Source organism: Nocardia sp. NPDC006630 (assembly GCF_040611495.1).
Lineage (GTDB): Bacteria > Actinomycetota > Actinomycetes > Mycobacteriales > Mycobacteriaceae > Nocardia.
In genome coordinates this window covers 1-113,365 of record NZ_JBEXOK010000005.1, presented here as the reverse complement: position 1 = coordinate 113,365, position 113,365 = coordinate 1, and the positions used below count along the sequence as shown (strand labels likewise).

The following is a 113,365-nucleotide window of genomic DNA, read 5'->3' as shown; positions in this document are numbered from 1 at the left end:
CCCGATTTAACCGACAATTCGCCCTAATCGGACGTGATCAGTCGCAACTGCGCGTCAGTCCGGCCGTGGATGACAATGTGCTGCTCGCCGCGGGCGCCAATGCCAACCGGAATCTCTATGTGCCGTCGAGTTTCTTCGTGAACGGTCCGGCGAACCGGGAACGGCTCGATCGCTACCGGCGACTGCACGGTGAGTTCGCACCCGCCCTCACCAACTTCAGCAATACCGAATACGAGGCGCTGCACGCGCTCGGGGCCATGGCGCACGCGGCGGGCACCCTGGATGTCCGGCGCCTGCACAATGCGGTCGCGAACGGGCCCGTGCTCGAAACACCTTCGGGCAGGCTCGGTTTCGACGGCAGTCAACTGCTCTTCCCGAGCTACATTGCCCGCGCCGACGGCATCCGGTTCGACGTCCTCGACCGCATCTGCGCGTGAAAACGAAGAGCCCGCAACACCACTGGTGTTGCGGGCTCTCGTGAGTATCGGACTAGGCCGAGACGAGGGCGTCCAGGACCGAGAAGAACATGCCGAGACCGTCATCGCTCGGACCGGTCAGCGCCTCGGTGGCGTGCTCCGGGTGCGGCATGAGGCCCACGATGCGGCCGTCGGCCGAGGTGATGCCCGCAATACCGCGCTGCGAACCGTTCGGATTGTCGCCCGAGTAGCGGAACACCACGCGGCCTTCGCCTTCGAGCTCGTCGAGCGTGGCCTGGGACGCCTGGTAGCGGCCCTCACCGGACTTGAGCGGGACCAGGATCTGGGCGCCGGGCTCGTACCGCGAGGTCCATGCGGTGTCCGCATTGTCCACGGTCAGCCACTGGTCGCGGCAGATGAAGTGCAGGCCCTCGTTGCGGGTCAGCACGCCGGGCAGCAGACCGGCCTCGCACAGGATCTGGAAGCCGTTGCAGATGCCCAGCACCGGCAGGCCCTGGCCCGCGGCCTCGATGACCTTCTCCATGACCGGCGCGAACCGGGCGATGGCGCCGGTGCGCAGGTAGTCCCCGTAGGAGAAGCCGCCGGGCACGATGACCGCGTCGACACCCTTCAGATCGGCGTCACCGTGCCAGAGGCTGACCGCCTCGGCGCCGGCGAGCTTCACCGCGCGGGCGGCGTCGACATCGTCCAGGGTGCCCGGGAAGGTGATGACTCCGATGCGCGCAGTCACAGCCGCACCACTTTCCAGTCCTCGATGACGGTATTGGCGAGCAGCGATTCGGCGATCTGCTCGAGCTCGGCGTCGCTCACATCCTCGGCCACATCCAGCTCGAAGCGCTTGCCCTGCCGCACCTCCGAGATGCCGGGGTGACCCAGGCGCCCCAGCGCACCGACAATGGCCTGACCCTGCGGATCCAGGATTTCGGCCTTCGGCATCACCTCGACCACGACACGTGCCACGCGTTGCTCCTCAGCTGGTGGGGCGGGCCCGGGCGCAGTGCTCTTCAACAGTGCGGCCGAGCGGGGGTTTCGCAGATCAGCGTAGTTGGCGCGACCCGGATGCCCTCCGCCGGGTCGAGGACTACCGTTTCCCTCATGCGGATAGCCCATTTCGGACACTCATGCATTCTGGTGGAGCTGAACGGCGCGAAGATCCTGTTCGATCCCGGTAATTTCTCGCACGGGTTCGAGGGCATCACCGGACTCGACGCCATTGCCGTCACGCATCAGCATCCCGATCACATCTGCCCCAATCGCATCGAGGCGCTCATCGACGCCAACCCGCAGGCCCGGCTGCTGTCGGACCCGCAGACCGCCCAGCAGCGCGGGGAGCCGTGGGAGGCCGTGCAGGCGGGCAATGTGCTGAAGGTCAAGGATGTGCAGATCACCGGCGGCGGTGGACGGCACGCGGTCATCCACCCGGAGATCCCGGTCATCGACAACACGGTCTTCCAGCTCGGCACCCCGGACGATCCGGCCCAGCTGGTGCACCCCGGCGACTCGCTGTGGGTGCCGCCGGTTCCGGTGGGCGTCCTCGCGCTGCCCGCGGTCGCGCCGTGGATGCGGATCAGCGAGGCGGTCGATTACCTGCGCGCGGTGAATCCGCGCACCGCCTTCCCCATCCACTTCGGCATCATCGAACCGGCCGCACAGGGCATCTACTTCGGCCGCCTCAATGAAATGGCGCCCTCCAACACCGAATTCCAGGTCATCCAGGCCGAGGACCACACCGAGTTCTGAGCCGCGGACCTCTCGTCGGCCCCCTCGTCAGACCTCTCGTCATCCCGGCATGCTTTTGGCCGGGATCCACACAGGCTGCGCTCCAGCCGGTTTCAGTGGATCCCGGCCAAAAGCGCGCCGGGATGACGGGCGCGGGCTACCCGGTGTAGGAGGCGAGGAACAGCGCCTCCGCCAAGGCCATGTGCTCGATTTCGGTCGGATCGACGCTTTCGTTCGGTGCGTGGATCAGGCATTTGGGCTCTTCGACGCCCATCAGCATGATCTCGGCCTCGGGGTAGGTGTCGGCGAAGACATTGCAGAGCGGGATGGAGCCGCCCTGGCCCGAGGTGGTGGAGGGGCGGCCGTAGGCGGCGGCGAAGGCGGCCTCCATGGCGGTGCGGGCGGGCCCGTGCGTGCTGCCGACGAACGGGGAGCCGGTGGCCTCGGTCTCGATGGTCACCTCGGCATGCCAGGGCGTATTCGATTGCAGGTGCGCGGTAAGGGCTTTCAGCGCCTGCTGCGGATCGGTACCGGGCGGGATGCGCAGATTCAGGCGGGCCCGGGCCTTGGGCTGGATGGCGGCGGCGGAACCCACCACCGGCGGCACGTCCATACCGAGCACGGTGAGTGCCGGTCGCGCCCACAGCATATCGGAGACGGTGCCGCTGCCGAGCAGGTCGACGCCCTCGAGAACACCTGCGTCGGAACGGAATTGGTCTTCGGGGTACTGTGCGCCGTCCCATTTCTGGTCACTGGTGAGACCCTCGACCGTGGTATTGCCGTCGGCATCGCGCAGGGTGGACAGCAGCTGGATCAGCGCCGCCAGCGCATCCGGGGCGGGACCGCCGAACATGCCGGAATGCATGGAGCCGGAGAGGGTTTCGACGGTCACCACCACATTCACATTGCCGCGCAGGGTCTGCGTGAAGGTCGGCACGCCGACCGCGAAATTGCCGCAGTCGCAGATCAGCAGGGTGTCCGCGCGCAGCAACTCCACATTCTTCGGCACGAAGGCTTCCAGCCCGCCCGTGCCCTGCTCCTCGGAACCCTCTGCCACCAGCGTCAATCCGACGGGAAACCTATCGCCGGACACCTTCCGCAGTGCGCGCAGGGCGGTGAGGTGCGTGACGATATTGCCCTTGCAGTCCGCGCTGCCACGGCCGTACCAGCGGCCGTCCTTCTCGGTGAGCTCCCAGACCGGAGTCTGCCATTCGGCGTCACCCAGCGGCGGCTGCACGTCGTAGTGGCAGTAGAGCATGATCGTCGGCGCACCGGGCGGGGCCGGATAGCGCGCGACCACCGCATTGCTGCCGTCCGGCGTCTCGTGCAGCCCCACATCCGTGAGCCCTTCGGCGGCAAAGGCATCGGCCACCCACTGCGCCGTCTTCAGGCACTCCTCCACCGGGAACTGCCGGGCGTCGTACACGGACCTGTACGAAACAAGTTCGGTGAGATCGCTTTTCGCCCGCGGCATGAGTTCCCGCACCGCGGACCGCAGCGCTTCGGTATCGGTCATTTCGTCTCCTCCATCAGTGCTCCGTATCCGATGTCACTGTGCCTTCTTCAGGTTGCCAGTCTCCTCCAGATACGCGGCAAGCTTGTCCGGGCAATAGGTTTCGATGGCGATCGAGGTCGCGGTGAAGACATCGCGATCGGCGATGACCGGACGCGTACCGGGACCGCCGGCGCCATTGGTGATCGCCGACTGATACTGCGCCTTGATGAGCGGCGAGTGCGGATCCTGGCACAGCAGTCCGCCGTCCTCACCGAGTGAATCGGCGATGACCTTCGGCTCCGGCGAGGTGAAACCCGCTGCGATCAACCGCGATTGCAGTACCTGCGCCCGGCGCAATGCGATATCACTGTCCCGATCGCGGTGGAAGGCGATCGCGCCCGCAATGGCGATGACCACCAGCACCACCGCCACCGACAGGTACACCAGGCGTCGTGTCGCATCGGGCGCCCCCGGATGCACGGTCGTCATGCGATGGCCTCCTCGGGTGCGTCGATCTTCCAGCCGGGTTTGCGGAAGCGCATGAACAGGTAGGGAATCAGCAGCCCGACAATGCCCATGCCCAGCCCGATGAGCACCACATAGCTCAGGCCGTTGCCGCTGCCGTACTGCGAGGGCGGCACGAAGCCGATGAGGAAGGCCGCCACCGACGAGGTCGCGCCCAGCCCGCACAGTGCGGCCAGCGCCGGCGCCCGATAGCCGCGCGGATGGTCGGGTTGGTTGCGGCGCAGGCGAATCGCAGCGGCGAACATGAGCACGTACATGATCAGATACACCTGGGTGGTGATCACCGAGAGGATCCAGTAGGCACTCGAGACGTCGGGGATGAAGGCGTACAGCAGCGCCAGCAGTGTGGTCACCACGCCCTGTGCGACGAGCATGTTCTGTTGCACGCCATGCTTGTTCAGGCGTGTCAGGATCGGCGGCAGATAGCCCTCCTGGCGGCCGATGAGCAGCAGCCCCTTGGAGGGCCCGGCCAGCCAGGTGAGCATGCCGCCCAGCGCCGCCGCCACCAGCATCACGCCCAATATCGGTGTCAGGAAACCGATGTCGAAGTGGTTGAAGAAGCCGTCGAAGGCCTGCATGACGCCGGCGGTGAGGCTCAGATTCTTGGACGGCACCACCCAGCTGATCACCACGGCGGGCACGATGAAGATCAGCAGCACCAGGGCGACGGCCAGGGCCATGGCCTTCGGATATTCCTTGCCCGGATTCTTCAGCGAGGACACGTGCACCGCGTTCATCTCCATGCCCGCGTAGGACAGGAAGTTGTTCACGATGAGCACCAGGCTGGCCACACCGGTCCAGGCGGGCAGCAGATGACCGCCGTCCATCGGCGCGGCCGACGGATTGCCCTGTGCCAGGAAGACCAGACCCAGCACCACCAGCAGCGCGCCCGGAATCAGCGTGCCGATGATGAGCCCCATACTCGACAGCCCCGCAACGGTTTTGGTGCCCTGCGAGGAGACGAAGACCGCCACCCAGTAGATGGTGATGATGACTATGGCCACATAGGTGCCATTGGCCGCCAGCGACGGATCGATGATGTACGCGAAAGTGCTTGCCACATAGGCCAGCAGGCTCGGGTAATAGAAAATGGTCATGGCGAACTGGCACCACACCGCGAGAAATCCCATCGGCTGCGAGAGCCCCTCGCCCACCCATTTGTAGACCCCGCCGGCCCAGCCCGAGGCCAGCTCCGCCGCCACGAAGGCGGTCGGGAGCAGGAACAGCAGTGCCGGAATCAGGTAGAGAAATACGCATGCCAGGCCGTACACCGCCATGGTCGGCGAGGACCGCAGGCTGGCCACCGAACTGGTGGTCATCAGGGCCAGCGTCACCCAGGACATGTACTTGGTCGTGGTGGCCTTCGCCGCGGTCACCGTTGCCATGTCCACCCCCCGCGTGGCACCGTGGCGGACATCACTTGCCCTATGACATGCTGATAGTCCATAGCGCTGAATAGTAACCGTCCAGCAACTATCAATTGATTACGAAACGGTCTACGCATCAACCATTTTCACTGATCAACGAGCGTTCGGAATGCATTCAGCAAATAGATAGCTAGTACCGACGCTGGAGGTTGGATGACGGGCAATCCGCACACCGACGACGACGTATTCTCCCTGCCCGGCCTCAGCCGCGGCGCACCCAAGGCCGGCTTCCCCGCGGTGGAAATGCCGCCCGACGCGGCCTATGAGATCGTGCACGGCGAATTGCTGCTGGACGGCGTCTCCCGGATGAACCTGGCCACCTTCTGCACCACCTGGGTCGATGATCAGGCCCGGCGGCTCATGGACGAGGCCATCGGCAAGAACATCGTCGACAAGGACGAGTACCCGCAGACCGCCGAACTCGAGCGGCGCTGCGTCCGCATGATCGCCGACCTGTGGCACGCGCCCGATCCGGAGACCACGCTCGGCACCTCCACCACCGGATCCAGCGAGGCCGCCATGCTGGGCGGGCTGGCCGCGAAATTCCGCTGGCGCAAGCGCGGCGGCACCGGCACCCCCAATTTCGTCTGCGGACCGGTGCAGGTGTGCTGGGAGAAATTCGCCCGCTACTTCGATGTGGAGATCCGCCAGATCCCCTTGCGCGGCAACCGGCTCACCATGCACCCGGACGATGTGGCCGCCTACTGCGATGCGAACACCATCATGGTGGTGCCCACCTTCGGGCAGACCTTCACCGGACTGTTCGAGGATGTCGCCGGCATCAGCAAGGCCCTCGACGATCTACAGCAGAAGACCGGACTCGACATTCCCATGCACGTGGACGCGGCCAGCGGCGGCTTCCTCGCCCCGTTCTGCGCACCCGATCTGGTGTGGGACTTCCGGCTGCCGCGCGTGAAATCGATCAATGCCTCCGGGCACAAGACCGGCCTGGCGCCGCTGGGCGCCGGCTGGGCCATGTGGCGCAGCGCCGCCGATCTGCCCAAGGAACTCATCTTCGATGTAGATTACCTCGGCGGCAGCATGGCCACCTTCAATCTCAATTTCTCCCGGCCCGGCGGGCAGGTCATCACCCAGTACTACGACTTCATTCGCCTGGGCCGCACCGGCTATCGCAAGGTGCAGACGGCGATCTACCTGGCCGCCCAGCATCTGGCGGCGGGGCTGGTCGAACTGGGCATGTTCGAGATGATCCACGACGGCCATCCGGAGCGCGGCATCACCGCCGTCTCGTGGCGGCTGACCGGGGACCGCAATTTCAATCTCTACGACCTGTCCGACCGGCTGCGCACCCGCGGCTGGCTGATCGCGGCGTATCCGCTGCCCGCCGACCGCGGCGACGAGACCATCATGCGTGCGGTGCTGCGGCACGGCTTCACCCGCGATATGGCCGATCTGCTGCTCACCGATGTGGTGCGCAGTCTGCAGCAGCTCAACGCACACCCGCTCAGCACCTCGCTCACCCGCAAGGAAGCGGGCGGGTTCACCCACAGTGCCACTGCGGCAGTGCCTTCCACGGAACTCCCGAAATAGCAGCGGGGTCCGGGGCACTCCCCCGAACCCCGCCCCGGATCAGTTCGCCGGCTCGGCCTCGGCCAGGCCGACGGTGCCGAGCAGCCAGGAGTACTCGAAGGCGATTTCCTTCCACCGCTCGTACCGGCCGCTGGGGCCGCCGTGCCCGGAGGTCATATCGGTCTTGAGGATGAGCTGGGAATTGCCGGTCTTGGTGGCGCGCAGCTTCGCGACCCACTTGGCCGGTTCCACGTAGTACACCCGGGTGTCATTGAGACCGGTCATGGCCAGGATCGCCGGATAGTCCTTGGCCTCGACGTTCTCGTACGGCGAGTAGGACTTCATGTAGTCGTAGACGTCCTTGTCGTCCAACGGATTTCCCCACTCCTCCCATTCGGAGGTGGTGAGCGGCAGCTCCGGAAGCAGCATGGAGGTCAGCGGGTCCACGAACGGCACATTGGTGAGAATGCCCGCGAAGAGTTCGGGCGCGAGATTGGCGACCGCACCCACGAGCAACCCGCCCGCGCTACCGCCGTCGGCGACCATCCGATCCGGGGTGGTGACGCCGGTATCGACGAGATGCCGTGCGCAGGAGAGGAAATCGGTGAAGGTGTTCTTCTTGGTGAGCATCTTGCCCTGGTCGTACCAGAACCGGCCCATCTCGCCGCCGCCGCGCACATGCGCGACCACGAACACCATGCCGCGATCGAGCACCGACAGTCGGGCGATCGAGAAGCCCGGATCGATACTGGCCTCGTAGGAGCCGTATCCGTAGAGCAGCAACGGTTTCGGACCCGCCGGGGCATCCTTGCGCTGCACGATGGAGATCGGAATCCGGGTGCCGTCCGCGGCCACCGCCCAATCCCGGCGCTGCTCGTAATCGTCCGCGTTGTACTCGCCGAGCACCACCTGCTCCTTGCGCAGCAGCAGCTCTCCGGTCTCGGGCACGTAGTCGAAGATCTGCATCGGCGTGACGAAGGAGGTGAGTCCCATGCGCAGCGTCGGTGTCTCCCACTCCGGATTGCCGCCGAGTCCGGCGGAGAACAGGGTGAGCCCGAAATCGACTTCTTTGAGCTCGCCGTAGCCGTCGGAGGTCAAGGGCCACACCGCAACTCGCGGCAGCGCCTCGCGGCGGTAGCTGAGCACCAGCTTGTCGGAGAAGACGTCGACATCCTCGAGCCGCACATCCGCGCGATGCGGGATCAGAATCGTCTGATCCGCCGGATCGGAGAGCGGCGCCTCCGACAGCAGGAAGTTCTCCGACTTCACCCCGTCCACGACATCGTTGTGCAGGATGAGCAGCTTGTCCTCGCCGCCGATCACCGCGTGATCGGCCGAGTACGACACGCCCTCGCGGCGCGGCAGCAGGACCCGGAACTCGCCCTCCGGATTATCGGACTCCAGGAACCAGACCTCACTGGTGAGCTTCGAATCGGCCCCGATCACCAGGAACTTCTCCGAGCGGGTGGTGCCCACCCCGACCCCGAAGCGCTCATCGGCCTCGTGGAAGACCCGGACATCGGCGCTCGGCTCGGTGCCCAGCCGGTGCCGCCAGATGCTGTCGGGCCGCCAGGACTCGTCGACGGTCACATAGAAGACGTGCGTGCCGTCCAGCGACCAGGTCGCGCCGCCGCCGGTCCCAGGGATCTCGTCGGGCAGCAGTTCGCCGGTCTCCACATTCTTGACGCGCAGGGTGTAGCGCTCGTCGCCGACCGTATCGACCGAATAGGCCAGCAGATCGCCCGCCTGGCTCAGCGAGGAGGCGCCGAGTGAGAAGAATTCGTGGCCCTCGGCCAATTCGTTCGAATCCAGCAGCACCTGCTCGCCCGGGATATCGACACCGACCTCCAGCAGCGGCGGCGTCCAGTCGTCCGCATCGGCGATCGGGCAGCGGCAGAACACGCCGTACTGCTTGCCTTCGAAACTGCGCGAGTAGTACCAGTACTTGCCCATCCGGGTGGGCAGCGACAGATCGGTCTCCCGGGTGCGCCCCTTGATCTCCTCGTAGATCTTCTCGCGCAGCGGGGCCAGCGCCTCCGTCTGCGCATCCGTAAAGGCGTTCTCCTCCTCCAAATAGGAGATGACCTCGGGATTCTTCTTCTCCCGCAACCATTCGTAGTCGTCTACGAAGACATCGCCGTGGTGCACGCGCTCGGTCGGCACCCGCTTGGCGATCGGCGCCGAAATAACCGCGCCGGAATTGGAGGTCGCGCTACCACTGCTGTCCAGAGCCATGGCGACCAGGTTAGTGGTGTGAACCCCCGCCACGCCGCAGACCCTGCCACCTCATCGCGACAACCGGCGGTCAGGCGCGACGGCGCCGGGCCGGGGCCACGTGCTGGCAGTGCTCGTACAGGTAGAAGACCGCTGCTTTGCGCCGGGCGCACTGATCGGTGGGACAGCTGCGGTGGATCTGCAGAATGCTGTCCGCCAGTTCCACATTGAAGCGTTCCGGGACGGCATCGCAGCTGTCGGAGATGGGGGCAGCTCGCTGCTGGGACCATGGCGTGCGCACCACATACCTCCTTCCGCTGACACAGAATGGAATATCCGATCCGGAGGTCGCGCAAACACTGGCATTATGAGTGCGATCCACATCACCGTCCAGTACTCGCCGCTCATCGCACAGGGAGTCCGGAGTTGGAAACAGCGAAGAATCGCGAGATCGAGGCCGACGCCGTCTGGCGGCGTGGCGACGACAATGCGGAGGGCGTCGAAATCGCCTTCCTGTCCAGCGGAAATATCGGCCTGCGGGATTCCCGCAACCCGGACGGGCCGGTGCTGGTGTTCACCCCCGGGGAGTGGCGGGCGTTCGTGGCAGGCGCCAAGGACGGCGAATTCAACCGTCCCGGAGCCTGATCCGCGCCGGGGAGCGGATCGGCGCTAGGCGCCGATCGCCCCGGCGATGGTCGGCCAGGAATCGTGCAGTCCGTCCTGCCAGTACGACCAGGAGTGCGTGCCCACCGGGCTGTAGTCCACGCGCGCAGGGATATTCAGATCCCGCAGCCGCTGCGCGAAGGTGTCGACGCAGGCGTTCACACCGAATTCGATGGGACCGCCGAAGAAGATGTTCTCCGGCAGCTGCGGTTTGATCTCCAGCTCGTGCGGGCCGGGCAGACCGGTACCGGTGGACAGGTAGATGGTCTTACCGCGCAACCGATCGGCCATCAGCGCCGGATTGTGCTCGGCCCAGGCCGGACTGGTGGGGCCGCCCCACATATTGAACGGATTGCCGCCGCGATTGGCGATGGAGAACATGGTCGCGCCCTGCGCGATGGTGGTGTCCGGGCAGGCGCTGTACCCGGCGACCGCGCGATACAGGTCCGGGTGCCGCACCGTGAGGGTGAAGGCCGCATTGCCACCCATGGACAAACCACCGATGGCGTTCACCCCGTTACCGGAGAAATAATCGTCGATGAGCGGCGGAAGCTCTTCTGTCAGAAAGGTTTCCCACTTGTACCGGCCGAAGCGCGGATCATCGGAGATCCAGTCGGTGTAGTAGCTGGCCTGCCCGCCCATGGGCAGCACCACATTCACGTTCTTGTCCCGGAAGAAGGGCTCGGCATCGGTGGCATTGGTCCAGGTGCTCTGGGTGGCGCCCGGATCGAGACCGTCGAGCAGATAGAAGCTGGGGCGGGAGCCGCCGCCGGCCGGATGCAGGACCTGCACCTGAATGGTCCGGCCCATCGCGGGCGAATCGACGAACATGGCGGAGCGGTTGGCATTCAGGTCGTCGACCCGGATGACGCTGGCCGCGTGGCCCGTGGCCGGTGGCGCTAACGCCGGACTGAGCAATCCTGCGGCTACTGCTAAAACCGCTGCGGAAACAACTCTTCTACGCATGCCCCACCTCCATCAGCCCACCACGATCGCGTTCCAACGTAACTCGAGTCGCGTGGGGTGCGAGGACTATTCGGTCGATGGCGTGTCCCTGGCAAACCAATTGGTTCGCATATGTTAATGCAAATTAGCTATGAATTGCCAGCGGCGCGCTCCAATACCCCGCGAATAGATCCGGCCAGGTAATCCAGGTCCGCACGGGCCGGAGAAGTGGGCCGCGCCCGCAGCCCGAACCCATCCCCCGGAGTGCGTGGGATCACATGCAGGTGCACATGGAACACCTCCTGCCCCGCTGTGACACCGTCGGCGAGGAAGAAATTCACCCCGTCGCACTGCACCTCGGAGGCCCGCAGCGCGGCCGCCAACTGCTGCCCGACCCGAAAGAGCTTGCCGCCCATGGCCGGATCCAGCTCGGCCAGACTCCGCGCCGGAACCTTCGGAATCACCAGCAGATGCCCCGGCGTCACCGGGCGGATATCAAGGAACGCCAGCACGTCGTCGTCCTCGTACACCTTGCTGGCCGGCGCCTGCCCGGCAACGATTTCCGAGAAGATCGTGTACGGATTCATACCCGCAGCCTGCCAGAAACACCTCGACCCCGGACCGATGGGCCGGGGTCGAGAGTCGAAAGTTCGCCGCTGCCTACAGAATCGGGGCCGGGGTGTAGCGCGCGGCCTCCGGATCGGCGTCGACCAGCTTCTGCACCTGCGCGATCACGGCGGCCGTCTGCGCCTCGGCGGCGCCGATGAACGCGGAGCGATCGGCCAGCGCCGCGTCCAGGGCGGCACGGTCCAGCGGCATGCGATCGTCGGCGGCCAGGCGATCCAGCAGATCCGGCTCCCGGCCCTGCTCGCGCATGTCCAGGGCCACGGCCACGGCGTGCTCCTTGATGACCTCGTGCGCGGTCTCCCGGCCCACACCGGCCCGGACCGCCGCCATCAGCAGGCGGGTGGTGGCCAGGAACGGCAGGTACCGATCCAGCTCACGGCCGATGACGGCCGGGTAGGCGCCGAATTCGGCCAGGATGGTCAGGAAGGTCTCCATCATGCCGTCGACGGCGAAGAAGGCGTCCGGCAGCGCGACCCGGCGCACCACCGAGCAGAACACATCGCCCTCGTTCCACTGGGCGCCCGCCAGCTCGGCGCCCATCGAGGCGTAACCGCGCAGAATGACCTGCAGCCCGTTGACCCGCTCGGCGGAACGGGAGTTCATCTTGTGCGGCATGGCCGAGGAACCGACCTGCCCCTTCTGGAAGCCCTCGGTGACCAGCTCGTTGCCGGCCATCAGGCGAATGGTGTGCGCGAAAGACGAAGGGCCCGCACCGATCTGGACCAGCGCGGAGAGCACATCGTGATCCAGCGAGCGCGGATACACCTGGCCAACACTGGTGAAGACATTCTTGAAACCGAGGTGGTGCGCCACCTTCTGCTCCAGCTGCGCCAGCTTGGCCGCATCGCCGTCCAGCAGATCGAGCATGTCCTGCGCGGTGCCCATCGGGCCCTTGATACCGCGCAGCGGATAGCGGTCGATCAGCTCCTGCACGCGGGTGAGCGCGATGAGCAGCTCATCGGCCGCGGAGGCGAAACGCTTACCGAGGGTGGTGGCCTGCGCCGCCACATTGTGCGAGCGGCCGGCCATCACCAGCGACTGGTATTCGGCGGCCCGCTCGGCCAGCCGGGCGGCGATCGCCACGCCGTGCGCGTACACATGCTCCAGCGAGAGCCGGATCTGCAACTGCTCGACATTCTCGGTGAGGTCGCGCGAGGTCATGCCCTTGTGCACATGCTCATGCCCGGCAAGGGCATTGAACTCCTCGATGCGCGCCTTCACATCGTGCCGGGTCACGCGCTCCCGCTCGGCGATCGACTTCAGATCGACCTGATCGACCACCCGCTCGTAATCCTCGACCACCCCGGCCGGTACCTCGATACCCAGCTCGGACTGAGCGCGCAGCACTTCCAGCCACAGCCGCCGCTCGAGAACGATCTTGTTCTCGGGCGACCACAACTGAACCAGCGCGGGGCTGGCATAACGGGTGGCAAGGACGTTCGGCACAGAGGTCACGTTGTGCCAGTTTACCGGCCGGGTGCAGCACGATTTGCCGCAGCTTCACCCGAGGCCGGGCGCCTCGCCGAGGTATCCCGGCTTCGTCGGTGAGACAGGAGTTTTCGTCAATCCGGGCAGTTAAGCGGGCGGGGCGACTACGTCGATCACTTCCAGCAGTGCGCCCCGGGCCATGCGCCGGGGCTGGGGATCGGGTTCGCCGAGGGCAGTCACCACCGCGCCGTCGACCACGGCCACGAGCCGGCGGGTCTGTTCCGGGCGTACTACGCGGTCGGAGCGGCGCAGCACGTCGGCGAGCAGCTCGTCGAGCTGGGCGCGTAGTCGGAACTGCACCTCGCGTAGTTCCGGATGGCGGGCGGAGGCCACCGAACGCTCGTAGCGGGCGATGAGCTGGCCGCGGGCGTCCTCGTCGGCCATATCCGGGCCGACGAGCAGATCCAGCACCAGATCCACGGTCGCCTCGGCGCCGCGCCGGCGGTGGGTCACCTCGCCGACCCGGCGGCGCATGGCATCGAGTTCGGCATTGCCGGAGAATTCGACCGCACGCGCGATCAAATCCTCCAGCGATTCGAAGTAGTAGGTGGTGGACGCCAGCGGCAGATCCGCGCGCGTCGCCACCGAGCGGTGTCGTACGGCCTCGAAGCCGCCCTCGAGGAGCAGCTCGGCGGCGGCACATACGAGCGCTTGGCGACGCTTCTCGCCTTTCGGAGTCGTCGCAGTGGTCACGGATGCAATCGTGCCAGTCATCATCGGTTCATCTGACCCAAATCTGTGCGATCTGTGGTGATTCCGGTTCGAACGGCGTTCCGGCGACGAATTCAGGCCAGATAGCGTTCCAACCGGTCCAGTGCTTCTTCGATATCGGCGCTCGCTCCGGCGAACGAGAAGCGCACCGTATGGGTGCCGCTGACCGTGTCGAAGTCGATGCCCGGGGCAAGCGCCACCCCCGTGTGGTCGAGCACCTCGGTACACCATCGCATCGAATCATCGGTCAGGTGAGCAATATCCGCGTATGCGTAGAAGGCGCCGTCCGCCGGAGCCAGATCGGTAATGCCCAATTTCGGCAGACCGGTCAGCAGCAACTGCCGATTGGCGGCATAGCGGGCCACATGCCCGTCGAGTTCGGCCTTGGCCTCCGCACCGAAGGCGTGCACGGCCGCGTACTGCGAAATAGCCGGCGGGCAGACGGTCATATTCGAGGCGAGCCGCTGCAGCGCCGGGCGCATGGTCTCCGGCACCAGCATCCAGCCGAGCCGCCAGCCCGTCATGGAGAAGTATTTGGACACCGATCCGATAACCACCGATTCCCGGGAGGTCTCCCAGGCGGAGGAGGTCGGCTCGGTGCTTGTGGACAGCGCCGTGTCGTAGACGATGCCGTGGTAGATCTCGTCCGAGATGAGCAGTGTCCCGTGCTCATCGCACCAGCGGGCCAGGGCCGCCAGCTCCGCGGGCGCGATCATGGTCCCGGTCGGATTGGCCGGACTCGCCACGATCAGGCCCGCGGGCGGCTCCGGCAGCGCCTCGAGCATGGCAACGGTGGGCTGAAAACGCGTCTCCGGGCCGCAATCAAGCTCGACCACCCGGCAACCCAGCGCGGTGAGCGTATTGCGGTAGGCGGGATACCCCGGCCGCGCCACCACCACGGTGTCCCCGAGATCGAAAGCGGCCAGGAACAGCAGCGTGAACGCGCCGGACGATCCGGTCGTCACCACCACGTCATCAGCGCTCACCCGGACCCCGTAGGTGCTCCGATGATGCTCGGCAATGGCCTCCCGCAGCGCCAGGATCCCGAAAGTCTCGGTGTACCCGAGCAATTCGGAATCCATGGCCGCCTTGGTGGCCCGCAATACCGCCTGCGGGGCCGGCGTGGACGGCTGCCCCGCGGCCAGCACAAGTACGTCACCATGGGAACGCGCCCGTTCAGCTGCTGCCTTCCAGACATCCATCACGTAAAAAGGTGGAATGGTCGACCGGCGAGATTCGATACGCACTCGACAGACGGTAGAGCACCCGCTCCCCCGGCTGTCCGCAGATGGCCGCCGGAATGCCTGAGGAGGCTCGCATGCAGGGGGGACCAGCGGCTACCGAGGAGGACTCGGCAGCACGACTATCGGCCGCCGCCACCACCGGGACCAGCGCGAACGGCGGCGCACCGGCGACTCACGCCGTGGCGGATTCGGAACGCGAGGAGTCGGCGGCCATCGCCTCGAGACCCGGGGACGATGACGGCGCCGCGAGTCTCCCGGAGCTCGAGTTCGCGGAATCGGAGATCGAGGGCGACTCCGAGCCGCACGCGCAGGGGTTCCGGGCAGGGGTCGACAGATATACCCCGGGGGTCAGAGCCCACCTGGCCGGGCCGGACGAGCCGCCGTCACGGCTGCGCGAATATGCGGCGCGGGCGGGGCACGCATCGATACGAGGCGCAGAACGGGCGCGGCGGCAGCTGCCGATAGTGCGCGCCCGGGGCGTCGAGATGTGGGCGCGGCGGCCACGGTCTCGGGCGGAGTTCGGGGCGCTGGTCGAGCAAACGAAGACCGAGGCGCGGCAGCAGTGGCCGGTGACTCGGGCATGGGCGATCAGACATCGTGTGCTGATCGGCGGGGTGGTGGCGGTGCTCGTGTTCGCGGGGGCGGACAGCGCACTGGGGGCCATTCCGATCGATGCGACCGTGGAACCCGGTATGGCACTGCGGGTTCCGGTGGCGAATCCACTGCAGATACATACCGTGCCCGCATCGACGAAGCGATATCTCGACGCCATCAGCAATGGTGAGCGCCTGCGGGAGTCCGCGGTGGTATCCGCCGCCGCGCGCGACACACTGGATCGGGCCAAGGCCGAAGCCGCCGCGGCGGTGTCCGGTCAGCCGCAACCGTGGATGGTCACGACACCCGCTCCCGACGCCACCCTGCCGCCCGGCTTCGCGATCCCCGGCATCGGCGGCTTCGCGCTCCCCGCCAAGGGCGCGTTCACCTCGGGATTCGGATCACGCTGGGGCACCTTCCACGCGGGCGTCGATATCGCCGCCCCGATCGGTTCGCCCATCTACGCGGTCGCGGCGGGCACGGTCATCGACGCGGGCCCGGCGCAGGGTTTCGGGCTGTGGGTGCGCATCCGGCACGATGACGGCACCATCTCCGTCTACGGCCACATGTACGACTTCTTCGTCTCGGTCGGCGAACGCGTCCCGGCCGGCATGCAGATCGCCCGTATCGGCAATCGCGGCGACTCCACCGGTCCGCATCTGCATTTCGAGATCATCATCAACGGCCAGCACGTGGACCCGCAGCCGTGGCTGGCCCAGCGCGGCATCCAGCTGACCCCCTGAGCCGAAATCTGTCATCCCGGCACGTTTTCGGCCGGGATCCACAGCGGACGATGGATCCCGGCCGAAAGCACGCCGGGATGACGGAGGTGTGTCAGACCGCCGGTGCGGGGATGGTGATCCGTCCCTCGGTGGCCGCGAGCGCGATATCGGTGCGGTAGTGGCCGCCGGGCAGTTTGATGCCCGCGATCCGGTCGTAGGCGTTCTTGCGAGCCTCGGCGAGGTCGGCGCCCTGCCCGACAATGGCCAGCACACGGCCGCCCGCGGAGACGATGGAACCGTCCGCGCGCTGGGCGGTACCGGCGTGCAGCACCTCGGATTCGGTTCCGGCGCCGGAGGATTCGGCCCCGGAGATGACATCGCCGCTGCGCGGCCGGCCCGGGTAGTTCTCGGCAGCCAGCACTACGGTGACGGCCGAGCCGTCCTTCCAGCGCGGCGCCGCGACCTGATCGAGGGTGCCGGTGGCGGTGGCGTGCAGCAGCTCGCCGATCGGGCTGTCCAGCATGGCCAGTACGGCCTGGGTCTCGGGATCGCCGAAGCGGCAGTTGAATTCGATGACGGCGGGCCCGGCCTGCCCGATGGCCAGCCCCGCGTACAGCAGGCCGCTGAACGGCACGCCGCGCCGGACCATTTCGGCCGCAACGGGTTTCACCACATCGTCGACAATGGCCCGCAGCGTTTCGTCGGTCAGCCACGGCAGCGGCGTGTACGCGCCCATGCCGCCGGTATTGGGCCCGGTATCGCCGTCGCCGACCCGCTTGTGATCCTGGGCGGGCAGCAGCGGCACCACATTCTCGCCGTCGACAAGACAGAACAGCGACACCTCGGGACCGTCGAGGAAGGACTCCAGCAGCACCGGATGCCCGTTCTCCAGCAGCTCCGCGCCGTGGTCACGCGCGATCCGGCGGTCGGCGGTCACCACCACGCCCTTGCCCGCGGCCAGCCCGTCGTCCTTCACGACCCAGGTGGGCCCGAAGCGATCGAGCGCGGCATCCAGCTCACCCGGATGATCGACGATCTCACTGTGCGCGGTGCGCACACCCGCCGCGTTCATGACGTCCTTGGCAAAAGCCTTGGACCCCTCGATGCGCGCGGCGGCCGCCGACGGCCCGAAGGCCGCGATGCCCGCGGCCCGCACCGCATCGGCCACACCGAGCACCAGCGGCACCTCGGGACCGATCACGACCAGGTCCGACTTCAACTCCCGGGCCAGCGCGACCACCTCGTCGCCCGAGCTCGGGTCGACCGCTCGCACGTCGACATGTTGAGCAATCCCCGCATTACCGGGCGCGACCGCCACCGCGGTCACCGCCGGGTCCCGGCGCAGAGCCAGGGCAAGGGCATGTTCACGGGCTCCGGAACCGATGACGAGTACGCGCACGGCAGACAGCTTAAAGCGTGCCCGGAGCTCACCACCGGGCGGTTCGCGCACGCCCGTCGTGGCCCGCCCCGTTCTGGACTGAGCGGAGCAATGCCGCGCAGCGGCGAGCGGAGGGAGGGAAGAACGGGGTAACAGGGCCACGACCCCGCCCGCAGCGAAGCGAAGGGCAGAATATCCAGCATGGCTTCTGTTTTCTCATTGATCATCGAAGGTCAGCTGCCCGGCCGGTTCGTCTGGGAGGACGATGAATTTGTCGCCTTTCTGACGATCGCCCCGGTGACGCAGGGGCACACCCTGGTCGTGCCGCGCAAGGAGATCGACCAGTGGCAGGACCTGGACCCCGAAACCTTCTCCCGGATGACCACGGTCGCCCAGCGCATCGGCAAGGCCGTCCGCGCGGCCTGGGACGCGCCACGCGCGGGTCTGCTCATCGCCGGTCTGGAGGTGCCGCATCTGCACCTGCACGTGTTCCCGGCCTTCGAACTCGGTGATTTCGATATCACCGGCGCCGATCCGGAGCCGAGCAAGGAATCCATGGACGAGGCGCAGGCCAAGATCAAGCAGGCGCTGCGCGATCTCGGCTACGGCGCCAACGTCCCCGACTGACCCGTCCGGGGCAGGCACACGCTGAAGGTGGTGCCCGCGCCCGGCGTACTGGCCACGGACACCGCGCCGTCGTGCGCGGTGACCAGGGCCTGCACGATCGAAAGTCCCAGTCCGGTACCGCCGCTCACGCGACTGCGGGAGCTGTCGGTGCGATAGAAGCGCTCGAAGACCCGCTCGGCCTGCTCCGGCTCCAGGCCGGGCCCGGTATCGCTGACCTCGATCAGCACCTCCTGCTCGGAGGGCGTTAGCCGCACCGCGACCGCCGCATCGGGCGGCGTGTGCACCAGGGCATTGCTCACCAGATTGCCGAGGATCTGCCGCAGTCGCGCCTCATCCCCCGCGATCTCCAGAGTGCCCGCGCCGGAACGGATCTCCAGATCGATCGGGCGCGGTTCCGCATCCGGATTCTGCACCGCCGCCTGTGCGCGGGCATTGTGCACCGCATCGCTGGCCAGCGCCAGCAGATCCACCGGCCGCCGCTCGACGGGCCGCTGCGCGTCCAGCCGGGCCAGCATGAGCAGATCCTCCACCAGCAGGCTCATCCGCTTGGATTCGCTCTCGATGCGATTCATGAGCATGCCGGGCTCGGTGATCGCGCCCTGCCGATACAGCTCCGAGAACCCCTTGATGGTGGTCAGCGGCGTGCGCAATTCGTGACTGGCATCGGCGATGAAGCGCCGCATCTTGGCCTCGGATCGGCGCGCGCCCTCCTCGGAGGCCTCGGTCGCCGCGAACGCCTGCTGAATCTGGGTCAGCATGGTGTTCAGCGACTGCGACAGATGATCCACCTCGGTGTCATTGCCGCGCACCGGAACTCGCTGATGCAGATCGCCGCCGGCAATGGCGGCCGCGGTTCTCTCGACTTCGCCCAGGGGTTTCAGACTGCGCCGGATGACCAGGCGCGCAACGACCGCCAGGGCCGCCAGCACCAGCGCCCCGATCACCGCCTGCAGCAGAATCAGCCGGTCCAGAATGCCTTTGGTCTCATCGAGCCGCAATCCGACTGTGCTGGTGCCGTATTGGTTGGTGGTGCGCATGATCCGCCACTGCTCACCGCCGTCACCGATGGAGCCGACCGTGATCGGGTGGTGGCCGAGATCGGCGGGTACATCGGGCTCGGTCGAACCCACGTCGAGGTGCAGCACCAGATTGCCGGACGAATCCACCACGCGCACATAGAGCAATTGCGCGGGCCGCTCCCGCTTGCCGGGCGGCGTGGGCAGCGGCTCCGGGCGCGTGAGCCCCGGCTGCGCCCAGCCGTGCGCGGCATCGTAGAGCGACTGATCGAGCCGCCCCAGCAGCACGTTGCGCATGAGTGAGGTCACGGCCAGGCCGGAGACCAGCAATCCGAGCCCGGCCAGCGAAACCAGCGCCAGCGCCAGCGTGGTTCGCAGCGGAACGGCCGCGAGCCGATCCGACAGCCGGGCGCGTGGGCTCACTTCGCAGCCGACCTGCGATGCGGCTCCCTCATGACGTAACCGACCCCGCGCAGAGTGTGGATGAGCCGATCCGGGCCGGTGTCCACCTTCTTCCGCAGGTAGGACACATAGGTCTCGACCACGCCGACCTCACCGCCGAAGTCGTAGCGCCACACGTGATCCAGAATGCGCGGCTTGCTCAGCACCGTGCCGGCATTCACCATGAAGTAGCGCAACAGCGTGAATTCGGTGGGCGACAACGGAATCGGCTCCCCCGCCTTCCAGACCTCGTGCGTATCGTCGTCGAGTTCGATATCGGCGAACCGCAGCCGCGACGACTTCTCCTCCGGCGCGGCACGTCCCGCCCGCCGCAGGATCACCCGCAGCCGGGCCACCACTTCCTCGAGGCTGAACGGCTTGGTCACGTAATCGTCGGCGCCGAGGGTCAATCCGGTGATCTTGTCCTCGACCTCGTCACGCGCGGTCAGGAACAGCACCGGGGCATCGATCCCGTCCGCCCGCAACCGCCGCAGCAGCCCGAAACCGTCCATCCCCGGCATCATCACATCCACGATGAGCGCATCCGGCCGGAACATCTTCGCCCGATCCAGCCCCTCGGTCCCACTACTGGCCGTAGCCACCTCGAACCCCTGATAACGCAAACTCACCGACAACAACTCGACGATCATCGGTTCGTCATCGACCACCAGCACTTTGGCTTCGGCCTCACGGGGCGCGGGCACACCTGTCATGACCTCATCCTGCTGCCTGGGGCGTCAAAGTTCCTGGACCTCCGCTGGGAGTTTCCTGGGAGGCGTGGACACGAACTGATCCAGCGATTAACGCGGACCCGGCGCAAAACGTAACCGCCTCCCCAGCGACCGTTAAAGTCCCGGGGAGGCGGCTCTGAGCCCCTTGTCAGGATTGAACTGACGACCTTTCGCTTACAAGGCGAGTGCTCTACCACTGAGCTAAAGAGGCGAAGGCGGTGTCGATCATAACCGGGTGGGTCGGCTGCGCGGAAAAGCCGACGTCCGGGCCGATCGATAGCCGTCAGGAGACGAGCCGAACTGCGTCAGGGGCGCCTGGGGCGCCACCTGCCGCGTTCGGAACCGTTCCTGCGCAGTATCGGGTCAACCGCCAATATCAGGACTGCGCCGCCTGACGTGCCGCGTCGTCGGCGGCCATGGCATCGCGAAGGCTCTTGGGACGCATATCCGTCCAATTCTTCTCGACGTACTCGACGCATGCGGCGCGCGAGTCCTCGCCGAACACGACCCGCCAACCCGCCGGAACCTCGGCGAAGGCCGGCCACAGGGAATGCTGTTCCTCGTCGTTGACCAGGACGAAGAACCGGCCGTCTTCGTCATCGAAAGGATTGGTGCTCATTTCACCTCACTGGATACTGGCGCTGTGTACAGGAACGCTGAAGGACCATCCGACCGCTGGGTTTGGGTACCGCAGCGTTAGGACGAACCCCCGACGTTGATTCGACCCTAGCAAGGCGGACGTTACGCCTGGGCGGTTACCTTCAGCCCGCGAAGAATTCCAGCAGGATCTTGTTCACGATCTCGGGTCGTTCCAGGTAGCCGTAGTGCCCGGCATCGGGGACCTCTTGGTAGCGCGCGCCCGGAATGGCGTCGGCGACCTCGCGTGACAGGTACGGCGGAATCATCCGGTCATCGGCGAATCCCATGGACAGGCAGGGCACCGTGATCTTGCGGTAGGCGGCCGTGCGGTCGAAGTCGTGATCCATCCGACGCTGGGCGCGCACACCGGGCGTCACCGGGCCACCGGTGAATTCGAACAGGTCCAGCCAGTCGCGGCCCGCGTGCGGGTCCGCCAGGGTCGCCGGAGACAGGTTCATGAGCGCGGTCATGGCGGCGTCGTACTTGGCGGGCAGCCGTACACCGGACACGTCCAGCTCGTGCTCGCCGAGCGAGAGCGTCTTCTGCAGCTGATCGAGCCGGGCGTGCCCGGCCATGAAAACGGCCTTGCGCACCAGATCCGGCCGGGCGAGCGCCAATTCCTGCGCCACCCGCGAGCCCATGGACTGCCCGACCACCAGGGCCGGTCCCTCGCCGAGGAATTCGATGAGCCCGGCCGTATCGCCCACCAGATCGTCGATGGTCATGCCCTGGGCGGCCTCGAAGGACGGTGCGATGCCGCGATTGTCGAAGGTGCACACCTTGTATCCGGCGGCCACCAGCGCGGGCACCTGGTGCAGTTCCCACACCCGTCCCGGGCTTCCCGTCCCCATGATCATGACGACCAGCGGACCGGACCCTTTGACCTGGTAGTTCAACGAGATTCCGTGCACCGTGGCCAACGGCATTGCTGCGACCCCTTCATCGATGTGGAGCTACTCCGATATCGCCCCACCGTATCGCCCCGCTCTCGGACGGGTCCGGACGCAGGGAAATCGTCCGCGGCCCGTATTGCGTTTCGAGCTCGCTGTCCACCGAGGGACCAGTTCCTGTGAGGCATCCAGATAGGATGGGTTCCTCGTAAGCTGAGCAGACATCCCCGAGAGGACATGATGATGGCCGCGAACAGCAGCGCCAAAGACATCGCGGACGACGATCTGGAACCACTCGCCGACGAAACCGCACGTCAGGCCCAGCGCGTAGTGGCCGCATACGCCACCGACGCAGACGAATGCCGCATGCTCCTTTCGATGCTCGGCATCGCTCCCGCCACGCGGGGCGAATGAGCCTGTGAACCCGGATAGCGCCGGTTCAGGTTTCGTCGTAGTCGCCAACCGGTTACCGGTCGACCTCGAGAAGCTGCCGGACGGCACCACACGCTGGAAACGCAGTCCCGGCGGCCTGGTGACCGCTCTGGAACCGGTGCTGCGCAACAACAAGGGCGCCTGGGTGGGCTGGGCGGGCGTCCCCGATGTCGAGATGGACCCGATCGTCGAAGACGGACTGGAACTGCATCCGGTACCGCTCTCGGCCGATGAGGTCGCCGACTACTACGAGGGTTTCTCCAACGGCACCCTGTGGCCGCTGTATCACGATGTGATCGTGCGCCCGGTCTACGACCGCAAGTGGTGGCAGGCCTACGTGCAGGTGAACCGCCGTTTCGCCGAGTACACCGCGAAGGTGGCCGCCGAGGGCGCCACCGTCTGGGTACAGGACTATCAGCTGCAGCTGGTCCCGAAGATGCTGCGCATGCTGCGCCCGGATCTGACCATCGGCTTCTTCCTGCACATTCCGTTCCCGCCGGTCGAGCTGTTCATGCAAATGCCTTGGCGCACAGAGATCGTCGAAGGTCTGCTGGGCGCCGACCTGATCGGGTTCCACCTGCCCGGGGGCGCGCAGAACTTCCTCTACCTGGCGAGAAGGCTTGCCGGGCAACCGACTTCACGTGGCAGCGTGGGTGTGCGCTCGAAACTCGGTGTGGTGCAGGTGGGTTTCCGCACCGTGCGGGTGGGCGCGTTCCCCATCTCCATCACCTCCACCGAGCTGGACGAGATGTCGCGCCGCCGCAGCGTGCGCGAGCGGGCCTCGAAAATCCGTGCGGAACTGGGCAATCCGAAGACCATCCTGCTCGGCGTCGACCGCCTGGACTACACCAAGGGCATCGATATCCGCCTGGCCGCGCTCGAGGAGCTGCTGCAAGAGGGCCGGATAGATCCCGCCGACACGGTGGTGGTGCAGCTGGCCACCCCGAGCCGCGAACGGGTGGAGTCCTACATCCAGATGCGCGGCGATATCGAACGCCAGGTCGGCCGCATCAACGGCGAATACGCCCGCGTCGGCTACCCGGTCGTGCACTACCTGCACCGCCCGATCCCCCGCGAGGAACTGCTGTCGTTCTTCGTGGCCGCCGACGTCATGCTGGTGACCCCGCTGCGCGACGGCATGAACCTGGTGGCCAAGGAGTACGTGGCCTGCCAGGGCGGCCTCAGCGGCGCCCTGGTGCTGAGCGAATTCACCGGCGCCGCAGCCGAATTGCGCCAGGCCTACCTGTGCAACCCGCACGACCTGGACAGCGTCAAGGACGCCATCGTCTCCGCCATCGAAGACGACCGCGACACCCGCCGCCGCCGCATGCGCTCCCTGCGCAGGCAGGTCCTCACCCACGACGTGGACCGCTGGGCCCGTGCCTTCCTCGACGCCCTGGCCCAGGATCGGGTAGCGGGCAGCGCCCTGCTGTCGGACGACGACGTGGACCCGGACATCAACCGCTGACACCCAGAACTGTGGCCCAGCCCTTCAGCGTGAAGGACTGGGCCACAGTCGTTTTCGGCGATACTTCAGCCGAATCGGATCAGATCGGTTTGATATCGGAGACGAGCCAGTGACCGTGCTCCTTGGTGAGCTCCACGTGCAAGCGGTCGCTCGAGATCGTGTCCTGGGGCGAATCGACGCTGGTGAACCGCTGATTGGCGATGACGAGAACCACGGCGTGATCGCGGGATGTCGAGATCACGCCGGTCGCCTGCACACTGGTCTGAACGTTGAGCTTCTTTTCCTTCGCCGTAGGAATAGCCTGCTCGCTGATCACCTTCATATAGGAATCCCGATAGCCGCTGGTCAGTTTTTCGGCGGCCTTCGGCAGATCCTTGTCGGCGGTGTCGTAATCGTAGGTGAACAACCCTTCGACCGTATCCCGTGCGACGGCCACCGAGGAGGTTCGGTTCTGCTCGGCCTGACGATCGGACCAGAATCGATATCCGGTCAGCGACGCCATGACCGCGGCCCCGACAAAAAGCACGGCTGCGCCGGCGACCAGTAGGTAACGCTTGTCGAATTTCACGGCACAAACTCCAGGGACGAAGCGGACAGGGTCTGGCCGTTCCGGGTTACGTGCACCCGAATTCGATAGTCCCGCTGCATCGGCCCGTTGGTGGCGACATTCGAGACTGTCTGCTGTGCCAGCAACAGCACGCTGGCCGAATCGGCGCTGTCATTCTCGATCGCGGCCGAGATGACGGCGCCCGTGGACTGCACCTTCAACTGTTCGAAGACCTTTTTGTACGCATCGCGATTCGTCGCGTACTCGTCCTTGAGGCTGCCACCGGCGACCGAGAGCAGCCGATCGATGTCCTGATCCGCCGTCGCGTCCTTGACGGTCGACATATCGAGGTACGCCTGCTTGGCGACCTGGATATATTCGGCCCGCCGTTGACTCAGGTTGTCCGCCCGGTGCTGGTGATAGAAGTACACGCCGGTCGAGCCGGCCAGTACCAGTGTCGATATCAGGGCAACCACCGCGGCGGCGACGCCCACCGTACCGAGCGAACCGGCAATCTTCCGAACCCTCGATGTCGCTTCGGAATTCGGCTCGGTGTCGCCCGCGGATTCGGGAGCGGCATCTTCCTCGGCTGCCGAGTTTGCCGATGCCACACCAGTACTGGCCGCCACAGCAGGCTCCGGATCACCGGCCGGGGCGGGCGTGGTGCCCGCCACCGAACTCGGCTCGGCCGCATCGACCGCGGCCGGTTCCGGGCTCACACTGCCGAGGGCCGATTCCTGCACCTCGATGCCCGCGGCATCGCCCTCGGCGGGCGGGCCCGCCTTCCGGACGACACGCCGCCGGGCGCGACCTCCGTTTGCTGGTGTTTCGCTCATCGCGGTGGCTCCTGAAGCAAGTCCTGCCAGCTCGACGGCACCCGACTGGTGCCATCCGCATTGACGCCACCCTGACGGTACACGCGCCCATCGGGTCCGACGAATGTGCCGCTGGTCGGATCCTCGTGCGCGATGAAGGGGGCCTGCTGGTTACCGAGCAGGTTACCGATCGGTTGCCCGTTATTGTCCACCGGATGCGGCATACCGGACGGCGGGTTATCGCCTTCGGGCACGTAACCCTCGGGGTCATGGCACAGCGCCGGGCTCGGCGCACGCTTGCCGGGCACATCCACACACGGAGTATTGCGGATACCGCGCACGGCCTCCTTGGCGTTCTGCGCCACCTTGCAATACATATTGTCCGGAGTATCAGCAGGGGTGAGATCGGCCGGTGACCGCCGCTGATCCGCCGGCAGGAAGCCGGTGGTGCACCCCGGCGGGTCATTGACCCCCAGCATGAAGTCGACCATCGCGCCGTACTCGGCAGGTCCGCGGATCGCTGTCAGCAGCCCGGCGAGCAATGGCGGATAAATAACGAGAATCTGTTCGAGCCCAGCGTGATACGTGACGCCGACCTGACCGACGCTGATCAGATTGGCGAGCATGATCGGCAGTGTCGGCTTCAGATCCTGGAAGGTCTGGTTCACCTTCTGGATCGCGTCCGGCCCGTGCTCCAGGAGCGATCGCAGCGCCGGATCATGCTGGCGCAGTTGGTCGGTGACCGTAGCGAGATCCTTGGTCCAGCCGCGCACATCGTCCGCGGACTGGTTCTGGGTATCGAGCAGCGGACCGATCTTGTCCAGCAGATCCTTCGTCGGCTCGGTGGTGTTCTTGGCCTCCTGCACCAGCAGGGAGGCCGAGTCGAGCAGGCGCTGCAAATCCGGTCCGGCGCCGTTGAAAGCGACGAACGCGGCGTTGATGACCTCGGCCAGCTTGGTGTTCGCGACGGTGGACAAGAGCCGGTCGGCCTGATCGAGCATGTCGCCGACGTCCTGCGGCAGCTTGGTGCGGTCTACCGGAATGACCGAACCATCGTGCAGATTCCCGCCTTTCGGCGCATCTGCCGGCACCAGGTCGACATACTGCTCACCGATCGCCGAGACGCTCCGCACGTACGCTTCGACATCGCTGGGGATCTTGTAGTCGCTGCCGATGGAAAGTTTGGCGTCGACTCCGGCGGAGGTGAGATTGACCGACTTCACCTTGCCGACATTGGTGCCCCGATACGCCACATTCGCGGACTCGTAAAGACCACCGGTCGCGGGCAATTGGACGGTCACGCCGTACTGCCCGATGCCGAACAGCATGGCGGGCAACTTCACATACTGCCCGCCGATGACGGACAGGCCGATCACGGTCAGCACCGTGAAGATGGCCAACTGGACCTTGACGAATTTCGAGAGTTTCATCGATCGCCACCTCCCTGCTGCACGTTGGGCACGGTGATTCCGGGAATCGCCGGCAGACCCGGAATCGGCGGTAGCCCAGGAACACTCGGCACCGGCTCCGACGTCGCAGGCGCGGGTGCGGGAGGCTTCAGCGGATCTGACAGTGGATCGCCCTTGCCCACAGCCGTCCGGGGTATCCCGTACCCGAGAGTGGCCTGAGCGCCGCCGAGACTACCGCCGAGCGGAGTACCGGTCAGCCAGTTCGAATCGAGCCTGGCGCCGGTGAGGTCCAGCGTCATCCACAGGTTCATGTAGTCGCCCTTGATGACATTGGCGATGCCCTTCACCGGGAACGGGAAAGTCAGCAGCCAATTCAGCGAATCCGCCAGATGCCCACCGGTGGCGGCCAGAGATTGCAGCGCAGGTTCGAGATTGGCCAGGTCCGCCTTCAGGTTGTCGCCGCCCTGATCAAGGATCTGCTGCACGACATTGCTCAAATCACCCAGGGAAGTAATGGCTTTGGTGATGTTCTCGCGGCGGTCGGCGAGCACGGTGAGCGCCGGATGGATGGTCGTGATGGCGGCGGTGACATCGTCCTTCTGCCGCGCCAGTACGCCGGCGAAGCGGTCGAGTCCACCCATGGCCGCGATGATGTCGCCGGTCTGCTGATCGAGCGTCGTGGTCAGGGTGTTCAACTGCGGCAACAGATCCCGAATCGAATCCGTGCGACCCTTGAACGTGGCGTCCAACTCCCGGGTGATGGTCTCCAACTGCGAGATACCGCCGCCGTTGAGCACCACCGACAATGAGGAGAGCGTCTGCTCGGTCGTCGGATAGGCACCCGCGTGCGCCAGCGGAATCAGATCCCCATCCTTCAGATTGCCCTGTGCCGGTTCAGCTGTCGGCGGGGCAAGTTCCAGATGATTACTGCCCAGCAGGCTCGTCTGCCCGATCCGCGCAATGGCGTTGGCGGGCAGCACGACTCCCTTGTTCAGGCCGACGGTGACCAGCGCATGCCAGTTCTCGACCTGGATACCGGTGACGGTACCAACGGTCACATCGTTCACCTGAACCGGCGAATTCCGGGTCAGCATCGTCACATTGGGCATTTCGATGCGGACCTTCCAGGACCCATCCCCCGTGCCGACCGAACCGGGGATCGAGACGGTGTTGAGTCCGTCCCATTCGCACCCGCTCGCACCGAGCAGGGCGACCAGGCCGACCGCCATGCCCGCGATGCGAATTCGTCTGCGGCTCATCATCGTCCACCTCCTGGGATGAACAGATCACTCAGCGATTTGGGACTGGGCGCGGACAGCGGCTGCCCCGGCGCCGGGACCTGGTTCGCCAGATCGGGCGGACTGTAGGTGAGCTGCTCCGGGAAAGCGTTCTGTGAGGTCACCGGATTCAACATGACCGCCGGGTAGTTGATCGCCAGCGAGTTGAGGACCGGCCCCAGATACTGCTTGCACAGCGCGGCGCTCTTATCGGCATCATTGGCCCCGACAGACTCGGCCGCACCGCACAGGAAGGCGATCGGGTTGGCGAGGTTCGGAGCGGCCAATGCTCCGGTCAGCGAGCCCTGGGCGGGCTTGTAGAGCTGATAGAAGTTCGCCAGCGCGGTCGGACTGGAGTGCATGATCTGCTCCAGCTCGGGCTTCTTGTCGGCGAGCACCTGGGTCGCGGCACCGAGTCGCTGCACGCTCTCGGTGAGGGCGCCACCTCGCTCGTCCAGGAACCGCTTCACATCCGTGACCGCGGAATCGAGATTGTCCAGCCCGCTGCCCAGATCGGTCGACACGTTCGCGAGCACGGACGACACCGACGCCAGCCGGCCGCCGAACTGGACGATCTGATCGTTGGACTTGGAGAGCACATCGACGAACTGCTGCAGGTTGCGAATGGTGCCGAAGAGATCGGTCCGGCCATCCGAGAGCGTATTCAGCGTGCTGGAGAGCTCTTTGAGGGTATCGCGGAAGGCCTGCGCATTACCGTCGCCGAGGTTGTTGGCGGCGGTATCGATGGCACGGCCGAACGAGCCCTGCTTGTCCTCACCGATCGGGCCGAGCGCCTTGGAAAGCTTCGTCAGCTCCGCCTTGATGTCATCCCACTCCACCGGAACCGCGGTGTGCTCCAACGGAATCGAGGCACCATCGCCCATCTTCGCCCCACCGGTATAGGCGGGTGCGAGCTGGATGAAGCGCGCCGAAACCAGCGAGGGAGAGATCAGCACCGCCTTGGCATCGGCCGGCAGATCGAGACCGCGCTGGAGGGTGAGCTTCACCTTCACCTGGCCCTGACCGGCCTCGATGGAGTCGATTGTGCCGACCTTCACGCCCAGCACCCGCACCTCGTCACCGGCGTACAGGCCGGTGGTCGAGGGGAAGTAGGCGGTGATGTGCTTCTTGCCGATATCAGCGACCATGCCGTAGACCAGCCACCCGGCGACTACAACCACAAGGGCAGCCGCGACCAGGCGCGCCCAGCGCGGCACTTTGCGTATTGCGTTCATCGCGGCGGCTCCTCGATCCCGGGCTTTACCGGCTGCAGCAGTGGAGTGATAAACGCTTTCAGCGAGTCGGGCAGATGCTGCGGCCAGACCATCGCATCGACGAGCGTCTGAATTCCGGTCGAGGTGCCGTTGGCCAGGTACGCCTGGAAGTACGGCCCACTGCCGACCTGCTCACCCAGCGCGGACTCGAACGGTCCCAGTTCCTGGATCGCCTTGCCCAGATTGTCCTGGTTCTTCTGAAGCAGAGCCAACACCGAATTCAGTTTGTCCAGCGTCGGTTTCAGCTGTGCCTCGTTGTCGTTGACGAACCCGGTGAGCTGTTGGGCCAGTCCGTTCACGTACACGATCAGCTGGCTCAGTGCGGCACGGCGGGCATCGAGCTCACCGAGCAGGCTATTGCCGTCGACGAGCAGCGAATTGATCTGCGTCGCACGATCACCCAGCACCTTGGTGACGTTCTGGGCGTGCGAGAGCAGTTCGGTGAGCGCCTTGTCCCGGGTGTTCAGGCTGCGCGAGAGGGCGGTAATGCCGTCCAGCGCCGACCGCAGCGGCACCGGCGTATCGGTGAACGCGTCCGACAGCGTATCGAGGGCCTTATTGACCTGGTCGGTGTCGAGGCCCTTGACCGTGGTGGCCAGATCACCGAGGGCATCGGTCAGCGAGTACGGCGAGGTCGTGCGATCCAGCGGGATCGTCTCGTCCCCGCGCATCGCCCCGTCCCCCGCCGGGGTCACCTCGAGGGACTTACGGCCCAGCATGGTGTTGGTCTTGATGGCCGCGGAAGTCTTGCCACCCAGCACGATCGACTCATCCAGCCGGAATCGCACCTTCACTTTGGCGCCATCGAGCTTCACGTCCTCGACCTGGCCGGAGCGGACGCCGGCCACCTGCACGGGATCACCGACCTGCAGTCCGCCCGCGTCGGCGAAGTAGGCGCTGCGCTCCTGACCGGACTGCACCAGCGGCAACCGGTCGAATTGGAGCGAAGCCAAGCAAATGGTCACTGCCAGAGTGATACCGACAATGCCGGCATTGATCAGCGGGGAGTTCTTTTCACTCATGGCGTGCACCGCCCTGTCTTCATCCCACCGGGCAATTCGAGGGTTTGCGTCTTACCGCCCGGTGCGTCGACGAGAAGGGTTGTACCGCAAACGAACATATTCAGGAACGAGCCGTAGGCCCCGATGCGGATCAGCTTCTTATAGGTATCGGGCAGCACGTTCATCAAGGACTGCAGATCGTCCTTCTTGTCGTCCAAGTTCGCCGACAAGGTACCGAGCTGTTCGATATTCGCCTTCAAATCCGGGCGCACCTGCTGCAGCAGCGACGTGAGATCGCCGGTGGCTCCAGCCAATCGGGGCAATGCGTCACCGATCGGATCCTTGTCCGCGGCCAGACCACTGACCAGGCGCTGCAATTCGGTCAGCGTGGTCGCGAAATCCTGGTCATGCTGATCGATGGTGCCCAGCACGGTCTTCAGATTCTCGATCACGCTGCCGATCAGGTCATCCCGATCCGCGAGGGTCTTGGCGAAGGAGCCGCCGCTGTTCAGCAGCGAAACCAGCGTTCCACCCTGGCCCTGGAACACCTGCAGCAGCGCACCCGTCAGATCGTTCACCTGCTCCGGGTTCAGTCCGCGCAGCAGGGGTTTGAATCCGCCCAGCAGCATGTCCAGATCGAGCGCGGGCTTGGTCTGTTCGACATGGATGGTCGCGCCGGTTTTCAGCGGCTGCGCGGTGCCCGGTCCGTCCAGCAACTCCAGATAGCGGTCACCGACGAGGTTTTCATAGCGAATGGCGGCCAGTGTGCTGGCGTAGATCCGGTACTCGTGGTCGATATCGAAGTCGACATGGGCGAGATGATCCTTGCCTACGGACACCCTCGATACCGATCCCACCGGCACTCCGGCAATGCGCACCTTGGATCCCGGCAGGATCCCGGACGAGCTGGTGAAGATCGCGTGGTACCCGGTCGAGCGAGCGAAGCGCATCTGGCTGAAGATCACTCCCAGCCCGGCGAGGATCAGCACCGTGACCAGCGTGAAGATCGCCAGTTTGACAGTGCTGCCGTGCAGTTTGATTTTCATGGGTTAGGTACCCCCGGCAGTCCGGCGTACAACATCTGGAACACCCTCGGGCCGTTGAGGTATGTCGTCGTCGGTGGCGTCCACACCTCGCCCTGCGAGGTATCGGTGACAACATAGTTGGCATGGCTGCCCGGCACGCGGTCGAGAATGCCCTCGCAGTGCGGGCCACCGGTGGCGTTCACCTTCGGCAGATCCTTCGGGTACTCGTACGGGGTGCCACCGCCCATAAAGCTGGCATTCAGGTTCACCCAGGGCGCGTCACCGCCGAAGATCTTATTACCGAGCGGCAGCGCGTCGGCTGCTCCGACGACGAGACAGTAGATCGCCGGGTTGTATTCGTTGAGCAGTTCAGCGGTGGGGCGCAACAGATCCAGTGCCGTGACCAAAGGCTGCGCATTGTCCTTCAGCACGCCGCCGGTGTCGTTGGCCAGCCCGATCAGGTTCAGCAGCAACCGATCGACGTTGGACTTGTCATCCACGATGGTGTTGCCGGTAACCGTCATATTCCCGGTGGTACGCAGCAGATCCGGCACGGTGTCGGCATACAGGTTCGTCACGCCGACCGAGGTCTGCAGATCCCGCTTCAGCGCGGGCAGGCTGGGGTTGATATCGGACAGGTACTGGTCGCTGTTGACCAGCAGCTGACCGATCTTGTCGCCGCGACCGTCCAGCGCCTGGCCGAGCGCGGTCAGTGTCGCGTTCAACTTCTCGGGCTGGATCTTGCCGAGCACATCGGTGAGATGTTCGAAAAGCGTATTGAATTCGACAGTCACCGCACCGGCCCGCACGACCGAACCCGCGCGCAGCGAATCGGCCGAGGGGGTCTGCGGCTCGATGAAGTTGATGTACTTCGCACCGAACACGGTCGTGGAGTTGATATCCACGGAGGCATTGGCCGGCACCATCTTCAATTTATCCGGGTCGATGGCCAATACGATGCGAGCGCCATCGGCGGTGTCGGTAATGGCTGAAACGCGGCCGATTTCAACGCCGCGAATCTTGACCTTGGCGTCCTTGTCCATCACCAGACCCGCACGCGGGGACGCGACGGTCACCTCGACGGTGTTGTCGAATCCGCCCGCGAAGCTCACCGCGCAGACGGCGACCACGGCGACGATGCTGAGCACCAGTCCCATGCCGGCCAGGCGGATGACCCAGCCTTGTTCGAGGTACCGCTTGGTCGTTGGTTTCTCGACGAACGGTGAGCCGATCGGACTCTCCGTTCCTCCATGTGGTTGCACGATGTCCCGCCCTACCCGGAGAGATGGAAATTGCCGGAGGTGCCGTAGATGGCCAGTGAGATCAGCAGCGTCACCATGACTACCGCGATCAGCGACGCCCGCACCGCATTACCTACCGCCACGCCCACGCCGACCGGTCCGCCTGCGGCGTGATAGCCGTAGTAGGTGTGAATCATCATGACCGCCAGGGCCATGAAGATCGCCTGTGCGAAGGACCAGAGTATGTCGCTGGGGATCAGGAATGTGTCGAAGTAGTGGTCGTACACACCGGCGGACTGTCCGAAGATCACCACGGTCGAAAACCGACTCGCGATGAACGAGGCGATAATCGCCAGCGAGTACAGCGGGATGATCGCGATGATGCCTGCCAGCAACCGGGTGCCCACCAGGAAGGGCACCGGCCGGATGGCCATGACCTCCAGGGCGTCGATCTCTTCCGAGACCCGCATGGCTCCCAATTGCGCGGTCGTTCCGGCGCCGAGTGTCGCCGCGAGGCCGATACCCGAAATCACCGGTGCCGCAATGCGAACGTTGATGAAGGCGGAGAAGAAGCCGGTGAGGGCCTCGACACCGATATTGCCCAGCGAGCTGTAGCCCTGGATGGCGATGGTGCCACCGGCGGCCAGGGTCAGGAAGCCGACGATCACGACGGTGCCGCCGATGACCGCCAATGCGCCTGTGCCCATGGAGATCTCGGCAATGAGCCGGATGGTCTCGGTGCGATAGTGAATCAGGGCCTTGGGCACCGATGCGATCGACCGCGCGTAGAAGATCGCGTGCTTGCCTACCGAATCGAGTGCTTCGGTGAAGCGCCGAGTGCGTTTGGTCAGCCTCGGGAAACGAGATTGAATCACGAACGCCATCTGATCACCGCGCCGTGAACTTGATACCAACGGCGGTAACAACCACGTTGATAACAAATAGCGCCATGAAGGAGAAGACGACGGTCTGGTTCACCGCGTCGCCGACACTCTTCGGCCCGCCCTTGACATTCAAGCCCAGGTAACAGGCCACCAGGCCGGCCACGAGTCCGAACAGCGTTGCCTTGACTTCGGATTCGACCAACTCGGGCAGATGCGTCAACAGCGTGATGCCGTTGATGAACGCACCCGGATTGACACCCTGCAGGTATACGGAGAAGACGAAGCCACCGAGGATTCCCACGGTGCACACGAGTCCGTTCAGCAGCATGGCCACGAACATGGAGGCGAGCACGCGCGGCACTACGAGGCGCTGCACCGGGTCGATGCCCAGCACGCGCATGGCGTCGATTTCCTCGCGGACGGTCCGCGCGCCGAGATCGGCGCAGATGGCGGTCGCGCCCGCGCCGGCCACAATGAGCACGGTGACCATCGGGCCGACCTGAGTGACCGCGCCGAACGCCGCGGCCGCGCCGGAGAGGTCGGCCGCGCCGATCTCCCGCAGCAGGATATTGAGTGTGAAGCACACCAGCACGGTGAACGGAATCGCCACGAGCAGAGTCGGAACGATCGAGACGCTGGCGACGAACCATGATTGATCGACGAATTCGCGTCGTTGGAATGGTGGCCGTACCAAGGCGCGAGCAACGTCACCGGCGAGTTCGAAGAACCCACCCACTGCCCGCATCGGTACAGCAAGGACATCATTCATTCCTGCGATTCCTCCTGCCCCTGCCTAGCTATAGCACCCGAGATCTGAATGTGATCTCGGTCCCGCCCGAAGATTAGAACACGTTCCAGTGCCCTCCGGGAAGGGTTCGACGGTTTTGAACAGGTCATCTTTCTGAACTGCCGTCCAGTTTCGAGAACATGTTCACCCCGTGAGGACTACCACAGCTGTGCCGCCTTTGTGAGGCGCCACACATAGATGATCCCCATTCCTACCAATGATTGATCGCGTGATCAACCTGGACGCGGGGGTGAAACCCCCCGCGACCGGGAGAAGGGGTTGAACTAGCCGAGATCCATCAGCGCCGACGCCGAAAATGTGGCGCCGGAAGGACGTTCGGCGAAATACCCGCCCAGGGTGGCTGCCAGACCCTCGCGGGTCCACTCCCCCTCGGCGTCGAAACGCTGCTCCACGATGGGGGCGGCCATGAGCGCCACCATGGGGCCGTACACCACGAACAGCTGTCCACTGACCGCTGCGGCGGCCGGGGAGGCCAGGAAGGCCACCAGGCGCGCCACATGATCAGGGGAGAGCGGATCCGGACCCTCTTCGGGAGCTGCCGAGAAGACCTTCTCGGTCATCGAGGTCCGGGCGCGCGGTGCGATCGCATTGGCGGTGACGCCGAAGGCCGACAGCGCACGCGACGCCGACAGCGTCAATGCGGTGATACCGGCCTTGGCAGCGCCGTAATTGGCCTGGCCCGCGGGGCCGAGCAGTCCGGCCTCGGACGAGGTGTTGACGATGCGGCCGTAGACCGGCGCGCCCGCTTCCTTCGACTTGGCCCGCCAGTACGCGCCCGCATTGCGGGTGAGCAGGAAGTGCCCGCGCAGATGCACCGCGATGACGGCGTCGAAATCCTCGTCGGACATGTTGAACAGCATCTTGTCCCGAGTGATACCGGCATTGTTGACGATGATGTCCAGCCCGCCGAAGGTTTCCTCGGCGGTCTGCAGCAGCGCGTCGGCGGTGGACCGCTCGGCAATGCTGCCCGCGACGAATTCGGCCTTGGCGCCGAGCGCGCGAATGTCGGCGAGGGTTGCGCTGACCGCGTCGTTCTCGGCAAGGTCGTTCACAATGACCGAAGCGCCGGCCCGGGCCAGCTCGAGGGCTTCGGCCCGGCCCAGCCCGGCACCAGCGCCGGTGACGATGGCCACTCGGCCGGCAAGACTCACATCAGTTTCGCTCACCGGGCCGACTCTAGAACGTGTTACACCTAGCGAGCAAGGCCGGGTTCAGACCAGCTTCAAAGCGGCCTTGGGGCACTGCGCGACCGCCGTCTTCACATCGTCCTCATCACCGGGGGCCACCTCGGCGCCGATGATGTGCAGGACGTCGTCATCATCGAGTTCGAACACGTCGGGAGCGATTCCGACACAGATTCCGTTCGCCTCGCACTGGTCGAGATCAACAGTGACCTTCATAGCCAACTCCTTTGCCACAACAGTGGGCCGAGCCTAACAACACCAGCCCCACAGGGATAGCAAGCGCGGCCTTACAACCACCCAATACTGGAACATGTTTCACCTGCTGTGCAATGATCGGCTGAACCCCGCTGGGCCTAATTTCAAGAGATGAGAAGGCTAGAGGTATCGCTATGCGGATCGCATACACGCCGCAACAGGAACAGCTTCGTGCTGAGCTGCGTGAGTATTTCGCCAAACTGATCACCCCGGAACGTCGAGCGGCGCTGTCGGCTCAGACCGGCGAGTACGGCGAAGGCAACGTCTACCGCGAGGTCGTCGCCGAGATGGGCCGCGACGGCTGGCTCGCGCTCGGCTGGCCCAAGGAGTACGGCGGCCAGGACCGGCCCACCATGGATCAGTTGATCTTCACCGACGAGGCCGCCATCGCCGGCGCCCCGGTGCCGTTCCTGACCATCAACTCCGTCGCGCCGACGATCATGCACTACGGCACCGAGGAGCAGAAGAAGTTCTTCCTGCCCAAGATCGCCGCAGGTCAGCTGCATTTCGCCATCGGCTATTCGGAGCCGGGCGCGGGCACCGACCTCGCCTCGCTGCGCACCGGCGCGGTCCGCGACGGTGACGAGTGGATCATCAACGGCCAGAAGATGTGGACCTCCCTCATCGCCTACGCCGATTACATCTGGCTCGCCGCCCGCACCGATCCGGCCGCCAAGAAGCACAAGGGCATTTCGATGTTCATCCTGCCGACCACGGCGGAGGGCTTCTCCTGGACACCGGTGCACACCATGGCCGGTCCGGACACCAGCGCCACCTACTACCAGGATGTGCGGGTCAAGCACTCCGATATGGTCGGCCCGGAGAACGGCGGCTGGTCGCTGATCACCAATCAGCTCAACCACGAGCGCGTCGCGCTGACCTCCGCCGCACCGCTGTCGCTCGCGGTCGCACAGGTCACCGAGTGGGCGCGGAACACCAAGAACTCCAACGGTTCCCGCGTCATCGACCAGGAGTGGGTGCAGATTCTGCTGGCCCGCACGCACGCCAAGGTCGAATACCTGAAGCTGATGAACTGGGAGCTCGCCTCCGGCGCCGACGCGGGCGCCGCACCGCGCCCGTGGAATGCCTCCACCTGCAAGGTGTACGGCACCGAACTGTCCACCGAGGTATACCGCGCCCTCATGGAGGTGCTCGGACCGCAGGGCTACCTGCGCCAGGATTCCGCCGGTGCGCAGCTGCGCGGCCGCATGGAGCGCATGCACCGCGCCTGCCTGATCCTCACCTTCGGCGGCGGCACCAACGAGGTGCAGCGCGACATCATCGCCATGACCGCCCTCAAGCAGCCGGCCGCTGCGCGCTAACCCTGAAATCGAGGTAACCATCATGGATTTCACTCTCACCGAGGCGCAGCAGGATCTGGCCCGCCTGACCGCCGAGGTCACCGGCAAGCTCGTCACCGCCGACCGGCTGCGCGAACTCGACAAGAACACCGACGCATCCGGGAACACCACGCTGCGCTTCGACGAATCGCTGTGGAGCTCGCTCGCCGAGACCGGCGTGCTGGCAGCGGCCCTGCCGGAAACGGCGGACGGCAGCGGTTTCGGCGTGCTGGAGCAGACGTCGATCCTGCGGGAACTCGGCAAGTCCGTCGCCCCCGTGCCGTACCTGTGGTCGATCGTGCTCGGCGCGGGCGCGCTGGCGCAGTTCGGCACCGAGGCCCAGCGGGCCCTGGCCGCACAGGCCGGCACCGGTGACCTCATCCTCACCGCGGCACTGACCGAAGAGCGGAACTGGGAGCCGGCCAAGCCGGTCACCACCGCCTCGGACAATGGCGGCTGGCAGCTCACCGGGCTCAAGACCACCGTGCCGTTCGCCCGGCAGGCAGCGCGAATCCTGGTGTCCGCCAGCGTCGACGGCTCCCCCGCCGTCTTCCTGGTCGACCCGGCGCACGCCTCGGTCCGTATCGCGGACCAGATCGTCACCGACCGCACCCCCGAGGCCGAGATCGAATTCGCCGGTACCCCAGCCGAATTGGTCGGCACCCTGGAGCAGGGCGCCGAAGTCCTGAACTGGCTGCTGGAACGGGCCTGGCTGGGCCTGGCCGCCCTGCAGCTCGGCACCCTCGAAAAGGGCCTCGAGCTGGTCGCGGACTACGCCCGCGAGCGCGAGCAGTTCAGCAAGAAGATCGGCAGCTTCCAGGCCGTGGCCCAGCGCCTCGCCGACGCCTACATCGACGTCCAGGGCGTACGCCTGGCCGTTCAGCAGGCCGCCTGGCTGCTGTCGGAGGGCCTGCCCGCCACCGCGGAAGTCCACACCGCCAAGTTCTGGGCCGCCGATGCCGGTCACCGCGTCGCCCACACCGTCGTGCACGTGCACGGCGGCGTCGGCATCGACCGCGACCACATCGTCAACCAGTACTTCACCGCCGCCAAGCACAATGAATTCGCCCTCGGCGGCGCCCACGACCACCTCCGCGCCCTCGGCGGCCTGCTCGCCGCCAACTGACCGGCGACCGCACCGCACGACGAATACCCAAGGGCGGCGGCACCATTCGGTGCCGCCGCCCTTGTCGTCGGTCGAGCCTGGTCACTGGAAATGAATTCCGCGCGCGGACATTCGACAGCGGGAAAGAGCCGTCCGCAGTTCCTTCCGCGCGCGGAATGCTGAACCCGGCGGCTCAGGGCACCAGCGGGCCCGCCAGCACGCGCTCGCCGGCGGTGCGGTCGCCGCCCCAGGTGAGGGCCGGGTCGGTGGGGGGCTTGCGCTGCCAGAGGGCGAGCAGCAGATCCGATGCGGCGCCGGAGATTTCGGCGACGGGTTCGCCGGGGCCGTAGATCCAGCTCTCGGCGATATCGGTGGCGCGGACGTGCAGTGCCACCTCCGGCTCGGTGGCCAGACCGCGTTTGATCATGCGGGGGGCGAACAGTTCGAAGACCTCGGTGATGCCGTCGACGGCCAGATCCGTGTCGAACGGGTCCGCGGCGCCGAAGGCGTTCTGTCCGTCCCACAGGTGCATGAGGGTCTCGTGGGCGCGGCGGCGGCGCCAGAAGGCGACGGTGCGGGGCATGGTGCTGGAGAAGGTCCACGCCTCCTGGTCCGGTTCCCCGGACAACACCGCGACCATCGCGTCGGCGGTCTCGTCATACCATTCACGCAGGGCGGCAGCCTCTTTCGGGGCGGACTCGACCTGCCGGTCCCCGCGCAGCTCGCTCACTGCGGTCACCACCCACAGATTGCCGTTGCCGACATGGTCAGCGAGGTCGTAGAAGGTCCAATCGCCGCAGGACGGAACCGGCGCCCCGAGATCGGTATCGACGGTGATGAGATCGCCGAAAGCGGTCAGCTTCACGCAGAGCAGAGCCAGGTAGTCCATGCCTGCCACGGTAAACCGGACAGGCCCGGGGCACACGCCGGGGCGCGAACCCGCGTGTGTTCCCGGGAGATCAGGATTCCATCTCGCGGACCGGGAAGATGCGCTCGAACACCGGGTCGGGGTGATCGGGTGAGGGCTCCAACTCGTTCATGAGCAGATCGCTCATGGCATCGCGGCGCAGCACCCGGCCCAGCTCGGCGGCGGCGCGATAGTACGCGGGCGTGCGCAGTACGCGCCGGACCGCGGCGGTGATCTGCTGCGGAGATGCGGTGCGGGACAGCGTGATTCCGGCACGGTGCGCCCGCACCCGGGCGGCATTGTCGGCGTGGTCGCGACCGTGCGGCAGCAGTACCACCGGCAGGTCGGCGGCGAAGGCCTTGACCAGGGTGCCGTGCCCGCCGTGCGTGATCACCAGACTGGCGTGCCGCATGAGCTCCTGATGCGGGGCCGCGGCCAGCACCTGCACATTCACCGGTGCGGTGATATCGGCGGGATCGACGGCGGGCCCGGTCGTCACGATGGCACGCACCGGGAGCCGGCCGAGCGCATCGGCGATCCGCTGCAGACATTCGCTCTGCCGCTGCGCGGTGGTGGACAGCGACACCAGCACCAGCGGATCGCCGCCTTCCGGCAGCGCCCATTCCGCATCCCGGGTCCAGAAGGGATCGTCGAGGATAGGGCCGACACAGCGCACACCGTCCGGCCGCTGCGCCGGGAAATCGAAAGCCGCACTGGACAATACGAGCTGCCGGTGCGCCAGCTGCACCTGATCCTGATAGTGCGCCAGCCGCTCCAGGCCGAAATCCGCGCGTAGCGCGTTGAGTTGCGGCAGCAGTTCCTGATCCCAGCGGCGCTGCACCATAGAACCGACCACCCGGTCCCGCCAGCGGCCGACCGGGCCGTCCGCGCGACCGAATCCGGTGCCCGGCGGCGGACCGCCCTCCACCGGCAATGGGTAGATACCCGGAATCAGCACCATGAACGGCAGCTCGCGCGCCTGCGCGGCCACCATCGCCCCGAAGGCGAAATAGGAGGCGAGCACCAGATCCGGCCGCTCCCCGTCGATTTCGGCGACGGTATCGCGGGCAAATCCGGCCCCGGCCCGCGAGCGCAGCCGCGCCCCCGTCGCTGTCACCTCGGCGGCCAGGGACTCCTCGGCGAGCACGGTGACCCGATGCCCGCGGTCCACGAGCCTGCGCACCACGCCCAGCTCCGGCGGCACGGTCCCGCCACTGCCGGTGAGGGCGACCAGGTAGCTGTACTTCATCGGGCACCTCCTCCCCCGCCACTCTGTCACGGTCGGCGGGCCCGCGACTTCCCGATGACCAAATGATGTGTCACAGACCACACCGATGAGTTTTCGGAGGCGGGCCCGTCCTCACCTATGACACTCACGAGAGGACGAACGCCATGGCCAGCAAGATGATCTTCATCAACCTTCCCGTCGCCGAACTGGAACGCTCCAAGAGCTTCTACGAGGCCCTGGGCTGGAAGGTGAATCAGCAGTACACCGACGGCAATGCGGCGTGCATCGTGGTCGACGACAACATCTGCCTGATGCTGCTGTCCAAGGATTTCTTCACCTCCTTCACCGACCGTGCCATCGGCGACGCCAGGACCACCGTGAACAGCCTCTACGCCGTATCCCTCGCCAGCCCCGCGGAAGTGGACACGCTCGTCGACGCCGCGGTCGCGGCCGGCGGCACCGAGGAGGTCAATGCCGACAAGCGCGCGCAGGAGGCCCAGGTCGGCATGCACGGCCGCACCTTCATCGATCCCGACGGCCACCAGTGGGAGCCCTTCCATATGGCCTACCCCGGCGCCAACTGAATCTCGAAAACCCCACTGAAGCTCGAAAACATACGCACCGCTGATGATTCAGCGGTCCTTCGGCATGTGCCGAGCGGGATGCGAACGGCCCGCCGGGAAGGATCCCAGCGGGCCGTTCACGCATGTCGCCGCGCTGCGCCGGACCACCCCGGCGGGTACCTCGTGCGGTGCACAGAGCCACCTACGCGACGACGGGGTCCAGTTCTACCGCAGTTCCAGCGGAAGTCCGAAAAGCGGGAACAAGCGGTCGGTATCCAAAAAGAAATTGAGGCCCGCGACCCGGTCGCCGTCGAGCTCGAGCACCGTGATCGACCACGGGGTCCACAGGCCCGGTTCGCCGCTCGGCTTGTAGTGGCCGAAGGCGGGCAGCCCGTTCGCGCCCGCGAGCGGCACCATCCGGGAATCGCGGCACGCCTGACCGGTGCCGAGCATGAACGCGGCGACATTCTCCGGACCGGAGATCCACAGCGAGAACGGCGGCATGGACAGTGCCACATCGGCTTTCAGCAGCTGGGTGAGCGCGTCCATATCGTAGGACTCGAAGGCGGTGACAAAATCGTCGATGAGTTTGCGCTGCTGCTCATCGGTTTCGTCGTAGGCGTCGGAGACGGTGGCCACCTCCTGCGCCTTGGTCATGGTGGCGCGGGCGCGCTGCAGCGCGCTGTTCACCGAAGCCGGTGAGACATTGAGCATTTCGGCGGTCTCATTGGCCGAGAAGCGCAATACCTCGCGCATGATCAGAATGGCGCGTTGGGTGGCGGGCAGGTGCTGCACGGCGGAGACGAAGGCCAGCCGCAGCGTGTCCTTGGCAGTGGCCGCCTCGGCCGGATCGGCGCCGAAGGCGAGCGCGTTCGGAATCGGTTCCACCCATACGTAATCCGGTTCCGGCGCGGGCAGCGGCGAATCCGGGGTGGAGGGACCGGACAGATCCATCGGCCGGGCCCGCCGCTGCGGACCGTCGAGCATGTCCAGGCAGACATTGGTGGTGATCTTGTACAGCCACGACCGCACACTGGAGCGACCCTCGAACGAGTCGTACGACTTCCACGCCCGCGTGAACGTCTCCTGCACCGCGTCCTCGGCCTCGAACGAGGACCCGAGCATGCGATACGCATACGCGCACAGCTCACGACGGTGGCCTTCGAAAGACCGCAGCACGTCATCGGTGATGGTGGTGGACCGGCCGCCTGTCTCGCTCATGCAAAACACTCTCGCACAGGGCACCGACAAGAAATAGACACGAAAACACCTGTGTCCGCCTGTTCAACAGGCGGACACATCAACTACCTCCCCCTCGGTCCGTGCCCGCCCGAAACCGCAGGCGGGCACAGGAACCTCAGGGGTATTCAGGCCCTACTTGGTGGTTGGGGCGTGTGCGTGGTCGTCGGCCTCGCGGGCCTCGGTCTGTGCCTGCGCCCACTTGTAGTCGGGCTTGCCCGCGGGCGAGCGCTTGATCTCGTCCACGTACCAGATGCTGCGCGGCATCTTGTAGGAGGAGATCTCCTGAACCAGGGTGGGGCGCAGCTCATCCAGGGTCGGGCGGTTCTCGCTGCGGCACTGCACCACCGCGACCACACGCTGTCCCCAGCGCTCGTCCGGCACGCCGACCACGAGCGCGTCGAAGATCTGCGGATGCGCCTTGAGCGCGCCCTCGACCTCTTCGGGGTAGATCTTCTCGCCGCCGGAGTTGATGCTGACGCTGCCGCGGCCGAGCATGGTGACGCTGCCGTCCTCCTCCACGCGGGCGAAGTCGCCCGGGATGGAGTAGCGAATCCCGTTGAACTCCTTGAACGTCGCCGCGGTCTTGACCGGGTCGTTGTAGTAGCCGAGCGGGATGTGGCCGGTGCGGGCGATCAGGCCGGTCTTGCCGGAGCCGGCCTCGATCTCATTGCCCTCGTCGTCGATCACCTTGGTGGAGGCGTCGATCTTCACGCGCGGGCCGCCGGTGTGGGTGGCGCCCTTGGAGGCGATGGACAGACCGCCGAAACCGGTCTCCGAGGAGCCGATGGAGTCGGTGATCATGGTGGTGGTCAGCAGCTCGATGAACTCGTCCTTGAGCGTGGGCGAGAACAGCGCGGCGCTGGAGGCCATGGCCCACAGCTGCGCATGCTTGTACGGCTCACCGGTTTCCGGATTGCCGGTCTTGAGCGCGTCCAGCATCGGCCGCGCCATGGCGTCACCGGTGATGAAGATCAGGTTGACGTTGTGCTTGTCGATGGCCTGCCAGACGCCGTGCCCGCTGAACTCGGGCAGCATGATGGCCTTGCCGCCGTCGAAGAGGCTGTGGAACACCGCGGTCTGCGAGCCGCCGTGGATCAGCGGCGGGATCGGGTAGCGCACCAGCTGGCCGTTGCCGGCGCCGACCTTGGCCTGCTGCCATTCGTCCTCGATGCGGACGCCGGTGACGAAGTTGATGCCGCCGCCCAGCACGCGCCACCAGTCCTCGTGCCGCCACATGACGCCCTTGGGCAGGCCGGTGGTGCCGCCGGTGTAGAGCATGAAGATGTCGTCGGCGGAACGCTCTTCGAAGTCGCGCACATCCGAGCTGGCCGCGAGGGCGGCCTCGTACTCGACAGCGCCGGGAGGCGTCGGCAGATCGGTGCCGTCCTCGACCGTCAGCACGGTCTTGATGGTCGGCACCTTGGGCAGCACATTGGCGATGCGCTCGCTGTAGCGGCGCTCGGCAATGATGGCGACCAGGTCCGAGTTCTCGAAGATGTACTGCAACTCGTTCTCGACGTACCGGTAGTTCACGTTGATCACCACCGCGCGGATCTTGAAGATCGCGACCATGGCCTCGACGGCCTCGATGGTGTTGCGCGCGTAGATGCCTACCTTGTCACCGGGCTGCACGCCCTGTTCCTGCAGGTAATGCGCCAACTGGTTGGTCCGCTTCTCGAACTCCGCGTACGTGAAGGAACGGGTGTCGTCCACCAGAGCTACGCGCTCCGGCATCAGATCGATGGCGTGCTCGACAAGGTCCGCTATGTTGTAGCTCACAGGTCGAAAATAGAACGTGTTCTCGCTTATCGCAAGGTGCGAGTTCCCGCTCACCGGACAATGCGGTGTGGCCCCCGCCACACCATACGCCCGAAATGCCCCGAATGCCTGCGGAGCAAGAGCGGAACGAACCCGCCCGGCGGTGCCGAGCGGGCCCAATTCTGAAACAGGTTCTACGACTGAATGAGCGGCTTCAGCCGCTCGAACTGCCGCACATCCCGCACGCCGACCAGCAGCATGGTCACGCCGGCCTTCTCCCACACCGCCAGCTGCTCGCGCACATGCGCCTCGTCGCCGATGATCGTGGTGTCCAGGATCAGCTCGTCGGGCACCGCGGCGGCGGCCTCGTCCTTGCGGCCGGTCCGGAACAGCCGGGTGATCTCGTCGACCTGCTCGCCGTAGCCCATCCGGCGGTACACCTCGGCATGGAAATTCATGTCCTCCGCGCCCATACCGCCGATGTAGAGGGCCATGAAGGGCCGCAGCCGATCGAGTTCCGCCTTCGTATCGTCGGTCAAGATCACCTGCGCGGTCGCGGCGATTTCGAAGTCCGCCCGCGAACGCCGGGCACCGGCCCGCGCGAAGCCCTCGTCGAGCCACTGGTTGTACATATCCGCGAGTCGCGGGGTGTAGTAGATGGCCAGCCAGCCGTCGGCGATCTCCGCGGTCAGCGCCACATTCTTCGGACCCTCCGCACCCAGCCAGATCGGCAGATCGGACCGCAGCGGGTGGGTGATCGACTTGAGCGGCTTGCCGAATCCCGTGGCGGTCGGACCGTTGAAGGGCAGCGGGAAGTGCGGTCCGTCGTTCTGGACCTTGCCTTCGCGAGCCAGCACCTGCCGGATCACCGATACGTATTCGCGGGTGCGCTGCAATGGCTTGGCAAACGACTGCCCGTACCACCCCTCCACCACCTGCGGCCCGGAGACGCCGAGGCCCAGAATGTGCCGCCCGCCGCTGAGGTGATCCAGGGTCAGCGCCGCCATGGCGGTGGCGGTCGGCGTGCGTGCGGACATCTGCACCACGGAGGTGCCCAGCCGGACCCGGCTGGTGCTCGACCCCAGCCAGGCCAGCGGTGTGTAGGCATCCGAACCCCAGGATTCGGCGGTGAACACCGCGTCGAATCCGGCCTCTTCGGCGGCGGCAACCAACTCTGCGGTGTTCGTGGGCGGCTGCGCGCCCCAGTATCCGAGTTGCAACCCAAAGCGCATGTTCGGTTCCCTTCCCAAGTGGGCTCTTGCACCCTTCTTTAGAACCTGTTCTACTCGATCTCGTGACTCTGGGGAACACCGAAGTACTCGCCGCACCGCTGCGGATGAAGTTCGATTACACCCGCTCCACCGGACCGACCATCGGACGCTTCCTCACCGGGCTGCGTTCCGGGCGGGTCGTCGGAGTGCGTGGTTCCGATGGGCGCGTGATCGTGCCGCCCGCGGAATTCGATCCGATCACCGCGGAACCGCTGACCGAATTCGTCGACGTGGCCGATGTGGGCACCGTGCAGTCGTGGAGCTGGGTGGCCGAACCGCTGCCCGGGCAGCCCTTCGACCGCCCGTTCGCCTACGCGCTCATCAAGCTCGACGGCGCGGACACCGCGATCCTGCACGCCGTGGATGTGGCCTCGCCGGCCGATATCTCCACCGGCCTGCGGGTGCGCGTCCGCTGGGCCGCCGAGCGCACCGGCGACATCCATGACATCGCCTGCTTCGAACCGGGCGAAACATCCGATGCGCCTGCCGAATCCAATGATTCGGACGCACCGGTGACCGGGATCGTGACGCCCGTCGATCTGTCCTTCAAGCACACCGCCTCACCGCAGGAGACCCAATTCCTGAAGGCGATCCTGGAGGGCAAACTGCTCGGTGCGCGCGCGGAATCCGATGGGAAGGTGTACTTCCCGCCGCGTGGCGCCGATCCGCGGGACGGTTCGCCGACCGAGGACTATGTCGAGGTCGCCGATACCGGCATCGTCACCACCTTCTGCATCGTGAACGTGCCGTTCCTGGGCCAGCGCCTCAAGCCCCCGTACGTCGCCGCGTACGTGCTGCTGGACGGCACCGATATCCCGTTCCTGCACCTGGTGCTCGGCGTGGATGCCAGCGAGGTGCGCATGGGCATGAAGGTCAAGGCCGTCTGGAAGCCGCGTGAGGAGTGGGGTCTGGGCCTGGCCAATATCGACCACTTCGAGCCCACCGGCGAGCCGGACGCCACGTACGAGTCCTTCTCGCACCACCTGTAAAGGCTGACAACGTTGAGCGACAACAACGCAACTGATATCGCGGTGGTGGGTTTCGCCCACGCGCCGCACGTGCCGGAGACCTTCGGCACCACCAACGGTGTCGAGATGCTCGCACCGTGCTTCCACGAGCTGTATGACAAGCTCGGCATCAAGCAGACCGATATCGACTTCTGGTGCTCGGGCTCCTCCGATTACCTTGCCGGGCGCGCCTTCTCGTTCATCTCGGCCATCGACGCCATCGGCGCGGTGCCGCCGATCAACGAATCGCATGTGGAGATGGACGCGGCCTGGGCGCTGTACGAGGCGTGGGTCAAGCTGCGCTCCGGGCAGGCCGAGACCGCGCTGGTCTACGGCTTCGGCAAGGCGTCGGCCGGTGTGCTGCGCCAGGTGCTGACCCTGCAGACCGATCCGTACCTGGTCGCGCCGCTGGGACCGGATGCGGTGTCCATGGCGGGACTGCAGGCGCGTGCCGGTCTGGACGCCGGTCGCTGGACCGAGCGGGATATGGCCGAGGTCGCCGCGCGCAGCGCCGCCAATGCCGCCGCCCGTGGCGGCAGCGCCACCGCGCGCACCGAGTCGGATATCGAAAAGCTGCTGGCCGCAGAGTATGTGGCCGATCCGTTCCGCTCCCATGACATCGCTCCCATCACCGATGGCGCGGCCGCGATCGTGCTGGCCGTCGGCGACCGGGCGCGCGAACTGTGTGAGCGCCCGGCCTGGCTCACCGGCATCGCGCACTACATCGACACCCCGATCCTGGGTGCGCGCGATCTCACCGTCTCGCAGTCCGCCGAGCGCGCCGCCAAGGCCGCGATCGGCAGCAACACAGGCGATTTCGATCTGGCCGAACTGCATGCGCAGTTCAGCCACGAGGAGCTCATCCTCGCGCAGGCGCTGGGCCTGAGCGGTTCCACCCGGATCAACTCGTCGGGCGGCCCGCTGTCCGGCAATCCCATGTTCGCGGCCGGACTGGAGCGCATCGGCTTCGCCGCCACCGAAATCATCAACGGCACCGCGAATCGTGCACTGGCACATGCCAGTAGCGGCCCCGCGCTGCAGCAGAACCTGGTCGCCACCCTGGAGGCACGCTCATGACTAACCCTGCCGCCGTACTCGGCACCGGTCAGACTCATCACGTGACCAAACGGTCCGATGTGTCGATGGCGGGGATGTGCCGCGAGGCCATCGACCGCGCGCTCATCGACTCCGGTCTGACCATGGCCGATATCGACGCCGTGGTGATCGGCAAGGCGCCGGACTTCTTCGAGGGCTCCATGATGCCCGAGCTGTTCCTCGCGGATGCGCTGGGCGCCACCGGAAAACCGCTGCTGCGCGTGCATACGGCCGGTTCGGTCGGCGGCTCCACCGCCGTTGTCGCCGCAAGCCATGTGCAGGCCGGTGTGCACGGCAAGGTGCTCGCCATCTCCTGGGAGAAGCAGTCGGAGTCGAACGCCATGTGGGCGCTGTCGAATCCGGTGCCCTTCACCATGCCGGTCGGCGCGGGCGCGGGCGGCTACTTCGCCCCGCACGTGCGCGCCTACATCCGCCGCGCCAACGCGCCCCTGCACATCGGGGCCATGGTCGCGGTGAAGGATCGCCGCAATGGCGCGCGCAATCCGTACGCGCATCTCAAGCAGGCCGATATCACCATGGAATCGGTGATGGCGTCCCAAATGCTGTGGGACCCCATTCGTTTCGACGAGACCTGCCCGTCCTCGGACGGCGCCTGCGCCATCGTGATCGGTGACGAAGCCGCGGCCAAGGCCGTGGAGGCCACCGGCAAGAAGGTGGCCTGGATCCACGGCACCGCCATGCGCACCGAACCGCTCGCCTACGCCGGGCGCGATCAGGTGAACCCGAAGGCCGGACAGGCGGCCGCCGCCGCACTGTGGAAGCAGGCCGGGATCACCAATCCGCTGGAAGAGATCGACGCGGCCGAAATCTACGTCCCCTTCTCGTGGTTCGAGCCCATGTGGCTGGAGAACCTCGGCTTCATGCCGGAGGGCGAGGGCTGGAAGCTCACCGATGCGGGCGAAACCGCCATCGGCGGAAAGCTTCCCGTCAATCCGTCCGGTGGCGTGCTGTCCTCCAATCCGATCGGCGCCTCGGGCATGATCCGCTTCGCCGAGGCCGCCAAGCAGGTCATGGGCCGGGCCGGCGACTACCAGGTGGAGAACGCGCGCAAGGCCTTCGGCCATGCGTACGGCGGTGGCTCGCAGTACTTCTCGATGTGGGTGGTCGGGAGTGAGCAGCCGTGAGTGACGAACAGCATCCGGCACGGGTAGCCGGGCGCGCCTCGCAGGCCGCGGTGCGCGCCAAGGACAAGGACGCGTGGGTGGCGCTGTTCGCCGCCGACGGCATTGTCGAGGATCCCGTCGGGCCGTCGTTCTTCGATCCCGAAGGCAAGGGTCACCGTGGCGCGGAAGCCATTGCGGCGTTCTGGGACAAGGCGATCGCGCAGACCGACTCCATCGAATTCCTCTTCGACGACTCGTTCGCCTGTGGCAGTGAGGTGGTCTATCCGGGCCGCATCCGCACCACCATGGGTGGCCAGATCATCGATGCCGAGGGCGTTTTCACCTACCGGGTCGACGAGAGCGGCAAGATTCTCGCTCTGCGCGCCTTCTGGGAAGTCGAACGTGCCATGGGGACAATGAAACCCGCGTAGCCACGGACGACATACCGGGCCGGACGAAAGAGGAGCGGGAGACTGGATTCCAGTCTCCCGCTCCTCTTTTCCTGCCCCGCATTGTGAGAGTCGCAGCGGGGCAGAACTTTCCAACCAGGTCAGTGCTGCACGGGGCAGCCGCCGCCCTTCGTGCCGTAGTCGACCTGGAACGACTTGACGCCGTTCAGCCAACCGGAGCGCAGCCGCTGCGGGTCACCGAGGCGGGTGATGTCGGGCATGTAGTCGGCGATCGCATTGAAGATGATCTCGACCTCGAGCCGCGCCAGGTTCGCGCCGATGCAGTAGTGCGCGCCGGTGCCGCCGAAGGACAGGTGCGGATTCGGATCGCGCAGGATATTGAAGGTGTGCGGATCCTCGAACACCTCCTCGTCGAAATTGGCGGACCGGTACGACATCACGACCCGCTGGCCCTTCTTGATCAGCACACCGCCGACCTCGACATCCGCCAGCGCGGTGCGCTGGAAGCTGCTGACCGGGGTCGCCCAGCGAATGACCTCGTCCGCCATGGTCTTCGGCCGCTGCGCCTTGAAAAGCTCCCACTGGTCTGGGTTTTCCAGGAACGCGACCATGCCGTGCGTGGTGGCATTACGGGTGGTCTCGTTGCCGGCGACGGCCAGCACCATGACGAAGAACCCGAACTCCTCGGGCAGCAGCGATTCGCCGTCGACGTCGGCATTGATCAGCTCGGTCACGATATCGTCGGCCGGGCAGGCACGGCGGGCCTCGGCCATCTGGTACGCGTAGCCGAGGATCTCGGTGGAGGCGACCACCGGGTCGGCGTCACTGTCCGGATCGTCGTAGCTGGTCATCTCGTTCGACCACTTGAAGAGCTTCATGCGGTCTTCCTGCGGCACACCGATCAGTTCCGCGATCGCCTGCAGCGGCAGCTCGGCGGCCACCTGCTCGACGAAATCACCGGATCCGGTGGCCACGGCCGCCTTGACGATGGCTTCGGCCCTGGCGGTCAGTTCGGCGCGCAGGCCGTTGATCACGCGCGGGGTGAAACCCTTGGCGATGACCTTGCGCAGCTTGGTGTGCTCGGGGGCGTCCTTGTTCAGCATCACGAACCGCTGCAGTTCGATCTGCTCGCGGGTGATGTCATCGTTGAACCGCGGGATGGCGGTGTTCTCCCAGACCGAGAACACGTCGTCGCGGCGCGAGATGGTCTTGACGTCGGCATGCTTGTTGATCACCCAGAAGCCGTCGTCCTGGAAGCCGCCCGTTTCGGGGGACTTGGCATTCCACCAGATGGGCGCGGCGGCGCGCAGTTCGGCGAGTTCCGCGTCGGGCACTCCCTTCTGCCACATTTCCGGGTCCGTGACGTCGAAACCGTGCGGCACGTTCGGCCGGGCTTGGGTGTCAACCACCAGCTGTCTCCTTTGACTAACTGAAACACGTTCTACCGATATTCAAGCACAGGCGGTAAGACTAGGGAAGGAACCAAAATTGTCTTACATTACCTGTAGAGAACTTGTTCCAGTTCTGATCCGGAAGGAATGACATCGTGGGTACCCCCGTCATCGTCGAGGCCGCACGTACACCCATCGGCAAGCGCAACGGCTGGCTGGCCGGACTGCACGCCGCGGAGCTCTTGGGCGAAGCACAGAAGGGACTGCTCGCGCGGACCCCGCTGGATCCGGCTCTGGTCGAACAGGTCATCGGCGGCTGCGTGATGCAGGTCGGCGAGCAGTCCAACAACGTCACCCGCACCGCGTGGCTGCACGCCGGACTGCCGTGGCAGACCGGTGCGGTCACGATCGACAATCAGTGCGGTTCGGCGCAGCAGGCCGCAGGTCTGGTCGCCGGCCTCATTTCCACCGGCGCCATCGAGGCCGGACTGGCCTGCGGCCTGGAGTCCATGAGCCATGTTCCGTTGGGCGCCAACGTCGGAACGCACGCCGGGCCGCGTCGTCCGGCGTCGTGGGATATCGATATGCCCAATCAGTTCGAGGCGGCCGAGCGAATTGCCAAGCGGCGCGGCATTACTCGCGACGACGTCGACGAGTGGGGCGAGCGCTCGCAGCGGCTGGCCGCGCAGGCGTGGGAGCAGGGCCGGTTCGACCGCGAGGTGCTGACCATCAAGGGCGCCCCGCAGGTCGACAAGGAAGGCAATCTCACCGGCGAGGTCGCGGACATCAGCCGCGATCAGGGTCTGCGCGCGACCACCCGCGAGGGCCTGCTGAAGCTGAAGCCGGTGCTGGAGGGCGGAATTCACACCGCCGGCACCTCCTCGCAGATTTCCGACGGCGCCTCGGCCGTGCTGCTCATGGACGAAAATGCCGCGCTGCGTGAGGGTTTGCGTCCGCGCGCCCGCATCGTGGCGCAGTGCCTGGTCGGCGGCGAGCCCGAATTCCACCTGGACGGTCCCGTGCAGGCCTGCCAGCGACTGCTGGAGCGCAGCGGTATGAGCATCGGCGATATCGACTTGTTCGAGATCAATGAAGCTTTCGCGTCCGTGGTGCTGTCGTGGGCGTCGGTGCACAAGCCCGATCTGGATCGCGTGAACGTCAACGGCGGCGCGATCGCCATCGGACATCCGGTGGGCAGCACCGGAACCCGGCTCATCACAACGGCTTTGCACGAGCTCGAAAGGTCCGGCAAGCAGACCGCCATGATCCTCATGTGCTGCGGCGGCGCGCTCGCGACGGGCACCATCATCGAGCGGATCTAGGTCACTTCAATCATTTTCGGCCTAGGTTGAACGTTCATCCCACTTGTCGTGAAACGTGGCGTACGCCACACAAACTCCGCTACAGACAAGAAGATGAGACGTCAGCTATCTTAGGGTTACCGACGGCCCGTCGGGGAAGACCTTCGCGACGGGCCAGAACCGGGACTCTTAAGCCCTCCGCAAGAACGGTGGCGCTGGCCCGCAAACACCCAAGCCACGGCCGGTTCACCGGATCACCGCCTAGAAGCTTCAAGGAAATCGCGGATCAGGCGTAGGTTTTCAGTTACTGAGCCGCTAATATCAATGATACGTATCCGAGATAACGACTGTTAGTACAGCGAAGGGAATTGGGCGGCTCACAATGGCTGATTTCGCGGCGCGGCTGAACAAGCTGTTCGAAACCGTGCATCCCCCGGGGCGAAAGCCGCACACCAACGCAGAGGTGGCGGCCGCATTGACGGCCTCCGGCCATCCGATCTCGAAACCGTATCTCTCGCAGTTGCGGTCGGGACAGCGCACGAACCCCTCAGATGAGACGGTGGCTGCGCTGGCAAAGTTCTTCAAGGTCAAACCGGACTACTTCTTCAACGACATCTACGCAGCCAAGATCGACCATGATCTCGAGCTGTTGTCCCAGCTGCAGGGCTATGGACTCCGTCGTCTGTCGAGTAGGGCGTTCGATCTCTCCGAGGAATCTCAGAACCTCCTCACCTCCATGGCGGAGAAGTTGCGGGCCAGCGAAGGGCTGCCCGAAATTCCTCCTGACGGCACGGAATAGGTCCTGATTCGAGGCATCACGGTGCGGCCGACTCGGAGGTCGCATCGTGCTGGTTCGTCTCAGGACTGATCCCTGCCCGACCAGGTACTGCAGGTGCCTGGCCCCGGTGTGGTGAACGGCGCTGCTTGCAGGGCAGCGCCACTCACCGCTGAGCCATGCGGCTCGGATGAAGAGTGTTGCACCGGTCTCAGCATGCTGAGGCCATGTGGCGCAGACCCCTGCGCTGGTGCATTATGCACAAACCTGGCGTTACTCGACCCGGTTCAACCCGGACCTTGATCGCCCCGTTATGTGCAGTATGTCGTTTTGTGTGATGTGAGCGTTTCGCCCTCAATGCACCATCTGCGACAAGTGCCCTATTGTGCTGTGTGCACAATAAATATGGTCGCGCGCACAAAGTCAGTTGTGTCGAGTGCACAGGAAGTGCGCAAATCGGTCGCGGCATTGTGCCGACCGTCATGGCAATGCGTCCAACTAAGGCATGCCAAAGTAAAGCGCAACCCAAGTAAGTCTTTCTGTAGACACAAATAAGACATTGGCTCAACTAAGCCATAGGCCCGGCGATCGCATGGGTCCGATCACAATGCGGGTAACTCCGATTAGCGCGCCGTGTGTACTCCGGCCGACGCTCTGCGGTACTCCTGGCCAGCACCGGGTGAACTTCCAGCCCGGACAGTGTGAACTTCGACTAGTGGAGCATCCAGCCCGGCTAGCGCTGTGCGGCGCTGCGGCCCACGGGCGCTGCGGTATTCGCGGCGCCGGCATCGAAGGCGCGGGCGATGGCCTGGACCCAGCCCCGCGGACCGACTCCCGGCGGCGGTGCGATCCAGCGGCCGTCGATCAGTACGTCGCCGAAGGGATTTCGGGCCCACTCGGCCACCTTGACCGCGCGTTCGGCCACCGCATCCGGCGGAGTTCCGGCGCCGGGCAGTTCCATCCCGCCGCCGGACTGCAGATACATGGCATCCATGATCTGGGCGACCTGATCGGAAGCTTTGAGCTGCGTGGCGGTTCCGCTCTGATCCTTCGAGACCACCTCGGGAAAACGGGCGATCAGGACACGATGCAAAGTACGAATCTGCTTGAGCAGCAGCCGGGCTCGCGCCCACAGCTCGATCACGATCCAGACCGCGCCGACGGCCACGAGCAAGCTCGCGAGCTGCCAGACCGGCCAGAACCAGTCCCCCGCATCCGGCTTCGCCATCGCTTCGTGCCGGAAACCGCGAAATGCCGACAGTACTGCGAGCACGCCGACCACCAGGGTGCCCGCGGTGTAGAGCGCGATACCGCGGCCGAGTGCGGTCCAATCCAGGTTCCGCACACCGGTGATCACGATGAACAGGCATTCCAGTGCCACCGCGATCCAGCCGAAGGTGATCGACCACAGCAGGGTGAGCGCCATGGCGACCGCGCCCACCGCATAGATCGCCCATGCGACATGGCGCAGATTCCGGCGCGACACCACCGGCCAGGCGGCGGCCGCGACCACCGAGGTGGAATTGCCGAACAGAATCCACGAGGCGGTGGTCAGGCGATCGGAGAACCAGTCGCCGTGCACGCCGTTCGGCAGCAGATGATCCACTGCCACAGCGACTTCCGGAATGCAGACGGTGGCGGCGAGCGCCACCGACGCGACGGCGATGACGATCGCGACGCGAGAAGTGGTGGCGGGCTTCACCAGCACCCGGCCGACCCGGGCCCCGGCGGCCATCCAAATCAACAGCGCAGTCAGCCAGAAAGTCATGCGGTGCCCTTTCTCGAATGCCCGAGGGGCCCTACGTGGTTACGCAAGCTGCCTCCTCCGGGCCCTGACTCGGTCATCCGAGCGCCTCATCGAATCGAAGTACCGAGACGCCTGCGCCCCGGCTGTTGAATACGCGCAGGCGGGTCATGAGCATGCTGGCGAAGGTCTCCGCCTCCCACTCGCACTGCTCGTCCTCGCCGAGATCAACGGCCTGGTGCGCACGCTGACTGAGCATGTAGGCGATGAGATCGTCGCTGGCCTCCAGCACCACCTCGGTCGCCGCCTCACCCGGATGGTCGAAAACGATATGCCCCAACTCGTGTGCGAGCGTGTGATCGCGGCTCGGCAGCGCCGAGGCCAGCACGATCACATCCTTGTCCGGATAGGAACGGCGCTGACCGCAGACGCCGGGACCCAATTGGGCGCTGGCGATCTCGATCATCCGGCGGCGCTCCGCGGAAATCGCGAGTACCACCTCGTCGAGGCTGGTGGCGTCGAAATCCGCGGCCACCGCGCACACCGCGTCCACCGCCGCAGCCACCCGCCGGTAGGACCCGATGCTATGTGCCCGGCTCTCCGTCATCTCGGTCCCCTCATACCCTCGGTCCGAAGAACAGGGCGCGCGCGGCGTCGACCCGCGCCTGTGCCGCCGAAGCGCCCTGGAAGCTCACCGCGCCGGAGCCCGCGCCCGCCAGGGTGAGTGCGATCAATCCGCCGATCACCGACAGCATTTTCACCGGCGGCAGCGGGGTATTGGCCGACGTCGGCCGCACCTCCGGATTCGGTTGTGCCAGAACGGGTGCCGGAGCCGGTGCAGGCGGCGGCGCCGGCGCCGGCGGGGCCTCGGGAGCGGGGGCCGGCGGCGCGGGCGCGACCACCGGCGCGATGGCGGGCAGTGGCACATCCGGCACCGACGGGATCTGCAGCGGCACCGGCGGCACCGCGGGGGCGGCCGGGCTCGGCGGCGGAATCAGCAGGAGCAGCAGCGGTGAGGCACAGACTCCGGCGGAACCGACCGCGGCCGAACCGACCGCCGCGGAACCCGCTGCGGCAGAACCGGCGGCGGCGGAACCCGAGGCCGCCGAACCACCGCCTGCCGAACCGGCTCCGGCGGAACCCGCACCGGCCGAACCGATTCCGGCAGAACCGGCGCCCGCCGAACCGGCAGCGGCCGAACCGACACCGGCGGAACCGGCTCCGGAACTGCCACCGACCGCGGAGCCCAGTGCGGCCGAACCGATTCCGGCGGAGCCGACGGCGGCGGAACCGGTGCAGAGCGCGCCCAGACCGGCGGAGCCGACGGCGGCGGAGCCAACGGCCGCCGAACCGACTGCGGCGGAGCCTGTTCCGAGGAGGGTGGCGAGCAGCGTCGCGCCGGTGCCGATACCGGCGGAACCTACCGCCGCGGAACCGAGGCCGAGTGCGGAGCCGGTCCCGGCGCCTGCGGATCCGACTGCCGCGGAACCTGTTCCGAGTGCCGCGGAACCGGTCGCCAGTCCGGCGGAACCGGTGCCGAGCACCGCGGAACCGGTGCCCGCGCCCGCGGAGCCGACCGCGGCCGAACCGGTGCCCAGTGCGGCCGATCCGGTGCCGCCGAGCAGAATGCCGAGGCCGGTCGCGCCCGCTCCGGCCGAGCCGACCGCGGCGGATCCGGCGCCTGCCGAACCGACCGCGGCCGAACCGGTGCCGAGACCGAGGATCGCGGCCAGCAGATCAGGCGGCCCGGCAACGGGATTCGCCGGTGCGGTCACGGCGAGAGGTGCGGGAGCTCCGACGGTGGGCTGTGCGCCCGTGCCCGGCGCGGGGTCGAGATCGATGCCCGTCTGCGCCTGGGCGGGGATCGGCCCGAGCAGCGCGGAACCGGTGACGGCGCCGACAACCGCCGCCAAGCGCAATGCACGACCAATGATCATGCGACAGCCATCCCCTCATCGATACTGCGCAGTCTGCGTGCCCCAACCGTGTGGAGCAATTCACATCGGTCCCGACTGCCCCGATTGCCGGACCTTTGCGGAACGCGGTCATCGTACCGGCCACCACCTCACCCCGCACAACTCCGTATGCCATTAGGGGATTCAACAAACCGTACGCCTGCCGTATAGCCCCTGTACCGAATACCAGCAAGTGGGACAGCACTTTTGGCAGACTCTGCCAACCTGCAATCCCCGCCTCACCCCCGGAACAAGGCCAAGGTGAGCCATCCCCCTGCCACCCAACAGCGACATTTCAGACCAATCAGACAGCTATTTGTCCGGCACTCTTCGCCACCGTCTCCCACCGGCACCGCAGCGATGAACGCGCAGTCGTAGCAGACAACTGAGCAAACAAACATCGCCGGCGCTCCCGTGGGAGCGCCGGCGATGTGGGTGTTGCTGAGTATTTGATCTTGTTAGTTCCTACGCGCCGTAGACCGGCTCCGGGGTGGTGGCCTTCGAGAGCAGGTCGCGGACCACCGGGCCCAGCTCGGCCGGCTCCCAGCGGGCGCCGCGGTCGGTGGAGACGCCGTGCCGCCAGCCGTCGGCGACCGTCACCTTGCCGCCCTCAACCTCGAACATGCGGCCGGTGACACCGGCGGAATCGGCGCTGCCCAGCCAGACCACCAGGGGCGAGACGTTTTCCGGGGCCATGGCGTCGAAGCCGTCCTCGGGGGCGGTCATCATATCGGCGAAGACCGTTTCGGTCATGCGGGTGCGGGCGGCCGGGGCGATGGCGTTCACGGTGATGCCGTAGCGCGCGAATTCGGCCGAGGCGGTGAGGGTCAGGCCCGCAATGCCGGATTTTGCGGCGGAGTAATTGCCCTGGCCGACCGAGCCGAGCAGGCCGGCGCCGGAGCTGGTGTTGATGATGCGGGCCTCGGGCTGACGGCCGGCCTTGGACTCGTTGCGCCAGTAGTCGGCGGCATGGCGCATCGGGGCGAAGTGGCCCTTCAGATGCACCTTGATCACGGCGTCCCACTCGTCCTCGGCGAGGTTGACCAGCATCCGGTCGCGGACGATACCGGCATTGTTGACCAGCACATCCAGTCGGCCGAAGGTCTCGATCGCGGTGGCGACAAGACGGCGCGCGCCCTCCCAGTCGGAGACGTCGTCACCGTTCACCACGGCTTCGCCGCCGGCGGCACGGATCTCCTCGACGACGCGGGCGGCGCCGGAGTCGGCACTCGGTGCACCGTTGAGCTCGGCGCCCAGATCGTTCACCACGACCTTGGCTCCGGCGGCGGCGAACGCCAGCGCGTGCGCGCGGCCGATGCCCTGGCCCGCGCCGGTCACGATGACGACGCGGCCGTCGCAGATCTTGTTGTCGGTCATATCGATTACCTCGCTGGGTGAGTGAGAAAGAGGGGAAGGGATCCGGCTAGTGGCCGGAGACGGCGGGGACGGCGGCGGTGGAGGCCTGCAGGAAGGCCGGCTTCTCGCCGCCGCCGTGCACCAGCAGCGAACCACCGGTGATGTAGGAGGCCAGCGGCGAAGCGAGGAAGACCGCGGTACGGCCGATGTCCTCGGGGGCGGCCATGCGCTGCATGGGAACCGTGCTGCTCACCGCGGCGATGCCGTCGTCGTCGCCGTAGTGCAGGTGCGAGGACTCGGTATTGACCAGGCCGACGATGACCGAGTTGAGCCGGACCTTCGGCGCCCACTCCACCGAAAGCGAGGAAACCAGGCTGTCCACACCGGCTTTCGCGGCACCATAGGCGGCGGTGCCGGGCGAGGCGCGGTGGCCCGAGACGCTGGAAATCATCACGATCGAGCCGCCGTCGTCCTGCTTTTGCATGACGTCATTGGCGACCTGTGAAACCAGCAGCGGAGCGAGCAGATTCAACTGAATGATCTTGGAGTGGAAGTTCGGGCTGGCATCGGCTGCCAAGGCGAACGGTGCACCGCCCGCATTGTTGACCACGGTGTCGAGCCGCCCGTATTTCGCCACGATCGCGTCCACGAGTTCGCGCACCGAATCCGGGTCGCGCACATCGCAGGGCAGGAAGTCGATGCCCCGCCCATTGCTCTCGACGGGGATGTCGGCGGGCCGCCGGGCACAGGCCACCACGGTCGCGCCGGCGTCCAGGAATACCCGGCTGATACCGGCCCCGACTCCGCGGACGCCGCCGGTGACCAGGACGACCGAGCCGGAGAGGTTCACTTCGATTGCCACCGTGCTAACCTACCAAGCACTTGCTTGTTTTGCCAACGATGGGCAGCTCCAACTCAAAGGAGGCGCGATGGGAATCATCCGTCACACCGAAACCGAAGGCGTGGAAGTCGTCACTGTCGACTACCCGCCGGTCAACGCTCTGCCCTCCGACGGATGGTTCGCGCTCGCCGAGGCCGTGACCGCCGCCGGCCGCAACCCGGAGACCAAGGTCGTCGTGCTGCGCGCCGAGGGCCGGGGCTTCAACGCCGGTGTGGATATCAAGGAGATGAACGCGGATACCGGGCATACCGCCCTCATTCGCGCGAACCACGGCTGCTTCGCCGCCTTCGCCGCCGTCTACGACTGTGAAGTACCGGTCGTCACCGCCGTGAACGGCTTCTGCCTCGGCGGCGGCATCGGCCTGGTCGGCAACTCCGATGTCATCATCGCCTCCGACGACGCGACCTTCGGCCTCCCCGAGGTCGACCGCGGCGCGCTCGGTGCGGCCACCCATCTGTCCCGCCTGGTCCCCCAGCACCTGATGCGGACCATGTTCTACACCGCGGGCACGCTCACCGCGCAGCAGCTGCACCACTACGGTTCGGTGTTCAAGGTCGTGCCCCGGGCCGAACTCGACGCTGCCGCAATGGAAGTCGCCAAGAACATCGCCAACAAGGACGGCCGCGTCATTCGCGCCGCCAAGAAGGCGCTGAACGGCATCGACGTGCAGGACGTGCACAAGTCCTACCGGTTCGAGCAGGGCTTCACCATGGAGCTCAACCTCGCCGGGGTGGCCGATGAGATTCGCGCGCGGTTCGATGATGATCTCGCTGCCCAGAAAAGATCAGCACAGCAGAAGGGGGCGTAAGAACTATGCGTGACAAGAGGATGGGCCTCGACGAGGTCGTGGGCGAGCTGCGCAGCGGCATGACCATCGGCATCGGCGGCTGGGGTTCGCGCCGCAAGCCGCTGGCCTTCGTCCGCGCGATTCTGCGGTCGGACATCAAGGATTTGACCGTTGTCACCTACGGCGGGCCGGATCTGGGTCTGCTGTACTCGGCGGGCAAGGTCAAGAAGGCGTACTACGGCTTCGTGTCCCTGGACTCCGCGCCGTTCTACGATCCGTGGTTCTCCAAGGCGCGCACCAGCGGTGAGATCACCGTGCGTGAAATGGACGAGGGCATGGTCAAGTGCGGTCTGCAGGCCGCTGCCGCGCGACTGCCGTTCCTGCCGATCCGCGCCGGGCTCGGTTCGGATGTCGTCAACTTCTGGGAGGGCGAGCTGAAGACTGTTCAGTCCCCTTACGCCGATGCCGACGGCCGCACCGAAACCCTCATCGCCATGCCCGCTTTGAACCTGGATGCCTCGTTTGTGCACCTGGATCTGGGCGATAAGCACGGCAATGCCGCCTACACCGGCGTCGATCCGTACTTCGACGACCTCTACAGCCTGGCCGCCGAGCGGCGCTACCTGTCGGTGGATCGTCTGGTCGATACCGATGAACTGGTGAAAGCCGTTCCGCAGCAGGCGATCATCCTCAATCGCATGATGGTCGACGGTGTGGTCGAGGCCCCCGGCGGCGCGCACTTCACCTTCTCCGGCAGCTACGGCCGCGACGAGAAGTTCCAGCGCCACTATGTCGAGGCCGCCAAGACCCCCGAGTCCTGGGCCGAGTTCAAGGCCCGCTTCCTGGACGTCTCCGAGGACGAATACCAGGCTGCCGTCCGCGCTTTCGCCGAGGAGCAGAAGTAATGACCGAGACCACCACCATCACCCGGGCTGAGATCTGCGTTGTCGCGGCGGCGGAGATCTTCCGCGGCGCGGGCGAGATCATGGCCAGCCCGATGTCCACCGTCACCACCATCGGCGCCCGGCTGGCGCGGCTCACCTTCGAGCCGGATCTGCTGCTGTCCGACGGTGAGGCGCTGCTGTTCGCGGAGGTCCCGCCCATCGGCGGCAAGGCTCCGGTCGAAGGCTGGATTCCGTTCTCCAGGGTGTTCGACGTGGTCGCCTCCGGGCGTCGCCATGTCGTCATGGGCGCCAACCAGATCGACAAGTTCGGCAATCAGAACCTGTCCGCCTTCGGGCCGCTGCAGCAGCCGTCGCGGCAGATGTTCGGCGTGCGCGGCGCCCCGGGCAATACCATCAACCACGCCACCAGCTACTTCGTGCCCAAGCACAATAAGCGGGTGTTCGTCGAAACCGTCGATATCGTCTCCGGAATCGGTTACGACAAGATCGATCCCGAGAACCCGGCCTACCGGTTCCACCACCTGCACCGGGTGGTGTCGAATCTGGGCGTGTTCGACTTCAACGGCCCGGACCACACCCTGCGCGCGCTGTCGCTGCACCCGGGCGTGAGTGCCGACGAGGTCGCCGAGAACACCACCTTCGAGGTCGCGGACCTCGCCGACGCCGGCGAAACCCGTCTGCCCACCGAGGAAGAGCTGCGGATCATCCGAACCGTGCTCGACCCCAAGGGCTTCCGCGAAAAGGAAGTACAGGCATGACCGCTCGGCTGAAGACTCCGCTGACCGAACTGGTCGGCATCGAGCATCCGATCGTGCAGACCGGTATGGGCTGGGTCGCCGGACCTAGCCTGGTCTCGGCCACCGCCAATGCGGGCGGCCTCGGCATTCTGGCCTCGGCGACCATGACCTTCGAAGAACTCGAAGTGGCCATCGCCAAGACCAAATCGCAGACCGACAAGCCGTTCGGCGTGAATATCCGGGCCGACGGTTTCGACGCTCCCGAGCGCATCGAACTGCTGATCCGCGAGCAGGTGAAGGTCGCGTCCTTCGCGCTCGCGCCCAAGAAGGAACTCATCGCGCGCCTGAAAGACAATGGCGTGGTGGTGGTTCCGTCCATCGGCGCGGCCAAGCATGCGGTGAAGGTCGCCTCCTGGGGCGCCGACGCGGTGATCGTGCAGGGCGGTGAGGGCGGTGGCCACACCGGTTCCGTCGCCACCACGCTGCTGCTGCCGTCCGTGCTGGACGCGGTGGATATTCCGGTCATCGCCGGCGGTGGATTCTTCGACGGCCGTGGTCTCGCCGCCGCGCTGTCCTACGGTGCGGCCGGTGTCGCCATGGGCACCCGCTTCCTGCTCACGCAGGAGAGCAGCGTGCCGGAGGCGGTCAAGCAGGAGTACCTGCAGCGCGGTCTGCAGGACACCATCGTCTCCACCAAGGTCGACGGCATGCCGCACCGGGTGCTCAATACCGAACTGGTGCAGAAGCTGGAGAACTCCGGCCGCTACCGCGGATTCGCCGCCGCCGCCTCGAATGCCCTCAAGTTCAAGGGCATGACCGGCATGAAGTGGTCGACCATCGTCAAGGACGGCATCGCCATGCGCAAGCACAAGGACCTCGCCTGGTCCCAGGTGATCATGGCCGCCAACACCCCCATGCTGCTGAAAGCCGGTCTGGTGGAAGGCAATACCCACGCGGGTGTCCTCGCCTCCGGCCAGGTGGCAGGCATCATCGACGACCTCCCCACCGTCGAAGCCCTCATCGACCGCATCATCACCGACGCGATCGCCCGCATCGACGCCCTGGCCGCGTACCGCGTAACCGACCCCGCCACCGCCTGACCCCACTCCAGCGCTGCGGCCAACTCCCGCAGCGCCCCCAGCTGCGCGGCCCGACACGATCGGCCGCGCACCAGCGGATCCGAACGACCTCGGATCCGTCGTGGGCCGGTACCCGTACCGCCTGCGCACAGGACCGTCCCCGGAACCTCTCGCCCGGGGGCGGTCTTCGTGTTTTCCGACCTGCCTAGCGCTTGCCTTTGATGCCTGCGGCGAGGGCCAGGACGGTGTCGAGGATGGGGGTGGGGGTTAGTTGGGTGGCGAGGAGCTGGGCTTTGCCGGCTAGGCCTACGACATAGCGGGACTTGGGGTTTCGGGCGGTGAGGGCTTTTTCTACTTCGGCTACGACGGTGGCGGTGGGGGCGGCTATGCGCTGGACCTGCTGGGCCATTTTGCGCATACCGGACATGTGGGGGCCGTAGAGGTCGAGTTGGGCGGGGGTGAGTTTGGCGGTGGTGCTGTCGACCATGGTGACGGCGTCTGCCCACATGTCGGTGGCGATGGGGCCGGGTTCGATGAGGGAGGTGTGGATTCGCCAGGGGCGCAATTCGATTCGGAGGGCGTCGACCAGGCCCTCGAGGGCGAATTTGGAGGAGTTGTAGGCGCCGGTGCCGGGGGTGGAGATGCGGCCGCTGAGGGAGGAGATGAAGACTATGCGGCCGCGAGTGGTGCGCAGGCGCGGGAGGACGGCCTGGGTGACCGCGAGGGTGCCGAAGACGTTGATCTCGAATTCATTGCGCAGGGCATCGAGTTCGAGGAGTTCGACCGGGCCGTCGGCGACCACGCCGGCATTGTTGACCACGGCGGTCAGGTCGGCGGGGAGGACGGCGTCGAGGGTGGCGATGTGCTCGCTGTTCGTGACGTCCAGCAGCACCGGGGTGATGCGGGAGTCCAGTTCGACCAGCGCGTCGCCGTCGGACAGTTTGCGGACACCGGCGTAGACCTGCCAGCCCTGCTGCGCCAGGCGCACGCTGACGGCCTTGCCGATCCCCCGGGCCGCGCCGGTTACCAACACAGAGTTCATGACGGCCAGCCTAGGTCGGGCGTTCCGGACGCGCCGGGGCAAATAGGTGATGCCGGGCAGGCGCGCAGCTGCGAGCATGTCCCGATGGGGAATGTCTTGATCGTGGGTGATGTGCACGGGAACACGGCGCATGCGCTGAAGCTGGTGCAGGTCGCGGTGGACAACGGGTGCTCGCGGGTGTTCGCGGTGGGTGATTTCGGCGCGTGGGAGCACATGCATTCGGGGCGGCGGTACTTCGATGTGGTGAACAAGGCGGCGCGGCGGGCCGGGGTGACGGTGTACTTCCTCGACGGCAATCACGACAAATCCTCGCTGCTGCACGAGCTCTACGACGAGCAGCGTGATGCGGAGGGGTTCCTCATCTGCCGCAAGCAGCTGCGGTTCGCGCCGCGCGGACATCGCTGGACCTGGGAGGACACCACCTTCGCGGCCTTCGGCGGGGCCCGGTCCACGGATAAGGGCTGGCGGCTGGCGCGTGAGGCGCGCAAGGAGGAGCAGGCCGCACAGCGGCGGCGATACGGCTCCGGGCGGCATCCGAAGACGGCCGGAATGCTGTGGTTCCCGGAGGAGGAGATGACCGATGACGAGTTGGAAACCCTGCTCGCCGAACAGGATTCACCGGTGGACATTCTGCTCACCCACGACAAACCGCGCGCTTCCGCGCCGAAATTCAATCGCAAGAACAAGGCGGAGTGCTTCCCGAATCAGGACCGCATCCAGCGGGTTGTCGAACAGCTGCGGCCTGCCCTGCACTTTCACGGCCATCTGCACTTCCGCTATACCGAGAGCATCCCGTCCGGCCCCGACCACTGGACTCGCGTCGAAGGTCTGGCCGCCGATCCGGACGCCTCACACCACCCCGCCTACGCCGTCGAACAATCCTGGACGGTTCTGCAACTCCCCACGCGCCGGCGGCGTACGCCGCACCCGCAGCGGGCTGAACTGGGCGAATGAACTCCGGTGGCAGCGCGTGCAGTGCCGCCGCCGGTGCATCTTTGTCGCGGGAACAGGCGGTGCGAGACACACGGTTGGACCTGGATGACACGTCCTCAACCTTGCATACATAGCGATGTGTGCATATGATCGCCTGCGGTCGGCATTGAGAGGAGAACGACGTGGGTGCAGGACACGAGCACAGCCAAGATCACGGTCACGGGCATGCGCACGGAGCTTCGGCCGACAGCGATAAACGCTGGCTGGCGGGCGCACTGGCGCTGATCGTGGCGTACATGATCGGCGAGGTCGTGGTCGCCGTGGTGTCCGGATCGCTGGCACTGCTCTCCGATGCGGCGCATATGCTCACCGATGCGGCCTCGATCGTGCTCGCGCTGTGGGCGATTCGACTCGCCGCACGGCCCGCCGCCGGACGCATGACCTTCGGCTGGAAGCGCGTGGAGATCCTCTCCGCCATGGCCAATGGCGCGACACTGCTGGTGCTCGCGGCCTGGCTGACCTTCGAGGCGGTGCGCCGACTATTCGATCCGCCGGAGGTCACCGGCGGACTGGTGCTGATCACCGCGCTCATCGGTGTGGTGATCAACCTCCTCGCGACGCTCATGATCAGCCGTGCCAATCGGACCAGCCTCAATGTCGAAGGCGCGTATCAGCACATCCTCACCGATATGTACGGCTTCATCGCCACGGCCGTCGCGGGCGCGGTCATCATGTTCACCGGATTCGTGCAGGCCGACGTGATCGCCACCCTGATCGTGGTCGCGCTCATGGTGAAGGCCGGAATCAGCCTGGTGCGCGCCTCGAGCCGCATCTTCCTGGAGGCCGCACCGGAGAACCTGGACCCGGCCGTCATCGGCGCCGCCATGGCGGGCCGCGACCACGTCGTCGAGGTGCACGACCTCCACATCTGGGAAATCACCTCCGGCTCCCCCGCCCTCTCCGCACACGTCCTGGTCGAACCCGGCTACGACTGCCACGCCGTCCGCGAGGACCTCGCCCACTTCCTCGCCCACGACCACCACATCGACCACGCCACCCTCCAGGTCGACCACGCCCAGTCGAATATCCTCACCCTGGGCCGAGATTCAGAGTCCCACTGCGAAGACTCCCACGGCCCCTCGCATTCCCGCCTCCCCGAATCTTCGAGCCAGACCTAGGCGGTAGCAGCGTCGCGTCGGCCGCCGGCGGTTACGCGGTAGCCGAGTTAGCCGGTACCCGGGGAGTTACCCCGATCGGCACGAAATCAGTTGTCACCTTCGCTACGGGCGGGCGGTTGTGTGCCTGGGCGGAAGGCGGATCGGGGGCGGGGTGATACTGGCTGGCGTGACTTGGATCGACACACCGCTGACGATGGGCTCTTTGCTGACGTCTTGGCGGTGGGACGTCCCGACCGTTGTGATCACGCTGGTCGTCGGGTTGGGTTATGGGCTGGCCTGGTTCGGGGGGCGGAGGCGGGGGGCGGATCTTCCTTCGGCGGGGCGGGCTTGGTGTTTCGGGCTGGTCGGGCTCGCGGTGTGGCTTTATACCGGGGTCGGGGTGGTCGGGGTTTACTCGGACACGCTGTTCTGGGTGCGGGCGTTGCAGACGTTGCTGCTGCTGTATCTGGTGGCGTTCGGGTTGGCGGCGGGGATGCCGTTCACTGTTTTGCGGGCGGCGCTCGGGCCGAAGGGGCAGGGGCGGCTGGATCGAATTCTGAACAGCCGCATTGTCACCGGGCTGACGTTTCCGCTGGTGCCTTCGGCGGCAATGCTGTTGACACCGTGGGTGCTGTATTTCTCGCCCTGGTACGAGTCGATGCTGCGCAACGGCACGGTCGATGCGGTGTCGCGGGTGGGGTTCGTGGTCATCGGCTTCGTGTACTTCTATTCACGGCTGCAGGCCGATCCGACGCCGCGGCGCTACCCGCAGTCGATCTCGCTGCTGATCACGGTGGTGGAGTCGCTGGCCGATGGCGTGCTGGGCATTGTGGTGTGGCTGGGGCCGGTGCTGTTCACCGATTACTACCAGGAGGTCGGGCGCACCTGGGGGCCGAGCCTGCGGATGGATCAGACCGCCGGAGCGGGCATTCTGTGGTTGCTCGGCGATGTGCTCGGTATTCCGTTCGCGCTCATGGTCATGCGCTCCTGGGCCGATGACGAACGGCGTAAGGCCCGACAGGTCGATGCCGCACTCGATGCGGCCGCGAACACGGCGAAGCAGGCGAAATCCACTGGGGCCGAGACCGATTCGACCGAGACCGCAGACGCGCCGCCGCAGACCACGGGCCTGTGGTGGGAGAACGACCCGCAATTGAGCGAACGCTTCCGCCGACGCTGACCCATCGAACCTCGTTCTGTGCCATCGTTGTCCGGATGTTCGGCACGCGTGTGGCAAAGATGAGATGGCGCCCCGAAGCGGGGCGATTGGTAACCGTCATGGCCGTCTGCTTCGGATTGACGGTGGTCATCACCCGCCTGTATCTGATGGCGTCCGGATATCCGAAGATCGGCGGCAGCACCTATCACATCGCGCATGCCCTGTTCGGCGGATTGCTGCTGGTCATCGCGGCTCTGGTCGCCCTCCTGTCCTCGGCACGCCATGCGCTCACCGTCACGGCGGTACTGGCCGGAATCGGCCTGGGCCTGTTCATCGACGAGGTCGGCAAGTTCATCACGACGGACAACAATTACTTCTTCCCGCTGGCCGCGCCCATCATCTATCTGGCCTTCCTGTGCATTGTCGCGGTCGCGCTCTTCGCGGACCGCCGCCGCATCCGCCCGCCGCTGCTGGCCCTCGGCGAGGTGACCGTCGCGGTCGGGCAGCTCACCGGCTCCCGCATGCGCCCCGAGGAACGCGCCACCCTGCTCGCCGAACTGAATGCCCTGGACAGCAGCGGTTTCGGACCGGACGAGCGCGAACTCTGCGATGCGCTGACCAGCTATTTGAACACCGTGCACGCGGACACCCGGCCCGCACTGCTGGTGCGGCGGGAGCGCCGACTGGAACGGCTCGAACGCACAGTGCTGCCCCTGCCCGCGCTGCGCATCGGGCTCATCGTGGTGCTGCTCGGACATGCCGTGTGGACGGTCGTGCATCTGGTGCTCGCCGTTTTCATTATTTCCGGGCGGCATATGCCCAATGCCTCGCTCGATCATCTGCTGGACGTGAGCCAGCACCACGGCTGGAAATCCCTGGCCGGATTGGCGATCGCCGCTGTCGCCGAGATACTGGTCGGCATCGGCTGTGCGGCCGCGGCGACGCTGTGGCTGCGCGGGCGCGAGGAGATCGCGGTGCGGCTGGGCATCTGGTCCAGCGTCATCTCGCTGACCGTGGTGAATGTGCTGGCCAGTTATTTCAGTCAGTTCCTGACCGTGTTCACCGCGCTGGCGGAGGCGCTGCTGCTGTGGCTGCTCATCCGGTACCGCGCCCGGTCCGCCACCGGACCGCATCGGTAATCACGTGGCGGGCACCGGAAAAACGCCTCGGCTGCGCGCACCTCGCCGCCCGCGTTACTGTTGGGCGTGAACAGGTTTCGGCACAGTTCGCACGCGGCCGGCTCGCCCGGACGTACCTATCGTGGCGCTGAGCTGGTGTTGTGCGTGGGTGCGCTGGCGGTCACGGCATTCGCGGCGATGATCTTGTCAGCCGCCGACGGCGCGGGCACCGGCGTGTCCACCCTGCGCTCGCTCGGGGTGTTCGCCGTGCTCACATTGGCCGCGCATCTGGTGGTCCGGTGGTGGGCGCCGAGCGCGGATCCGGTGCTGCTGCCCTGCGTGGTACTGCTCAACGGCCTGGGCCTGGTGCTCATCGAGCGGCTCGATCACGAGAATCCGCTCTCCAGCGGGAGCGCCCAGTCCTCGGACGCGGCACACCAGTTGATCTGGACCGGAATCGGAATCGCGCTCTTCGCACTGGTCCTCGCCGTGGTCCGCGATCACACCACCCCCGCGAAATTCGGCTACACCTGCGGGCTGGCCGGCCTGGGCGCACTGCTCGTCCCGGCCCTGCTGCCCTCCCGATTCAGCGAGGTCAACGGCGGTAAGAGCTGGATTCTGCTGCACGGCTTCTCGATTCAGCCCGGCGAATTCGCCAAGGTGCTGCTGCTCATCTTCGTCGCCTCGTTCCTGGTGGCGAACCGGGAGCTGTTCACCTCGGCGGGCCACCGCTTCCTCGGCATGACCTTCCCCCGGCTGCGAGATCTGGGTCCACTGCTGCTGGTCACCGTCGCCGCGGTGCTGGTGCTCATGTACGAGAAGAACCTGGGCTTCTCACTGCTGATCTTCGGCACGGTGCTGGCCATGATCTATATCGCCACCGATCGGGTGTCGTGGCTGATCATCGGATTCACCATGTTCGCGATCGGCGCCACCCTCGCCTATCAGCTGTTCCCGCACGTGCGGGTGCGCGTGGAAGTCTGGCACGACCCGTTCGCGACGTATTACACGACGGGATACCAGATTTCGCAGGCGCTGTTCGGCATGGCCACGGGCGGCCTGCTGGGCACGGGCATCGGTGCGGGCCGGCCGCAGGAGGTGCCGTTCGCGAAGACCGACTTCATCATCTCCACCATCGGCGAGGAACTCGGCCTGGTCGGCTTGACCGCGGTGATCGTGGTCTTCCTGATCCTCACCATTCGCGGTTTCTCCGCCGCGCTCAATACCCGCGACGCGTTCGGGAAGCTGCTCGGCGGCGGGCTGTCCTTCTCCATCGGCTGGCAGTTGTTCGTGGTGGTGGGCGGTGTCACCAAACTGATTCCGCTGACCGGTCTGACCACACCGTTCATGTCGTACGGCGGGTCCTCACTGCTGGCCAACTACATTATCGTCGCGCTGCTCATCCGGATCTCGCACGATGCGCGCACCGCACCGCCGCCCCCGGTGCGGCCGCCGGTCGCCCTGGCCGAGGCTCGCACCGAACATGTTTCGCGCCGGTGGCTCGCGAAGCCGCAGTGACCTAGGCCGGTTCGTCGTAGGACGAGGTGCCCTCGTCGAGCAACGGCTCTTCCATCCGATAGTGCGCGGGCGCGAGCAGCCGGAGTACGTGATAGCCGGTGATGACGACCACCGTGCCCAGCGCGATACCGCTGAGCGTGAAGGTGTCGGTGAATTTCATGCTCACATTGCCGATGCCGATGATGAGCCCCGCGGCAGCCGGGACCAGATTGAGCGGATTGCGCAGATCGACCCGCGCAGTGGTCCAGATCTGCGCGCCGAGCAGACCGATCATGCCGTAGAGAATGACCGTGATGCCGCCGAGCACACCACCCGGAATGGCGGCCACCACCGCGCCGAACTTCGGGCACAGACCGAACAGCAGCGCGAAACCGGCTGCCGCCCAATAGGCGGCGGTCGAGTAGACGCGCGTGGCGGCCATGACGCCGATATTTTCCGAATAGGTGGTGTTGGGCGGGCCGCCCACCGCCGTCGAGAGCATGGAGGCCACGCCGTCCGCGGCGATGGCGGTGCCGAGCTTGTCGTCCAGGGAGTCGCCGGTCATCTCGCCGACCGCCTTCACATGCCCGGCATTCTCGGCGACCAGCGCGATCACGATGGGCAGGGCGACCAGGATCGCCGACCATTCGAAGGACGGCGCATGCAGTTGCGGCAGTCCGATCCAATCCGCCCTGCCCACGCCGGACAGATCCAGCCGCCAATGGTCGGTGACCGCGCCGCTGCCGTCGGCCGAGTGGATCTTGCCGAACACCCGGTCGAGCACCCACGAGAAGACGTACCCGAACACCAGCCCCAGGAAAATCGCGATGCGCGACCAGAATCCACGCAAAGCCACCACCGCCAGTCCGGTGCCGAGCATGACCAGCAGGGCCGTCCACTGATCCTGCGGCCAATAGGTGGAGGCCGTCACCGGCGCGAGGTTGAAGCCGATCAACATGACCACCGCACCGGTTACCACCGGAGGCATGGCGGCGTGAATGATCCGGGCCCCGAACCGCTGTACCGCCAGACCGATCAGAAACAGCACCGCTCCGACTGCCAGGCACGCACCGGTTACCGTCGCGCTACTGCCGCCCTGCGCGCGGATGACCGCTGCCACACCGACAAACGACAGCGAGCACCCGAGATAACTGGGCACCCGGCCACGAGTCGCGAGCAGGAAGATGGTGGTCGCGACACCCGACATCATGATGGCCAGGTTGGGATCCAGACCCATCAGTACAGGTGCGACAAAACTCGCACCGAACATGGCCACCACGTGCTGGGCGCCCAAACCCAGTGTGCGCGGCCAGGACAGCCGCTCATCAGGCCGGACCACCGCGCCCGGCGCCGGTGTGCGCCCGTCGCCGTGCACGGTCCAGCGGACACCCAGATCCATGACAGCCCGCTTTCTACCGATCCGGAGACAATCCCGGCCATCGTAGTGCGAGCAAACCTTCAGCTCCGAGTCACACGCGGATGGTCCACATTTCTCCGGTCAGGGCAGCGGCCACGCCATACCGTCGACACAGGCCACATCCCCGAACTGCCGGATTGGTTGCAGCCCTCCGGAATATAGGTGGCCATCATGGGTTGCAGGCTGCCGTCGGCATTGACGGTCCGGTCTGCACGATGAGCGGGATCTCGCATTCACCGCTGGGAAGTCCGAGCGGATTGCCTGCCGCGCCGACGTCGAATTCGTCTCGCAGGTAATACATTCCGGCAAGTCCGGTCTGAATGTTCAACCGCGTGATGCCCATTGCGTGAGACACATGTGCCGCCGGCACACGGGAGCCGAGCTCGTTCTGAAAGATTATGCGCGCCAATTGATCACGCCGCGCATTCGATTTCGGCCCCGATACCGGCCGCCCGAAACCCCGCTGCGCATTTCCGGTAGATCGCGGTGATACCGATCAATCCCCGAGGCGCCGGTCAATTCTGCCGCTGCCGAACGGGTCTCGACTATCGGTAGCAGGTCGCCCACCGGAATGGGTGGGCGACCTCCGAAAGACCTTTCGGCCCAGTCGAACTCAGCCGAGGCGCTCGATAATGGTGACGTTGGCGGTGCCGCCGCCCTCACAGATGGTGAGCATGCCGTAGCGGCCGTTCACCCGCTCCAGCTCGTTCAGCAGCGAGGCGAAGAGCTTGGCGCCGGTGGCGCCGAGCGGGTGGCCCAGCGCGATGGCGCCGCCGTTGACATTGACCTTGTCCGGGTTCGCGCCGGTCTCCTTGAGCCACGCGAGCACCACCGAGGCGAAGGCCTCGTTGATCTCGATGACGTCCATATCGTCGATGGTGAGGCCGGTCTTCTCCAGCGCCCACCTGGTGGCCGGAATCGGCGCGGTGAGCATGTAGATCGGATCGGCGCCGCGCGCGCTCACATGGTGGATGCGGGCCCGCGGGGTGAGGCCGTACTCCTGCACCGCCCAGTCCGAGGCGAGCAGGGTCGCGCTGGCGCCGTCGGAGATCTGGCTGGCGAGCGCGGCGGTGATGCGGCTGCCCTCGGCGAGCGGCTGCAGCCCGGCCATCTTCTCCAGTGTGGTCTCGCGCGGGCCCTGGTCGATCCAGAAGTCGCCGACCGGCACGATCTCCCGGTCGAACTTGCCCTCGGCGATGGCCTTGCGCGCGCGGTCGTGGCTGCGCAGCGCCCACTCCTCCATATCGCGGCGGGAGATATCCCACTTCTCGGCGATCATATTGGCCGAATTGAACTGCGACACTTCGGCGGTGCCGTAGCGGTGGTCCCAGCCCTGCGCGCCGACGAACGGGCCCTCGAAGCCGTACTGCTGACCCGCGAGCATGGCCGCGGAAATCGGAATGGCGCTCATGTTCTGCACGCCGCCGGCCACGATGACCTCGGAGGTGCCGGACATGATGGCCTGCGCGGCGAAGGTGATGGCCTGCTGCGAGGAGCCGCACTGACGGTCGACGGTCACACCGGGTACCGACTCCGGGTAGCCGGCCGCGAGCCAGGCGGTGCGCGCGATATTTCCGGCCTGCGGTCCGATGGTGTCGCAGCAGCCGAACACCACATCGTCGACGACCACGGGGTCGATCTCGTTGCGGCCCATCAGTCCACGCAGCGCCGCCGCACCCAGATCGGCCGGGTGCACGGCCGCGAGCGCCCCGCCGCGCTTACCGACCGCAGTACGAACGGAGTCGACCACATACGCGTCCCGCATGGGTGCGTACTGACGGCGAGAGGGTGCTGACATTGTGAACTCCTACTGCTGCGGGCTGAGCTGGTGCTTTCGGTCTTCCGGTGCTGCTGTCGGGGTTTCAGGGGCGGCGCCCCTGAGCGTCCCGGGAGTTGGAACCAGTTATCGCGCTTCGGGATTGGTCAATCCGTCGAGCACGATGGTGAGGTACTGCTTGGCGAGGCTGTCGACGGTGATCCGGCCGCCGGGCTGATACCAGCGCACCGACACCCACACGGTGTCGCGCAGGAAGCGGTAGGCCAGTTCGATATCCAGCTCCGGGCGGAAGCCGCCCTCCTCGACGCCGTTCGCGAGCACCTGGTGCCAGAGCTCGCGGAACTCTTTGTTGTATTCGTCGATGTAGCCGAATCGCGGTGTGCCGCTGAGCCGTTTGGCCTCGGCCTGGTAGATGGCGACCGCGGCGTGCCACTGATCGAAGGATTCGTAGGACGCGACCACCAGCGCCTCGAGGGTGTCGCGGGCGCTGAGCCCCGAGCCGACGATCTCGCGGTAGCGCCCGAAGAGGTCGTCGAGGAAGCCGCGCAGGATTTCGTCCACCATGGCTTCTTTGGAATCGAAGTGGTGGTAGAGACTCCCGGATAGAATCCCCGCGGCATCGGCAATGTCACGAACCGTGGTGGCGCGCAGTCCTCGCTCGGCGAAGAGATTGGCGGCCAGGCCGAGCAGCTCGCTACGGCGCGCCGACTTGGAAGGCTCCGATGGTGGGGTCACGAACCCCAATATACAACCAAGCATTTGCTTGGTCGAGTGCGGGTTTATCTCACGGAGTATCGCAACGGCGACGACACGGATAGGTCCGCCAGCAGGCGGTCGCAGATGACTATGGGCGAGATTCCGGCGCGGGCCATGCGAGCCACCAGTGCGAGCCGCCTTTCCGGACTGTCCCACTCCACGGTCAGTGGTTCGAGACCGGGTCCGGCATCGACCGTTGCCATGACATGCGCCGGAATGTCCTCGTGTGCGGGAACTTCGCTGAGTTTCAACACCATCCCCCGCTGCCATGCCCGATATGTCTCCATATCCGCGCCCTCCACCAATTTGTCGGTGGCCGCGCACAATCCCTTCGCTATGCCATCCGCGAACGCGATGCGGTCGTAGCTGACCCGCCCGCAATCGCGCACCACCTCCAGCAGATCCGCGCGGACTTCGCGCAGCAGTACCGCCTGTTTCCGGCGCCGCTGCTCATCTTCGGAAACCGGATGCCAGGACTCGCGCACCAGGCCGATACGGCGGGCCCGATCGCGATCGCGAATCATGTCGGTGCGCAGTGCGGCGCGCGGATCGCGGGAAATCTCCACCTCGTCCACCGCATGCTGTTCCAGAATCTGCGCCGCGCGCATGGCGGTGGCGCGTTCGGAATCGTGGTCGAGCAATTCGGCGCCCAGCGTCAGCGCCGCGAGCACGACATTGTCGAGTCTTCGGCGCGCAAGAACGACCTCACGCACCAGCTGTAGTTCCAGCCCGTCATCGGGCTGCTCTGGAGCTGCTTGTTGTCGGCGATCCGGACCCATGGGTCGCGCCCTTCGACTATGCGGAACCGGCTTAAACCAGGATTACACAAGGACAGCACCGGCGCGCCAGCCATTTTGCGCCCCGAATAAATTCGTCGGCGTCAGGGGCCGGAAAAATAGCACTGCCGCGCCCCTGCGGGACGCGGCAGTGAGAAATACTGCGACCGGGTGACACGGCTTTCCACATCACCCGGCAATCCGAATTCGGCTGCGCTGAACCGAAATCAGGTTCGCCTATCCAAATCAGGCGCGCTGGCTCGAAATGGAGACAACCTCTCCGGTGAGATAGCTGGTGTAATCGCTGGCCAGCATGGCGATGGTCGCGGCGATCTCCCACGGCTCGGCGGCCCGGCCGAAGGCCTCGCCCGCGGCCAGGCGATCCAGCAGATCACCGGAGGTCACCTTGTCCAGGAACGCATGCCGCGCAATGGACGGGGCCACCGCATTGATGCGCACGCCGTATTCGGCGGCCTCGACGGCCGAGCAGCGGGTCAGCGCCATGACGCCGGCCTTGGCGGCGGCATAGTGCGCCTGGCCGTGCTGGGCACGCCAGCCGAGCACACTCGCGTTATTGACGATCACGCCGCCGTGCCCGGCCTCGCGGAAGTACGCGAGCGCGGCCCGCGTTGCACGGAAGGTGCCGTTGAGGGTGATGTCGATGACCTTGTCCCACTGCTCGTCGGTCATATCCACCACGGGGGTCTCACCGCCCAGACCGGCATTGTTGACAATGATGTCGATGCGGCCCAGCGCCGAAACCGCCTGCGCGATGAGCTGATTCACCTGTTCGGTGGAGCTCACATCGCAGGGCACGGAAGCCACACGGCGGTCCGGGAATTCGGCCTGCAGCGCCTCTTCGGTCTCCTTGAGGCGACGCTCGTGCCAATCGGAGACGACAACATCCGCACCCTCGGACAGCAGCCGGCGCGCGGTGGCCGAACCGATTCCGGTACCGGCCGCGGCGGTCACCACGGCGACCTTGCCCGCGAGCAGGTTGTGGCCGGGCGTGATTTCAGGGGCGATAGACAAATCGGTCACGGACGAGCCTCCCGGGGAAGTCCGAGCACACGCTCGGAGATGATATTGCGCTGAATCTCGTTCGAGCCGCCGTAAATGGTGTCCGCGCGAGTGAAAAGGAACATGCGCTGCCAGGCATTCAGATCGTCACCGTCGGCGTCGGCGATGAGGCCGGGCGCGCCGAGCACGTCCATGGCCAGCTCGCCGAGATCGCGGTGCCAGTTGGCCCAGAGCAGCTTGGTGACCGACGCCTGACCGGCCGCCGTGCGGGCATCGACGGACGCGCCCTCGTGGCCGGTTTCCAAGGTGCGCAGCACGTGGGCGCGCAGTACCCGCAGTCCGACCCAGGCCTGATCGAAACGGTCTGCGATGACGGCGTTTTCGAGTGCGCCGTTCTGCTTCGCGACGGCTTCCAGGTCGGCGAGCTCACGGGCGTACCGAATCTGCTGGCCGACGGTCGAGATGCCGCGCTCGAAGGTGAGCGTGCCCATCGCGACCTTCCACCCCTCGCCGGGCGCGCCGACCACGAGATCGGCTGCGGTGCGGGCATTGTCGAAGTAGACCTCGTTGAACTCCGCGGTCCCGGTGAGCTGGATGATCGGCCGCACCTCGACACCGGGCTGCTTCATCGGCACCAGCAGATAGGACAGACCGTGGTGACGGCTCGAGCCCTTCTCGGTGCGCGCGACGACAAAGCACCAATCGGACAGATGCGCGAGCGAAGTCCACACCTTTTGTCCGGAAATCGACCATTCGTCGCCATCCAGGTACGCAGAAGTGCTGACTGCGGCCAGATCCGAGCCCGCGCCGGGCTCGGAGTACCCCTGGCACCACAGCTCGGTCACATTGCGAATGCCGGGCAGGAAGCGCTGCTTCTGCTCCTCGGTGCCGAAGGCCAGCACGGTCGGGCCGAGCAGTTCCTCACCGAGGTGCGAGACGCGGCTGGGCGCATCGGCCTTGGCGTACTCCTCGTGGAAGATGACCTGCTGCTGCAGGGTGGCGTCGCGGCCGCCCCACTCCTTGGGCCAGCCGAGGCAGGTGAGTCCGGCGGCGGCGAGGGCGCGATCCCATTCGAGACGCTCCTCGAAGGCCTCGTGCTCACGGCCCGGGCCGCCCAGACCGCGCAGGTGACTGAACTTCCCGTTCAGGTTCTCCGTCAGCCAGTCACGCACCTCAGCGCGGAATTCAGCATCCGGGCCGGATTCACGACTTACCGTGGTCCCGCTGGCCGGTTCGGGGGTCTGGATCATGCTCACCCCCGTAGAGTAACCTACCAAGCACTTGCTTTGTTAGACCCATTCCCGGACGCTCGGAGACCCCGTGACATCCCCACCGCAGACCACTCCGCTCGCGCTGCACCATGCCGCGAGCGCCTTCGGCTCAGCACCTGCCGTCTGCGACGGTGCCGTGACACTGAGCTGGGAGCAGCTGCTCGATTCGGTCCGTGAGGCCGCTCGCGTGCTGCTTGCCCGCGGCGTGCAGCGGGGCGACCGGATCGGCATCTGGGCCCCCAATACGCACCACTGGGTGACCGCGCTGCTGGCCACCCACTATGTCGGCGCGGTGATCGTTCCGCTGAATACCCGGTACGTGGCCGACGAGGTCGCCGAGGTGCTGAGCCGGGTCGATGCCAAGGCACTGTTCATCACCGGCTCCTTCCTGGGCCGGGACCGGCTGGCCGAACTGCGCGCCACCGCACCGGGATTGGTGATCGACACCGTCATCTCCATTCCCGCCGAGGGTGTCGAGGCCGTCGACGCCATCGCCTGGTCCGAGCTGCCGAAGCTGGCCGAGGCGGTCTCGCTCGAGGACGCCATCGCGCGCGCGGAATCCGTACAGCCGGAAGATCTCTCGGACATTCTCTTCACCTCCGGCACCACCGGGCGCAGCAAGGGCGTACTCATTCCGCACGGGCGCGTCCTGACCAGCGCCCGCTCCTGGGCCGACTGCGCGACCCTGAACAGCAGCGACCGCTTTCTCGTGGTGCCGCCGTTCTTCCACAGCTTCGGTTACAAGGCGGGCATTCTCACCTGCCTGGTCACCGGTGCGACCATCGTCCCGCAGGCCGTGTTCGACGTGCCGGAATCCATGCGGCTCATTCACGATGAGCGCATCACCGTGGTCACCGGGCCGCCGACCATCTTCCAATCCCTGCTCGAGCATCCGGCTCGCGCCACCGCGGATCTGTCGACGCTGCGGGTCGCCGTCACCGGCGCCGCCACCGTGCCGGTGGTGCTCATCGAGCGAATGCGCGACGAACTGCGCTTCGATGTGGTGCTGACCGCCTACGGGCAGACCGAATCCGGCGGTTTCGGCACCATGTGCCGTCCGGAGGACTCCAACGAGACCATCGCCAATACCTGCGGCCGCGCCATCGCGGGCTTCGAACTCAAGCTCGCCGACAATGGCGAACTGCTGCTGCGCAGTGCGCAGATCATGATCGGCTATCTGGACGATCCGCAGGCCACCGCCGACACCATCGACCGGGACGGCTGGCTGCACACCGGCGATGTCGCGGTGATCAATGAGCACGGCTACGTGAAGATCACCGACCGGCTCAAGGATATGTACATCTCCGGCGGCTTCAATGTGTATCCCGCCGAGGTGGAGCAGGCCATGGCCCGGCTCGACGGTGTCGCCGAGACCGCGGTCATCGGCGTACCGGACGAGCGCATGGGCGAGGTCGGCAAGGTGTTCGTGGTGCGCAAGCCCGGATCCGCGCTGACCGCGGAAGAGGTGCTGGCACATGCCAAGACGCTGCTGGCCCGGTTCAAGGTGCCGCAGTTCGTGGAATTCCGTGACCAACTGCCGTACAGCGCGGCCGGCAAGGTACTCAAGCGGCAACTACGTGAGGAGAAGGCGTGAGCGCCCACGACAGTGGAAATTCAGCGCAGCAATTGGGCCCGATTCCCGATGAGGGTGACGTCGTCCTCTACGAGAAGCGCGGCGCGATCGCGGTCGTCACGCTGAACCGGCCGGACTACCGCAATGCGCAGAACTCGGTCATGACCTACGCCCTCGACGCCGCCTTCGTGCGGGCCGTGGAGGATGCCGAGGTCAAGGTGATCGTGCTGGCCGGTGCCGGAAAGCATTTCAGCGCCGGGCACGATATCGGCACGCCGGGCCGCGACCATCACATCAAGTACGAGAACCAGGCCGCGCTGTGGTGGGACCACACCGATCGGCCGGGCGGTGACCAGCGGTTCGCGCGTGAGACCGAGGTCTACCTGAACATGTGCCGGCGCTGGCGGGAGATCCCCAAGCCGACCATCGCCATGGTGCAGGGCGCCTGCATCGCCGGTGCGCTCATGCTGGCCTGGTCCTGCGACATGATCGTCGCCTCCGAGGACGCGTTCTTCTCCGATCCGGTTGTCCGCATGGGCATTCCGGGCGTCGAGTACTTCGCGCACCCGTGGGTGCTGGGACCGCGCCGGGCCAAGGAGATCCTGTTCACCGGTGACCGCTTCACCGCCGCGCAGGCGTACGAGTGGGGCATGGTCAACCGGGTCGTCGAGCACGACGATCTGGAGACCGAGACCTTCGCGCTGGCCGAGAAGATCTCCGCCATGCCGCAATTCGGGTTGGCGCTGGCCAAGAAGGCCGTCAACCAGTGCGAGGACCTGATGGGTATGCGCTCGGGGATGGATTCGGTCTTCGGGCTGCATCACTTCGCGCATGCGCACAATGCCGAGGTCGGGGCCGACTCGCTGGGCGGGATGAACGCCAAGTCCATGAAGGCCACCGCTACCGAGGCCACGAACAAGAACGGGACGAAGTAAGTGGATCTCGAATTCGATGCCAAGACCGAGGAATTCCGCCGCGAGGTGCGCGAGTTCCTGGCCGCCAATGTGCCTGCCACTCCCCTGCCGTCCATGGACACCAAAGAGGGGTTCGAGGCGCACCGGGCGTGGGAGGCCAAGCTGGCCGACGCCCGATTGTCCTGTGTCGCATGGCCTGCCGAGTACGGCGGCCGGGATGCCTCGCTGACCGAATGGGTCGTCTTCGAGGAGGAGTACTACGCCTCCGGAGCGCCCGGCCGCGTCTCGCAGAACGGCATCTTCCTGCTGGCCCCGACGCTCTTCGAGCACGGTTCGCCGGAGCAGCTGGCCCGCTTCATGCCGAGAATGGCTCGCGCCGAAGACATCTGGGCGCAGGCGTGGTCCGAGCCGGAGGCCGGTAGCGATCTCGCCGGTATCCGCTCCACCGCCAAGCGCACCGAGGGCGGCTGGCTGCTCAACGGCCAGAAGACCTGGAGTTCCCGTGCCTCCTTTGCGGATTGGGGCTTCGGCCTGTTCCGCAGCGATCCGGAGGCGCAGCGGCACAGGGGACTCACCTACCTCATGTTCCCGCTGACGTCCGAAGGCATTACGGTGCGGCCGATTCCGCAGCTGGACGGGGAGCCCGGTTTCGCGGAGATCTTCCTGGACAATGTGTTCGTGCCCGATGCCGATGTGATCGGTGAGGCGAACAATGGCTGGAAGGTCGCGATGGCGACCTCCAGCAATGAGCGCGGGCTCTCGCTGCGCTCCCCCGGCCGCTTCAACGCGACCGCCACCAAGCTCATCGACCTGTGGCAGCACGCCGCGGCCGACACCGATACGGCGCTGCGCAATCGCGTGGTGGAGGCCTGGGTCGGCGCCGAGGCGTACCGGCTCAACACCTGGGCCACCGTCACCCGGCTCGCCGACGGCGGGCAATTGGGCGCGGAATCGTCCGTGAACAAGGTGTTCTGGTCGGACCTGGACATTGCCATGCACGAGACCGCCCTGGATCTGCACGGTGCCGCCGCCGAACAGGAGTCGGCCTGGACCGACGGCTTCCTGTTCTCGCTGGCGGGTCCGATCTACGCGGGCACCAATGAGATCCAGCGCAATATCATCGCCGAACGCCTGCTCGGGCTGCCGCGCTAGTCACCCGGAGGACGACCATGCGATTCGCACTGACCGCAGAACAACTCGATTTCGCCACCAGCCTGCGCAAGATGGGCGAGGCGGCCAAGACGCCGGGCGCCGTACGGGCCTGGGGCGCCGGTGATTCCGCCGCCGGACTGGCGCTGATCGGCCAGCTCGCCGAGGCGGGCGCACTCGGCCTGATCAGCTCCGAGGAGAACGGCGGCTTCGGCGCCGGGCCGGTGGAACTGATCGTGGCCTTCACCGAGATCGGCCGGGCCGCGGTGCCCGGACCGCTGGTGGAGACCGCGGCCGCGATTCCCGCACTGCTGCAGGCACTTCCGGATACGGACGCGGCTGCCACATGGCTGCCGCAGTTGGCCGAGGGAGCCAAGCTCGGCACCCTCGCCATCGCCGGCGCATCGGGATCCGGCTCTGCCCGTACGGATAACGCACCTGCTGCCGGTTCCACGGCCGGACCCAGCGCACTGTCGGCGGCAGGCGCACCCGTCGCCCTGGACGCCGATATCACCGACCTGATCCTGGTCGCCGCGGGCGATCGGGTCTCGTTCGCCGGTGCGGGCGAGCAGGCGAAGTCCATCGACGCCGCGCGCCGCCTGTTCACCCTCGAGACCGGCAACGTGCTCGCCGAGGGCGAAGGTGTCGGCGCCGCAATCGATCTGGCCTTCGACACCGCGGCCCTGGCCGCCGCCGCCCAGCTGCTCGGCGCGGGCCGCGCGCTGCTGGACACCAGCGTCGACTATGTGAAGCAGCGCCAGCAGTTCGGCAAGCCGATCGGCCAGTACCAGGCGATCAAGCATCACCTGGCGAACGTCATGATCGGCCTGGAGATGGCGCAGCCCCTGCTCTACCGCGCCGCCCTCACCCTCCAGGACGACGCCGGCGCCACCACCCGCGCCCGCGATATCTCCGCCGCCAAGCTCGCCTGCGGCGAGGCCGCCTACCAGGCCGCCCGCATCGGCCTGCAGGTACACGGCGCCATCGGCTACACCGCCGAATTCGACCTGTCCCTCTGGCTGACCAAGGTCACCGCCCTCCGTTCCGCCTGGGGCACACCGGATTTCCACCGCGCCCGCATCGCCGCCGCCCTGCGCGCCGGCAGCACCGGAGCGGCAGCGTGATCGCCGCCGGGCACGCCGAGTGCGTGCCGCACACCATCCATACCGCTGGCGCGCTGGGCAATTCGAGTGCGCGCCGCTACTCGACCGACCCGGTCGACATGATCGGAGCGCAGGCATGAGCATTACGGCCGAGCAGCAGGAACTCGCGACCACCGTGCGCGCGGTGCTGGCCAAGCACGGTGACAGTGCGGCCATGCGGCGCGGACTCGACGCCGAACGCGGCTATGACGAGCAGCTGTGGAAGCTGCTGTGCGAGCAGGTCGGCGTTGCGGCCCTTGCCATTCCGGAGGAGTTCGGCGGGGTCGGAGTCGGCCTGGTCGAGGCCCTGCTGGTGGTCGAAGAGCTCGGCCGGACGCTGATCGCGCCGCCCATGCTCGGCTCGGCCGTGCTGGGTGTGCAGGCGCTGCTGCTGGCCGGTGATGCCGAAGCCAATGAGCGGCTGCTGCCGGAGGTCGCCGAGGGGGTGCGCACGCTCGCCCTCTGCTGGGCCGGGCCGCAGGGCTGGGATTCCTTCGGTGTCCGCGCCGAGGGTGAAACCGTCTCCGGCACCGCGCATTACGTCATCGACGGCTCGCACGCGGACACCCTGCTGGTGCTGACCGTCGAGGGCCTGTTCGAGGTCGACGGCGCGGCCGCGGGCGTGACCCGCACCGTGCTGCCGACCATGGACCCGACCCGCCGCCTCACGAAGATCGAATTCGCCGCGGCTCCCGCCCGCGCCCTGGGTGCGGTCGACCTCGGCCGACTGCGCGAAATCGCCTGGGCCGCAGTCACCGCCGAACAGCTCGGTGCGGCCGAGCAGTGCCTCGACATGACCGTCGAATACAGCAAATCCCGCGTGCAGTTCGGCCGCCCCATCGGCAGCTTCCAAGCCCTGAAGCACCGCATGGCCGATATGTACGTCCTGGTCGAGTCGACCCGCTCCATCGCCTATCTCGCCATCTCCGGCCTGGCCGAGGGCACCGCCGACCCCGTCGACGTGGCCTCGGCCCGCCTGCACGCCACCACCACCTTGAACTCGGTGGTCTCGGAGACGGTCCAGATGCACGGCGGCATCGCCATCACCTGGGAACACGACGCACACCTGTTCTTCAAACGCGCCCACGGCGACGCCCAGCTCTTCGGCACCCCCGCCCGCCCCCTGGCCCGCCCGGCCTAGGCGGCAATACCTCGCACGACAGCGGCCGGGATCGGGGCGTAAGCCCTGGTCCCGGCTTTTGTGTGCCATCTCACTCCGGAAAATATCGTTAGCCTATGTAAATACATAGTTAGCTTATGCAACAATATATGGGTACAGTCGAGCACCGGGGATGACGATCCATCGCGATGCTCACAGCCGGCAGCAACGGCGCTGATCGGCCGACTGGCCGAAGCCGGGCCGGCCTCGCGGACGAATTCACCTCCGCAGGCAGGGCCCGGCTGGCAATCACCCGCGAAGCTATCGAGGCCCTGAAGGCGACCGGGAGCTGAAATCCCGCGCCACCCGATTCACCCCGAAACCAGCTGCGAATCAACAGAACCCGTAGATGAGGAACTGATTGTGAGCACCTTGTCGGACACCCGGCCCGTTGTCGACGGACCCGCCCGTACCCCTACCCCTACCCGTACCAAGCAACCGAAATCCGTGTGGGCCGTGGCCTTCGCGTCCGTAATCGCCTTCATGGGAATCGGTTTGGTCGATCCGATCCTGAAGCCGATCGGCGAACAACTGCACGCGTCGCCGTCGCAGGTGACACTGCTGTTCACGAGCTACATGCTGGTCACCGGCATTGCCATGCTCATCACCGGCGTCATCTCCAGCCGCTTCGGCGCGAAGAAGACACTGCTCGCCGGTCTGGCCATCATTGTCGTATTCGCCGCTCTCGCAGGCGGTTCCGGCACCGTGAGCCAGATCGTCGGCTTCCGTGCGGGCTGGGGTCTGGGCAATGCGCTGTTCATCGCCACCGCCCTCGCCACCATTGTCGGTGCGGCGTCCGGCGGCACCGCCCGCGCCATCATCCTCTACGAGGCGGCACTCGGCATCGGCATTGCCACCGGTCCGCTGGTGGGCGGCTTCCTGGGCCACTTCAGCTGGCGCGCACCGTTCTTCGGCGTCTCGGTCCTGATGGCCATCGCCATGATCGCCCTGGTGGTCCTGCTGCCCGAAGCCCCGAAACCGGCCAAGCCGACCTCCATCACCGCGCCCTTCAAGGCGCTCACCTACCCCGGCCTGCTGCTGGTGAGCATCACCGCCCTGCTCTACAACTACGGCTTCTTCACCCTGCTCGCCTACACCCCGTTCCCGCTGAACATGGGCACCTACCAAATCGGCTTCATCTTCTTCGGCTGGGGCCTGCTGCTCGCCTTCTCCTCGGTCTTCCTGGCCCCGAAGTTGCAGCGCGCCTTCGGAACCGTCCACATGATGGCCCTGTCCCTTGCCCTGTTCGCCGCCGATCTGGCAATCATGGCGGCGTACGCCCACCACCAGCCCGTCCTGGTCGTCGGCACCATCGTCTCGGGCCTGTTCCTCGGCATCAACAACACCCTCATCACCGAGGCCGTCATGGAATCCGCCCCCGTGGAACGCGCCACCGCCTCCGCCGCCTACAGCTTCGTCCGCTTCGCCGGCGGCGCAGCCGCCCCCTACCTGGCAGGCAAACTCGGCGAACACCACATGGCCCTCCCCTTCTGGGTTGGCGCAGCCTGCACCGCCGCCGCGGTAGGCGTCCTGCTCTCCGGCCGAAAACTGCTCGCCCACATGGACGATCACGCCCCCGCCGCCCACACCCCCGCCGAGGCCCAAGCCATCACCTTCGGCGAAGACTGAGCACCCCGCCGAAGTACCACGCACGCCGACCGCGAGCGCACCCGAAGGCCGCCCCACATCCGGGCGGCCTTCGCGCATTCACCGTCGTACGATCCAGCCATGAATCAGCCGATGCCGCCGCAGCAACCGTTCCCGAACCAGCCGCACCAGCAGGGAACGCCTCCGCAAGGCGGATACGCGCAGCAGCCCCAGCAACCGCAACAGCCCTACGGACAGCAGCAGCCTCCGCAGCAGCAGCCGGGGCCGCAATTCCCGATCCTGGTCTCCACCATGAACGATGTCCCAGGACACAAGATCGTCCGGGTATTCGGCGAGGTTGCCGGCCTCACCGTCCGCAGCCGCGGCATCGGCGCCAATTTCACCGCGGGCCTGCGCTCCCTCGGCGGCGGCGAGATCCACGAATACACACAGCTCCTCTACCAGTCCCGCCACGAGGCAGTCCTGCGAATGTGCCAGCACGGCATGTCCTTCGGCGCCAACGCCGTCATCGCCATGCGCTTCGACTGCAACGAAATCGCCAACACCATGAGCGAGGTCGCCGCCTACGGAACAGCCGTCTTCCTGGAGCCCGCCGAATAGTTCGGCGCCGCCGCACAGTTCGTCAGTGCCGCAGGATCTCGACCTCGCGGACCGGGGTCCTGCTGCCGAAGCGTTTGCGGAGGGGGTAGAGGGCTGCTACGGCCAGGAGGCTGATGGTGGAGGCGAGGAGTTGGTTGCGCTGGGCGGGGTTGCACGCCATGGCGATGAAGACGCCGAGGATCGCGATGATGACCAGCCAGCTGATGTAGGGGTAGCCCCACATGCGGTAGGTGAGGGCGGCGGGGTCTTCGCGGGCGAGGCGGGCTCGAAGTCTGATCTGCGAGAACATGATTGCGATGTAGACGAAGGCCAGGACCACGCCTATGGAGTTCACCAGGAAGGTGAAGACCTGGTCCGGGGAGATGTAGGAGGCGATGACCGCGCCCCAGGCCGCGACCGTGCCGAGCAGGACCGCGCGTGCGGGCACGCCGCGCTTGTTGACCTTCACCAGGGCCGCGGGGGCGTCGCCGTCGCGGGTGAGGACGTAGAGCATGCGGGAGGAGACGTAGATGGCGGAATTGAGCACCGACAGCACCGCCGTCAGGATGACGACCTCCATGATGGTGCCCGCCGCGGGGACGCCCATATGGTCGAGGGCGGTGACGAACGGGCTCTTCAGCACCTGGGCGTCGTTCCACGGCAGGATGGTCACGACCAGGAAGATCGAGGCCACGTAGAACAGGCCCACGCGCCACAGCACATTGTTGGTGGCGCTGGCGACGGCCTTGCCGGGCTCCTTGGATTCGGCGGCCGCGACAGTGACGATCTCGGTGCCGCCGAACGCGAACATGACGACCACGATCGCGGAGAAGATCCCGGTGACGCCATTGGGCGCGAAGCCGCCGAACGCGGTCAGATTGTGGAAACCCGCGTCGGCGTCCGGCCAGAGCCCGAACACCCAGGCCGCGCCGATCACCAGGAACAGCACGATCGCCACCACTTTGATGGAGGCGAACCAGAATTCGAACTCGCCGAACGATTTCACCGACACCAGATTGACCGAGGTCATGAGGATCAGCAGTCCCGCCGACAGCACCCACTGCGGCAGATCGATCCAGCTCGACAGGATGGCCGCACCGGCGACGGCCTCGGCACCGACCAGAATCACGTAGAGGTACCAGTAGATCCAGCCGATGGTGAATCCGGCGAACGGACCCATGGCCATGCGCGAGTACTCGGCGAGCGAACCGGCGACCGGGCGGGCCACCACCATCTCGCCGAGGGCTCGCATAACGCACAGCACCAGCAGTCCGGCAGCCGCGTAGGAGATGACGGCGGCCGGTCCGGCGGTGCCGATCACCGAACCGCTGCCGACGAACAGTCCCGCGCCGATCGCGCCGCCGATGGCGAGCATGGTCATGTGGCGGCGGCGTAGCCCGGTCCGCAGCCCGTCCGGTCCGGCGCTGCTCGGTTCCGACATGTACCCGCCACCTCACGTTGTTGCTCGAATGTTGCTCGAACACCATATCGAGGCAGGTCAGGGTATGAAAATCGTCGCGGCGCGCGGCCTCCGCCCGATCGCGGCCGAGCGGTGAATTGCGTTATCCGCCTGCCGCTTCCAGTCGGAGTACCGTCGGAATCATGTCCGAATCGAAGACGGATCAGGTACGCGTCGAACCGTGCGCCAAGCGCGTGCGCGTCTATCTGGGCGGTCAGCTGGCCGTCGACACCATCAAATCCAAGCTGGTGTGGGAGCACGCCTACTACCCCACCTACTACTTCCCGCCCGATGAGCTGCGGGTGAAATTGGAGCCGACCGGCGATACCCGGGAGGCGAATCATCTGGGCACACCCACCGGATTCGATGTGATCGCGGACGGGACCGTCGCCCCCGGCGCGGCCGTGCGCTATCTCGACTCGCCGACCCCGGAGCTCCAGGACCTGGTGCGCCTGGAAGCCAAGGCGATGGACGAATGGTTCGAGGAGGACGAGCCGATCTACGGCCATCCCCGCGATCCGTACCACCGCATCGATATTCTCTCCAGCTCCCGGCACATTCGCGTGGAGGTGGCCGGGCAGACCGTCGCCGACTCCCGCAATCCGCGCATTCTGTTCGAGACCGGTCTCCCGGCGCGCTACTACCTGCCCCTCACCGATATCCGCCTGGATCTGCTGCAGCACTCGGATACTCGAACCCTGTGCCCCTACAAGGGAAATGCCGAGTACTGGAATGTGCGGCTCGGCGAGGACGTGCACCCGGATCTGGTCTGGATCTACCGCACTCCGACCCCCGAGAGCCAGAAGATAGCGGGCTTCGCGAGCTTCTACAACGAGAAGGTGGATATCTACGTGGACGGTGTCCTGGAAACCAAGCCGAAGACGCACTTCTCATGAGCGACGAGCGGCCGCAGCTGGCCGCGGAACTGGATCTGCTGCCGCATCCGGAAGGCGGCTGGTATCGGGAAACTTGGCGCAGCGCAGTCGAATTCGAGCCCAAGGGCTATGACGGCCCGCGCTCGAGCGCGACCGCGATCTATTTCCTGCTGCTGCCGGGCGAAGAGTCCGCACCGCATACGGTGCGCTCGGACGAGATGTGGTTCTGGCATCGGGGCGGACCCCTGCTGTTGAACATCGGGGGCGAGGAGATCGTCCTCGGACCCGATGTCGAGCAGGGGCACCGGCCCCAGGCGGTGGTCCCCGGTGGGGTGAGCCAATCCGCCCGCCCGGCGGGTGACGACTATGCCTTGGTGAGCTGTGTCGTCGCACCGGGTTTCGACTTCGCCGACTTCCGTCTGGACTAGTCGTCTATTTCGAGCAGGCCCTCGGCCACCGCGTGGTCGATGGTCCGCTCGAGGTTGGGGCAGGAGTCCGGCTTGCCGAAGATCGGCCCGGCTTCGGCCATCTTGCGGAAGACCGGGCAGTGGTCGGCCGGATTGACCGTCCACTGCACGGTTTTCTGATTGCTGCTGTGCTTGCGCACCAGCACCTCGGTACCGCAGGACGAACACGCGATCGGTGTCAGTCCGGACTCCATGTAGTGCTCTTTGTCCAGGACAGTCTGGGCGCGCACCTGCGCCCGCCGCTCGGGACGGTCCGCGAAGTCGGGTGCTTTCGCCCAGGCGGTCATCAGACGCTCGCCTCCTGGGAAGCGGCCTCGTCGGCCTCGCGCTTCTTGCGCAGGTTCTCCTCGACCTCGAGACCCCAGGCCTCATTGGCCTTGGAGGTGTCGACCTCGAATTCGAAGCGCTGCGTCGACTTGGGGTCGATATCGGCGACGTCCACGTAGAACTGGTCGTACCAGCGGCGCAGCTGGTAGACCGGGCCGTCTTCCTCGGTGAGCAGCGGGTTGTCGATCTTGGACTTGTGCTTCCAGATCTCGACGTCCTGCAGGAAGCCCTCGCTGACGCCCTCGGTCATCTTGGCGGCGAAGCCCGCGGCCTGCGCCTCGGGCAGACCCTTGGGCTTCTGCAGCGCCACGCCCCACTGCAGCATGAACGAGTCCTGCGTGACCGGGTAGTGGCAGTTGATCAGGACCGTCTTGACCTCGAAGCCGCTGTAGATGTTCAGCAGCGGGTTGATCATGTACGACGGCCCGAAGTACGACGCCTCGGACTTGAGCAGCACATCGATGCCGGCCTTGGCCGCATTGCCGATATCGGGGCGGGCCTTGGTCTCGAGGTACTGGGTCGCGACATGACCCTCGAGCACGTTCTTGAAGAAGGTCGGGAACGCGTAGTGGATGTAGAAGAAGTGCGCCATATCCACGACGTTGTCGATGATCTCGCGGCAGTTGGCGCCCTCGATCAGCAGCGAGTTCCAGGTCCAGTCGGTCCACTCGTCCGACAGTTCCTCGAGCGGGTTGCCCTCGGCGTCCTGGTACGCCTCGATGTAGGGAATCGTCACCTCATCGGTGGGCTTGCTGCCCTCGTGGTCGTGCCACACGAACAGCTGTCCGTTGCGCTCGAGGGTGCTCCACGAGCGGGTGCGAGCCAGCGGGGGCACGCGCCGGGCATACGGAATGCCCGTGCACTTGCCGTCGCCGCCCCAGCGCCAATCGTGGAACGGGCAGGCGATGGAATCGCCCTTGACCTCGCCCATGGACAGGTCCCCGCCCAGGTGGCGGCAGTAACCGTCGAGGATCTTCAGATCGCCCTTGCTGTCGGTGAAAACGACCAGCTTGGTGCCGAAAGCGTTGACCGCGTGCGGCTTGCCATCACGGAAGGTGCTGGCGAGACCCAGGCAATGCCAGCCCCGGGCGTAGCGAGTGGGCGCCGCGCCCACGTCGATCTCGCGAACCTTCCCACGGGGCCCCGGTGGGGTTGTCGACATTGTGATCCTCCTCTGGAAGTACTAGAACACGTTACAAAAACGCGGGCGATCACGCTAGTTGTCTGCCCAAACAATGGACAAAAGTCCTCGTGAGGCGCGCCACGTCCACGACACGGCCCTGGCGGGCCTCTGTTCTCGACAGAAATAGGAACGTGTTCTAGTCTCAGAGACAAACGAGAACCGCCCGATTCACCAGGCAGGAGCAACTGGCGCGATGACGCAAGAAGTAGTTGAGCGGGTCGAGGCACTGCTGCCCACTCTCCGCGAGCGGGCCCAGCAGGCCGAGGATCTGCGACAGATCCCCGAAGAGTCCATCAAGGACCTCCAGGCCGCCGGATTCTTCAAGTTGCTGCAGCCCAAGCAGTGGGGCGGCTACGCGGCCGATCCGGTCGTCTTCTACGACACCGTCCGCAAGATCGCCAGCGCCTGCGGCTCCACCGGCTGGGTGGCCGGCATCATCGGTGTGCACAACTGGCACCTGGCGCTGTTCGATCAGCGTGCGCAGGAAGAGGTGTGGGGCGAGAACACCGACGTCCGCATTTCCTCGTCCTATGCGCCCATGGGCGCCGGCGTGGTCACCGAGGACGGCACCGGTTACACCGTGAACGGTTCCTGGGCTTGGTCTTCCGGCTCGGGCCACGCGGACTGGGTGGTCGTCGGCGGACCGGTGATCAAGAATGGCAAGCCGGTCGATTTCGGCAGCTTCCTGATCCCGCGCAGCGAGTACAAGATCAACGATGTCTGGAATGTCGTCGGTCTGCGCGGCACCGGGTCCAACACCATCGTCGTCGAGAACGTGTTCGTACCCAAGCACCGTTTCCTCAGCTTCCGCGCCATGGGCGAGTTGAAATCCCCTGGCCTCGAGCAGAATACCGATCCGGTGTACAAGATGCCGTGGGGCACCATCCACCCCACCACCATCTCGACCCCGATCGTCGGCATGGCCTACGGCGCCTACGACGCGCACGTCGAGCACCAGGGCAAGCGCGTGCGCGCCGCCTACGCCGGCGAGAACGCCAAGGACGATCCGTTCGGCAAGGTGCGAATTGCCGAGGCCGCCAGTGATATCGACGCCGCGTGGCGTCAGCTGTCCGGCAATGTCGCGGACGAGTACGCCTTCCTGCTCAAGGGCGAGGACGTTCCGTTCGACGTGCGCGCTCGCGCCCGTCGCGACCAGGTCCGCGCCACCGGCCGGGCCGTCGCGTCGATCGACAAGCTGTTCGAGGCCTCGGGCGCAACCGCACTCGCCAACGGCACTCCGCTGCAGCGCTTCTGGCGTGATGCGCACGCCGGTCGCGTACACGCCGCCAATGATGCCGAGCGCGCCTACGTCATGTACGGCACGCATGCGTTCGGGCTCCCGATCACCGACACGATGGTGTAGCCCTATGACCACCGTTGAAGAGATCACCTTCGAGTCCACCTCGAAGTTCGCGCAGGTCCGATCGGATCTGAAGCTGCACTATCACGAGGCGGGCGTCGGCAACGGCCCCACCATCGTGCTGCTGCACGGTGGCGGTCCCGGCGCGTCGTCGTGGTCGAACTTCGCGAAGAACATTCCGGTGCTGGCGCGCGAATTCCACGTGCTGGCGGTGGATCAGCCCGGATTCGGCCTGTCCGACAAGCCGACCGAGCACCCGCAGTACTTCGTGCACAGCTCGTCGGCGCTGAAGGATCTGCTCGACACCCTCGGCATCACCGATCGGGTGCACCTGCTGGGCAATTCGCTCGGCGGCGGTGCGGCCGCCCGCTTCGCGCTGGACTACCCGGACCGCGCCGGCAAACTGGTGCTGATGGGCCCGGGTGGGTTGTCCACCAACCTGTTCGCGCCGGACCCCACCGAGGGCGTCAAGCTGCTGTCGAAGTTCAATTACGAGCCGACGCGCGCGAACCTCGAGGCGTTCCTGCGGATCATGGTCTTCGATCAGAAGCTGATCACGCCGGAGCTCATCGACGAGCGTTTCGAGCAGGCGAGCAAGCCGGAGTCGCTCGAAGCCACCCGCGCCATGGGTCGCTCCTTCGCCGGACCCGATTTCGCCAAGGGCATGATCTGGCGCGATGCGTTCAAGCTGCGGCAGCCGGTGTTGATGATCTGGGGCCGGGAGGATCGGGTGAACCCGATCGACGGCGCACTCGTGGCCTTGAAGATGGTGCCGCGCGTGCAACTGCACGTGTTCGGTGGCTGTGGGCACTGGGCGCAATTGGAGAAGTTCGACGAGTTCAACCGCCTCGCAACGGACTTCCTGCTCGGCGTCAGGGAGAAGTAGGTATGAGTATTCGAGCGCTCGGATACATGCGCATCGAGGCCACCGATATGGCGGCCTGGCGCGAATACGGGCTCAAGGTGCTCGGCATGATGGAGGGCACCGGGCCCGACCCGACCGCCCTCTACCTGCGCATGGATGATTTCCCGGCGCGCCTGGTGATCGTGCCGGGTGAGCGGGACCGCCTGCAGATCTCCGGCTGGGAGGTCACCGACGCTCCTGCGCTGCAGGACATTCGGGAGCGGCTGTCCAAGGCCGGGATCGCCTTCCGCGAGGGCACCAAGGACGAGGTCGAGGATCGCCGGGTCGAGGCGCTGATCTCGTTCGAGGACCCCTCCGGCAATGTGCTGGAGGCGTTCCACGGATCGCAGTACCTGGCCCGGCGTTTCATGAGCCCGTACGGGCACAAGTTCGTGACCGCCGAGCAGGGCCTGGGCCACGTGGTACTGACCTGCACGGATGATGCTGCGGCACAGACGTTCTACCAGGACGTGCTCGGCTTCCGGTTGCGCGACTCGATGAAGCTGCCGCCGCAGATGGTCGGCCGTCCCGCCGACGGCGATCCGGCCTGGCTGCGGTTCTACGGCTGCAACCCGCGCCATCACGCGCTGGCGTTCCTGCCGCTGCCGAATCCGACCGGCATCGTGCACCTCATGGTCGAGGTCGAGAGCTCCGACGATGTCGGCCTGTGCCTGGATCGCGCGGCGCGCAAGAAGGTGAAGATGTCGGCTACCCTCGGGCGGCATATCAACGACAAGATGCTTTCCTTCTACATGAAGACTCCGGGCGGATTCGATATCGAATTCGGCTGCGAGGGTTTGGAAGTCGAGGACACCTCGTGGATCGCCCGCGAGTCCACCGCAGTGAGTCTGTGGGGCCACGACTTCACGGTCGGAATGCGATAGCAGTGAGCGACAGGGCGGGAACTTCGGCTATGACCGACGAGATCACGACAGACGACCAGCCGGCGATCGACGCGCGCCAGTTCCGGAATGTGCTGGGGCAGTTCTGCACCGGCATCACCGTCATCACGACGTTCGACAGTGACGGGGCTCCGATCGGCTTCGCCTGCCAGTCGTTCGCCGCCCTCTCCCTCGAACCGCCGCTGGTCCTGTTCTGCCCCACCAAGGCTTCCAAGTCCTGGGCGGCGATCGAGGCCAACGGCAAGTTCTGCGTGAACATCCTCGCCGAGGAACAGCAGCCGGTATGCGCGCGCTTCGGCTCTCGCGAGCCCGACAAGTTCGCCGGAGTGCCTTGGCGCACTTCGGATCTGGAGTTGCCGCTGCTGGACGATGCCCTGGCCACCATCGAGTGCACGGTGGATCAGGTCATCGACGGCGGCGATCACTACATTGTGATCGGCCGCGTGCAGGCGCTGTCGGAATCCACCGATTCCGGTCGGCCCCTGCTGTTCTACCGCGGGCAGTACACGGCCATCGAGCCGGAGAAGACCGTGCCCGCGCCCTGGCGTGCGGATCTCGAGCACTTCCTCACGAACACCACACTCGACACGTGGTTGTGAGGCGGGTTCACCCCGAACCCTGGCGATAGAAAAGTGCCCCTGTGGAGTTATCCACAGGGGCACTTCGCATGTGGATAACTTTCACACCCGTCATCCCGGCATGCCCCACCCGTCATCCCGGCATGCTTTTGGCCGGGATCCACAGCCGCGTAGTGGATCCCGGCCAAATACGCGCCGGGATGACGAAGGCGTTCAAGCCGCGGCGCGGGCCTGGCGGCGGTATTGCCCCGGGGCCGAACCGTACTCGCGTTTGAAGGCCTTGCCGAACGCGAATTCCGAGCTGTAGCCCGCGCGGGTAGCGACCGTGCCGATCGGCAGATCGTCCTCACGGAGCAGGCGGGCGGCGGTGGTCAGCCGCCAGCGGGTCAGGTATGCCAGCGGGGGTTCACCGACCATGGTGTTGAACTTACGGGCGAAGGCGGCGCGGGACAGGCCCGAACGATCCGCGAGCGACTGCACGGTCCAGGCGGCGGCCGGCTCGTCGTGCATGGCCGCCAGCGCTGGGGCGACGGCCGGATCACGCAGTGCCGCAGCCCATCCTGCCGATTCCGACTGCGGCTGATCTTCGATCCAGGCGCGCAGTATGTAGAGCAGCAGTGAGTCGATGAGCGCCGGGACGATGCCGTGCGAACCGATGCGCGGCGCATCGAGTTCGGCGCTCAGCAGCGCGACGGCGGCGGCCAGGTGCGGATGGCGGCCCTCCCCCGTCCGCAGGTGGATCACCTCGGGCAACTGCCGCAGCAGTGGGTGCGGCCGCTGCCCGTCCAGGTGATAGTTGCCGCAGAGCAGGCTGACCGCCGGGCCGTCACCGCCGACCTGCAGCGCGCCCACGGGCGGGCGTTGGGTGTACTGCTCCGGCCGGGGTATCTCCGGCGCGGTATCGGGATGGTCGGCGAGGATATGCCCCGAACCGTCCCGCACGAAGACCACGTCGCCCGGGCTGAGCGCAATGGGTTCGGCCGCGTTCTCCGTCGGATAGATCCAGCAGTTACCGTGCAGCACAACATGAAATCCGGCGCCCGCGGTAGCCGGGAGTCGCAGTGCCCACGGCGCGCGGCCGTCGGTGCGCACCGAATGCGGCGCCCCGGTGCGCATGGAGGCCAGGGCCTCGCTGAGCACGTCCATACCGGCCTCCTTCCGTCCCCGGGTGCAACCCGGATTCCGTCCCCATTATTCGATACCCGCCGAGCGCGGGCGGACCGGCTATTCGACGGTCAGCACGACCTTGCCCACCGTCTGCCCCGAGGCAACCAGTTCGTGGGCCTTGGGCGCATCCGCCAGCGGCAGCTCCGCGGCAATGGTCGGCCGCACCAGGCCCGCATCCGCCAGCGCGGCGATCGCTTCCAGTGCAGCGTAATCCGGCTCCACCGAGACTCCGGCGAAGCGCCGTCCCGCCGCCTTCACGGTGGCGGCGAGCTCCGGGTTGACGTGCTCGAGGATGGTGACCAGCACTCCGCCCGGCTTCAGGACCTGAAGAGACCGCGTTCCGTCCGCCACCGAATCGAAGACCACGTCGATATCGCGGACTACCTCGGTGTAATCCGTTGTCCGGTAGTCGATCACCTCATCCGCCCCGAGACCGAGCACATAGTCGTGCTTGGCCGCACTGGCGAGTGCGATCACATACGCCCCGCGCGCCTTGGCGATCTGCACGGCCAGGTGCCCGACACCGCCGGCGGCCCGGTGGATCAGCACCCGATCGCCCTCCTTGATCCCGGCCTTGTCCACCAGCCCCTGCCAGGCGGTCAGCGCGGCCAGCGGCAGCGCCGCGGCTTCGACATGGCTCAGATTCGCGGGCTTGCGGGCCAACTGCCGCGAGGGCGCGGCCACATACTCCGCGTAAGCGGTAGCCGCACGAGGGAAGAAGGGCATCCCATAAACCTCTTCCCCGATCTCATAGCGCGCACCGGGCCCGGTCTCCTCGACCACGCCGGAAATATCCCAGCCCACGCCGAACGGCGGCTCCCCCAGGAGCGGAAAAGCGCCGGACCGCACCGCAATATCCACCGGATTCACCGAACTCGCGTGCACCCGCACCAGCACCTCGCCCGAGAGCAGCGCCGGCTTGTCGATCTCCACAACCTCCAGCACCTCGGGCCCGCCGAAGGACTTCTGAATCACCGCGCGCATCGTCTTCTCCCTCTACCGCTTCCGCCCCGGCCGTTCCGGGGGAACCGAACAAAAGCAACAGTAGACAGAACCGATGAGACGTTGAATAGCTGAAAATCTCGCGTTTTTATCCAGAAGTCTTCACATCACCCCGGCGGCAGCAAGCCGAGTCACCCCGGCGGTAGCAAGCCGAGCTGCGCAGCCCGAACACCGACCTGGAACCGAGTGGTGACATCGAGCCGAACCATGAGGTCAGCCACATACCTGCGATAGGTACGCAACGAAACATCCAACTGCCGAGCAGCCACCTCATCCTTCAGCCCCCGATTGAGCGCATCGAGAACCGCCAGCGACTTGTCGTCGAATTCCGGACTACCGAACCCCGGCCGGGTGGACAGGTGGTCGGCGGATTCCCATGTCCTGGTGGCGAATTGATGGATCGCGCCGACCAGCGCCGGTCCGCGAACCATCACCATGTAGGGATGCGCGGCGCCCGCCCCGCTCCACAGAATGGCCGCATGCCGGTCGATAATGAAGGTGTTGTGAAAGTCGTGGCTGGACACCCGGATCTTCGGGCTCAGCGACGAATCCTCCAGCAGCGGACGGCGATCGCGCGAATCCAGGAAATCCGGCGAGTACAGCAGCCGAACCTGCTTCCCCTCGGCCAGCAGCCCGCGAATCACCGTATGCCCCAGCGAATAATGCCGCTCCTGCCGCACCGGACTGGAAACGGCGACCACCGCCTCGCTCCGAACTCGCCGCAGCAAATGCTTCACATCGCTTCCGAGGTCCTTGCTCGGGTGCAGCCGGACAATGCCGGGAGCAATCGCATCATCCTTCCGCATACCCCCATCATCTGCGGTACCGCAGCATTTGACCAGTCTTGACAGCTCCCTGCCAGCTATTTGTCCGAAGCAGCGGTCACGGAGGGCCGGTCGCGCGCCGCCGTCACCGGCGATCTCGGCGGTGGTTCCTTATGAGTGGCGGACCGGCGTGGGTGCCGCTAAGGTCGGTCCGTCCCGCTGCCATTGGGGGCCGTGGGAGATCTTTTGGGGGTTTGGGCCGTATGGCTTTTCGTAAGTCAACAATTCAGAAGCAGCTGGCCAAGAAGTTGGTCGAGTTCGCGCCGCAGGGTGAGCAGTTGCAGCTCACTTTTCAGGCGATCACCGGGCCGAGCCCGTGGGTGGATGATCTGCCCTTCGTGCGGTTCGTGATGCTGTTCCTGCGCAAGTACTACTTCGTGGCGCTGACGCAGACATCGGTCGTCATTGTCGAGGCCAGCAAATGGACGGGGCGCCCGTCGAAGTTCGTATGCGCCGAGCACTTCGGCAATGCGCAGTTCACCGAGATGCAGATCAATTCGATCTGGTCGAAGGTGTACTACCGCATGCCGAATACCGCCGCACCGGAGCGCCTGAACGTGCACCGCCGCTGGCGCACCGAGCTGGACCAGCTGGTGTCGCGTCTCCCCCAGCGCCTGGCCGCCTGAAAACGGCGGCGTGAGCCGCACGTAAACGAACTGGGCCGCAACCGTTTCCGGTTGCGGCCCAGTTCATCTCCTGCGGTCGATCAGGCGGTGACCGCCGCCTTCTCGCGCTGGAGTTCCAGGGCGATATCGATGAGCTGATCCTCCTGGCCGCCGACCAGCTTGCGCTTGCCGGCGCGCACCAGCATCTCCGCGGCGGAGACGCCGTAGCGCTCGGCCTGCCGCTCGGCATGGCGCAGGAAGCTGGAGTACACGCCCGCGTAGCCCATCATCAGGGCCTGGCGATCGAGCAGGCATTCGGACGGCATGACCGGGCGCACAACATCTTCCGCGGCATCGGTGACGGCGAAGAAGTCGACGCCGGTCTTGACGCCGAGCTTGTCGCAGACGCCGATGAACGCCTCGACGGGCAGGTTGCCCGCGCCCGCGCCGAAGCGGCGCGCGCTGCCGTCGATCTGGGTGGCGCCGGCCCGCACCGCGTACACGGAGTTGGCGACGGCCAGGCCCAGGTTCTCGTGGCCGTGGAAACCGACCTGCGCGTCATCACCGAGCTCGGCGACCAGCGCCGAGACCCGGTCCGAAACCTGTTCCAGCACAAGGGCACCGGCGGAGTCGACGACATACACGCACTGGCAGCCCGCATCGGCCATGATGCGCGCCTGCTTGGCGAGCAGTTCCGGCGTGGTGCTGTGCGCCATCATGAGGAAACCGACGGTCTCCAGGCCCAGATCCCGCGCGTAGCCGAAGTGCTGGATGGACACATCCGCTTCGGTGCAGTGGGTGGCGATGCGGCAGATGGACGCACCGTTGTCCTGCGAGATCTTGATGTCCTCCTTGATGCCCACACCGGGCAGCATGAGGAAGGCGATCTTGGCCTGCTTGGCGGTCTCCGCGGCGGCCTTGATCAGTTCCTGCTCAGGCGTTTTGGAGAATCCGTAGTTGAACGAGGAACCGGCGAGACCGTCGCCGTGGGTCACCTCGATGACCGGAACGCCGGAGGCATCGAGGGCGCCGACGATATTGCGCACGTCCTCGACGGTGAACTGGTGACGCTTGTGATGCGAGCCGTCCCGCAGCGAGGTGTCGGTGACGCGCACATCGAGTTCGCCCGAGAAGGGCTTCAGCACATTGTTCATGATCGAATCTCCTTACACCCGAGCCGAAATGATCTGATCGGCGATGACATCGCCGACGCGAGTGGCCGCAGCCGTCATGATGTCCAGGTTGCCGGCGTACGGCGGCAGGAAGTCGCCCGCGCCCTCGACCTCGACGAAGATCGAAACCTTCGCCAGGCCACCGGAAACCAGTGACGGCTCGTCGTACTGCGGCTCGTTGAGCAGACGGTAGCCGGGCACGTACTCCTGGATCGCCTTCTCCATGTCGTGGATGGAGGCGGTGATGGCGTCGCGGTCCGCATCCTCCGGGATGGCGCAGAAGATGGTGTCGCGCATGATCATCGGCGGCTCGGCGGGGTTCAGGATGATGATGGCCTTGCCGCGCTGCGCTCCACCGATGGTCTCGACACCTTTGGAGGTGGTCTTGGTGAATTCGTCGATGTTCGCGCGGGTTCCAGGACCGGCCGACACCGAGGAGACCGACGCGACGATCTCGGCATAAGCCACCGGGACGACCCGCGACACTGCCGCTACCATCGGAATCGTCGCCTGACCACCACAGGTGATCATGTTGACGTTCGGTGCGTCCCGCAGCGAATCGAGGTTCACCGGCGGAATGACCGCCGGGCCGACGGCAGCGGGGGTGAGGTCCACGGCGCGAATGCCCGCCGCCTCGTACTTCGGCGCGTACGCGCGGTGCACGTACGCCGAGGTGGCCTCGAACAGGATGTCCGGCTTCTCATCAAGGGCGAGAAGCCAATCCGCGCCTTCGGCGGAGGTCTCCAGACCCAGTCCGCGAGCCCGCTTGAGGCCCTCGGAATCCGGGTCGATACCGATCATCCAGCGCGGTTCGATCTTGTCCGAACGCAACAGCTTGTACAGCAGATCGGTGCTGATATTGCCGGACCCGACGATCGCGGCGGTGACTTTGCTTGCAGTCACGGCATACTCCTACTCGGTTAGCTCAGTGTCAGCTGAAACGCAGACGTACAGAACCGAGTCCGGCGAACTCGGCAGTGAAGTCGTCGCCCGGGCGGGCGTCGATGGCGCGGGTGCAGGAACCGGGCAGCACGATGTCGCCCTTCTTCAGGCGGACCCCGAACGAGGCGACCTTGCGGGCCAGCCACGCGACGCCGATGGTGGGATCACCGAGCACGGCATCGGAGCGACCTTCGGCCACAACCTCGCCATTGCGGGTGAGGACGGCGTCGATCTTCTTGATATCCAGCTCGTTCGGCGCGACGCGCTCCTTACCGAGCACCCAGCCGGCGGAGGAGGCATTGTCGGCGATGGTGTCGCACAGCCCGATCTTCCAGTCCTTGATGCGGGTGTCGATGAGTTCAATGGAGGGCGCGTACGCGACTGTGGCGTTCAGCACATCCTCCTCGGTGCAATCCTCGCCGGGCAGGTCGGCGCCGAGCACGAATCCGACCTCCACCTCGACCCGCGGGTACAGGAACTTGGAGGTGTCGACGGGGACGTCCTCGAAGACCTCCATCTCGGCGAGCAGGTGGCCGTAATCGGGTTCGTCCACGCCCATCATCTGCTGCATGGCGGCCGAGGAGAGACCCACCTTGTGGCCGATGATTCGGGCTCCGGCCGAGGTCCGCCGCCGGATATTCGCCAGCTGGATCTCATAGGCGTCGACCACGTCGATGTCCGGATAACGCGCGACCAGTGGGTCGAGCGGAATGCGATCCCGCTCTGCCAGGGCGAGCTCTTCTGCCAGTTCACTCCGTAGCGCGTCGGTCAGCACGCTGTGTTCCTTCCATCGGGGGGCCAGCCGGTGGCCGTGCAGTTACGAGACTAGAAACTGAAACGAGTTTTTGTGAAGAACATCGCCTCAGCAGTCCCATCTGCCAGACCAACATAGACCAAACCAGGATTGATTCTATAACGTGTTCTACATGACTGATCGGGATTACGACGTGGTGGTGGTCGGCAGCGGTGCCGCCGGTATGACCGCCGCCCTCACCGCCGCACACCGCGGTCTGCGCGTGGTGCTCATCGAGAAGGCCGCGCATTTCGGTGGTTCTACCGCCCGCTCCGGCGGTGGCGTGTGGATCCCCGGCAACAAGGCGCTCAAGGCTTCGGGCCGTCCGGACGACCGCGAGGAAGCCCGGACCTACCTGCACAGCATCATCGGAGATGTGGTGCCGGCCGACAAGATCGACACCTACATCGACCGCGGCGCAGAGGCTTTCGACTTCGTACTGGACAACTCGCCACTGAAGATGAAGTGGGTACCGGGCTACTCCGACTACTACCCGGAGGCACCGGGCGGCAAGTCCGACGGCCGCTCCTGCGAACCCAAGCCCTTCAATACCAAGAAACTCGGCGCCGAACGCTTCAACCTGGAACCCCCCTACTCCAAGGCTCCGCTGAATGTGGTGATCCTGCAGGCCGACTACAAGAAGATCAACCTGCTGCGCCGCCACCCGATCGGCATGGTCACCGTGCTGCGCGTCGGCACCCGCTGGGCGTGGGGCAAGGTCACCGGCAAGGCGCTCGTGGGCATGGGCCAGGCGATCATCGCGGGCATGCGCAAGGGCCTGCTCGACGCGAATGTGCCTGTGCTGCTGAACACTCCGCTCACCGGGCTGGTCATCGAGGACGGTGTGGTCACCGGCGTCGAGGCCGAGCAGAACGGCGAGACCGTGCGCTTCAACGCCAAGTACGGCGTGATCCTGGGTGCGGGCGGCTTCGAGCACAACGCGGATATGCGGCACAAGTACCAGCGTGAACCCATCACCACCGAGTGGACCACGGGTGCGGCCGCCAATACCGGCGACGCGATCCGCGCGGGCATCGACGCGGGCGCGGCCATCGACTTCATGGAAGACGCGTGGTGGGGTCCGACGACGCTCAAGGGTGCGGGCAAGCCGTGGTTCGCGCTGGCGGAGCGCAATCTGCCCGGATGCATCATCGTCAACAACGACGGCAAGCGATTCGGTAATGAGTCCGCTCCTTACGTCGAGGCTGTGCACACCATGTACGGCGGCAAATACGGGCAGGGTGAAGGCCCCGGCGAGAACGTGCCCTCATGGCTGGTTTTCGATCAGCGCTACCGGAGTCGATACATCTTCGCTGGTCTGCAGCCCGGTCAGCGTTTTCCGTCCCGCTGGATGGAAAACGACAACATCGTCGTGGCGCCGACCTTGGCGGAGCTCGCCGCGAAGATGAACGTGCCCGCCGAGACCCTCGGCTCGACCGTCGAACGCTTCAACGGCTTCGTCGCGAGCGGCAAGGACGAGGACTTCGGCCGCGGCGACAGCGCCTACGACCGGTACTACGGCGATCCGACCATCAAGCCGAACCCGTGCCTGAACAAGCTCGAGGTCGGCCCGTTCTACGCGGTGCGCATGGTCCCCGGCGACCTCGGCACCAAGGGCGGTCTGGTCACCGATAACGACGGCCGCGTGCTTCGCGAGGACGGCACCGTCATCGAGGGTCTCTACGCCGCGGGCAATACCTCGTCCCCGGTCATGGGCCACACCTACGCGGGCCCCGGCGCCACCATCGGACCCGCGATCACCTTCGGCTACCTGGCCGCCCTGAATATCGCCGCCAAGGCGAAGTCGGGCGCACCCGTGTCAGCCGACCAGGCGTCCTGAACCGTCCCAACCCGGTTCAGGACCGGGTTGGGCGCGAGTCCGGGTCACGTCGAGCCCGCGCCCAACCCTCCTTCGTACAACTACACAATCGCGAAATCGCACCCTGCACAGCAGGTTCGCCCCCACGAGCAGCCGCTCCGACCGGCGAATCCCGCCGAGCGGGCGTGTTGCTTGCGGGCCCGCGGTCAACGCCGCAGGATCGGACCCGAGTGGGTCCGCGGCCCGCGGACGATCGCACCGGCGGTTGCTCCCGGCGGGACTCGTCACGGCGTCGCGCGCGCCGAGCGGTGGCCGGTCGATACGGCCGGCGCGGCACAACGGTCGTCCGTGGGTGAGCGCCCACTGATCTCACGAGGAGAGAACTTCATGCCCATCGATCCGAATATCGCTCTCGGCGCGGTACTTCCGTCCGTCGATTTCAGCTGGACGCCGTCCGATGTGCAGCTGTACAACCTGGCGCTGGGCGCGGGCGGGCGCTGGACCGACGCGGCCGAACTTCGCTATGTGGATGACCGGAATCCGCAGGTGTTGCCGTCCTTCGCGACCGTCGCACCGTTTTTCCACGAGACCGAGCCGCCGCAGGTGAAGTTCCCCGGCGTCGAGATCGACCTGGCCAAGGTTGTGCACGGCAGCCAGGAGATCGTGGTGCACCGGCCGATTCCGGCCTCGGGCAAGGCGGTTTTCGAGCGTCGCATCAGCGAGATCTGGGACAAGGGTTCCGCCGCGGTGATCTGGCAGGAGCACACCGCCACCAGCTCGGACGGTGAATTGCTGTGGACCGCGCGCTCTTCCATCTTCGCCAAGGGCGAGGGCGGCTTCGGCGGCGACCGCGGCCCCAGCGCCAAGACCGAACTCCCGGACCGCGCACCGGATTTCGATGTGCTGACCCCGACCCTGCCGCAGCAGGCGCTGCTCTACCGCATGTGCGGTGACCGCAACCCGCTGCACTCGGACCCGGAATTCGCCCGTAATGCCGGATTCCCCAACCCGATCCTGCACGGCCTCTGCACCTACGGCCTCGTCCTCAAAACCGCCACCGACACCGTGCTGGCCTCGGATGCCGCCCGTGTCACCGGATTCCGCGCCCGATTCGCCGGAGTTCTCTACCCCGGCGAGACCCTCCGCACCCGCATCTGGCAGACCGGCAGCGAACTCCTCATCGCCGCAACGGTCGTCGAGCGCGACGACGCCCCCGTCCTCGCCGACGTAGTCCTCACCCACACCGCATAAATCGCCCGAAACGACCCCAAAACGGCAGAGCCGCGACCGAATTCGGTCGCGGCTCTTCGCGTTCAGCGGTCAATCACCGACCGCATCTGTCCGCCGGCCCCGCACGTGGTTGTCGCCCGAATGTTCCGGACGTCAGCCGGCACGGGATACGCGGCCGCGGTTCTCGCGGGCGAATTGTCCGGGGGATTGGCCGTTCCAGGCTCGGAAGGCGGCGGTGAAGGCGGAGACGCTGGCGTAGCCGAGGCGGACTGCGGCTTGTTCGACCGTTAGTCCCGTTATGAGAAGTTCTTCGGCCAGGAGGCCGATGGTTTCGGTGGTCAGTTCGCGAAAAGTGGTGCCCTCGTCCGCCAATCGGCGGCGCAGGGTGCGCACGCTGAGGTCCAGGGCGGCGGCGATGCGGGATTGGTCGGCGACACCGCCGCGGCTGATCAGCAGCTGGCGGACCCGGCCGCTGATGCCCACCCGGCTGCGGCGGCGCTGCACGAGGTCGGCGCACTGCTGCTCGTAGAAGCGGGCGGTGGCCGTATTCGCCTGCGGCAGTTGCAGACTCTGGATATCGGCCGGGCCGGTCACCACCGAGCGGGCGGCATTGAAGACGACCTCCTCGACACCGAGCATGGCGCCGAACATCTCGTAGACCGGATGCGGCGGGAAGGCCACGGCGACCCGGGTGATGGGCGGGCGCATGGGCAGCACGTCCTGCTGAATCGTCCAGATCGCCGCCACATCCCGCTCCACCGCGAAGCGGCGCACATCGCGCGGCACGCCGCTGTCGTCGCGCACGATGGAGACATCCGAGCCGTCGATGACCAGGTGATGCCTTGCGACAGTGAAGGAAAGGTCGGCATAGCGCAGTGCCAGGCCGACCGCATCGCGCACGGTCGGGCAACTCATCAGCGCGAATCCGAGCACGCCGAGGCTGGGCGGATGGCACAGCAGCCCCGCCATCAGGCCCATGCCCGGTTCGTCGCCCACTCCGGCCACCACATTGCGCATCAGGGCCAACTCCTGGCCGAGCGCGATCTCGGCGGTCGAATCGGCCAGGTCGGCTTCCCGGATACCCGTGCCGCGCAACAGGGCAGGCGTGGCGACGCCCCGCCCGGTGGCGAACTCAACCAGGAGTGCCGCACTGGTGATGGAACGCAACTGCGCCTGGCCGTCGGTCACAGTAAAAGCTTCGCAAACTCCCGGCCGCTTAGGACCGGAACCGGCCGGTAAGTTGCTGTTATAGGCCGAAATTCGGCTGTTTCTGACCTATGAAGTACTGGAACAAGTAACGCCTCCGGGCTTATGGTGAATATCTAGCGAACTACACCCGATAGCGAACGATGAACTGGAGAAGGTGAACCAATGGCCGGCTGGCAGGTGTTCACAGCCACCCTGGCAATGCTCACGATCATGGCCGTAACGGTCGCGAGCCTGCATCAACCACATCGAGATCCGGACAGATTGTCGGTGGAACGGATCCGCGAGCGAATCAGCAACGAGCACATCGCATCCGCCGATTCCCCCCTGCTCACCTCCGCCTGGTCCCACGGAGTACCCGACCATCAGCTCGATGTGCAGGAGGCGCACCGCGCCATGCAGCAACATCGCCGCTGCCCGGTGACCGAATGTGCCCGCAAGGCAGCGGCATTCCGCGCCCTCATCGACGCCGGACGCATCAAGCCGACACGTATGCCACCCGCCCTGCAATAGCGACCGCCGCCGATGCCCGAAAGCGGCTAGCTGCTGGGCCTTTCGTCCACGAGTCCCCGAATGATCATGGCGTACAGCAGGATCACTGCGATCGGCGCCACGATCGGGATCCAGGACAGACCCGCGGGCAGCAGGGTCGCGGCCCCTGCGGCAATAGTGAAGACGAGGGCGCCCGCCACCGAGGGGACGGTAGTGGGCACCACTCCCACCGGCGCGGATACGGTCGCCGTATTCAGCAGGTAGGTCGTGGCGACCAGCCCGATCGCCCCTGCGGCCAGCGCGCCGGTATCGGTGAATGCCAGCGTGGCGAGCGCGATCAGTACCGCGCCCACCGCGCTGACCCGCCATCGCCAGCCGCCCACCGCGAAGATCAGCACCGGTAGGGCGGCCCACGGCTGCACCAGGCCAACGGCCAGTGTCAACAGCAGGCCGGACAGTACGGCGAGAAATCTGGTCATCGGCGCACTCGCACAGCGCGACGCCGATGTTCGGGCAGCAGGCGCATGATCTGGTCCAGCCGGGCATCTTCCGGCCAGGGCACGATATCGACGCCGACGGTGCCCATATCGCGGTACATGGAGGTGCGCTCCAGCTGCCACATGCGAGCCAGGGTGGATTCCAGGCCGCCGGCGAACGGCGGTCCGCGCAGCACATCCACCACCACCACAACATGCCCGCGCTTGCGGAGATCGATGAGCGACAAGGCGAATTCGGTATCCAGCAGGGTGGAGAAGGCGACCACCACCGCACCGATCGGAACGGCCGCATGAGGGGCGAGCGTTCCGGAGGTCTCGATGTGCTCATCACCGACATCGAGCACCGTGTCGACAATGCGGTAGAACTGGCGGCGGCCGATATCGGGTCGCAGCCAGCGCGGTGAACGGCCCAGGCACACAACGGCTGTGCGGTCACCCGCCTGTAGCGCCGACTGCGCCACCTGCGCCGCGCCGCGCACGGACAGTTCCAGCGAGTCCGAGGCCGGTCCCGGCGCCTGCATCGAAGTGTCCACCAGCACAACCACATCCGCGGCGCGATTGGTGAAACGCTCGGTCACGAACAGTCGCCCGCGACGGGCGCTCACCGCCCAGTTCACCGTGCGCAGTTGATCGCCGGGCGCATACGCGCGCACATCGGCGAATTCCACGCCGGGACCGTGCCGGCGGGTCAGGTGGGTCCCGATGCGCTCGGGAAGTTCGGTGCGCGGCAATTCCATTCGCTGCGGATCGGCGATCGGGTAGACGAACACCTCACCGGCGGGCAACTGCACCGAGGCCACCGACAAGCCCGCCGGACTCAGCGCGGTGATCCGCAACGGCACCGGATACCGGCCCCAGCGCGGTGCGGACAGCGCCAATCGCATCCCCGCGGGCGCGGCGCCCGAATCGAACGCCTCTTCAACCCGCACCTCCATGCCCTTGATCTGCTGCGCATGCATGCGCAGCAGGGCATGTCCGCTCTCCACGAACGCGGCCGCCGTCAGCACCACCTCTTCGGTCTCGAAGCAGCGCAGCACATCGACCCCGTCGACCTGAATCCTGGTGCGCGACTGCTGCAGCGGCGCGGTCGCCAGCACGCCGAGCATGGGCGCGGCGAACACCGCCAGCTGCCAATGCCCCAGCACGATCGCCAGCACCAGGGCCGGTGCGGACACCGCGGCCAGCATGAAGACCAACGGCGCCGGCCGCCACCGCAATTCGGTCTCCGAAGCCGTACTCAGATCACGGTGCTTCATACGCACCCCCGGTCCGCTGACCGAGCGTGTATGCAATTCGCGAGGTGTCCTCCGACTGTCCACCTCGTGGGGTGCTCACACGCGCGCTTGCGTCGGCGTCCGGCCACTTACCTCGCGGAGTGCTCGGATCCACCGCTTGCGCAGTAGGTTTCGCTGGGTTTGTCATGTGCGCCTCATGCGGTGCTCACGCCGGGGTCGCGCGCGGGACCGGGAGGCGGCGCAGGAGTTCGGCGATGACGTCCTCGCCGCGGATGCGGCGGACCCACATTTCGGGGCGGAGCGTGATGCGGTGTGCCATGGCGGGCAGGGCCAGGGCCTTCACATCCTCGGGGACCACATAGTCGCGGCCGTTGAGCAGCGCACGGGCCCGGGCCATCTGGACCAGATCGAGTTCCGCGCGCGGGCTGGCGCCCACTTCCACCTGGGGGTGGCTGCGGGTGGCGGAGGCCAGGGAGACCACGTAGCCGACCACATCCGGGTGCACGGTGACGAATTCGACGGCCTGGCGCATTTCCAGCAGGCCCTCGGCATCCACCACCTGCGCGATCTGGGCGGGCTGCGTGCCACGCTCCAGGCGGCGGCGGATCATCTGCATCTCATCGCTCTCGGAGAGGTAGCCGAGGCGCAATTGCATGGCGAAACGGTCGAGCTGGGCTTCGGGCAGCGGATAGGTGCCCTCGTACTCGATCGGATTGTCGGTGGCCATGACGATGAAAGGCTGTGGCAGCAGGAAAGTTTCACCGTCGATCGAGACCTGCCCCTCCCCCATCGCCTCCAGCAGTGCGGCCTGCGTCTTGGGCGGGGTGCGGTTGATCTCGTCGGCCAGCAGCATATTGGTGAACACCGGGCCGCGGCGGAAACTGAAACGGCCAGAATGCATGTCGTAGATCGTCGCGCCGATGAGATCCGCGGGCAGCAGATCGGGGGTGAACTGCACACGGGTGAAGTTCAGCCCGAACGCGGCCGCGAAGGATCGGGCGATGAGCGTCTTGCCCAGCCCCGGCAGGTCCTCGATGAGGATGTGGCCGCCGGCGAGCACCGCAATCATGATCAGCTGCAGCTCGTCTCGCTTGCCGACCACCACCCGGGACATTTCCCGCAGTACGGCATCGGTGCGTTTGATGGTCACGTCCATCGGTGAAGTCATGTCAGTACTCGCATCTCAAACCTGTTCACATGTTCTGGAGGCGGCGCAGGATCTCGTCCAGCGCCGGTCGGCCGGGCGCCGGATTGGTCTGATCGCGCAGCGCCGAATTGGCGGGATCCACCCACCGCCACAGCTCGGGACCGAACTGTAGCTGTCCGGCCGCCTCGTGGGCACGCCGGTTCTTGGCCATCCGATGGCCGCTGTTGCTCTCGAACTCCTTGGCCAGCAAGGGTCGCAGATGGCGGTCCCAGTCGGCGCGGGTGCCCTCAGCGCGATCGGCGAGCATCTGGGCGCGTGCCTGCCAGCGCTGCAGCATTTCGGCTGGGCCATTGTCGATCTCGTGATCGTCCGGACCGGTGGGGCGGCGGCGGCGCGCACGTTCCAGCAGCGACCAGACCAGCAGGCCCAGTGCGCCGGCCACCGGAATGCCGGCAATCGGCAGCAGGGTGTCCCGCTCGTGATTCAAGGCGATGAGTTCGAACAGACCCGCCAGGATCAACCCGATCACCACGATCGCAGCCCGGTTCATGATGCTTCCGCCTGTCCCTGCAGATCAGCCAAAACGATGCGCAGCAGCTGCTCGGCCCGCATGCGCTGCCACTCCAGCATGGAGTGCGGGCTGAACCGCGCCTCCTCGAAGAGCGCCACCAGTTCCCGCGCCGAGGCATCGTGCAGGAAGCCGCGGTCGAAGGCGCGCGCCAGCACCTCCGACGGGGTGTCCGAGGCCAGCGGGGCCACCTCCCGCGCCTGCGCCAGACCGCGTTCCATGGCGACATAGCAGGCGATGATGGCGGTACGCGGATCCTGACCGGGCGCGATCATGGCGGCCAGGCCCATTTCCGCGACCTTGGCCAGTGAGACCGCCTCGATCGGCGTACTCGCCGCGTGCCCTGCGGCTTTCGCCACCGGACCGCGATTGGAACTGACCGCGACCACCACCAGCCCGGTCATGGCGACCAGTACCAGCACCACCGCGCCGATCGCGACCAGCAGCAGCGCGGTACCGCTCAGCGCGGGCGTGGATATCGAGTCCTGCGGCGGCGCAACGTTCTCGACCGGCTGCGCCGCACCGGTACTCGGGGTCTGCGTGGTCATCGTCGTCTCCGGTGCGTTCTTGTGCCCCGGCCCGACCAGGTATATCGACGCAACCGCGGTGAGCAGCAGTGCCACCGCCGCCAGCCCGACCAGCACCAGCAGCGCGAGCTTGCTCAGCCCGGTACCGCGCCGGTCCGTCTCGCGCTCCGGCTCCGGCATGGCCAGCGGCAGCCGATGCTGGCTATTGACCACGCCCGCAGCCAGAATCACCACCGACACCAGCAGCAGCACCGGCATGAGCGCCAGCGTGACCGCCGACGGCGTCCCCGGTGAGGACGGTCCCCCCGTGCCGGGTATGTACCCGCGCAGGGCGACCACGGCCAGCACCAGCAGAGCGATCAACCCGATCGCCCGTGATGCCAGCGTCCCCACCCCAGTCACACATGCTCCCAACCAGAGTCCTGCAAATCAGGCACATAGTTACATGCCAGTAGGTCCGGTTGGGGAGGAATCGCAAACACCGATTACATGCAGTTCCGGCATATATTCGCCCGAAAGCCACCCCGCACGCGACCTGCACACCCCCATGCTCACAGACAATCCGTGCCAGGCACAGACCGACTTCAGCGAAACGCGGTCCCTCGCCACCCCCCGCGCGCCGCGGGCCGCCGAGCCCACGTCATCGCACCACACAGCAGAGCGCCGGGGTCTCGCCTTCGGGCCACAGTGCCGCCCGGTGGGCCACACTCATCTTGCGCCACAAGCTGCCGGGCCCTCGCCGTCCGGAACCACGCGAGCTGCCGGGCGCTCGTCATCCCGGCACGCTTTGGCCGGGATCCGCATCGGCAGCGACACAGCCGGGCACGTGGACCCCACCCGCCAATTGTGCTCAGGCGGTGCGGCGGACTCGGGCGCGGAGGCGGTTGAGGGGGGAATCTGCCAGGGCGGCAGGGGCTTCGGGGAGGCGGCGGGGCTGGCGGATCGGGGCGGCGGGGCGCAGCGGCTCCGGGTGGGAGGTCGCGGTGCGGGATTCGACGAGGCGGCCCATGGCTCGGAAGTCCCACCCGGCGGCGAGCCAGGGTTCGGGGTCGAGGGTGTTGCGGGTGTCGATGAGGGTGCGGCCGCGGGCGACGGTACGCAGGAAATTCGGGTCCAGGTCGCGGAATTCGCGCCATTCGGTGAGGTGCAGGACCACGTCCGCCTCGTGCAGGGCGGCGGCCGCGGTGGCGGCGTAGACGAGCTGGGGAGCTACGGCGCGGGCGGTGGCGGTGGCGGCCGGGTCGAAGGCGGTGACTTCCACACCCGCGGCCTGCAGGCGGATGGCCACATCCAGCGCCGGGGAGTCGCGGACATCGTCGGACAGCGGCTTGAAGGCGATGCCGAGAATGCCGACGCGCCGGGAACCGCTGGCACGCAACAGTTCCAGGGTCTCGCGGACCACGCGCTCGCGGCGGCGCAGGTTGATGGTGTCGATATCGCGCAGGAAGTCCACGGATTCGCCCGCACCCAGTTCGGTGGCACGGGCAATGAGCGCGCGGACATCCTTGGGCAGACAGCCGCCGCCGTAACCCAGTCCGGCGCCGAGGAATTTGCGGCCGATACGGTCGTCGTGGCCGAGGGCATCGGCCAGTAGCGTCACATCCGCGCCGGTGAGCTCACACAGCTCGGCCATCGCATTGATGAACGAGATCTTGGTCGCCAGAAAGGCATTCGCGGAGACCTTGATCAATTCCGCGGTGGGGAGATTCGTGATCACCACCGGCGAACCGGCGGCGATCGGCGTCGCATAGACCTGGCGCAGCGCCCATTCCGCATCCGGTGTGGTCACACCGAAGACCAGTCGATTGGGGCTCAAGGTGTCGTGCACCGCGTGACCTTCGCGCAGGAATTCCGGATTCCAGGCCAGATCCACCGAAATTCCCGGCGGCGCGAGTTCGGCGATGCGCGCCATCAGCGCCTCGGCGGTACCGACCGGAACCGTCGACTTGCCGACGATCAGGCAATTGCGAGTCAGATGCGGGACCAGCCCGTCGAGGGCGGCGTACAGCTGGGACAGATCGGCCGCGCCGCTGGGCCCGGCCGGCGTTCCCACACAGAGGAAATGGACATCGGCGAAGCGGGCGGCGGCCACCAGCGAGGTGCCGAACCGCAGCCGCCCCTTGGCGACGTGCCCGGCCAGCAGCTCGGGCAGCCCGGGCTCGTGGAACGGCACCCGACCGGCCGACAGCGCATCCGCCTTGGCCGGATTGTTGTCCACACCGAGCACTTCGAAGCCGAGCTCGGCCATGCCCGCGGCATGTGTGGCACCGAGGTAGCCGGTACCGATCACGGAGATGCGCAGCATCAGGAGGCCTCCTTGGAGAGCGGGCTGCGGAGGTCACCATCGACCGGCAGTCGGCGGCGTTCCGCGATCACTTCGCGGTAGTGGCGGACGAGCAGGTTGTTCACTGCGATCCAGGAGCGGTCCTGCACACTGCGCTGGGCAATCTCAGCGGTCTGGGCGCGCAGTTGCGGATCGTCGATCAGGCGGCGCACGAAGTCGACGAGCGCCTCGGCATTGCCGGGGGGATAAAGGAATCCGGCGCCCGGCGTGACCACATCGATCGGGCCGCCGGACTTCGGGGCTACCACCGGAACACCGGAGGCCATCGCCTCCTGCGCTGCCTGGCAATAGGTTTCGTGACGGCCGGTGTGCACGAAGACATCCAGCGAGGCATAGGCCGCGGCCAGCTCCGCACCGTGCAGCACACCGAGGAAGGCCGCGCCCGGCAGCAGCTTCCGGAGCCGCTTCTCCTCCGGACCACCGCCGACGATGACCAGCCGGACCCCGGGCAGCGGGCGCAGATGCGCGAGCAGCTCGAGTTCCTTCTCCGGGGCGAGCCGGCCGATATAGCCGATCAGCAATTCACCGTTGGGGGCCAAGCGCTTTCGCAACTCCTCCGAGCGGCGGTGCGGATCGAACTGGTCCAGATCCACGCCGCGCGGCCAGCGCGCCAGTCCGGGAATGCCCATCAGTTCCAGCTGCCGCAGGCTGGCTGTCGACGGTGCGAGGGTGCGATCCACCTGAAGATGAATGCGCCGGGTGAGCGCGACCATGGTGCGCACCCCGCCCGGCAGGTCGTAGCGCTCGGCGAAACCGATCAGGTCGGTCTGATAGATGGCCACGGTCGGCACATCCAGCTCCGCCGCCACCTTGGCTGCCTGATAGCCGAGCGTCGCCGGGGAGGCGATATGCACGACGTCCGGCTCGAATTCGCGCATGATCTTGCGCAGGCGGCGGCGCGTTTCCAGGCCGATCCGGAAGTCCCGGTAGAACGGCAGGCGCGCACCGCGCACCACGTGCACCCGGAATCCGGCGTACTTCGCCGGACCGGTCGGAGCCACCAGTACGGCCTCGTGGCCCTTGGACGCCAGATGATCCAGTACCCGCCGCACCGAGTTGGTGACGCCGTTGACCTGGGGAAGGAAGGATTCGGCGACCACCAGCACGCGCAGTCGACCGCCGGGGATACTCGGGTGCCGGGGTGCGGAACCCCTGGCCTGCTCGCGGATTCGCATCGGTCCCCTCCGGTTCGGTGCTGCCTCCTGAAAGCACGGTAAGAAAGCGCTCGCAACGTCAGCCCCCCTCCGCGTTGACGGCACGTGAATCGTTTGCGTCGATCAAGTCGGCCAGTTCACCCGGACGTCGCCGCCCCTTCTTGCTGCCGTTCTACGGACAGTTCACCGAGGCGGCTCAGGGTTCGAAACAAGTCCGGAACACGGGCGATCTCAGCGCCCAGCTCAGTGGGCGGCACAGCCGCGTAGAGGGAGAGTTCCAGGTCCGCGTCATAGAGGACGTCGACCAGATACACCAGCCGCATCACCCAATCAGGCTCGACGGTGTCCAGCGGCGGCACCTCGCACAGCGTCCAGCGGTGGAACCTCCCGGCGAGCTCGAGGATGTCGGCCGCTGAGATCGGAATGCCGCACAGTTCCGCGAAATCCACTGTCAGATCGCCATTTTCAGCCTTCCGGGCCTGCATCAGACGGTGCGCGACGGGCACCTCGGCCACACCGCGGGTCTCGCACACGCCGACCGTGTAGCGCCCCGCAGCGAATCCGGTGTGCCGCCCGCCGAGACTCCGATAATCCTGCGGCCCGTTCACCGACAGCACGTCGAGATGTTCGAGAATCCGCGCGATGGTCGGCACGAATATGGAGTGCGTCAAGGGATTCGGCAATAGTTCTTGCGGTGGATAGTTTGAAGTCACCACGAGGGTGATGCGGCGGGAAAACAGGGTGTCGAGCAATCGCGCGACCAACCGGGCGTCGCCCGCATCGTGCACATGGAATTCGTCGAAACACAGCAGTTCCGCGTCACCGAGCAGCGCGTCCGCCGCGGCGTCGATACCGCCGTATTCATGGATGCCCGCATTCAGGCGGGCGAAGAAGCTGTGGAAGTGGAAGCGCCGCTTGCGGCCGGAAGGCACCGCGGCGAAGAAACGGTCCATCAGCATGGTCTTGCCGCGTCCCGGCCCGCCGCACAGATACAGTCCGCGCGGCCGCCGCCACCGCCTGCCCAGTCGCCCGGCGATCCCGGCCAACTGATCGGCGGCCCGCTGCTGATCGTGATCGAGCGCGATTTCCGGAGTCTGCACGACGCCCTCCCCCATCCTCTGCATCCATAGAGTGCCTCTACATTTGTAGAGTCTTCTTGGGCCGAGAAATAGCGAAGGTGATCACTTGCACAGGCAGTGCGCGCTACTGCCCGAGCGTCAGAATTGCTGCGTGATATGCAGATCCGGCCACGGCGGGCGCTTGAACACCGCCATTGTCGCGAGCGTGGCGGCTACGAATCCGGTCAGCACCCCGATCGCGGCGGCCACGAATCCGGCCTGCGCCCCGAGGACCTCGACCCGGCCGGCATCGACCGCCGGCTCCCACTTCACCTCGCCGCCGTGCACCACGAACACCCCCATCGGCCGCGGCCCCCGGCGGAAGAACCCCCCGGTCCCCAGCACCGTGATGATGGTGGACCCATCCGCTGTCTCGTGCGGCTCCCCGTAGATCAGCGAGCTGTCCACCGCCGGTAGCTCTTTCAATCGATCCTGCAGCATGGCCGGGCCCCTTCCACCATCGATTTCCCCCAACCTACGCTCAGCGGGCAAGTTGCAGCCAGAGAGTCGCGATAGCCGGGGCCATGTACATCACGGGGTACACGGTCGTCTTGTACGAGTGCGCCCGAATGGTGGTGGCAACCGCACCGGCGAAATACAGAATCACCCCGATAGCCGCCGCAACCCCGATCGCCGGAACGAAGAACCCCACCAGCAACCCCACCGCCCCAGCCGCCTTGGCCGTCCCCAGCCAAGTCCACCAGGACCGCGGAACCCCATACTCCACAAGGGGTTCCGTCACAAAGGCCTGATCCGTGAAGATCGAATAGGCCGAAAATCCGACCCACAGCGCAGTAACAATTCCGACGATGTAGTAAGCGGTGTTCATTGGAATCCGTTTCCTTTCAGAGGGTTTCAACCGTTCTGCCTAGGTGACGGAGTAGCGCCTCGGGGTGTGACATCACCGCCGGGAATTCTTTCGGTGGCATCAGCCACCCATCCGCGGCGCGGGCCGCACCGAATCCCGTCCAAGCAGTATTGCTGATTTCACAGTCGGAGACATATCGTGAGACATATGAAGACGATGATCGACCTGAACGACGAGGCGCTGGCGCTCGCAGCCAAAGAACTCGGAACGACAACCAAGAAGGACACGGTCAACGCTGCGCTGGAATTCGTCGCGCAACGCCGGCGGCGCATCGACCAGGTCCTCAATGATCCGTACGGAATCGGGCTGGGCCCCGATATCGACGATCCCGAGGTGATGGGCGGCGCGCGCCGTTGACCGAAACCACTCCCCTGCGGCTACATCTCATCGACACCTCGGCCGCCGCCCGAATCCGCCATGAGCCCGTACGCCATGTACTGACCGGCCTCATCGCCGACCGCGCCGCCGCCACCTGCGTCACAGTGGACCTCGAAGCGGGCTACTCAGGCCGCAATCTCGCTGACGTCCAGAACATCGCGCAACGCCGCCAGGCGCTGTATGTGAACCTGGCGGTCAACGAGTCCATCGCTGACCGCGCCCGCGAAGTGCAGCTGCTGATGGCCAGACACGGCCACCACCGCGCTGCCGGCATTGTCGACCTCCTGACAGCCGCAGTCGCCGAATACCACGGCGCCGTACTGGTTCACTACGACGCTGATTTCGAACACATCGCCACCGTCACCCGGCAACCACATATCTGGGTCGTTCCACAGGGCAGCATCGACTGACCTGCCGGGAGTTTCGGATTAACGGTGGATCCGGTCTCGGTGTGGGTTAGTTTCCGGTTGGGTGGATCCGGCCTTCGAAGGTGATCGCGAAGGCGTTGAGC

At 66.3% G+C, this 113,365-nt stretch carries 113 protein-coding genes and 1 tRNA gene (1 of these 114 cut by a window edge); 46 read left to right on the top strand and 68 right to left on the bottom strand.

The window, feature by feature from the left end:
* Positions 1-437, top strand: the 3' end of a protein-coding gene (locus tag ABZX86_RS15795; protein WP_355124037.1) for a substrate-binding domain-containing protein. The gene continues 655 nt to the left of window position 1, outside the view; only the last 437 of its 1,092 coding nucleotides appear in the window; its start codon lies beyond the left edge, outside the window; it ends in the stop codon at positions 435-437.
* A gap of 52 nt (positions 438-489) precedes the next feature.
* On the opposite strand, the gene purQ is transcribed toward ABZX86_RS15795, so the two are convergent.
* The gene (gene purQ, locus ABZX86_RS15790; RefSeq protein ID WP_355124035.1) at positions 490-1,167 is read right to left on the bottom strand and encodes a phosphoribosylformylglycinamidine synthase subunit PurQ; all 678 of its coding nucleotides are present in this window, start codon (positions 1,165-1,167) and stop codon (positions 490-492) included.
* The gene (gene purS / locus ABZX86_RS15785) at positions 1,164-1,397 is read right to left on the bottom strand and encodes a phosphoribosylformylglycinamidine synthase subunit PurS (RefSeq protein WP_327143475.1); all 234 of its coding nucleotides are present in this window, start codon (positions 1,395-1,397) and stop codon (positions 1,164-1,166) included. The genes purQ and purS overlap by 4 nt, the downstream gene beginning before the upstream one ends.
* 135 nt (positions 1,398-1,532) lie before the next feature.
* On the opposite strand from purS, the gene ABZX86_RS15780 reads away from it, so the two are divergent.
* Positions 1,533-2,177, top strand: coding sequence for an MBL fold metallo-hydrolase (locus tag ABZX86_RS15780; RefSeq protein ID WP_355124033.1), 645 nt, complete (start codon positions 1,533-1,535; stop codon positions 2,175-2,177).
* Positions 2,178-2,313: 136 nt separating this feature from the next.
* Here ABZX86_RS15780 and ABZX86_RS15775 read toward each other — a convergent pair whose 3' ends face one another.
* Genes ABZX86_RS15775 through ABZX86_RS15765 form a run of 3 tightly spaced genes read right to left on the bottom strand, consistent with a single transcriptional unit; the run spans position 2,314 to position 5,561 of the window.
* A complete protein-coding gene (locus ABZX86_RS15775) occupies positions 2,314-3,672 on the bottom strand; it encodes a dipeptidase (protein ID WP_355124031.1) in 1,359 nt (452 codons plus the stop codon).
* A 33-nt stretch (positions 3,673-3,705) separates the two neighbouring features.
* The gene (locus ABZX86_RS15770; RefSeq protein WP_355124029.1) at positions 3,706-4,140 is read right to left on the bottom strand and encodes a hypothetical protein; all 435 of its coding nucleotides are present in this window, start codon (positions 4,138-4,140) and stop codon (positions 3,706-3,708) included.
* The gene (locus ABZX86_RS15765) at positions 4,137-5,561 is read right to left on the bottom strand and encodes an APC family permease (protein ID WP_355124027.1); all 1,425 of its coding nucleotides are present in this window, start codon (positions 5,559-5,561) and stop codon (positions 4,137-4,139) included. Before ABZX86_RS15765 ends, ABZX86_RS15770 begins: the two co-directional genes overlap by 4 nt.
* A gap of 195 nt (positions 5,562-5,756) precedes the next feature.
* Between ABZX86_RS15765 and ABZX86_RS15760 the strand changes: the two genes are divergently transcribed.
* Positions 5,757-7,154 carry a glutamate decarboxylase gene (locus tag ABZX86_RS15760; protein ID WP_355124025.1) on the top strand — a complete coding sequence of 466 codons (1,398 nt, stop codon included), beginning with the start codon at positions 5,757-5,759 and terminating at the stop codon, positions 7,152-7,154.
* A gap of 39 nt (positions 7,155-7,193) precedes the next feature.
* Here the strand turns inward: ABZX86_RS15760 and ABZX86_RS15755 are convergent, their stop codons facing one another.
* Both ABZX86_RS15755 and ABZX86_RS15750 read right to left on the bottom strand, forming a co-directional pair.
* Entirely contained in the window at positions 7,194-9,368 is a 2,175-nt protein-coding gene (locus ABZX86_RS15755) for a S9 family peptidase (protein WP_355124023.1), read from the bottom strand.
* A 70-nt stretch (positions 9,369-9,438) separates the two neighbouring features.
* Positions 9,439-9,648: a hypothetical protein gene (locus tag ABZX86_RS15750; protein WP_355124021.1), complete on the bottom strand. Its 210-nt coding sequence runs from the start codon at positions 9,646-9,648 to the stop codon at positions 9,439-9,441.
* Between the two features lie 149 nt (positions 9,649-9,797).
* On the opposite strand from ABZX86_RS15750, the gene ABZX86_RS15745 reads away from it, so the two are divergent.
* Positions 9,798-9,992: a DUF397 domain-containing protein gene (locus ABZX86_RS15745; protein WP_355124842.1), complete on the top strand. Its 195-nt coding sequence runs from the start codon at positions 9,798-9,800 to the stop codon at positions 9,990-9,992.
* A gap of 24 nt (positions 9,993-10,016) precedes the next feature.
* On the opposite strand, the gene ABZX86_RS15740 is transcribed toward ABZX86_RS15745, so the two are convergent.
* The 5 genes from ABZX86_RS15740 to ABZX86_RS15720 all read right to left on the bottom strand — a co-directional run bounded on the left by ABZX86_RS15740 (position 10,017) and on the right by ABZX86_RS15720 (position 15,028).
* Positions 10,017-10,976 carry an alpha/beta hydrolase family protein gene (locus ABZX86_RS15740; protein WP_355124019.1) on the bottom strand — a complete coding sequence of 320 codons (960 nt, stop codon included), beginning with the start codon at positions 10,974-10,976 and terminating at the stop codon, positions 10,017-10,019.
* Between the two features lie 128 nt (positions 10,977-11,104).
* The gene (locus tag ABZX86_RS15735; RefSeq protein WP_355124017.1) at positions 11,105-11,542 is read right to left on the bottom strand and encodes an HIT domain-containing protein; all 438 of its coding nucleotides are present in this window, start codon (positions 11,540-11,542) and stop codon (positions 11,105-11,107) included.
* Positions 11,543-11,615: 73 nt separating this feature from the next.
* Positions 11,616-13,037: an adenylosuccinate lyase gene (gene purB / locus ABZX86_RS15730; protein WP_355124015.1), complete on the bottom strand. Its 1,422-nt coding sequence runs from the start codon at positions 13,035-13,037 to the stop codon at positions 11,616-11,618.
* Positions 13,038-13,157: 120 nt separating this feature from the next.
* Positions 13,158-13,763 (bottom strand): TetR family transcriptional regulator, encoded by a 606-nt coding sequence (locus tag ABZX86_RS15725; protein ID WP_327143464.1) that lies wholly within the window; start codon positions 13,761-13,763, stop codon positions 13,158-13,160.
* A 92-nt stretch (positions 13,764-13,855) separates the two neighbouring features.
* Complete coding sequence (locus tag ABZX86_RS15720; RefSeq protein WP_355124013.1) at positions 13,856-15,028, bottom strand: pyridoxal phosphate-dependent aminotransferase; 1,173 nt, start codon at positions 15,026-15,028, stop codon at positions 13,856-13,858.
* 386 nt (positions 15,029-15,414) lie between these two features.
* Between ABZX86_RS15720 and ABZX86_RS15715 the strand changes: the two genes are divergently transcribed.
* Positions 15,415-16,362: a M23 family metallopeptidase gene (locus ABZX86_RS15715; RefSeq protein WP_355124841.1), complete on the top strand. Its 948-nt coding sequence runs from the start codon at positions 15,415-15,417 to the stop codon at positions 16,360-16,362.
* Between the two features lie 91 nt (positions 16,363-16,453).
* Here the strand turns inward: ABZX86_RS15715 and purD are convergent, their stop codons facing one another.
* Positions 16,454-17,740 carry a phosphoribosylamine--glycine ligase gene (gene purD / locus ABZX86_RS15710; RefSeq protein WP_355124011.1) on the bottom strand — a complete coding sequence of 429 codons (1,287 nt, stop codon included), beginning with the start codon at positions 17,738-17,740 and terminating at the stop codon, positions 16,454-16,456.
* Positions 17,741-17,920: 180 nt separating this feature from the next.
* Between purD and ABZX86_RS15705 the strand changes: the two genes are divergently transcribed.
* Positions 17,921-18,346 (top strand): HIT family protein, encoded by a 426-nt coding sequence (locus tag ABZX86_RS15705; protein ID WP_297623368.1) that lies wholly within the window; start codon positions 17,921-17,923, stop codon positions 18,344-18,346.
* Here the strand turns inward: ABZX86_RS15705 and ABZX86_RS15700 are convergent.
* The 5 genes from ABZX86_RS15700 to ABZX86_RS15680 form a co-directional block, all read right to left on the bottom strand.
* The gene (locus tag ABZX86_RS15700) at positions 18,322-19,785 is read right to left on the bottom strand and encodes an ATP-binding protein (RefSeq protein ID WP_355124008.1); all 1,464 of its coding nucleotides are present in this window, start codon (positions 19,783-19,785) and stop codon (positions 18,322-18,324) included. The genes ABZX86_RS15705 and ABZX86_RS15700 overlap by 25 nt on opposite strands.
* The gene (locus ABZX86_RS15695) at positions 19,782-20,516 is read right to left on the bottom strand and encodes a response regulator transcription factor (protein ID WP_355124006.1); all 735 of its coding nucleotides are present in this window, start codon (positions 20,514-20,516) and stop codon (positions 19,782-19,784) included. Before ABZX86_RS15695 ends, ABZX86_RS15700 begins: the two co-directional genes overlap by 4 nt.
* A gap of 157 nt (positions 20,517-20,673) precedes the next feature.
* Positions 20,674-20,745 (bottom strand) — tRNA-Thr (locus tag ABZX86_RS15690).
* Between the two features lie 165 nt (positions 20,746-20,910).
* Positions 20,911-21,153: an MbtH family protein gene (locus tag ABZX86_RS15685; RefSeq protein ID WP_019931522.1), complete on the bottom strand. Its 243-nt coding sequence runs from the start codon at positions 21,151-21,153 to the stop codon at positions 20,911-20,913.
* A gap of 142 nt (positions 21,154-21,295) precedes the next feature.
* Positions 21,296-22,099, bottom strand: a complete 804-nt coding sequence (locus tag ABZX86_RS15680) for an alpha/beta hydrolase (protein ID WP_355124004.1) — start codon at positions 22,097-22,099, stop codon at positions 21,296-21,298.
* Positions 22,100-22,306: 207 nt separating this feature from the next.
* Between ABZX86_RS15680 and ABZX86_RS15675 the strand changes: the two genes are divergently transcribed.
* Together ABZX86_RS15675 and ABZX86_RS15670 are read left to right on the top strand one after the other, a co-directional pair.
* On the top strand, positions 22,307-22,477 hold the full coding sequence (locus tag ABZX86_RS15675; RefSeq protein ID WP_297627155.1) for a hypothetical protein: 171 nt from the start codon (positions 22,307-22,309) through the stop codon (positions 22,475-22,477).
* A 4-nt stretch (positions 22,478-22,481) separates the two neighbouring features.
* Complete coding sequence (locus tag ABZX86_RS15670) at positions 22,482-23,963, top strand: trehalose-6-phosphate synthase (protein ID WP_355124002.1); 1,482 nt, start codon at positions 22,482-22,484, stop codon at positions 23,961-23,963.
* 79 nt (positions 23,964-24,042) lie between these two features.
* Here ABZX86_RS15670 and ABZX86_RS15665 read toward each other — a convergent pair whose 3' ends face one another.
* The 12 genes from ABZX86_RS15665 to ABZX86_RS15610 form a co-directional block, all read right to left on the bottom strand.
* A complete protein-coding gene (locus tag ABZX86_RS15665; RefSeq protein WP_355124000.1) occupies positions 24,043-24,531 on the bottom strand; it encodes a h domain protein in 489 nt (162 codons plus the stop codon).
* Entirely contained in the window at positions 24,528-25,346 is an 819-nt protein-coding gene (locus tag ABZX86_RS15660; protein ID WP_355123998.1) for a hypothetical protein, read from the bottom strand. The genes ABZX86_RS15665 and ABZX86_RS15660 overlap by 4 nt, the downstream gene beginning before the upstream one ends.
* Positions 25,343-26,755, bottom strand: a complete 1,413-nt coding sequence (locus ABZX86_RS15655; RefSeq protein WP_355123996.1) for an MlaD family protein — start codon at positions 26,753-26,755, stop codon at positions 25,343-25,345. Before ABZX86_RS15655 ends, ABZX86_RS15660 begins: the two co-directional genes overlap by 4 nt.
* Positions 26,752-27,996, bottom strand: a complete 1,245-nt coding sequence (locus tag ABZX86_RS15650; RefSeq protein ID WP_355123994.1) for an MCE family protein — start codon at positions 27,994-27,996, stop codon at positions 26,752-26,754. The genes ABZX86_RS15655 and ABZX86_RS15650 overlap by 4 nt, the downstream gene beginning before the upstream one ends.
* Positions 27,993-29,246: an MCE family protein gene (locus tag ABZX86_RS15645; protein WP_355123992.1), complete on the bottom strand. Its 1,254-nt coding sequence runs from the start codon at positions 29,244-29,246 to the stop codon at positions 27,993-27,995. Before ABZX86_RS15645 ends, ABZX86_RS15650 begins: the two co-directional genes overlap by 4 nt.
* A complete protein-coding gene (locus ABZX86_RS15640; RefSeq protein WP_355123990.1) occupies positions 29,243-30,307 on the bottom strand; it encodes an MCE family protein in 1,065 nt (354 codons plus the stop codon). Before ABZX86_RS15640 ends, ABZX86_RS15645 begins: the two co-directional genes overlap by 4 nt.
* The gene (locus tag ABZX86_RS15635) at positions 30,304-31,332 is read right to left on the bottom strand and encodes an MCE family protein (RefSeq protein WP_355123988.1); all 1,029 of its coding nucleotides are present in this window, start codon (positions 31,330-31,332) and stop codon (positions 30,304-30,306) included. Before ABZX86_RS15635 ends, ABZX86_RS15640 begins: the two co-directional genes overlap by 4 nt.
* Positions 31,329-32,468, bottom strand: coding sequence for an MCE family protein (locus ABZX86_RS15630; RefSeq protein ID WP_355124839.1), 1,140 nt, complete (start codon positions 32,466-32,468; stop codon positions 31,329-31,331). Before ABZX86_RS15630 ends, ABZX86_RS15635 begins: the two co-directional genes overlap by 4 nt.
* A gap of 116 nt (positions 32,469-32,584) precedes the next feature.
* Positions 32,585-33,436 carry an ABC transporter permease gene (locus tag ABZX86_RS15625; RefSeq protein ID WP_355123986.1) on the bottom strand — a complete coding sequence of 284 codons (852 nt, stop codon included), beginning with the start codon at positions 33,434-33,436 and terminating at the stop codon, positions 32,585-32,587.
* A gap of 4 nt (positions 33,437-33,440) precedes the next feature.
* The gene (locus ABZX86_RS15620; protein ID WP_355123984.1) at positions 33,441-34,205 is read right to left on the bottom strand and encodes an ABC transporter permease; all 765 of its coding nucleotides are present in this window, start codon (positions 34,203-34,205) and stop codon (positions 33,441-33,443) included.
* Positions 34,206-34,507: 302 nt separating this feature from the next.
* Positions 34,508-35,410, bottom strand: coding sequence for a 3-oxoacyl-ACP reductase (locus ABZX86_RS15615; protein ID WP_355123982.1), 903 nt, complete (start codon positions 35,408-35,410; stop codon positions 34,508-34,510).
* 45 nt (positions 35,411-35,455) lie between these two features.
* The gene (locus tag ABZX86_RS15610; RefSeq protein WP_327143448.1) at positions 35,456-35,644 is read right to left on the bottom strand and encodes a ferredoxin; all 189 of its coding nucleotides are present in this window, start codon (positions 35,642-35,644) and stop codon (positions 35,456-35,458) included.
* Positions 35,645-35,817: 173 nt separating this feature from the next.
* Between ABZX86_RS15610 and ABZX86_RS15605 the strand changes: the two genes are divergently transcribed.
* Positions 35,818-37,005: an acyl-CoA dehydrogenase family protein gene (locus tag ABZX86_RS15605; RefSeq protein ID WP_327143447.1), complete on the top strand. Its 1,188-nt coding sequence runs from the start codon at positions 35,818-35,820 to the stop codon at positions 37,003-37,005.
* 22 nt (positions 37,006-37,027) lie between these two features.
* On the top strand, positions 37,028-38,149 hold the full coding sequence (locus ABZX86_RS15600) for an acyl-CoA dehydrogenase family protein (RefSeq protein WP_355123979.1): 1,122 nt from the start codon (positions 37,028-37,030) through the stop codon (positions 38,147-38,149).
* Between the two features lie 172 nt (positions 38,150-38,321).
* Here ABZX86_RS15600 and ABZX86_RS15595 read toward each other — a convergent pair whose 3' ends face one another.
* On the bottom strand, positions 38,322-39,017 hold the full coding sequence (locus ABZX86_RS15595) for a maleylpyruvate isomerase family mycothiol-dependent enzyme (RefSeq protein ID WP_327143445.1): 696 nt from the start codon (positions 39,015-39,017) through the stop codon (positions 38,322-38,324).
* A gap of 70 nt (positions 39,018-39,087) precedes the next feature.
* Positions 39,088-40,284, bottom strand: coding sequence for a glycosyltransferase (locus tag ABZX86_RS15590; protein WP_355123977.1), 1,197 nt, complete (start codon positions 40,282-40,284; stop codon positions 39,088-39,090).
* Between the two features lie 143 nt (positions 40,285-40,427).
* Between ABZX86_RS15590 and ABZX86_RS15585 the strand changes: the two genes are divergently transcribed.
* Complete coding sequence (locus ABZX86_RS15585) at positions 40,428-40,847, top strand: VOC family protein (RefSeq protein WP_355123975.1); 420 nt, start codon at positions 40,428-40,430, stop codon at positions 40,845-40,847.
* A gap of 204 nt (positions 40,848-41,051) precedes the next feature.
* On the opposite strand, the gene ABZX86_RS15580 is transcribed toward ABZX86_RS15585, so the two are convergent.
* From ABZX86_RS15580 to ABZX86_RS15570, 3 genes are all read right to left on the bottom strand, one after another.
* Complete coding sequence (locus ABZX86_RS15580; protein ID WP_355123973.1) at positions 41,052-42,047, bottom strand: sigma-70 family RNA polymerase sigma factor; 996 nt, start codon at positions 42,045-42,047, stop codon at positions 41,052-41,054.
* Between the two features lie 153 nt (positions 42,048-42,200).
* Positions 42,201-43,847, bottom strand: a complete 1,647-nt coding sequence (locus ABZX86_RS15575; RefSeq protein WP_355123971.1) for an acyl-CoA synthetase — start codon at positions 43,845-43,847, stop codon at positions 42,201-42,203.
* 173 nt (positions 43,848-44,020) lie between these two features.
* Positions 44,021-45,058: an LLM class F420-dependent oxidoreductase gene (locus ABZX86_RS15570; protein ID WP_355123969.1), complete on the bottom strand. Its 1,038-nt coding sequence runs from the start codon at positions 45,056-45,058 to the stop codon at positions 44,021-44,023.
* A gap of 62 nt (positions 45,059-45,120) precedes the next feature.
* On the opposite strand from ABZX86_RS15570, the gene ABZX86_RS15565 reads away from it, so the two are divergent.
* Genes ABZX86_RS15565 through ABZX86_RS15550 form a run of 4 tightly spaced genes read left to right on the top strand, consistent with a single transcriptional unit; the run spans position 45,121 to position 48,754 of the window.
* Positions 45,121-46,086, top strand: a complete 966-nt coding sequence (locus ABZX86_RS15565) for an OB-fold domain-containing protein (protein ID WP_355123967.1) — start codon at positions 45,121-45,123, stop codon at positions 46,084-46,086.
* Between the two features lie 12 nt (positions 46,087-46,098).
* Positions 46,099-47,181, top strand: a complete 1,083-nt coding sequence (locus ABZX86_RS15560) for a thiolase domain-containing protein (RefSeq protein ID WP_355123965.1) — start codon at positions 46,099-46,101, stop codon at positions 47,179-47,181.
* Positions 47,178-48,344, top strand: coding sequence for a thiolase domain-containing protein (locus tag ABZX86_RS15555; RefSeq protein ID WP_355123963.1), 1,167 nt, complete (start codon positions 47,178-47,180; stop codon positions 48,342-48,344). Before ABZX86_RS15560 ends, ABZX86_RS15555 begins: the two co-directional genes overlap by 4 nt.
* Positions 48,341-48,754: a nuclear transport factor 2 family protein gene (locus ABZX86_RS15550; RefSeq protein WP_327143437.1), complete on the top strand. Its 414-nt coding sequence runs from the start codon at positions 48,341-48,343 to the stop codon at positions 48,752-48,754. The genes ABZX86_RS15555 and ABZX86_RS15550 overlap by 4 nt, the downstream gene beginning before the upstream one ends.
* A 119-nt stretch (positions 48,755-48,873) precedes the next feature.
* On the opposite strand, the gene ABZX86_RS15545 is transcribed toward ABZX86_RS15550, so the two are convergent.
* Positions 48,874-50,082: a cytochrome P450 gene (locus ABZX86_RS15545; RefSeq protein WP_355124837.1), complete on the bottom strand. Its 1,209-nt coding sequence runs from the start codon at positions 50,080-50,082 to the stop codon at positions 48,874-48,876.
* A 197-nt stretch (positions 50,083-50,279) separates the two neighbouring features.
* Between ABZX86_RS15545 and ABZX86_RS15540 the strand changes: the two genes are divergently transcribed.
* Together ABZX86_RS15540 and ABZX86_RS15535 are read left to right on the top strand one after the other, a co-directional pair.
* A complete protein-coding gene (locus ABZX86_RS15540) occupies positions 50,280-51,446 on the top strand; it encodes a steroid 3-ketoacyl-CoA thiolase (RefSeq protein WP_355123960.1) in 1,167 nt (388 codons plus the stop codon).
* 361 nt (positions 51,447-51,807) lie between these two features.
* A complete protein-coding gene (locus tag ABZX86_RS15535; RefSeq protein ID WP_011207048.1) occupies positions 51,808-52,224 on the top strand; it encodes a helix-turn-helix domain-containing protein in 417 nt (138 codons plus the stop codon).
* Between the two features lie 709 nt (positions 52,225-52,933).
* On the opposite strand, the gene ABZX86_RS15530 is transcribed toward ABZX86_RS15535, so the two are convergent.
* The 5 genes from ABZX86_RS15530 to ABZX86_RS15510 form a co-directional block, all read right to left on the bottom strand.
* On the bottom strand, positions 52,934-53,968 hold the full coding sequence (locus tag ABZX86_RS15530; protein WP_355123958.1) for a hypothetical protein: 1,035 nt from the start codon (positions 53,966-53,968) through the stop codon (positions 52,934-52,936).
* Positions 53,969-54,041: 73 nt separating this feature from the next.
* Positions 54,042-54,551 (bottom strand): ImmA/IrrE family metallo-endopeptidase, encoded by a 510-nt coding sequence (locus tag ABZX86_RS15525; protein ID WP_297627290.1) that lies wholly within the window; start codon positions 54,549-54,551, stop codon positions 54,042-54,044.
* Between the two features lie 10 nt (positions 54,552-54,561).
* Positions 54,562-55,881, bottom strand: a complete 1,320-nt coding sequence (locus ABZX86_RS15520) for a hypothetical protein (protein WP_355123956.1) — start codon at positions 55,879-55,881, stop codon at positions 54,562-54,564.
* 483 nt (positions 55,882-56,364) lie between these two features.
* Complete coding sequence (locus tag ABZX86_RS15515; protein ID WP_355123954.1) at positions 56,365-57,276, bottom strand: SDR family oxidoreductase; 912 nt, start codon at positions 57,274-57,276, stop codon at positions 56,365-56,367.
* 46 nt (positions 57,277-57,322) lie between these two features.
* Positions 57,323-58,111 carry an SDR family oxidoreductase gene (locus tag ABZX86_RS15510; protein WP_355124835.1) on the bottom strand — a complete coding sequence of 263 codons (789 nt, stop codon included), beginning with the start codon at positions 58,109-58,111 and terminating at the stop codon, positions 57,323-57,325.
* A 73-nt stretch (positions 58,112-58,184) separates the two neighbouring features.
* Between ABZX86_RS15510 and ABZX86_RS15505 the strand changes: the two genes are divergently transcribed.
* The 4 genes from ABZX86_RS15505 to ABZX86_RS15490 are packed head-to-tail and all read left to right on the top strand — an operon-like array spanning position 58,185 to position 61,685.
* Positions 58,185-58,964, top strand: coding sequence for an enoyl-CoA hydratase family protein (locus ABZX86_RS15505; RefSeq protein ID WP_355123952.1), 780 nt, complete (start codon positions 58,185-58,187; stop codon positions 58,962-58,964).
* 5 nt (positions 58,965-58,969) lie between these two features.
* Positions 58,970-59,848: a CoA-transferase gene (locus ABZX86_RS15500; RefSeq protein WP_355123950.1), complete on the top strand. Its 879-nt coding sequence runs from the start codon at positions 58,970-58,972 to the stop codon at positions 59,846-59,848.
* The gene (locus tag ABZX86_RS15495; RefSeq protein ID WP_355123948.1) at positions 59,848-60,606 is read left to right on the top strand and encodes a CoA-transferase; all 759 of its coding nucleotides are present in this window, start codon (positions 59,848-59,850) and stop codon (positions 60,604-60,606) included. The genes ABZX86_RS15500 and ABZX86_RS15495 overlap by 1 nt, the downstream gene beginning before the upstream one ends.
* Positions 60,603-61,685 (top strand): nitronate monooxygenase, encoded by a 1,083-nt coding sequence (locus ABZX86_RS15490; protein WP_355123946.1) that lies wholly within the window; start codon positions 60,603-60,605, stop codon positions 61,683-61,685. Before ABZX86_RS15495 ends, ABZX86_RS15490 begins: the two co-directional genes overlap by 4 nt.
* A 184-nt stretch (positions 61,686-61,869) precedes the next feature.
* Here ABZX86_RS15490 and ABZX86_RS15485 read toward each other — a convergent pair whose 3' ends face one another.
* Positions 61,870-62,706, bottom strand: a complete 837-nt coding sequence (locus ABZX86_RS15485; protein ID WP_355123944.1) for an SDR family oxidoreductase — start codon at positions 62,704-62,706, stop codon at positions 61,870-61,872.
* A gap of 84 nt (positions 62,707-62,790) precedes the next feature.
* Here ABZX86_RS15485 and ABZX86_RS15480 point away from each other — a divergent pair, with 84 nt between their 5' ends.
* The 5 genes from ABZX86_RS15480 (at position 62,791) to ABZX86_RS15460 (ending at position 68,591) form a co-directional block, all read left to right on the top strand.
* Positions 62,791-63,660 (top strand): metallophosphoesterase, encoded by an 870-nt coding sequence (locus tag ABZX86_RS15480; protein WP_355123942.1) that lies wholly within the window; start codon positions 62,791-62,793, stop codon positions 63,658-63,660.
* 161 nt (positions 63,661-63,821) lie between these two features.
* Positions 63,822-64,817 (top strand): cation diffusion facilitator family transporter, encoded by a 996-nt coding sequence (locus tag ABZX86_RS15475; RefSeq protein WP_355123940.1) that lies wholly within the window; start codon positions 63,822-63,824, stop codon positions 64,815-64,817.
* Between the two features lie 193 nt (positions 64,818-65,010).
* Positions 65,011-65,976 (top strand): cytochrome c oxidase assembly protein, encoded by a 966-nt coding sequence (locus ABZX86_RS15470; RefSeq protein ID WP_355124833.1) that lies wholly within the window; start codon positions 65,011-65,013, stop codon positions 65,974-65,976.
* Between the two features lie 59 nt (positions 65,977-66,035).
* Positions 66,036-67,094 carry a hypothetical protein gene (locus ABZX86_RS15465; protein ID WP_355123938.1) on the top strand — a complete coding sequence of 353 codons (1,059 nt, stop codon included), beginning with the start codon at positions 66,036-66,038 and terminating at the stop codon, positions 67,092-67,094.
* A gap of 132 nt (positions 67,095-67,226) precedes the next feature.
* Complete coding sequence (locus ABZX86_RS15460; RefSeq protein ID WP_355124831.1) at positions 67,227-68,591, top strand: FtsW/RodA/SpoVE family cell cycle protein; 1,365 nt, start codon at positions 67,227-67,229, stop codon at positions 68,589-68,591.
* 1 nt (position 68,592) lies between these two features.
* Here the strand turns inward: ABZX86_RS15460 and ABZX86_RS15455 are convergent, their stop codons facing one another.
* The 6 genes from ABZX86_RS15455 to ABZX86_RS15430 form a co-directional block, all read right to left on the bottom strand.
* The gene (locus ABZX86_RS15455) at positions 68,593-69,969 is read right to left on the bottom strand and encodes a solute carrier family 23 protein (protein WP_355123936.1); all 1,377 of its coding nucleotides are present in this window, start codon (positions 69,967-69,969) and stop codon (positions 68,593-68,595) included.
* A 631-nt stretch (positions 69,970-70,600) separates the two neighbouring features.
* Entirely contained in the window at positions 70,601-71,752 is a 1,152-nt protein-coding gene (locus tag ABZX86_RS15450) for an acetyl-CoA C-acetyltransferase (protein ID WP_355124829.1), read from the bottom strand.
* 138 nt (positions 71,753-71,890) lie between these two features.
* Positions 71,891-72,523: a TetR/AcrR family transcriptional regulator gene (locus ABZX86_RS15445; RefSeq protein WP_355123934.1), complete on the bottom strand. Its 633-nt coding sequence runs from the start codon at positions 72,521-72,523 to the stop codon at positions 71,891-71,893.
* Between the two features lie 20 nt (positions 72,524-72,543).
* Positions 72,544-73,299, bottom strand: a complete 756-nt coding sequence (locus tag ABZX86_RS15440) for a hypothetical protein (RefSeq protein WP_355123932.1) — start codon at positions 73,297-73,299, stop codon at positions 72,544-72,546.
* A 243-nt stretch (positions 73,300-73,542) separates the two neighbouring features.
* Complete coding sequence (locus ABZX86_RS15435) at positions 73,543-74,337, bottom strand: SDR family oxidoreductase (protein WP_355123930.1); 795 nt, start codon at positions 74,335-74,337, stop codon at positions 73,543-73,545.
* Positions 74,334-75,566: an acyl-CoA dehydrogenase family protein gene (locus ABZX86_RS15430; RefSeq protein ID WP_355124827.1), complete on the bottom strand. Its 1,233-nt coding sequence runs from the start codon at positions 75,564-75,566 to the stop codon at positions 74,334-74,336. Before ABZX86_RS15430 ends, ABZX86_RS15435 begins: the two co-directional genes overlap by 4 nt.
* A 70-nt stretch (positions 75,567-75,636) precedes the next feature.
* Between ABZX86_RS15430 and ABZX86_RS15425 the strand changes: the two genes are divergently transcribed.
* The 8 genes from ABZX86_RS15425 to ABZX86_RS15390 all read left to right on the top strand — a co-directional run bounded on the left by ABZX86_RS15425 (position 75,637) and on the right by ABZX86_RS15390 (position 83,732).
* Positions 75,637-77,181 (top strand): FadD3 family acyl-CoA ligase, encoded by a 1,545-nt coding sequence (locus ABZX86_RS15425; protein ID WP_355123928.1) that lies wholly within the window; start codon positions 75,637-75,639, stop codon positions 77,179-77,181.
* Positions 77,182-77,222: 41 nt separating this feature from the next.
* Entirely contained in the window at positions 77,223-78,095 is an 873-nt protein-coding gene (locus ABZX86_RS15420) for an enoyl-CoA hydratase (protein WP_355124825.1), read from the top strand.
* Positions 78,096-79,226, top strand: coding sequence for an acyl-CoA dehydrogenase family protein (locus tag ABZX86_RS15415; protein WP_355123926.1), 1,131 nt, complete (start codon positions 78,096-78,098; stop codon positions 79,224-79,226).
* A 17-nt stretch (positions 79,227-79,243) separates the two neighbouring features.
* The gene (locus tag ABZX86_RS15410; RefSeq protein WP_355123924.1) at positions 79,244-80,347 is read left to right on the top strand and encodes an acyl-CoA dehydrogenase family protein; all 1,104 of its coding nucleotides are present in this window, start codon (positions 79,244-79,246) and stop codon (positions 80,345-80,347) included.
* On the top strand, positions 80,344-80,466 hold the full coding sequence (locus tag ABZX86_RS15405; RefSeq protein ID WP_327143417.1) for a hypothetical protein: 123 nt from the start codon (positions 80,344-80,346) through the stop codon (positions 80,464-80,466). The genes ABZX86_RS15410 and ABZX86_RS15405 overlap by 4 nt, the downstream gene beginning before the upstream one ends.
* A complete protein-coding gene (locus ABZX86_RS15400; protein WP_355123922.1) occupies positions 80,463-81,506 on the top strand; it encodes an acyl-CoA dehydrogenase family protein in 1,044 nt (347 codons plus the stop codon). The genes ABZX86_RS15405 and ABZX86_RS15400 overlap by 4 nt, the downstream gene beginning before the upstream one ends.
* 465 nt (positions 81,507-81,971) lie before the next feature.
* Positions 81,972-83,153 carry an MFS transporter gene (locus ABZX86_RS15395; RefSeq protein ID WP_355124823.1) on the top strand — a complete coding sequence of 394 codons (1,182 nt, stop codon included), beginning with the start codon at positions 81,972-81,974 and terminating at the stop codon, positions 83,151-83,153.
* Positions 83,154-83,408: 255 nt separating this feature from the next.
* Positions 83,409-83,732: a heavy metal-binding domain-containing protein gene (locus ABZX86_RS15390; protein WP_327146373.1), complete on the top strand. Its 324-nt coding sequence runs from the start codon at positions 83,409-83,411 to the stop codon at positions 83,730-83,732.
* A 22-nt stretch (positions 83,733-83,754) separates the two neighbouring features.
* Here ABZX86_RS15390 and ABZX86_RS15385 read toward each other — a convergent pair whose 3' ends face one another.
* Entirely contained in the window at positions 83,755-85,152 is a 1,398-nt protein-coding gene (locus ABZX86_RS15385) for an amino acid permease (RefSeq protein WP_355123920.1), read from the bottom strand.
* Positions 85,153-85,313: 161 nt separating this feature from the next.
* Between ABZX86_RS15385 and ABZX86_RS15380 the strand changes: the two genes are divergently transcribed.
* Together ABZX86_RS15380 and ABZX86_RS15375 are read left to right on the top strand one after the other, a co-directional pair.
* On the top strand, positions 85,314-86,066 hold the full coding sequence (locus tag ABZX86_RS15380) for a DUF427 domain-containing protein (RefSeq protein ID WP_355123918.1): 753 nt from the start codon (positions 85,314-85,316) through the stop codon (positions 86,064-86,066).
* Positions 86,063-86,473 carry a cupin domain-containing protein gene (locus tag ABZX86_RS15375; protein ID WP_355123917.1) on the top strand — a complete coding sequence of 137 codons (411 nt, stop codon included), beginning with the start codon at positions 86,063-86,065 and terminating at the stop codon, positions 86,471-86,473. Before ABZX86_RS15380 ends, ABZX86_RS15375 begins: the two co-directional genes overlap by 4 nt.
* Here the strand turns inward: ABZX86_RS15375 and ABZX86_RS15370 are convergent.
* On the bottom strand, positions 86,470-86,799 hold the full coding sequence (locus ABZX86_RS15370; protein ID WP_327143412.1) for a hypothetical protein: 330 nt from the start codon (positions 86,797-86,799) through the stop codon (positions 86,470-86,472). The two genes, ABZX86_RS15375 and ABZX86_RS15370, sit on opposite strands and share 4 nt — an antisense overlap.
* Positions 86,799-88,001 carry a Rieske 2Fe-2S domain-containing protein gene (locus ABZX86_RS15365; RefSeq protein ID WP_355123915.1) on the bottom strand — a complete coding sequence of 401 codons (1,203 nt, stop codon included), beginning with the start codon at positions 87,999-88,001 and terminating at the stop codon, positions 86,799-86,801. The genes ABZX86_RS15370 and ABZX86_RS15365 overlap by 1 nt, the downstream gene beginning before the upstream one ends.
* 214 nt (positions 88,002-88,215) lie before the next feature.
* Here ABZX86_RS15365 and hsaA point away from each other — a divergent pair, with 214 nt between their 5' ends.
* Genes hsaA through hsaB form a run of 4 tightly spaced genes read left to right on the top strand, consistent with a single transcriptional unit; the run spans position 88,216 to position 91,787 of the window.
* Positions 88,216-89,385, top strand: a complete 1,170-nt coding sequence (gene hsaA, locus ABZX86_RS15360) for a 3-hydroxy-9,10-secoandrosta-1,3,5(10)-triene-9,17-dione monooxygenase oxygenase subunit (RefSeq protein WP_355123913.1) — start codon at positions 88,216-88,218, stop codon at positions 89,383-89,385.
* Positions 89,386-89,389: 4 nt separating this feature from the next.
* Entirely contained in the window at positions 89,390-90,268 is an 879-nt protein-coding gene (gene hsaD / locus ABZX86_RS15355) for a 4,5:9,10-diseco-3-hydroxy-5,9,17-trioxoandrosta-1(10),2-diene-4-oate hydrolase (protein ID WP_355123911.1), read from the top strand.
* Between the two features lie 2 nt (positions 90,269-90,270).
* Complete coding sequence (gene hsaC / locus ABZX86_RS15350) at positions 90,271-91,170, top strand: iron-dependent extradiol dioxygenase HsaC (protein ID WP_355123909.1); 900 nt, start codon at positions 90,271-90,273, stop codon at positions 91,168-91,170.
* Positions 91,171-91,199: 29 nt separating this feature from the next.
* Positions 91,200-91,787, top strand: a complete 588-nt coding sequence (hsaB, locus tag ABZX86_RS15345; protein WP_355123907.1) for a 3-hydroxy-9,10-secoandrosta-1,3,5(10)-triene-9,17-dione monooxygenase reductase subunit — start codon at positions 91,200-91,202, stop codon at positions 91,785-91,787.
* Between the two features lie 192 nt (positions 91,788-91,979).
* On the opposite strand, the gene ABZX86_RS15340 is transcribed toward hsaB, so the two are convergent.
* The 3 genes from ABZX86_RS15340 to ABZX86_RS15330 all read right to left on the bottom strand — a co-directional run bounded on the left by ABZX86_RS15340 (position 91,980) and on the right by ABZX86_RS15330 (position 94,741).
* Positions 91,980-92,912, bottom strand: a complete 933-nt coding sequence (locus tag ABZX86_RS15340) for an AraC family transcriptional regulator (protein ID WP_355123905.1) — start codon at positions 92,910-92,912, stop codon at positions 91,980-91,982.
* Positions 92,913-92,990: 78 nt separating this feature from the next.
* Entirely contained in the window at positions 92,991-93,917 is a 927-nt protein-coding gene (locus ABZX86_RS15335) for an NADP-dependent oxidoreductase (protein WP_355123903.1), read from the bottom strand.
* Positions 93,918-94,066: 149 nt separating this feature from the next.
* Positions 94,067-94,741 (bottom strand): hypothetical protein, encoded by a 675-nt coding sequence (locus ABZX86_RS15330; protein WP_355123901.1) that lies wholly within the window; start codon positions 94,739-94,741, stop codon positions 94,067-94,069.
* A 221-nt stretch (positions 94,742-94,962) separates the two neighbouring features.
* On the opposite strand from ABZX86_RS15330, the gene ABZX86_RS15325 reads away from it, so the two are divergent.
* The gene (locus ABZX86_RS15325) at positions 94,963-95,385 is read left to right on the top strand and encodes a hypothetical protein (protein ID WP_327143403.1); all 423 of its coding nucleotides are present in this window, start codon (positions 94,963-94,965) and stop codon (positions 95,383-95,385) included.
* 80 nt (positions 95,386-95,465) lie between these two features.
* Here the strand turns inward: ABZX86_RS15325 and dmpG are convergent, their stop codons facing one another.
* The 3 genes from dmpG to ABZX86_RS15310 are packed head-to-tail and all read right to left on the bottom strand — an operon-like array spanning position 95,466 to position 98,253.
* On the bottom strand, positions 95,466-96,518 hold the full coding sequence (dmpG, locus tag ABZX86_RS15320) for a 4-hydroxy-2-oxovalerate aldolase (RefSeq protein WP_327143402.1): 1,053 nt from the start codon (positions 96,516-96,518) through the stop codon (positions 95,466-95,468).
* 12 nt (positions 96,519-96,530) lie between these two features.
* The gene (locus tag ABZX86_RS15315) at positions 96,531-97,439 is read right to left on the bottom strand and encodes an acetaldehyde dehydrogenase (acetylating) (protein WP_355123898.1); all 909 of its coding nucleotides are present in this window, start codon (positions 97,437-97,439) and stop codon (positions 96,531-96,533) included.
* A gap of 28 nt (positions 97,440-97,467) precedes the next feature.
* Positions 97,468-98,253: a 2-keto-4-pentenoate hydratase gene (locus tag ABZX86_RS15310; protein WP_327143400.1), complete on the bottom strand. Its 786-nt coding sequence runs from the start codon at positions 98,251-98,253 to the stop codon at positions 97,468-97,470.
* Positions 98,254-98,395: 142 nt separating this feature from the next.
* On the opposite strand from ABZX86_RS15310, the gene kstD reads away from it, so the two are divergent.
* Both kstD and ABZX86_RS15300 read left to right on the top strand, forming a co-directional pair.
* Positions 98,396-100,111, top strand: a complete 1,716-nt coding sequence (gene kstD / locus ABZX86_RS15305; protein ID WP_355123895.1) for a 3-oxosteroid 1-dehydrogenase — start codon at positions 98,396-98,398, stop codon at positions 100,109-100,111.
* Positions 100,112-100,477: 366 nt separating this feature from the next.
* On the top strand, positions 100,478-101,341 hold the full coding sequence (locus ABZX86_RS15300) for a MaoC/PaaZ C-terminal domain-containing protein (protein WP_355123893.1): 864 nt from the start codon (positions 100,478-100,480) through the stop codon (positions 101,339-101,341).
* 132 nt (positions 101,342-101,473) lie between these two features.
* Here ABZX86_RS15300 and ABZX86_RS15295 read toward each other — a convergent pair whose 3' ends face one another.
* Positions 101,474-102,508: an AraC family transcriptional regulator gene (locus ABZX86_RS15295; RefSeq protein WP_355123891.1), complete on the bottom strand. Its 1,035-nt coding sequence runs from the start codon at positions 102,506-102,508 to the stop codon at positions 101,474-101,476.
* A 183-nt stretch (positions 102,509-102,691) separates the two neighbouring features.
* Here ABZX86_RS15295 and ABZX86_RS15290 point away from each other — a divergent pair, with 183 nt between their 5' ends.
* Positions 102,692-103,039, top strand: coding sequence for a hypothetical protein (locus ABZX86_RS15290; protein ID WP_355123889.1), 348 nt, complete (start codon positions 102,692-102,694; stop codon positions 103,037-103,039).
* Between the two features lie 26 nt (positions 103,040-103,065).
* Here the strand turns inward: ABZX86_RS15290 and ABZX86_RS15285 are convergent, their stop codons facing one another.
* From ABZX86_RS15285 to ABZX86_RS15240, 10 genes are all read right to left on the bottom strand, one after another.
* On the bottom strand, positions 103,066-103,497 hold the full coding sequence (locus ABZX86_RS15285) for a hypothetical protein (RefSeq protein WP_355123887.1): 432 nt from the start codon (positions 103,495-103,497) through the stop codon (positions 103,066-103,068).
* A complete protein-coding gene (locus tag ABZX86_RS15280; RefSeq protein ID WP_355123885.1) occupies positions 103,494-104,771 on the bottom strand; it encodes a DUF58 domain-containing protein in 1,278 nt (425 codons plus the stop codon). The genes ABZX86_RS15285 and ABZX86_RS15280 overlap by 4 nt, the downstream gene beginning before the upstream one ends.
* 184 nt (positions 104,772-104,955) lie before the next feature.
* Positions 104,956-105,918 (bottom strand): MoxR family ATPase, encoded by a 963-nt coding sequence (locus ABZX86_RS15275; protein ID WP_327143393.1) that lies wholly within the window; start codon positions 105,916-105,918, stop codon positions 104,956-104,958.
* 25 nt (positions 105,919-105,943) lie between these two features.
* A complete protein-coding gene (locus ABZX86_RS15270; protein WP_355123883.1) occupies positions 105,944-106,447 on the bottom strand; it encodes a hypothetical protein in 504 nt (167 codons plus the stop codon).
* Positions 106,444-107,394 (bottom strand): DUF4129 domain-containing protein, encoded by a 951-nt coding sequence (locus tag ABZX86_RS15265; protein ID WP_355123881.1) that lies wholly within the window; start codon positions 107,392-107,394, stop codon positions 106,444-106,446. The genes ABZX86_RS15270 and ABZX86_RS15265 overlap by 4 nt, the downstream gene beginning before the upstream one ends.
* Positions 107,395-107,842: 448 nt before the next feature.
* The gene (locus ABZX86_RS15260; protein WP_355124820.1) at positions 107,843-109,294 is read right to left on the bottom strand and encodes a UDP-glucose/GDP-mannose dehydrogenase family protein; all 1,452 of its coding nucleotides are present in this window, start codon (positions 109,292-109,294) and stop codon (positions 107,843-107,845) included.
* Positions 109,295-109,296: 2 nt separating this feature from the next.
* A complete protein-coding gene (locus ABZX86_RS15255) occupies positions 109,297-110,511 on the bottom strand; it encodes a glycosyltransferase family 1 protein (RefSeq protein WP_355123879.1) in 1,215 nt (404 codons plus the stop codon).
* A 116-nt stretch (positions 110,512-110,627) separates the two neighbouring features.
* Positions 110,628-111,605 (bottom strand): cell division protein ZapE, encoded by a 978-nt coding sequence (zapE, locus tag ABZX86_RS15250; RefSeq protein WP_355123877.1) that lies wholly within the window; start codon positions 111,603-111,605, stop codon positions 110,628-110,630.
* 102 nt (positions 111,606-111,707) lie between these two features.
* On the bottom strand, positions 111,708-112,049 hold the full coding sequence (locus ABZX86_RS15245; RefSeq protein WP_355123875.1) for a hypothetical protein: 342 nt from the start codon (positions 112,047-112,049) through the stop codon (positions 111,708-111,710).
* A 40-nt stretch (positions 112,050-112,089) separates the two neighbouring features.
* Complete coding sequence (locus ABZX86_RS15240; RefSeq protein ID WP_327143388.1) at positions 112,090-112,437, bottom strand: DoxX family protein; 348 nt, start codon at positions 112,435-112,437, stop codon at positions 112,090-112,092.
* A 186-nt stretch (positions 112,438-112,623) separates the two neighbouring features.
* On the opposite strand from ABZX86_RS15240, the gene ABZX86_RS15235 reads away from it, so the two are divergent.
* Positions 112,624-112,833: a type II toxin-antitoxin system VapB family antitoxin gene (locus ABZX86_RS15235; RefSeq protein WP_355123873.1), complete on the top strand. Its 210-nt coding sequence runs from the start codon at positions 112,624-112,626 to the stop codon at positions 112,831-112,833.
* The gene (locus ABZX86_RS15230; RefSeq protein ID WP_355123871.1) at positions 112,830-113,264 is read left to right on the top strand and encodes a PIN domain-containing protein; all 435 of its coding nucleotides are present in this window, start codon (positions 112,830-112,832) and stop codon (positions 113,262-113,264) included. Before ABZX86_RS15235 ends, ABZX86_RS15230 begins: the two co-directional genes overlap by 4 nt.
* Positions 113,265-113,365 lie beyond the last annotated feature (101 nt).

Excerpts from the sequence above, each read along its gene's own strand:
- ABZX86_RS15780 (WP_355124033.1), top strand. The coding sequence starts at position 1,533 with ATGCGGATAGCCCATTTCGGACACTCATGCATTCTGGTGGAGCTGAAC.
- ABZX86_RS15775 (WP_355124031.1), bottom strand. The coding sequence starts at position 3,672 with ATGACCGATACCGAAGCGCTGCGGTCCGCGGTGCGGGAACTCATGCCG.
- ABZX86_RS15770 (WP_355124029.1), bottom strand. The coding sequence starts at position 4,140 with ATGACGACCGTGCATCCGGGGGCGCCCGATGCGACACGACGCCTGGTG.
- ABZX86_RS15765 (WP_355124027.1), bottom strand. The coding sequence starts at position 5,561 with ATGGCAACGGTGACCGCGGCGAAGGCCACCACGACCAAGTACATGTCC.
- ABZX86_RS15760 (WP_355124025.1), top strand. The coding sequence starts at position 5,757 with ATGACGGGCAATCCGCACACCGACGACGACGTATTCTCCCTGCCCGGC.
- ABZX86_RS15755 (WP_355124023.1), bottom strand. The coding sequence starts at position 9,368 with ATGGCTCTGGACAGCAGTGGTAGCGCGACCTCCAATTCCGGCGCGGTT.
- ABZX86_RS15740 (WP_355124019.1), bottom strand. The coding sequence starts at position 10,976 with ATGCGTAGAAGAGTTGTTTCCGCAGCGGTTTTAGCAGTAGCCGCAGGA.
- ABZX86_RS15735 (WP_355124017.1), bottom strand. The coding sequence starts at position 11,542 with ATGAATCCGTACACGATCTTCTCGGAAATCGTTGCCGGGCAGGCGCCG.
- ABZX86_RS15705 (WP_297623368.1), top strand. The coding sequence starts at position 17,921 with ATGGCTTCTGTTTTCTCATTGATCATCGAAGGTCAGCTGCCCGGCCGG.
- ABZX86_RS15695 (WP_355124006.1), bottom strand. The coding sequence starts at position 20,516 with ATGACAGGTGTGCCCGCGCCCCGTGAGGCCGAAGCCAAAGTGCTGGTG.
- ABZX86_RS15685 (WP_019931522.1), bottom strand. The coding sequence starts at position 21,153 with ATGAGCACCAATCCTTTCGATGACGAAGACGGCCGGTTCTTCGTCCTG.
- ABZX86_RS15680 (WP_355124004.1), bottom strand. The coding sequence starts at position 22,099 with ATGCCGTTGGCCACGGTGCACGGAATCTCGTTGAACTACCAGGTCAAA.
- ABZX86_RS15675 (WP_297627155.1), top strand. The coding sequence starts at position 22,307 with ATGGCCGCGAACAGCAGCGCCAAAGACATCGCGGACGACGATCTGGAA.
- ABZX86_RS15660 (WP_355123998.1), bottom strand. The coding sequence starts at position 25,346 with ATGAGCGAAACACCAGCAAACGGAGGTCGCGCCCGGCGGCGTGTCGTC.
- ABZX86_RS15655 (WP_355123996.1), bottom strand. The coding sequence starts at position 26,755 with ATGAAACTCTCGAAATTCGTCAAGGTCCAGTTGGCCATCTTCACGGTG.
- ABZX86_RS15650 (WP_355123994.1), bottom strand. The coding sequence starts at position 27,996 with ATGATGAGCCGCAGACGAATTCGCATCGCGGGCATGGCGGTCGGCCTG.
- ABZX86_RS15645 (WP_355123992.1), bottom strand. The coding sequence starts at position 29,246 with ATGAACGCAATACGCAAAGTGCCGCGCTGGGCGCGCCTGGTCGCGGCT.
- ABZX86_RS15640 (WP_355123990.1), bottom strand. The coding sequence starts at position 30,307 with ATGAGTGAAAAGAACTCCCCGCTGATCAATGCCGGCATTGTCGGTATC.
- ABZX86_RS15635 (WP_355123988.1), bottom strand. The coding sequence starts at position 31,332 with ATGAAAATCAAACTGCACGGCAGCACTGTCAAACTGGCGATCTTCACG.
- ABZX86_RS15630 (WP_355124839.1), bottom strand. The coding sequence starts at position 32,468 with ATGGGACTGGTGCTCAGCATCGTCGCCGTGGTCGCCGTCTGCGCGGTG.
- ABZX86_RS15625 (WP_355123986.1), bottom strand. The coding sequence starts at position 33,436 with ATGGCGTTCGTGATTCAATCTCGTTTCCCGAGGCTGACCAAACGCACT.
- ABZX86_RS15620 (WP_355123984.1), bottom strand. The coding sequence starts at position 34,205 with ATGAATGATGTCCTTGCTGTACCGATGCGGGCAGTGGGTGGGTTCTTC.
- ABZX86_RS15610 (WP_327143448.1), bottom strand. The coding sequence starts at position 35,644 with ATGAAGGTCACTGTTGATCTCGACCAGTGCGAGGCGAACGGAATCTGT.
- ABZX86_RS15605 (WP_327143447.1), top strand. The coding sequence starts at position 35,818 with ATGCGGATCGCATACACGCCGCAACAGGAACAGCTTCGTGCTGAGCTG.
- ABZX86_RS15600 (WP_355123979.1), top strand. The coding sequence starts at position 37,028 with ATGGATTTCACTCTCACCGAGGCGCAGCAGGATCTGGCCCGCCTGACC.
- ABZX86_RS15595 (WP_327143445.1), bottom strand. The coding sequence starts at position 39,017 with ATGGACTACCTGGCTCTGCTCTGCGTGAAGCTGACCGCTTTCGGCGAT.
- ABZX86_RS15590 (WP_355123977.1), bottom strand. The coding sequence starts at position 40,284 with ATGAAGTACAGCTACCTGGTCGCCCTCACCGGCAGTGGCGGGACCGTG.
- ABZX86_RS15585 (WP_355123975.1), top strand. The coding sequence starts at position 40,428 with ATGGCCAGCAAGATGATCTTCATCAACCTTCCCGTCGCCGAACTGGAA.
- ABZX86_RS15580 (WP_355123973.1), bottom strand. The coding sequence starts at position 42,047 with ATGAGCGAGACAGGCGGCCGGTCCACCACCATCACCGATGACGTGCTG.
- ABZX86_RS15570 (WP_355123969.1), bottom strand. The coding sequence starts at position 45,058 with ATGCGCTTTGGGTTGCAACTCGGATACTGGGGCGCGCAGCCGCCCACG.
- ABZX86_RS15555 (WP_355123963.1), top strand. The coding sequence starts at position 47,178 with ATGACTAACCCTGCCGCCGTACTCGGCACCGGTCAGACTCATCACGTG.
- ABZX86_RS15545 (WP_355124837.1), bottom strand. The coding sequence starts at position 50,082 with ATGTGGCAGAAGGGAGTGCCCGACGCGGAACTCGCCGAACTGCGCGCC.
- ABZX86_RS15535 (WP_011207048.1), top strand. The coding sequence starts at position 51,808 with ATGGCTGATTTCGCGGCGCGGCTGAACAAGCTGTTCGAAACCGTGCAT.
- ABZX86_RS15530 (WP_355123958.1), bottom strand. The coding sequence starts at position 53,968 with ATGACTTTCTGGCTGACTGCGCTGTTGATTTGGATGGCCGCCGGGGCC.
- ABZX86_RS15525 (WP_297627290.1), bottom strand. The coding sequence starts at position 54,551 with ATGACGGAGAGCCGGGCACATAGCATCGGGTCCTACCGGCGGGTGGCT.
- ABZX86_RS15520 (WP_355123956.1), bottom strand. The coding sequence starts at position 55,881 with ATGATCATTGGTCGTGCATTGCGCTTGGCGGCGGTTGTCGGCGCCGTC.
- ABZX86_RS15515 (WP_355123954.1), bottom strand. The coding sequence starts at position 57,276 with ATGACCGACAACAAGATCTGCGACGGCCGCGTCGTCATCGTGACCGGC.
- ABZX86_RS15505 (WP_355123952.1), top strand. The coding sequence starts at position 58,185 with ATGGGAATCATCCGTCACACCGAAACCGAAGGCGTGGAAGTCGTCACT.
- ABZX86_RS15500 (WP_355123950.1), top strand. The coding sequence starts at position 58,970 with ATGCGTGACAAGAGGATGGGCCTCGACGAGGTCGTGGGCGAGCTGCGC.
- ABZX86_RS15495 (WP_355123948.1), top strand. The coding sequence starts at position 59,848 with ATGACCGAGACCACCACCATCACCCGGGCTGAGATCTGCGTTGTCGCG.
- ABZX86_RS15490 (WP_355123946.1), top strand. The coding sequence starts at position 60,603 with ATGACCGCTCGGCTGAAGACTCCGCTGACCGAACTGGTCGGCATCGAG.
- ABZX86_RS15485 (WP_355123944.1), bottom strand. The coding sequence starts at position 62,706 with ATGAACTCTGTGTTGGTAACCGGCGCGGCCCGGGGGATCGGCAAGGCC.
- ABZX86_RS15480 (WP_355123942.1), top strand. The coding sequence starts at position 62,791 with ATGGGGAATGTCTTGATCGTGGGTGATGTGCACGGGAACACGGCGCAT.
- ABZX86_RS15470 (WP_355124833.1), top strand. The coding sequence starts at position 65,011 with ATGGGCTCTTTGCTGACGTCTTGGCGGTGGGACGTCCCGACCGTTGTG.
- ABZX86_RS15465 (WP_355123938.1), top strand. The coding sequence starts at position 66,036 with ATGAGATGGCGCCCCGAAGCGGGGCGATTGGTAACCGTCATGGCCGTC.
- ABZX86_RS15455 (WP_355123936.1), bottom strand. The coding sequence starts at position 69,969 with ATGGATCTGGGTGTCCGCTGGACCGTGCACGGCGACGGGCGCACACCG.
- ABZX86_RS15450 (WP_355124829.1), bottom strand. The coding sequence starts at position 71,752 with ATGCGGGACGCGTATGTGGTCGACTCCGTTCGTACTGCGGTCGGTAAG.
- ABZX86_RS15445 (WP_355123934.1), bottom strand. The coding sequence starts at position 72,523 with ATGCTTGGTTGTATATTGGGGTTCGTGACCCCACCATCGGAGCCTTCC.
- ABZX86_RS15440 (WP_355123932.1), bottom strand. The coding sequence starts at position 73,299 with ATGGGTCCGGATCGCCGACAACAAGCAGCTCCAGAGCAGCCCGATGAC.
- ABZX86_RS15430 (WP_355124827.1), bottom strand. The coding sequence starts at position 75,566 with ATGATCCAGACCCCCGAACCGGCCAGCGGGACCACGGTAAGTCGTGAA.
- ABZX86_RS15410 (WP_355123924.1), top strand. The coding sequence starts at position 79,244 with ATGCGATTCGCACTGACCGCAGAACAACTCGATTTCGCCACCAGCCTG.
- ABZX86_RS15400 (WP_355123922.1), top strand. The coding sequence starts at position 80,463 with ATGAGCATTACGGCCGAGCAGCAGGAACTCGCGACCACCGTGCGCGCG.
- ABZX86_RS15385 (WP_355123920.1), bottom strand. The coding sequence starts at position 85,152 with ATGTCGGAACCGAGCAGCGCCGGACCGGACGGGCTGCGGACCGGGCTA.
- ABZX86_RS15380 (WP_355123918.1), top strand. The coding sequence starts at position 85,314 with ATGTCCGAATCGAAGACGGATCAGGTACGCGTCGAACCGTGCGCCAAG.
- ABZX86_RS15375 (WP_355123917.1), top strand. The coding sequence starts at position 86,063 with ATGAGCGACGAGCGGCCGCAGCTGGCCGCGGAACTGGATCTGCTGCCG.
- ABZX86_RS15370 (WP_327143412.1), bottom strand. The coding sequence starts at position 86,799 with ATGACCGCCTGGGCGAAAGCACCCGACTTCGCGGACCGTCCCGAGCGG.
- ABZX86_RS15365 (WP_355123915.1), bottom strand. The coding sequence starts at position 88,001 with ATGTCGACAACCCCACCGGGGCCCCGTGGGAAGGTTCGCGAGATCGAC.
- hsaA (WP_355123913.1), top strand. The coding sequence starts at position 88,216 with ATGACGCAAGAAGTAGTTGAGCGGGTCGAGGCACTGCTGCCCACTCTC.
- hsaD (WP_355123911.1), top strand. The coding sequence starts at position 89,390 with ATGACCACCGTTGAAGAGATCACCTTCGAGTCCACCTCGAAGTTCGCG.
- hsaC (WP_355123909.1), top strand. The coding sequence starts at position 90,271 with ATGAGTATTCGAGCGCTCGGATACATGCGCATCGAGGCCACCGATATG.
- hsaB (WP_355123907.1), top strand. The coding sequence starts at position 91,200 with ATGACCGACGAGATCACGACAGACGACCAGCCGGCGATCGACGCGCGC.
- ABZX86_RS15340 (WP_355123905.1), bottom strand. The coding sequence starts at position 92,912 with ATGGACGTGCTCAGCGAGGCCCTGGCCTCCATGCGCACCGGGGCGCCG.
- ABZX86_RS15335 (WP_355123903.1), bottom strand. The coding sequence starts at position 93,917 with ATGCGCGCGGTGATTCAGAAGTCCTTCGGCGGGCCCGAGGTGCTGGAG.
- ABZX86_RS15330 (WP_355123901.1), bottom strand. The coding sequence starts at position 94,741 with ATGCGGAAGGATGATGCGATTGCTCCCGGCATTGTCCGGCTGCACCCG.
- ABZX86_RS15325 (WP_327143403.1), top strand. The coding sequence starts at position 94,963 with ATGGCTTTTCGTAAGTCAACAATTCAGAAGCAGCTGGCCAAGAAGTTG.
- dmpG (WP_327143402.1), bottom strand. The coding sequence starts at position 96,518 with ATGAACAATGTGCTGAAGCCCTTCTCGGGCGAACTCGATGTGCGCGTC.
- ABZX86_RS15300 (WP_355123893.1), top strand. The coding sequence starts at position 100,478 with ATGCCCATCGATCCGAATATCGCTCTCGGCGCGGTACTTCCGTCCGTC.
- ABZX86_RS15290 (WP_355123889.1), top strand. The coding sequence starts at position 102,692 with ATGGCCGGCTGGCAGGTGTTCACAGCCACCCTGGCAATGCTCACGATC.
- ABZX86_RS15285 (WP_355123887.1), bottom strand. The coding sequence starts at position 103,497 with ATGACCAGATTTCTCGCCGTACTGTCCGGCCTGCTGTTGACACTGGCC.
- ABZX86_RS15280 (WP_355123885.1), bottom strand. The coding sequence starts at position 104,771 with ATGAAGCACCGTGATCTGAGTACGGCTTCGGAGACCGAATTGCGGTGG.
- ABZX86_RS15275 (WP_327143393.1), bottom strand. The coding sequence starts at position 105,918 with ATGACTTCACCGATGGACGTGACCATCAAACGCACCGATGCCGTACTG.
- ABZX86_RS15270 (WP_355123883.1), bottom strand. The coding sequence starts at position 106,447 with ATGAACCGGGCTGCGATCGTGGTGATCGGGTTGATCCTGGCGGGTCTG.
- ABZX86_RS15255 (WP_355123879.1), bottom strand. The coding sequence starts at position 110,511 with ATGCGAATCCGCGAGCAGGCCAGGGGTTCCGCACCCCGGCACCCGAGT.
- zapE (WP_355123877.1), bottom strand. The coding sequence starts at position 111,605 with ATGGGGGAGGGCGTCGTGCAGACTCCGGAAATCGCGCTCGATCACGAT.
- ABZX86_RS15245 (WP_355123875.1), bottom strand. The coding sequence starts at position 112,049 with ATGCTGCAGGATCGATTGAAAGAGCTACCGGCGGTGGACAGCTCGCTG.
- ABZX86_RS15240 (WP_327143388.1), bottom strand. The coding sequence starts at position 112,437 with ATGAACACCGCTTACTACATCGTCGGAATTGTTACTGCGCTGTGGGTC.
- ABZX86_RS15235 (WP_355123873.1), top strand. The coding sequence starts at position 112,624 with ATGAAGACGATGATCGACCTGAACGACGAGGCGCTGGCGCTCGCAGCC.